The organism is Pseudomonas sp. S49, assembly GCF_009866785.1.
GTDB lineage: Bacteria > Pseudomonadota > Gammaproteobacteria > Pseudomonadales > Pseudomonadaceae > Aquipseudomonas.
On the sequence record NZ_CP019432.1, the window covers coordinates 360,687 to 475,585 of the forward strand.

102 protein-coding genes and 1 tRNA gene (1 of these 103 only partly in view) are annotated in these 114,899 nt (G+C 59.6%); 54 read left to right on the plus strand and 49 right to left on the minus strand.

Features of this window, described 5'->3' with window-relative positions:
• Positions 1-53 precede the first annotated feature (53 nt).
• Positions 54-1,445 (plus strand): GABA permease, encoded by a 1,392-nt coding sequence (gene gabP / locus PspS49_RS01595; protein ID WP_127925477.1) that lies wholly within the window; start codon positions 54-56, stop codon positions 1,443-1,445.
• 70 nt (positions 1,446-1,515) lie between these two features.
• Here the strand turns inward: gabP and PspS49_RS01600 are convergent, their stop codons facing one another.
• From PspS49_RS01600 to PspS49_RS01615, 4 genes are all read right to left on the minus strand, one after another.
• Positions 1,516-1,968 (minus strand): hypothetical protein, encoded by a 453-nt coding sequence (locus PspS49_RS01600; RefSeq protein WP_160037876.1) that lies wholly within the window; start codon positions 1,966-1,968, stop codon positions 1,516-1,518.
• 6 nt (positions 1,969-1,974) lie between these two features.
• On the minus strand, positions 1,975-2,388 hold the full coding sequence (locus tag PspS49_RS01605) for a hypothetical protein (RefSeq protein ID WP_008080543.1): 414 nt from the start codon (positions 2,386-2,388) through the stop codon (positions 1,975-1,977).
• Positions 2,389-2,416: 28 nt separating this feature from the next.
• Positions 2,417-3,358, minus strand: a complete 942-nt coding sequence (locus PspS49_RS01610; RefSeq protein WP_238786317.1) for an alpha/beta fold hydrolase — start codon at positions 3,356-3,358, stop codon at positions 2,417-2,419.
• Positions 3,359-3,459: 101 nt separating this feature from the next.
• The gene (locus PspS49_RS01615) at positions 3,460-4,113 is read right to left on the minus strand and encodes a PDDEXK nuclease domain-containing protein (protein ID WP_160037880.1); all 654 of its coding nucleotides are present in this window, start codon (positions 4,111-4,113) and stop codon (positions 3,460-3,462) included.
• Between the two features lie 287 nt (positions 4,114-4,400).
• Between PspS49_RS01615 and PspS49_RS01620 the strand changes: the two genes are divergently transcribed.
• Positions 4,401-4,652 carry a YceK/YidQ family lipoprotein gene (locus PspS49_RS01620; protein ID WP_238786318.1) on the plus strand — a complete coding sequence of 84 codons (252 nt, stop codon included), beginning with the start codon at positions 4,401-4,403 and terminating at the stop codon, positions 4,650-4,652.
• Here the strand turns inward: PspS49_RS01620 and PspS49_RS01625 are convergent.
• The 9 genes from PspS49_RS01625 to PspS49_RS01665 all read right to left on the minus strand — a co-directional run bounded on the left by PspS49_RS01625 (position 4,649) and on the right by PspS49_RS01665 (position 12,627).
• The gene (locus tag PspS49_RS01625; RefSeq protein ID WP_160037884.1) at positions 4,649-5,002 is read right to left on the minus strand and encodes a hypothetical protein; all 354 of its coding nucleotides are present in this window, start codon (positions 5,000-5,002) and stop codon (positions 4,649-4,651) included. The two genes, PspS49_RS01620 and PspS49_RS01625, sit on opposite strands and share 4 nt — an antisense overlap.
• On the minus strand, positions 4,999-5,880 hold the full coding sequence (locus PspS49_RS01630) for an alpha/beta hydrolase (RefSeq protein ID WP_160037886.1): 882 nt from the start codon (positions 5,878-5,880) through the stop codon (positions 4,999-5,001). The genes PspS49_RS01625 and PspS49_RS01630 overlap by 4 nt, the downstream gene beginning before the upstream one ends.
• On the minus strand, positions 5,877-6,668 hold the full coding sequence (locus PspS49_RS01635; RefSeq protein WP_007909181.1) for a TSUP family transporter: 792 nt from the start codon (positions 6,666-6,668) through the stop codon (positions 5,877-5,879). Before PspS49_RS01635 ends, PspS49_RS01630 begins: the two co-directional genes overlap by 4 nt.
• 77 nt (positions 6,669-6,745) lie before the next feature.
• Positions 6,746-7,825, minus strand: a complete 1,080-nt coding sequence (locus PspS49_RS01640) for a hypothetical protein (protein ID WP_127925485.1) — start codon at positions 7,823-7,825, stop codon at positions 6,746-6,748.
• A gap of 580 nt (positions 7,826-8,405) precedes the next feature.
• Positions 8,406-8,481: transfer RNA gene (locus tag PspS49_RS01645), tRNA-Phe, on the minus strand.
• A gap of 104 nt (positions 8,482-8,585) precedes the next feature.
• The gene (locus tag PspS49_RS01650) at positions 8,586-8,858 is read right to left on the minus strand and encodes an oxidative damage protection protein (protein WP_016986336.1); all 273 of its coding nucleotides are present in this window, start codon (positions 8,856-8,858) and stop codon (positions 8,586-8,588) included.
• Positions 8,855-9,922 (minus strand): A/G-specific adenine glycosylase, encoded by a 1,068-nt coding sequence (gene mutY, locus PspS49_RS01655; RefSeq protein WP_150750179.1) that lies wholly within the window; start codon positions 9,920-9,922, stop codon positions 8,855-8,857. Before mutY ends, PspS49_RS01650 begins: the two co-directional genes overlap by 4 nt.
• Positions 9,919-12,144 carry an AsmA family protein gene (locus PspS49_RS01660; protein ID WP_160037888.1) on the minus strand — a complete coding sequence of 742 codons (2,226 nt, stop codon included), beginning with the start codon at positions 12,142-12,144 and terminating at the stop codon, positions 9,919-9,921. The genes mutY and PspS49_RS01660 overlap by 4 nt, the downstream gene beginning before the upstream one ends.
• 78 nt (positions 12,145-12,222) lie before the next feature.
• Positions 12,223-12,627, minus strand: coding sequence for an acetyl-CoA sensor PanZ family protein (locus PspS49_RS01665; RefSeq protein ID WP_127925488.1), 405 nt, complete (start codon positions 12,625-12,627; stop codon positions 12,223-12,225).
• A gap of 224 nt (positions 12,628-12,851) precedes the next feature.
• Between PspS49_RS01665 and PspS49_RS01670 the strand changes: the two genes are divergently transcribed.
• The 6 genes from PspS49_RS01670 (at position 12,852) to hisF (ending at position 17,901) form a co-directional block, all read left to right on the plus strand.
• A complete protein-coding gene (locus PspS49_RS01670; RefSeq protein ID WP_160037890.1) occupies positions 12,852-14,516 on the plus strand; it encodes an OFA family MFS transporter in 1,665 nt (554 codons plus the stop codon).
• A gap of 273 nt (positions 14,517-14,789) precedes the next feature.
• Complete coding sequence (hisB, locus tag PspS49_RS01675) at positions 14,790-15,383, plus strand: imidazoleglycerol-phosphate dehydratase HisB (protein WP_007909204.1); 594 nt, start codon at positions 14,790-14,792, stop codon at positions 15,381-15,383.
• On the plus strand, positions 15,383-16,021 hold the full coding sequence (hisH, locus tag PspS49_RS01680) for an imidazole glycerol phosphate synthase subunit HisH (protein ID WP_102899557.1): 639 nt from the start codon (positions 15,383-15,385) through the stop codon (positions 16,019-16,021). The genes hisB and hisH overlap by 1 nt, the downstream gene beginning before the upstream one ends.
• Positions 16,022-16,282, plus strand: coding sequence for a DUF2164 domain-containing protein (locus PspS49_RS01685; protein ID WP_122609200.1), 261 nt, complete (start codon positions 16,022-16,024; stop codon positions 16,280-16,282).
• 101 nt (positions 16,283-16,383) lie between these two features.
• Positions 16,384-17,121, plus strand: coding sequence for a 1-(5-phosphoribosyl)-5-[(5-phosphoribosylamino)methylideneamino]imidazole-4-carboxamide isomerase (gene hisA / locus PspS49_RS01690; protein WP_003220753.1), 738 nt, complete (start codon positions 16,384-16,386; stop codon positions 17,119-17,121).
• 9 nt (positions 17,122-17,130) lie between these two features.
• Positions 17,131-17,901, plus strand: coding sequence for an imidazole glycerol phosphate synthase subunit HisF (gene hisF / locus PspS49_RS01695; RefSeq protein ID WP_007897430.1), 771 nt, complete (start codon positions 17,131-17,133; stop codon positions 17,899-17,901).
• A 53-nt stretch (positions 17,902-17,954) separates the two neighbouring features.
• Here hisF and PspS49_RS01700 read toward each other — a convergent pair whose 3' ends face one another.
• Entirely contained in the window at positions 17,955-19,472 is a 1,518-nt protein-coding gene (locus tag PspS49_RS01700; RefSeq protein ID WP_160037892.1) for a serine protease, read from the minus strand.
• A gap of 322 nt (positions 19,473-19,794) precedes the next feature.
• Here PspS49_RS01700 and PspS49_RS01705 point away from each other — a divergent pair, with 322 nt between their 5' ends.
• Complete coding sequence (locus PspS49_RS01705) at positions 19,795-20,550, plus strand: ABC transporter substrate-binding protein (RefSeq protein ID WP_127925492.1); 756 nt, start codon at positions 19,795-19,797, stop codon at positions 20,548-20,550.
• Here the strand turns inward: PspS49_RS01705 and PspS49_RS01710 are convergent.
• From PspS49_RS01710 to gpmI, 5 genes are all read right to left on the minus strand, one after another.
• A complete protein-coding gene (locus PspS49_RS01710) occupies positions 20,531-21,904 on the minus strand; it encodes a Vps62-related protein (RefSeq protein WP_224790087.1) in 1,374 nt (457 codons plus the stop codon). The genes PspS49_RS01705 and PspS49_RS01710 overlap by 20 nt on opposite strands.
• Before the next feature lie 118 nt (positions 21,905-22,022).
• Positions 22,023-22,799 carry a divergent polysaccharide deacetylase family protein gene (locus tag PspS49_RS01715; RefSeq protein ID WP_160037894.1) on the minus strand — a complete coding sequence of 259 codons (777 nt, stop codon included), beginning with the start codon at positions 22,797-22,799 and terminating at the stop codon, positions 22,023-22,025.
• 2 nt (positions 22,800-22,801) lie between these two features.
• Positions 22,802-24,121, minus strand: a complete 1,320-nt coding sequence (locus tag PspS49_RS01720) for a S41 family peptidase (protein WP_127925494.1) — start codon at positions 24,119-24,121, stop codon at positions 22,802-22,804.
• Between the two features lie 31 nt (positions 24,122-24,152).
• Positions 24,153-25,439 (minus strand): murein hydrolase activator EnvC, encoded by a 1,287-nt coding sequence (locus PspS49_RS01725; RefSeq protein WP_077570329.1) that lies wholly within the window; start codon positions 25,437-25,439, stop codon positions 24,153-24,155.
• A gap of 229 nt (positions 25,440-25,668) precedes the next feature.
• On the minus strand, positions 25,669-27,198 hold the full coding sequence (gpmI, locus tag PspS49_RS01730; protein WP_160037896.1) for a 2,3-bisphosphoglycerate-independent phosphoglycerate mutase: 1,530 nt from the start codon (positions 27,196-27,198) through the stop codon (positions 25,669-25,671).
• Between the two features lie 153 nt (positions 27,199-27,351).
• On the opposite strand from gpmI, the gene PspS49_RS01735 reads away from it, so the two are divergent.
• The 3 genes from PspS49_RS01735 to secB are packed head-to-tail and all read left to right on the plus strand — an operon-like array spanning position 27,352 to position 28,564.
• Entirely contained in the window at positions 27,352-27,765 is a 414-nt protein-coding gene (locus PspS49_RS01735; RefSeq protein ID WP_016986346.1) for a rhodanese-like domain-containing protein, read from the plus strand.
• A 1-nt stretch (position 27,766) separates the two neighbouring features.
• Entirely contained in the window at positions 27,767-28,021 is a 255-nt protein-coding gene (gene grxC, locus PspS49_RS01740) for a glutaredoxin 3 (protein WP_025110925.1), read from the plus strand.
• 57 nt (positions 28,022-28,078) lie between these two features.
• Positions 28,079-28,564 carry a protein-export chaperone SecB gene (gene secB, locus PspS49_RS01745; RefSeq protein WP_007909233.1) on the plus strand — a complete coding sequence of 162 codons (486 nt, stop codon included), beginning with the start codon at positions 28,079-28,081 and terminating at the stop codon, positions 28,562-28,564.
• Positions 28,565-28,687: 123 nt separating this feature from the next.
• On the opposite strand, the gene PspS49_RS01750 is transcribed toward secB, so the two are convergent.
• Complete coding sequence (locus PspS49_RS01750) at positions 28,688-29,143, minus strand: tRNA (cytidine(34)-2'-O)-methyltransferase (protein WP_127925496.1); 456 nt, start codon at positions 29,141-29,143, stop codon at positions 28,688-28,690.
• On the opposite strand from PspS49_RS01750, the gene PspS49_RS01755 reads away from it, so the two are divergent.
• The 3 genes from PspS49_RS01755 (at position 29,142) to PspS49_RS01765 (ending at position 34,466) form a co-directional block, all read left to right on the plus strand.
• A complete protein-coding gene (locus PspS49_RS01755; RefSeq protein ID WP_127925497.1) occupies positions 29,142-29,582 on the plus strand; it encodes a hypothetical protein in 441 nt (146 codons plus the stop codon). The genes PspS49_RS01750 and PspS49_RS01755 overlap by 2 nt on opposite strands.
• Positions 29,583-29,765: 183 nt before the next feature.
• Complete coding sequence (locus PspS49_RS01760; RefSeq protein ID WP_160037898.1) at positions 29,766-32,234, plus strand: leucine-rich repeat domain-containing protein; 2,469 nt, start codon at positions 29,766-29,768, stop codon at positions 32,232-32,234.
• Between the two features lie 192 nt (positions 32,235-32,426).
• Complete coding sequence (locus PspS49_RS01765) at positions 32,427-34,466, plus strand: leucine-rich repeat domain-containing protein (protein ID WP_238786319.1); 2,040 nt, start codon at positions 32,427-32,429, stop codon at positions 34,464-34,466.
• 638 nt (positions 34,467-35,104) lie between these two features.
• Here PspS49_RS01765 and ntrC read toward each other — a convergent pair.
• The 5 genes from ntrC to glnA all read right to left on the minus strand — a co-directional run bounded on the left by ntrC (position 35,105) and on the right by glnA (position 40,680).
• A complete protein-coding gene (gene ntrC / locus PspS49_RS01770; protein ID WP_007961729.1) occupies positions 35,105-36,541 on the minus strand; it encodes a nitrogen regulation protein NR(I) in 1,437 nt (478 codons plus the stop codon).
• On the minus strand, positions 36,538-37,623 hold the full coding sequence (glnL, locus tag PspS49_RS01775; RefSeq protein ID WP_122593979.1) for a nitrogen regulation protein NR(II): 1,086 nt from the start codon (positions 37,621-37,623) through the stop codon (positions 36,538-36,540). Before glnL ends, ntrC begins: the two co-directional genes overlap by 4 nt.
• A 231-nt stretch (positions 37,624-37,854) precedes the next feature.
• Complete coding sequence (locus PspS49_RS01780; protein WP_127925499.1) at positions 37,855-38,478, minus strand: DUF4124 domain-containing protein; 624 nt, start codon at positions 38,476-38,478, stop codon at positions 37,855-37,857.
• Positions 38,475-38,987, minus strand: a complete 513-nt coding sequence (locus PspS49_RS01785) for a DUF4124 domain-containing protein (RefSeq protein ID WP_160037900.1) — start codon at positions 38,985-38,987, stop codon at positions 38,475-38,477. Before PspS49_RS01785 ends, PspS49_RS01780 begins: the two co-directional genes overlap by 4 nt.
• Positions 38,988-39,273: 286 nt before the next feature.
• Positions 39,274-40,680 (minus strand): type I glutamate--ammonia ligase, encoded by a 1,407-nt coding sequence (gene glnA / locus PspS49_RS01790; protein ID WP_007909254.1) that lies wholly within the window; start codon positions 40,678-40,680, stop codon positions 39,274-39,276.
• A gap of 328 nt (positions 40,681-41,008) precedes the next feature.
• On the opposite strand from glnA, the gene thiI reads away from it, so the two are divergent.
• Together thiI and typA are read left to right on the plus strand one after the other, a co-directional pair.
• Positions 41,009-42,463, plus strand: coding sequence for a tRNA uracil 4-sulfurtransferase ThiI (thiI, locus tag PspS49_RS01795; RefSeq protein WP_095047172.1), 1,455 nt, complete (start codon positions 41,009-41,011; stop codon positions 42,461-42,463).
• Positions 42,464-42,602: 139 nt separating this feature from the next.
• Positions 42,603-44,423 carry a translational GTPase TypA gene (gene typA, locus PspS49_RS01800; protein WP_034153003.1) on the plus strand — a complete coding sequence of 607 codons (1,821 nt, stop codon included), beginning with the start codon at positions 42,603-42,605 and terminating at the stop codon, positions 44,421-44,423.
• A 323-nt stretch (positions 44,424-44,746) separates the two neighbouring features.
• Here typA and PspS49_RS01805 read toward each other — a convergent pair whose 3' ends face one another.
• Positions 44,747-45,184 carry a YkgJ family cysteine cluster protein gene (locus PspS49_RS01805; protein WP_008080573.1) on the minus strand — a complete coding sequence of 146 codons (438 nt, stop codon included), beginning with the start codon at positions 45,182-45,184 and terminating at the stop codon, positions 44,747-44,749.
• Between the two features lie 260 nt (positions 45,185-45,444).
• Here PspS49_RS01805 and PspS49_RS01810 point away from each other — a divergent pair, with 260 nt between their 5' ends.
• The 5 genes from PspS49_RS01810 to PspS49_RS01830 all read left to right on the plus strand — a co-directional run bounded on the left by PspS49_RS01810 (position 45,445) and on the right by PspS49_RS01830 (position 55,054).
• A complete protein-coding gene (locus PspS49_RS01810; RefSeq protein ID WP_150750172.1) occupies positions 45,445-47,895 on the plus strand; it encodes a glycogen/starch/alpha-glucan phosphorylase in 2,451 nt (816 codons plus the stop codon).
• A gap of 254 nt (positions 47,896-48,149) precedes the next feature.
• Positions 48,150-51,734 (plus strand): DUF2339 domain-containing protein, encoded by a 3,585-nt coding sequence (locus PspS49_RS01815; RefSeq protein WP_160037902.1) that lies wholly within the window; start codon positions 48,150-48,152, stop codon positions 51,732-51,734.
• Positions 51,731-53,095: a DUF3999 domain-containing protein gene (locus tag PspS49_RS01820; protein ID WP_160037904.1), complete on the plus strand. Its 1,365-nt coding sequence runs from the start codon at positions 51,731-51,733 to the stop codon at positions 53,093-53,095. Before PspS49_RS01815 ends, PspS49_RS01820 begins: the two co-directional genes overlap by 4 nt.
• A 342-nt stretch (positions 53,096-53,437) precedes the next feature.
• A complete protein-coding gene (locus tag PspS49_RS01825) occupies positions 53,438-54,448 on the plus strand; it encodes a class 1 fructose-bisphosphatase (protein WP_007909265.1) in 1,011 nt (336 codons plus the stop codon).
• Between the two features lie 3 nt (positions 54,449-54,451).
• Positions 54,452-55,054 (plus strand): DUF924 family protein, encoded by a 603-nt coding sequence (locus PspS49_RS01830; RefSeq protein WP_160037906.1) that lies wholly within the window; start codon positions 54,452-54,454, stop codon positions 55,052-55,054.
• Between the two features lie 198 nt (positions 55,055-55,252).
• Here the strand turns inward: PspS49_RS01830 and PspS49_RS01835 are convergent, their stop codons facing one another.
• Positions 55,253-57,145 (minus strand): methyl-accepting chemotaxis protein, encoded by a 1,893-nt coding sequence (locus PspS49_RS01835; RefSeq protein WP_202982097.1) that lies wholly within the window; start codon positions 57,143-57,145, stop codon positions 55,253-55,255.
• Between the two features lie 282 nt (positions 57,146-57,427).
• Between PspS49_RS01835 and PspS49_RS01840 the strand changes: the two genes are divergently transcribed.
• Positions 57,428-57,682, plus strand: a complete 255-nt coding sequence (locus PspS49_RS01840; RefSeq protein WP_003220802.1) for a hypothetical protein — start codon at positions 57,428-57,430, stop codon at positions 57,680-57,682.
• A 30-nt stretch (positions 57,683-57,712) separates the two neighbouring features.
• Positions 57,713-58,282: a lipocalin family protein gene (locus PspS49_RS01845; RefSeq protein WP_122609145.1), complete on the plus strand. Its 570-nt coding sequence runs from the start codon at positions 57,713-57,715 to the stop codon at positions 58,280-58,282.
• 123 nt (positions 58,283-58,405) lie between these two features.
• On the opposite strand, the gene PspS49_RS01850 is transcribed toward PspS49_RS01845, so the two are convergent.
• Positions 58,406-59,770 carry a formimidoylglutamate deiminase gene (locus PspS49_RS01850; RefSeq protein WP_150750167.1) on the minus strand — a complete coding sequence of 455 codons (1,365 nt, stop codon included), beginning with the start codon at positions 59,768-59,770 and terminating at the stop codon, positions 58,406-58,408.
• A gap of 146 nt (positions 59,771-59,916) precedes the next feature.
• Between PspS49_RS01850 and hutC the strand changes: the two genes are divergently transcribed.
• From hutC to PspS49_RS01940, 18 genes are all read left to right on the plus strand, one after another.
• Positions 59,917-60,627, plus strand: a complete 711-nt coding sequence (gene hutC, locus PspS49_RS01855; RefSeq protein WP_163013658.1) for a histidine utilization repressor — start codon at positions 59,917-59,919, stop codon at positions 60,625-60,627.
• Between the two features lie 9 nt (positions 60,628-60,636).
• Positions 60,637-61,206 carry a HutD family protein gene (locus PspS49_RS01860; protein WP_127925508.1) on the plus strand — a complete coding sequence of 190 codons (570 nt, stop codon included), beginning with the start codon at positions 60,637-60,639 and terminating at the stop codon, positions 61,204-61,206.
• A 449-nt stretch (positions 61,207-61,655) separates the two neighbouring features.
• Positions 61,656-63,338 (plus strand): urocanate hydratase, encoded by a 1,683-nt coding sequence (gene hutU / locus PspS49_RS01865; protein ID WP_160037910.1) that lies wholly within the window; start codon positions 61,656-61,658, stop codon positions 63,336-63,338.
• A gap of 122 nt (positions 63,339-63,460) precedes the next feature.
• Entirely contained in the window at positions 63,461-64,933 is a 1,473-nt protein-coding gene (locus PspS49_RS01870) for a cytosine permease (RefSeq protein WP_150728852.1), read from the plus strand.
• 70 nt (positions 64,934-65,003) lie between these two features.
• Positions 65,004-65,972, plus strand: coding sequence for an ABC transporter substrate-binding protein (locus PspS49_RS01875; RefSeq protein WP_095120748.1), 969 nt, complete (start codon positions 65,004-65,006; stop codon positions 65,970-65,972).
• An 83-nt stretch (positions 65,973-66,055) separates the two neighbouring features.
• Entirely contained in the window at positions 66,056-66,907 is an 852-nt protein-coding gene (locus tag PspS49_RS01880; protein WP_007949591.1) for a proline/glycine betaine ABC transporter permease, read from the plus strand.
• Positions 66,904-67,734 carry a glycine betaine/L-proline ABC transporter ATP-binding protein gene (locus PspS49_RS01885; RefSeq protein WP_127925510.1) on the plus strand — a complete coding sequence of 277 codons (831 nt, stop codon included), beginning with the start codon at positions 66,904-66,906 and terminating at the stop codon, positions 67,732-67,734. Before PspS49_RS01880 ends, PspS49_RS01885 begins: the two co-directional genes overlap by 4 nt.
• Before the next feature lie 142 nt (positions 67,735-67,876).
• On the plus strand, positions 67,877-69,400 hold the full coding sequence (gene hutH, locus PspS49_RS01890) for a histidine ammonia-lyase (RefSeq protein WP_127925511.1): 1,524 nt from the start codon (positions 67,877-67,879) through the stop codon (positions 69,398-69,400).
• 115 nt (positions 69,401-69,515) lie between these two features.
• A complete protein-coding gene (hutH, locus tag PspS49_RS01895; protein ID WP_160037912.1) occupies positions 69,516-71,048 on the plus strand; it encodes a histidine ammonia-lyase in 1,533 nt (510 codons plus the stop codon).
• Positions 71,049-71,293: 245 nt separating this feature from the next.
• Positions 71,294-72,499, plus strand: a complete 1,206-nt coding sequence (gene hutI / locus PspS49_RS01900) for an imidazolonepropionase (RefSeq protein ID WP_150775685.1) — start codon at positions 71,294-71,296, stop codon at positions 72,497-72,499.
• Between the two features lie 10 nt (positions 72,500-72,509).
• Complete coding sequence (gene hutG / locus PspS49_RS01905; RefSeq protein ID WP_160037914.1) at positions 72,510-73,313, plus strand: N-formylglutamate deformylase; 804 nt, start codon at positions 72,510-72,512, stop codon at positions 73,311-73,313.
• A 241-nt stretch (positions 73,314-73,554) separates the two neighbouring features.
• A complete protein-coding gene (gene pip, locus PspS49_RS01910) occupies positions 73,555-74,526 on the plus strand; it encodes a prolyl aminopeptidase (RefSeq protein ID WP_008080611.1) in 972 nt (323 codons plus the stop codon).
• Positions 74,523-74,960: a D-aminoacyl-tRNA deacylase gene (dtd, locus tag PspS49_RS01915; protein ID WP_007909321.1), complete on the plus strand. Its 438-nt coding sequence runs from the start codon at positions 74,523-74,525 to the stop codon at positions 74,958-74,960. The genes pip and dtd overlap by 4 nt, the downstream gene beginning before the upstream one ends.
• Positions 74,961-75,265: 305 nt before the next feature.
• Positions 75,266-77,047 carry a glucan biosynthesis protein G gene (locus PspS49_RS01920; protein ID WP_174245038.1) on the plus strand — a complete coding sequence of 594 codons (1,782 nt, stop codon included), beginning with the start codon at positions 75,266-75,268 and terminating at the stop codon, positions 77,045-77,047.
• Positions 77,040-79,610, plus strand: a complete 2,571-nt coding sequence (mdoH, locus tag PspS49_RS01925; RefSeq protein ID WP_095120741.1) for a glucans biosynthesis glucosyltransferase MdoH — start codon at positions 77,040-77,042, stop codon at positions 79,608-79,610. The genes PspS49_RS01920 and mdoH overlap by 8 nt, the downstream gene beginning before the upstream one ends.
• 375 nt (positions 79,611-79,985) lie before the next feature.
• The gene (locus tag PspS49_RS01930; RefSeq protein WP_034152980.1) at positions 79,986-80,783 is read left to right on the plus strand and encodes a transporter substrate-binding domain-containing protein; all 798 of its coding nucleotides are present in this window, start codon (positions 79,986-79,988) and stop codon (positions 80,781-80,783) included.
• A gap of 129 nt (positions 80,784-80,912) precedes the next feature.
• On the plus strand, positions 80,913-81,872 hold the full coding sequence (locus PspS49_RS01935) for an amino acid ABC transporter permease (RefSeq protein WP_160037918.1): 960 nt from the start codon (positions 80,913-80,915) through the stop codon (positions 81,870-81,872).
• Positions 81,865-82,599, plus strand: coding sequence for an amino acid ABC transporter ATP-binding protein (locus tag PspS49_RS01940; RefSeq protein ID WP_160037920.1), 735 nt, complete (start codon positions 81,865-81,867; stop codon positions 82,597-82,599). Before PspS49_RS01935 ends, PspS49_RS01940 begins: the two co-directional genes overlap by 8 nt.
• A gap of 122 nt (positions 82,600-82,721) precedes the next feature.
• On the opposite strand, the gene PspS49_RS01945 is transcribed toward PspS49_RS01940, so the two are convergent.
• From PspS49_RS01945 to ubiE, 10 genes are all read right to left on the minus strand, one after another.
• Positions 82,722-84,638, minus strand: a complete 1,917-nt coding sequence (locus PspS49_RS01945; protein ID WP_095120738.1) for a methyl-accepting chemotaxis protein — start codon at positions 84,636-84,638, stop codon at positions 82,722-82,724.
• A gap of 200 nt (positions 84,639-84,838) precedes the next feature.
• A complete protein-coding gene (locus PspS49_RS01950; RefSeq protein ID WP_160037922.1) occupies positions 84,839-85,546 on the minus strand; it encodes a 16S rRNA (uracil(1498)-N(3))-methyltransferase in 708 nt (235 codons plus the stop codon).
• Positions 85,543-86,334 (minus strand): twin-arginine translocase subunit TatC, encoded by a 792-nt coding sequence (tatC, locus tag PspS49_RS01955; protein ID WP_007909342.1) that lies wholly within the window; start codon positions 86,332-86,334, stop codon positions 85,543-85,545. Before tatC ends, PspS49_RS01950 begins: the two co-directional genes overlap by 4 nt.
• The gene (tatB, locus tag PspS49_RS01960) at positions 86,331-86,789 is read right to left on the minus strand and encodes a Sec-independent protein translocase protein TatB (RefSeq protein WP_095120736.1); all 459 of its coding nucleotides are present in this window, start codon (positions 86,787-86,789) and stop codon (positions 86,331-86,333) included. The genes tatC and tatB overlap by 4 nt, the downstream gene beginning before the upstream one ends.
• Positions 86,790-86,799: 10 nt before the next feature.
• Positions 86,800-87,081, minus strand: coding sequence for a twin-arginine translocase TatA/TatE family subunit (locus PspS49_RS01965; RefSeq protein ID WP_003220847.1), 282 nt, complete (start codon positions 87,079-87,081; stop codon positions 86,800-86,802).
• A gap of 25 nt (positions 87,082-87,106) precedes the next feature.
• Positions 87,107-87,439, minus strand: a complete 333-nt coding sequence (locus PspS49_RS01970) for a phosphoribosyl-ATP diphosphatase (protein ID WP_003220849.1) — start codon at positions 87,437-87,439, stop codon at positions 87,107-87,109.
• The gene (gene hisI / locus PspS49_RS01975) at positions 87,432-87,833 is read right to left on the minus strand and encodes a phosphoribosyl-AMP cyclohydrolase (RefSeq protein WP_007909357.1); all 402 of its coding nucleotides are present in this window, start codon (positions 87,831-87,833) and stop codon (positions 87,432-87,434) included. The genes PspS49_RS01970 and hisI overlap by 8 nt, the downstream gene beginning before the upstream one ends.
• Positions 87,834-87,953: 120 nt before the next feature.
• The gene (ubiB, locus tag PspS49_RS01980; RefSeq protein WP_038360035.1) at positions 87,954-89,558 is read right to left on the minus strand and encodes a ubiquinone biosynthesis regulatory protein kinase UbiB; all 1,605 of its coding nucleotides are present in this window, start codon (positions 89,556-89,558) and stop codon (positions 87,954-87,956) included.
• Positions 89,555-90,178, minus strand: coding sequence for an SCP2 domain-containing protein (locus PspS49_RS01985; protein ID WP_007909360.1), 624 nt, complete (start codon positions 90,176-90,178; stop codon positions 89,555-89,557). The genes ubiB and PspS49_RS01985 overlap by 4 nt, the downstream gene beginning before the upstream one ends.
• Entirely contained in the window at positions 90,178-90,948 is a 771-nt protein-coding gene (ubiE, locus tag PspS49_RS01990) for a bifunctional demethylmenaquinone methyltransferase/2-methoxy-6-polyprenyl-1,4-benzoquinol methylase UbiE (protein WP_160037924.1), read from the minus strand. The genes PspS49_RS01985 and ubiE overlap by 1 nt, the downstream gene beginning before the upstream one ends.
• 154 nt (positions 90,949-91,102) lie before the next feature.
• Between ubiE and PspS49_RS01995 the strand changes: the two genes are divergently transcribed.
• The 3 genes from PspS49_RS01995 (at position 91,103) to PspS49_RS02005 (ending at position 92,969) form a co-directional block, all read left to right on the plus strand.
• Positions 91,103-91,378, plus strand: coding sequence for a polyhydroxyalkanoic acid system family protein (locus PspS49_RS01995; RefSeq protein ID WP_077570393.1), 276 nt, complete (start codon positions 91,103-91,105; stop codon positions 91,376-91,378).
• A gap of 234 nt (positions 91,379-91,612) precedes the next feature.
• Positions 91,613-92,035: a phasin family protein gene (locus PspS49_RS02000; protein WP_095120734.1), complete on the plus strand. Its 423-nt coding sequence runs from the start codon at positions 91,613-91,615 to the stop codon at positions 92,033-92,035.
• A 10-nt stretch (positions 92,036-92,045) separates the two neighbouring features.
• On the plus strand, positions 92,046-92,969 hold the full coding sequence (locus PspS49_RS02005) for a phasin family protein (protein WP_160037926.1): 924 nt from the start codon (positions 92,046-92,048) through the stop codon (positions 92,967-92,969).
• Between the two features lie 253 nt (positions 92,970-93,222).
• Here the strand turns inward: PspS49_RS02005 and PspS49_RS02010 are convergent, their stop codons facing one another.
• From PspS49_RS02010 to argS, 9 genes are all read right to left on the minus strand, one after another.
• Complete coding sequence (locus PspS49_RS02010; protein ID WP_007909369.1) at positions 93,223-93,843, minus strand: TetR/AcrR family transcriptional regulator; 621 nt, start codon at positions 93,841-93,843, stop codon at positions 93,223-93,225.
• Positions 93,844-93,873: 30 nt separating this feature from the next.
• Positions 93,874-95,556: a class II poly(R)-hydroxyalkanoic acid synthase gene (gene phaC / locus PspS49_RS02015; RefSeq protein ID WP_160037928.1), complete on the minus strand. Its 1,683-nt coding sequence runs from the start codon at positions 95,554-95,556 to the stop codon at positions 93,874-93,876.
• 139 nt (positions 95,557-95,695) lie between these two features.
• A complete protein-coding gene (gene phaZ, locus PspS49_RS02020) occupies positions 95,696-96,550 on the minus strand; it encodes a poly(3-hydroxyalkanoate) depolymerase (protein WP_034152967.1) in 855 nt (284 codons plus the stop codon).
• Between the two features lie 94 nt (positions 96,551-96,644).
• On the minus strand, positions 96,645-98,324 hold the full coding sequence (phaC, locus tag PspS49_RS02025) for a class II poly(R)-hydroxyalkanoic acid synthase (RefSeq protein WP_077570403.1): 1,680 nt from the start codon (positions 98,322-98,324) through the stop codon (positions 96,645-96,647).
• Between the two features lie 258 nt (positions 98,325-98,582).
• Positions 98,583-98,954, minus strand: a complete 372-nt coding sequence (locus PspS49_RS02030; RefSeq protein ID WP_174245039.1) for a DUF971 domain-containing protein — start codon at positions 98,952-98,954, stop codon at positions 98,583-98,585.
• A gap of 143 nt (positions 98,955-99,097) precedes the next feature.
• Positions 99,098-100,435 carry an ATP-dependent protease ATPase subunit HslU gene (hslU, locus tag PspS49_RS02035; RefSeq protein WP_064388878.1) on the minus strand — a complete coding sequence of 446 codons (1,338 nt, stop codon included), beginning with the start codon at positions 100,433-100,435 and terminating at the stop codon, positions 99,098-99,100.
• A gap of 54 nt (positions 100,436-100,489) precedes the next feature.
• Positions 100,490-101,020, minus strand: a complete 531-nt coding sequence (gene hslV, locus PspS49_RS02040; protein ID WP_016984593.1) for an ATP-dependent protease subunit HslV — start codon at positions 101,018-101,020, stop codon at positions 100,490-100,492.
• 233 nt (positions 101,021-101,253) lie between these two features.
• Positions 101,254-101,970 (minus strand): SPOR domain-containing protein, encoded by a 717-nt coding sequence (locus PspS49_RS02045; protein WP_137218577.1) that lies wholly within the window; start codon positions 101,968-101,970, stop codon positions 101,254-101,256.
• A 1-nt stretch (position 101,971) separates the two neighbouring features.
• On the minus strand, positions 101,972-103,708 hold the full coding sequence (gene argS, locus PspS49_RS02050) for an arginine--tRNA ligase (protein WP_127925524.1): 1,737 nt from the start codon (positions 103,706-103,708) through the stop codon (positions 101,972-101,974).
• Here argS and PspS49_RS29960 point away from each other — a divergent pair.
• On the plus strand, positions 103,707-103,829 hold the full coding sequence (locus tag PspS49_RS29960; RefSeq protein WP_256579857.1) for a hypothetical protein: 123 nt from the start codon (positions 103,707-103,709) through the stop codon (positions 103,827-103,829). The two genes, argS and PspS49_RS29960, sit on opposite strands and share 2 nt — an antisense overlap.
• Before the next feature lie 90 nt (positions 103,830-103,919).
• Here PspS49_RS29960 and PspS49_RS02055 read toward each other — a convergent pair whose 3' ends face one another.
• A complete protein-coding gene (locus PspS49_RS02055; protein ID WP_160037930.1) occupies positions 103,920-106,139 on the minus strand; it encodes a primosomal protein N' in 2,220 nt (739 codons plus the stop codon).
• A 287-nt stretch (positions 106,140-106,426) separates the two neighbouring features.
• Between PspS49_RS02055 and rpmE the strand changes: the two genes are divergently transcribed.
• From rpmE to PspS49_RS02070, 3 genes are all read left to right on the plus strand, one after another.
• The gene (gene rpmE, locus PspS49_RS02060; protein WP_016984589.1) at positions 106,427-106,654 is read left to right on the plus strand and encodes a 50S ribosomal protein L31; all 228 of its coding nucleotides are present in this window, start codon (positions 106,427-106,429) and stop codon (positions 106,652-106,654) included.
• Between the two features lie 14 nt (positions 106,655-106,668).
• Positions 106,669-107,469: a thermonuclease family protein gene (locus PspS49_RS02065; RefSeq protein ID WP_150750289.1), complete on the plus strand. Its 801-nt coding sequence runs from the start codon at positions 106,669-106,671 to the stop codon at positions 107,467-107,469.
• A gap of 183 nt (positions 107,470-107,652) precedes the next feature.
• The gene (locus tag PspS49_RS02070) at positions 107,653-108,921 is read left to right on the plus strand and encodes a malic enzyme-like NAD(P)-binding protein (RefSeq protein ID WP_064117089.1); all 1,269 of its coding nucleotides are present in this window, start codon (positions 107,653-107,655) and stop codon (positions 108,919-108,921) included.
• A 322-nt stretch (positions 108,922-109,243) separates the two neighbouring features.
• On the opposite strand, the gene PspS49_RS02075 is transcribed toward PspS49_RS02070, so the two are convergent.
• Complete coding sequence (locus PspS49_RS02075; protein ID WP_160037932.1) at positions 109,244-111,691, minus strand: penicillin-binding protein 1A; 2,448 nt, start codon at positions 111,689-111,691, stop codon at positions 109,244-109,246.
• A gap of 216 nt (positions 111,692-111,907) precedes the next feature.
• On the opposite strand from PspS49_RS02075, the gene PspS49_RS02080 reads away from it, so the two are divergent.
• The 5 genes in view from PspS49_RS02080 to pilQ are tightly spaced (at most 13 nt apart) and all read left to right on the plus strand, a layout consistent with a single transcriptional unit that may run on beyond the window.
• Positions 111,908-112,972, plus strand: a complete 1,065-nt coding sequence (locus PspS49_RS02080; protein ID WP_127925526.1) for a pilus assembly protein PilM — start codon at positions 111,908-111,910, stop codon at positions 112,970-112,972.
• The gene (locus tag PspS49_RS02085; RefSeq protein WP_150650018.1) at positions 112,972-113,538 is read left to right on the plus strand and encodes a PilN domain-containing protein; all 567 of its coding nucleotides are present in this window, start codon (positions 112,972-112,974) and stop codon (positions 113,536-113,538) included. Before PspS49_RS02080 ends, PspS49_RS02085 begins: the two co-directional genes overlap by 1 nt.
• A complete protein-coding gene (pilO, locus tag PspS49_RS02090; RefSeq protein WP_127925528.1) occupies positions 113,535-114,158 on the plus strand; it encodes a type 4a pilus biogenesis protein PilO in 624 nt (207 codons plus the stop codon). The genes PspS49_RS02085 and pilO overlap by 4 nt, the downstream gene beginning before the upstream one ends.
• Complete coding sequence (locus PspS49_RS02095; protein ID WP_160037934.1) at positions 114,155-114,682, plus strand: pilus assembly protein PilP; 528 nt, start codon at positions 114,155-114,157, stop codon at positions 114,680-114,682. The genes pilO and PspS49_RS02095 overlap by 4 nt, the downstream gene beginning before the upstream one ends.
• 13 nt (positions 114,683-114,695) lie before the next feature.
• Positions 114,696-114,899: the beginning of a type IV pilus secretin PilQ gene (gene pilQ / locus PspS49_RS02100; RefSeq protein ID WP_150776184.1), read on the plus strand. 1,869 nt of this gene lie beyond the right edge of the window; 204 of the gene's 2,073 nt are visible here — the first part of the coding sequence; it begins with the start codon at positions 114,696-114,698; its stop codon lies beyond the right edge, outside the window.

Here is a 114,899-nt window from a genome sequence, read left to right on the forward strand (position 1 = left end):
AGAACATACCAGGCAGGACGGACTGAATCGCATTCCTTGCAAAGGTAGTTTCGATGAGCAGTACCCCAAGCTCCAATGGCCTCGAACAGGGGCTCAAACCGCGTCATGTGACCATGTTGTCGATCGCTGGTGTCATCGGCGCCGGTCTGTTCGTTGGCTCCGGCCACGCCATCGCTGCCGCCGGCCCTGCCGTGCTGCTGGCTTACGCCGCCGCTGGTACCCTGGTGGTGTTGGTGATGCGCATGCTCGGCGAAATGGCCGTTGCCTCGCCGGACACGGGCTCCTTCTCGACGTACGCCGACCGTGCCATCGGGCATTGGGCCGGTTTCACCATCGGCTGGTTGTACTGGTGGTTCTGGGTGTTGGTGATTCCGCTGGAAGCCAACGCCGCTGCGACCATCCTGCACGCATGGTTCCCTGACGTCGGCATCTGGGCGTTCGCGCTGGTCATCACCATGCTGCTGACAATCACCAACCTGTTCAGCGTGAAGAATTACGGCGAGTTCGAATTCTGGTTCGCGCTGATCAAAGTGCTGGCGATCATCGGCTTCATCATCCTCGGTCTGGCGGCGATCTTTGGCTTTCTGCCGAACAGCCAGGTCAGCGGCGTTTCGCACCTGTTCGACAGCGGCGGCTTCCTGCCTAACGGCATGGGCGCGGTGCTGGGTGCAATCCTGACCACCATGTTCTCCTTCATGGGTACCGAAATCGTGACCATCGCGGCCGCGGAATCGAAGAACCCCGGCAAGCAGATCTCCAAGGCCACCAACTCGGTGATCTGGCGGATTGGCTTGTTCTATCTCGTGTCGATCTTCATCGTTGTCGCCCTGGTGCCGTGGAACGATCCTACGCTGGCCAACCTCGGTTCCTACCAGACCGTGCTTGAGCGCATGGGCATCCCGAACGCGAAGATGATCGTCGACATCGTGGTTCTGGTTGCGGTGACCAGCTGCCTGAACTCGGCGCTGTATACCTCGTCGCGCATGCTCTTCTCGCTCGGCAAGCGTGGCGATGCACCGGCCATGGCGACGCGGGTGAACAAAAGCGGTACGCCTTACTGGGCGGTGATGCTGTCCACCGGCGCAGCGTTCCTGTGCACCTTCGCCAACTACGTGGCCCCGGCCGCGGTGTTCGAATTCCTGTTGGCCAGCTCCGGTGCAATCGCTCTGTTGGTGTATCTGGTGATCGCATTCTCGCAGTTGCGCATGCGTAAACAGCGTATGGCGCGCGGCGAGAAAATCGTCTTCAGCATGTGGCTATTTCCGGGCCTGACCTACGCGGTGATCATCTTCATCGTCGCGGCCCTGACCATCATGCTGTTCCAGGAAGCGCATCGCGTGGAGATCCTCGCGACTGGTTTGCTGAGTTTGATGGTGGTGGCTGCCGGTCTGTTGGTGGCACGCCGTCGCAAGCTGGAAAAACGTGGCGCGGTGGTGTTGAACTGATCCGTAACGCGTAATGCAAAACGGCCGCTGTCAGTAATGACGAGCGGCCGTTTTTGTTTTTGAGCGTGGTTTATTCGCTCTTGTCTTCCTGCGCTTCCACCGACTTGCCATAAGCATCCAGCGCAACCCCGAAATCGGTGATGAACTGTGGCTCGCTCAGCCAGGCCTGGGCCTCTTCGATCGTTGCGCCTTCGGCCCACATGCGGTAGTCGATCAACATGTCGGCGGCCAGGTGGGTGGCGGCCATGCCTTCGTTGTCGGCGTTTTCCATGTCCAGCAGCTCTGGATGGTCAACGATGACGAACGCCAGTTCGCGCAGTAGCGTCAGCAGCATTTCATTGCGGCTGACGGCTTCGGCGTCGCGCATTTTGCTGAACATCGCCAGGACGTATTCCGGCACCGGCTCGGCGAGGTGGTCGAGGTCTTCGTCCTGTTCCAGTGGCTTGCGGCCGACCATACGGATTTGCTTGGCTTTGGCCTTGGCGCGTTTGGCGCGTTTCTGTTGCTTGTTCAGGGATGCCATGGGAACTCAGTTCTTCTGTTGGGTTTGTGCGGCAATCGCGTCGGACGCCGCCACATAGTCGGCCTGGAAGGCCGGGGATTCGATCCACGCCAGCGCGCCGGCCTCGTCGGTTTCCTGCGACCACTGGCGATACTCGATCAGTGCGGCGAGGATGAAATCCATCGCGCCTTCTTCGCCTTCCTGTTCGTAAACCAGTTCCAGCAGCGGGTCTTCGAGGAACGCGGTGCACAACGCTTGCTGGCTGATCTTCTCGGCGTCGATCATTTTCTTGAACAGCTCGGTCAGGTCTACCGATTCGAAATCAATGCGGTCGTCGTTCGGGTCCAGCTCGACCGGCGCTTCGGCGCGTTTGGTGCGGTTCTGCTTGGCCTTGGCTTTGGCCCGGGTGGCGCGTTTTTGCTGCTTGTTGGCGGAGGCCATGATGTGTTCCGTCGTGCGTTGAGAGGGCTCAGCTGCGCGGGACTTGCCGCCCCGGTGTGTCGGGGGCCAGTGCACCGGTTTGCAGCCAGGTCAGAGCGATGGGCCATAGTGTGGCTTGGTATGCGCTGCGAAAAAAGGCGAAATGTCCGACTTGTTGTTCGCCGATGTCCTGCGGTTCGATGCGCAAGTGGGTTTTGGCTGCGTTGCTGAAGTAACCGAGCAGGCGTTCGATCGCCGCAATTGTGCCGTAGGGATCGTCGCTGATGCTGATCGCCAGTGTCTGTGCGCGGACGTTGGCGAAGGGCAGGGCGCCGCTCTTGTTCATCAGTGCCCGACCACTGGGGCGCCGTTCGTAACGTGCAGCAGGCGTGCTCCAATCGCGTACAACGCCGGTCGGCGTATCTTCCAGCCAGCCGAGTCGCTTGCCGGGGAAAAAGCCGCAGAACAGCGTCAGCAACGGCATCACGACGTGCCATTTGCCGAACATCCGCCAGCGATGTTCCGGCGCGTAGTCGCGCCAGTAAGCGAACTGCGCGCCGACTGTTACCAGCCGTCGGATAACCTGCCCGGATTCGCCCAGCCCCGCCGCGCAACCGCCAAAACTGTGGCCGACGACGTCAATTGGCTGACCGGGAAACTCCCGTTGCGCGCGTTTGAGCATCGCTTCGAAATCCAGTGCGCCCCAATCTGTCCACGAGGCGTTCAAGCCTTTGATCGACGCGGATCGTGATTCGCCGATGCCGCGGTAGTCGTAGGTCATCACGTCGAAGCCGTTTGCGAACAGATAAGCCGCGAAACGCGAGTAGTGGCGGCAACGTACCGACGTGGCGGCGCTGATGATCACTACAGGGCGTTGGCTATCAGGCAAGAACTGACGCCAGGTGAAACCGCCAAGTGCAAAACCGTCGGCGGCAGCTTCTTTGAAAGGCTCACCTTGCTCAGCAGTCAAGGTTGGCGACCCTGACTGCATGTCTTGCCTTGCGGGCGTGTCCTGACAGCTCATGACGCTCGACCTTGAAGAGTAAGCTGACAACGATAGTCTCAGCGCCGCCCGGCAACAATCCGCAAGTTTTACTCGGTGGATTGAGTGAGCCTGCGCTCCTCGATCAACGCCTGCTCGCGATTGAGTTCCGCGCGTAACTCGTCTTCACTCGGCAGGATCGTCTTGTAACTGCTGGCAAACAGTTGCTCATTGCCCTTGAGCATTGAGTAGCGCGCCACCGAGTCGTTGCTCTCGGCAGACAGAATAATCCCGACTGTCGGCTTGTCGCCCTCGCTACGCATGAGTTCGTCGTACATGCGCACATACATGTCCATCTGCCCGACATCGCGGGCGCTGAGCTTGCCGCGCTTGAGATCAATGATCACAAAGCATTTGAGCAGGTAGTTGTAGAACACCAGATCGATGTACAGATCGACGCCGTCGGTACTGATGCGTTGTTGGCGGGCGACAAAGGAAAAGCCTTTGCCCAGCTCGAGAAGAAAGCTCTGGAGATGGTCGATGAGGGCTTGTTCGAGACCGTCTTCCCTGTCCTTGCCCGTACGCCGGGCTCCCTCTTGTTCAAACTCGACAATATGCCTGCCGATCTGCCAGCAGGTTTGCACTTGAATCGTGTCCACCGCACGCAGCACTTTTTGCCGCGCCTGGCGAATCAGTTCGCCCAGCTTCCCCAGCAACGAATCGATTTTCGGGTCTTGCGTGTCAGCAGGTTTTAGCGGGCTCATTGGCTCTTCCACATCGTTGGATACAGGCGTCAAAGCATGCCAAGAGTCGCCGCGTGGGTATGTCGGGCGAGCCGGTGAAGTCGGAAGGAAGAGGGGATTGGTATTGCAGGACGTTGCCGGTGAAAGAGGCGTCAGACAGAAAGGGTCTGTAGTCCTTTTCGTACATGCTCGTGAGTCGTGGTGATTGCAAAGCCTGGGCGCGGGTACAATCCCGCGCCTCATCTTTTGTGACGTAGGGAAGTGCTGGTTTGAAAGGGATTTTGCGTGTTGTTGGTGTTGCAGGCCTCATGTTGCAGTTGGCAGGCTGCGGAACGTTTATCGGGCGTTTGAATGACGGTTTGTCCGATGCTCAGTATTACCGAGGCGTTGATGGCAACCTTCATCTACTGGGTGTGCGTGGCGGCGGCAGCGATGGCATGCCGGCGGCGATCGTCTGTTACATGATGATTGTCTGTCCGGTCATCACCGTCGTATCCCTGCCAGTGGATGCCGCGCTGGATACGGTTCTGTTGCCGATCGATTACATCAATACGCTTTAGGTTTTCTTTGCGCGGCGTTTGCTTTTCGGCGTGTGCACGGGCTCTTGAACCTTGCGATAGATCCACACGCCGAACACACCCACTGCCAGCAGAAACACTGTGCCAACGCTCTGCCAGACAAACTCGAACCAGAACAGCCGCGGTTGCAGGGCCAGGGTGTAAGTGCTGCGCGGGCCGCGATTATTGGTGGTGATAGAGCCGGTGATCCAGCTGTCGACCAGCATCCAGATCGACAACCCGGTGTCTAAAGTGATCAGTAGAGCAACGAGAACAGTCAGCCAGTAAGTCACCCGACTTGGGCGATAGGGTGGCGGATGGGGCAAGGGGATGCGCGTTTTCCTTTGGTTCATGACGCTTGTGACCTGTTTCCGGGATTGATGAACCGCGCTATCTCGCTTGCCAACTCCACTGCGCGTGGCGGGTTTTCCCTGAGCCACGTTGATACCGCGTGGTCGCAGCCTGGCAGGACGATTTTTTTCAACTGATCAGGTGCCAGGCTCTTTTCAATGGCCTCGATGACTTCGTACGGAATCGCGCTGTTGATCGCGCGAGCGCCCATTTGCTGTATCCCGGCAGACGTACCAGCGATCCCGCCAAAAGTGGTTGCCTGAAGGCCATCGTATTCGCCGATCACCAGCAAGACTTCCCCGTCGAACGTGCGCAGGAACTCCAGCGATGGCGAGTCAAGAAAACCGTAAGGCACCGAAATGGCGCTTTTGAAGGGTGACCCAAACGCTTGCTGCCAGGCTGCCTCCGCGTACAGGGCGGGACAGAACAGCACGATGCGTCTGACTGAAGCGCGATGTGCTTGCGCTACCTTGAGCGCCAGTGCGCCCCCCAGACTGTGACCGATCACTGTGCTGAGTTCGGCGCCAAGATGATCGGCAAACTGCAAAGCCTCCTGAAGGTTCTGCGCCAGTGAAGTGTCTTCAAGGGCAACATCGGCGCTGGGGCCGTGGCCGGAAAGATTGAAGCTCAGGCTGGCAATTCCCTGCGCCTGCAAGGGATACAGAATGGCGTTGAGTCGCGAATAGTCAGAGCGAGCGCCGTGAATGGCCAGCACTTTCGGCGTTGACGCTTCTGCGGCGGAACCGGCCAATACGCGACCTTCCAGTTGGTAGCCGGCGAAGGTTTGCGCAAAGAAAAACTCAGGGCCGGTTGGCGCCTCGTCAAACTGCAACCGAGAGCGAAGTCGCGACGCGCCGGTCAGCGCCAACCGATTGATCACAGGGCAGCCAGGGTGTGCAGGACTGCAACACGCAATGGATTGGTCTCCACGCTCAGCAGCTTGATCGCCAGGGCGCAGCAGACCACGATCAACATGGGTTTGATCAAGCGTGGGCCGACGCGGACAGCGGCTCTGGCACCCAGTTGTGCACCGAGGAAAGCTGCCAGAGCCATCGCAATCGCAATCGGCCAGATGATCACGCCTTTGGTGATGAAGACTGACAGCGAGCCCAGGTTGCACGACGCGTTGGCCAGTTTGGTGAAACTCATGGCCCGCATCATGCCAAGCCCGCAGAGCAGCACGAAACCGACGATAAAGAACGAGCCTACGCCCGGGCCGAAGATACCGTCGTAGAAGCCCAGGATCGGCGCCACGGTGAACGAGAACAGCAGAATGCCGATTCGCTTGCGTCGATCCTCATTGGCCAGTTTCGGCGAGAGCGCAAAGTAGATCGCCACCAGAATAAGCATGACGGGCACGCACACTTCCAGATAGCGCTTATCAATCGAACTGACCAACAGCGCCCCGCTGGCGCCCCCCAGGAACGCGCAGATAACCAGAAAGCGTCCTTCGCGCCACTCAATCATTCCTTTGCGAGCAAACGTGACTGTGGCTGATATGGTCGCCGAAGCAGCCTGGAACTTGTTTGTGGCTATCGCACTGATCGGGTCGACACCGGCCAGAAACAGGGCAGGCAAAGTAATCAAGCCGCCACCCCCGGCAATCGCATCAAAAAAACCGGCGCAAAATGCCACAAGCGCCAACATGCCAATTACATCCCAAGCCATTACGTTTTCCCTTTTTATAGTTATTGGCCAGTCATCCACATGACTGGCCATTCAACAGCCTTGCCGTGCGGTGAATATCAGCCCTGTATCAGCAGCGGATCGTCTGAAATGACAATCGGAGACGAGAACTTCGACAGGCCGAAGATGCGCACCAGTACACGTCGGTTGTCTTTGATGACATCGCGACAATGCAGCGCCCGGACGTTATTGATCACCATGGCCGACTCTTGCGTCAGTGTGTATTGAACCGGTGTTGCTTTACCCACGCTTTGGCAAAGTGCGGAATAAGCCTCTTTTACAAAATCCGAGGCGTTGTCGTTGACCGAAAAACGGTACGAGTTGAATCGCGCGGCGAATCCGACGTTGTCATCGAACTCCAGAATCGAAACATTGCGGCCATCCTCGCCCTTGCCGTTGACGAAAGAATCACTCCGTGTGAACTGGAAGCTGCCCGTTGTGAGTGCGAGGCATCCGGTGACGCCGATTTCATCCAGCAAGGGTGGCAATGGAATCACCGAGGTGGGCTCCAGGCTTGGATTCCATAGCGCCGACAGTATCAACGACGAGGGCGAGGGCGAATGCCCGTCCTGCGCGTTCACAGCACACCAGTACGGCGCTTCGGTGTGGGGGCCGAGGGCGAGACCGGAATGGGAGCTCAGCTCTTTGATTTCCGGTTCGTCATTGATTTTGGTCAGTCCGCCGCCCTTGAAGTTAGCGACGATTCGGACCAGTTTGCCTTCGTTGTCCATGTCGTAGGCAAAGGAGCTGTTATCCACCAGTTTCAACAGAATCTGATTGCGTGCCGCCAGACAAAGTACGTCGTAACGATTTTCCAGAGCGGCCAGCTCGGGCAGTTCATCCGGAGGGCTGGTGTCAGTGAATTTTTCCATGCCCTCAAAAATCAGCAGGGAAACGAGGCCGTCGGAGTACGCGCCAAGCAGTTCACACTGATCCTTGGAAAACGAAAACTTCAGCTCGGTCGCTGCCAGCGAGGCCTTGGACTTGGCGCCTGCGGCTTGTGGTCCGCCCATGGCTGCCAACGCTTCAGAGAAGGTGTGCAGCAGTTTTGCTTGTTGCTTATCAAAACTGAAAGTTCTGACTTCCTGTTCAACTAAAGACTCAACGGTTTTATTAGTGTGTTGTAGGACTTCGGTCATTGTTTACATCCCTGTCGTATCCGCTCCCCTTATATTTTTTGTGGGAGCTGTTGGCTGTTTCGATGCTGCAATGCGTGCCGAGCGCACGCAATGATGCGGACGTGGGCGAGTTGATACAGGTTTGGTTTTTTCAGGAGGGCACAGGGCGCTGTGACGCGACAGTTCAAACAAATGCTGAATGCCTGGTCAGTGTTTGCTGTCGCTTGCCTGACAGCTGAAACAACAGCAGATGACCTGCGCTGAGGTCTTGTCCTCCATGACAACTTTTTGATGGGTGTTAGTTCTGCGAGCGTTCCTGCTCGCAGACGCAACTGTCCGGGTGCCTGCAACAACCTCGGTAGATTCCCGATGCTGGAGGGCGCGGAGTGCGTTAATTGGGTGATGCGTTAAATGCTGATCGTCAGGGCTGAAGTGCCCGGCGATTATTCCGGGCAGTCAACAATGACCTGCCGGAAAAGCTGACGGAGCCTAACATCAAAATAATGGCCAGCAAAAGCACTGCAAGAGGGGGTGAGGGACGGCTTATCAAATCGCAGGCATAAAAAAACCCTGAATCTTGCGATTCAGGGTTTTCGGTATTTGGTGCCCAGAGACGGAATCGAACCGCCGACACGGGGATTTTCAATCCCCTGCTCTACCGACTGAGCTATCTGGGCAACGGGGCGCATTAAAAGGGTTTTTCGGATTTACGTCAACGACTTTTTTAAAATTTCTTAAATTAATTCCGTCGCTTACGATCCGACCCCCGATTTTGCAGGTTTTACTCTGCAGGCGGAACGTAGCCTTCGGCCTTGGCGTATTCCTCGCCGGAGAAGTACTTGTCCATTTCGCCCTGAAGATATTTGCGGTCTTCGGCGTTCATCATGTTCAGACGCTTTTCGTTGATCAGCAGGGTCTGGTGTTTCTGCCAGTCAGCCCAGGCCTTGGCCGAGACGTGGTCAAAAATGTCCTGACCTTTGGCGCCCGGGAAAGGAGCGCGGTCCAGCGCGGGCAGTTCTTCTTTGTACTTGCGGCACATTACGGTGCGGGTCATGGCGACACTCCTGCATTCAAGACGGCGGCCGCGCGTTCGAGCAAGGTTTTGACCGGGGCGGCGAGGCCCAGGCGCGGCGGGGTGGCGAGGTTATACCAGAGCCAGTCGGCCTCGGCCACGTGATGGGCGGCCTCCTGCACCTGAACCAGCCAGGGTTCGATGGACAACTGGAAATGGCTGAAGGTGTGGACAAGGCTCGGCAGCGCCTGCTGCTCGCCCATGGTCAGCGAGTGCTGAGCGGCGAGATGTTGCAGGTCGTTGAGGTCATCAAGTTCCGGCAGGCTCCACAGACCGCCCCACAAACCGCTCGAGGGGCGACGGTAAAGCAGAATCGCGCCGTCGCCGTTGGCGAGCATCGGCATCAGCGTGCGCTTCTGCGGGATCGTTTTGCGCGGCTTGGGGATCGGGTAGCGGGTTTCGAGGCCGAGCATGTGCGCCTCGCAACCCCGTTCCAACGGACACAGCAGACAACTCGGCTTGCTGCGCGTGCAGAGCGTGGCGCCGAGATCCATCATCGCCTGTGTGTAGGCGTTGACCCGATCGTGCGGCGTAAAGCGCTCAGCGTTGGCCCAGAGCTGTTTGGCGACCTTCGGCTCGCCGGGGTAGCCCTCTTGCGCGGTAAAGCGCGCCAGCACGCGTTTGACGTTGCCGTCGAGGATCGGCGCACGCAGGCCCATGCTGATGCTCGCAATGGCGCCAGCGGTGGACAAGCCGATGCCCGGCAGATCCGTAAGTTTTTCGACGTCGCGCGGAAATTCGCCGCCGTACTGGCTGACGACGATTTTTGCGGTCTTCTGCAGATTGCGCGCACGGGTGTAGTAACCCAGCCCCGTCCACAGGTGCAGCACTTCGTCTTCCGGCGCTTCGGCCAGTGCTTCTACCGTTGGCAGCGCGGCCATGAAACGGTCGAAATAGTTGAGCACGGTGCTGACCTGGGTTTGCTGCAACATGATCTCCGACACCCAGACCCGATACGGGTTGATGTCCTGCTGCCAAGGCAGATCGTGGCGGCCGTGGCGGTCGAACCAATCCAGCACCGCCGTGGAAAATTGCTCCGCTCTCATCGCTTGAACAGCCCCTTCAATGCGTTTTTCAGTTCCGGGCTGACCTTGTCACCGAGTTTCTCGTCGATCTTCTCACTGAGCTTGTCGCCGGCCAGTTTGGTCGCGACCTGACCGAGGCGATCGTTGTCGACGCGGCAGGCCTTGGCGCCCAATTCGAGCGGGCCACGGCAGCGCAGCGGCCATTCGACTCCGACGAATTTTTCGCCGACCTGACACGCCGGATCCGGCATGGCGCTGGTGTCGCCCTCGACGATGATGCCAACGCGGTAATCCATGCCGAGCACACGCAGGTCGATGTCGCCGTCACCGTTGACGGTCATGCCGGGGATGCGCACTTTCAGATCCGGGTTGCTGGCGACGCCGTTGCGGAAGGTCAGGTTGCCCTTGAGTTCCTGGAACGGCGTGTCCTTGCCGCGTGGCTCGCCGCTGAGGGTTTTGCGATTGAGCGTGGCGATGCCTTTGCACAGTTGCTGTTCAAGGTTGGCGTTGAGCAGCACGCCGTTGTTGATCACGAAACTGGCGTTGCCGTTGAGGGTGTCAATCAGCGCCTGCTGGCTGTTGCCGCTGCCGGTCACGTTGCTGGTCAGGGTCACCAGACCTTTGACCGGCGGATTCTTGCCTTGGCTTTCGAGAATTTTTTCAACAGGCACGCGGTTGAGTCTGGTCTGCAAATTCAGCACGGGTGCGTTCGGACGCACATCGAGGGTGCCGTTGGCTGCGAAACCACCGTTGTACAACTCGCCGCTCAGGTTGGTCAGGGTCAGCAAGCCGCCCTGGCCGGTAACCTTGAGCGCTGCGTTCTGGATCGGCAGTTTGTCGAGGGTCAACTGGCCGAAGGTCAGGTCGGCGTCCACGTCGAGTTTGGCCAGGCGTTCAACCGGCAACAGGCGCTCGGTGCTCCAGGCGGTTTTGCTTGGTTTGTCCGGCAGAGGCGTTGAGCCCGCGCCGGCCATGGCATCGGCTTCAGTGCTGGCAACTTCGGCCTGGCGCACCTGCGTGGCGCTATTGGCCTGCGCCGATTTTGGCGGCAGGTAACGGTCAGCGTTGAATGTGTCAGCCTTGAGGATTGCGCGCAGTGACTGCTTGGCGAAGTCTTCGACGGCGATGCGACCGCTGAAGCTGCTGTCGTCGAGTTTCAGGTTGATGTTGTCGAGTGCGATGCTGGTTGGCGTGGCGGCCACACGGCTGACCAGTTCGACCTTGCTCAGACTGCCTTCGGCCATGGCCGGGAGTTTCTGACCGATGCTGTCGACAAATTTCGCCAGGTCGAACTGGGCGATGGAGATGCCGCCGGTAATCTGCGGCGTCTTGTCGAGGTCGTTGACTTTCAGTTCGCCCAAGGCACGCAATTGGTTGGCAGAGATCTTGATACCAGTCCATTCGGCGACGTTCGCCGCTTTATCCAGTAATAACTGCCCCTGTGCGGCAAAGGTCATGGTCTTGCCTTGTAGCGGGTCGCCAGCCAGTTCGCCGGACAGCTTCAGGTCTTCCAGCTTGTAGCGTTGCAGAGCGCGTTCAATGCGCAGTTCGCCGGTGAGCTCGGTACGCACGCGCAGAACGGGTTGATTGGTGCCGAGGAATGCGGTGGCTTTTACCGGGATATTGGTCGAATCGTGTACCGGGCCGGTGCTCAACTGGATGCTTTCGGCGCTGAACTGCTTGCCGGTCTTCTCGTCGTTGTACTCAACGCGGGCGTTGTTGACAGTCAGGCTGTCGATATCGAGGCGGATCGGCTGCGGTGGTTTTTCCACCGCAACAGGAGCTTCGCTGGCCGGTTGGCCAGCCGTAGCGGCTGGCGGCGTTGCACCCGCCGGGGCAGGCACCTTGCCGATGTCTTCCCAGTTGCCATGGCCGTCCTTGTCGCGATTGAGGCGCAGGTTCAGACCTTCGACGCGCACGTCGCTCATTTGCACTTCACGGCGCAGCAGCGGTAGCACGCGCACGGACAGGCCGAGCATCTGCAAGTCGGCGAACGGTTCGGCAGGTTTGATCAGGGTGGCGACGCTGGCCTCGTGCAATTCCAGGCCAAGCCATGGGAACAGGCTCCAGCCGATATCGCCATTGAGCGTCAGCTCGATGTGGGCCTTGTCGCGGGCAATCTGGCGAATCTCGTCTTTGTAGTCGTTGGGATCGAAGAGGTGGGTCAGGGCAAAACCTGCCGCCACAATGATCAGCAACAACCCGAGAAGTACCAGACCCAGGATTTTGCCGAACGCTTTCATGGGCGAGTCCTTGTAATTAGTCGAATTCGTAATTTAGCCGGGGAGTATAGCGCTGCAACCGCCCGGTTCGCTGTGACGTCATGTTGCCAGCACCTCCAGCGGCACCTGCAACCTGGCGGCGAGTGCCTGAGCTTCAAAATGCCCTTCAGGCGCCAGCAGACGCAGTTCGGCCCCCGCTTGCGACGCCATTTTCTGCGCTTGGTTCACCAGCCGTTCGGCTACCCCACGGCGACGGGTAACTTTTCGTACGCATAAATGGGACAAGTACCAAACGTTGTGGTGCCTTTGCAGAAGCGCTGCGCCAAGCAGGCGATCATTGAAGCGTCCGGCAATCAGAGTCCCGTCCGCGAGGGCGCTTTCGATCAGTTCAGCCTCCCCGGAAAACGGCGCAAACAGCCATTCTGGCGCATCGCGATAGATCTTCTGCAAATCCTGCTGATCCTGATAACTGGCGTCTTTCACGGCTTCAACAACGATCGGCATGGCGTTTTCCTGAGTGGTACGAGAACAGATGACATAAAAAAGGTGATATCAGTTTGGTTTTTCTGTCACGTGCAAATGGTAACCTTCGCCCGTTCGTCCGTCCTTCTGCGACTTAACGTCGCGCCTTCAAGGAGCTTCACCCAAAAAAACGGTCATGCCTGCGTGCATAAAGGCCGGGGGTGAACAGTGGCTGGCGAACCATACTAATAATTGGGGGATACACAATGAGCACGAGCATCACGGCGGACGGCCTTCGCGCCGACCAGCCTGCGTTCCTGTCCAAGGAACGCATCATCGCCAAGCCCGGTTTCAACCGTTGGCTGGTGCCACCGGCCGCACTGGCCATCCACCTGTGCATCGGCATGGCCTACGGCTTCTCGGTGTTCTGGTTGCCGCTGTCCAAGGCGCTGGGCGTTACTGCTCCAGTGGCTTGCGCACCGGACATGAGCTTCATCGCACAGGTATTTTCGTCGCAATGCGACTGGCCGATCTCGATGCTCGGCTGGATCTACACGTTGTTCTTCATCTTCCTCGGCTGCTCGGCAGCGATCTGGGGTGGCTGGCTGGAACACGCCGGGCCACGCAAGGCTGGCGTGGTATCGGCACTGTGCTGGTGTGGCGGTCTGCTGATCTCGGCGCTGGGTATTTATACCCATCAGATCTGGCTGATGTGGATCGGCTCCGGCGTGATCGGCGGTATCGGTCTGGGTCTGGGCTATATCTCGCCAGTATCGACCCTGATCAAGTGGTTCCCGGACAAGCGCGGCATGGCCACCGGCATGGCAATCATGGGCTTCGGTGGTGGCGCGATGGTCGGTGCACCGCTGGCAACCGCGCTGATGAGCCACTTCGGTTCGGCTGAAGGCGTTGGCGTCTGGCAGAGCTTCGTGGCCATGGCCGCGATCTACTTTGTGTTCATGATCGGCGGTGCTCTGGCTTACCGCGTGCCGCCAACCGGCTGGAAACCTGAAGGCTGGACCGCTCCGGCGAAAAAGGCTTCCAACTCGATGATCACTCATCGCCATGTGCACGTGAATGTGGCGTGGAAAACCCCGCAATTCCGTCTGGTCTGGCTGGTGCTGTGCCTGAACGTTTCTGCTGGTATCGGCATTCTCGGCATGGCTTCGCCACTGCTGCAGGAAGTGTTCGGTGGCAAGTTGTTGGGTGTTGACGTGCCATTCGGTCAGCTCGACGCCGGGCAACTGGCTTCGATCGCCGCGATCGCTGCCGGTTTCACTGGTCTGCTGAGTCTGTTCAACATCGGTGGTCGCTTCTTCTGGGCCTCGTTCTCGGACTACCTGGGCCGCAAAAACACCTATTTCGTGTTCTTCGCCCTGGGTTTTGCCCTGTACGCGCTGATTCCGAACATGGGTCACCTGGGCAACGTTGCGCTGTTCGTGGCGGCGTTCTGCATCATTCTGTCGATGTACGGCGGCGGTTTCGCCACGGTTCCGGCGTATCTGGCTGACCTGTTCGGTACGCAGATGGTTGGTGCGATCCACGGTCGTCTGCTGACGGCGTGGGCGGCGGCTGGCGTGCTCGGTCCCGTGCTGGTGAACTACCTGCGTGAATATCAGCTGAGCATCGGCGTTGAACGCGCTGCCGCTTACGACATCACCTTGTACATCCTCGCCGGCCTGCTGGTGTTGGGCTTCCTGTGCAACCTGATGGTGCGTCCGGTGGCCGACAAGTACTTCATGACTGACGCTGAGCTGGCTGCCGAACAGGCGCTGGGCCACGACAAGGGTGCTGACGCCAGCACCGTTCTGGAGTGGAAAGCGGCGCCGGGCAGCAAGCCGCTGGCAATCGCTGCCTGGCTGGCTGTAGGTATTCCGTTGGCGTGGGGTGTGTGGGTGACCCTGCAGAAGACGGCGGTACTGTTTCACTAAGGTGTTAGCTGAATAAACACCGAACCTGTGGGAGCGAGCCTGCTCGCGAAGACGGAATATCAGTCAACTTAATTGTTGGCTGACCCACCGCATTCGCGAGCAGGCTCGCTCCCACATTTGTTTTTGCGCTGCCTGTAATGGCTTGTATGGACATGTCTACCCGCGACAGCCGGGGGTTCTATCCGTCAGTCATCTCACCTCTCGTGTTTCTGTTTCGGCCCCGCGTGCCTATAATGGCTGCCTTTTTCGCCCAATGATTTTGCGGAGCTGGTGATGGCCGAACGTAAGGCGTCTGTCGAGCGCGACACTCTGGAAACCCAGATCAAAGCCTCGATCAACCTTGATGGCACCGGAAAGGCCCGATTCGATATCGGTGTTCCTTTTCTTGAGCACATGCTGGATCAGATCGCCCGTCACGGGTTGATCGACCTGGATATCGAATGCAAGGGCGATCTGCATATCGACGACCACCATACGGTGGAAGACGTCGGTATCACCCTTGGCCAGGCATTTGCCAAAGCCATTGGCGATAAAAAAGGCATCCGTCGCTACGGTCATGCCTACGTGCCGCTCGATGAAGCGCTGTCGCGCGTCGTCATCGATTTCTCCGGTCGTCCAGGCCTGCAGATGCACGTGCCGTACACCCGCGCCACCGTCGGCGGTTTCGACGTTGACCTGTTCCAGGAATTCTTCCAGGGCTTCGTCAATCACGCGCTGGTCAGCCTGCACATCGACAACCTGCGTGGCACCAACACCCACCACCAGATCGAAACCGTGTTCAAGGCTTTCGGCCGCGCGCTGCGCATGGCCGTCGAACTGGATGAGCGCATGGCCGGGCAAATGCCATCGACCAAAGGCGTTCTGTAATGCAGACGGTTGCAGTTATCGATTACGGCATGGGTAACCTGCACTCGGTGGCCAAGGCCCTCGAGCACGTCGGCGCCGGCAAGGTGCTGATCACCAGCGATGCTGCGGTGATTCGTGAAGCTGACCGCGTGGTGTTCCCCGGTGTTGGCGCGATTCGCGATTGCATGGCGGAGATCCGTCGCCTCGGTTTCGACTCGTTGGTGCGCGAAGTCAGCCAGGATCGTCCGTTCCTCGGCATCTGTGTCGGCATGCAAGCCTTGCTCGACACCAGTGAAGAGAACGATGGCGTTGACTGCATCGGCCTGTTTCCGGGCGCAGTGAAGTTCTTCGGCAAAGACCTGCATGAAGACGGCGAGCATCTGAAAGTCCCGCACATGGGCTGGAACGAAGTGCAGCAGAAGGTCAGCCACCCGCTGTGGCATGACATTCCGGACATGGCGCGTTTCTACTTCGTGCACAGCTACTACATCGCTGCCGCCAATGCGCGGCAAGTGGTTGGCGGCGGTCACTACGGCGTCGATTTCGCTGCAGCGCTGGCCGACGGCTCGCGTTTCGCCGTGCAGTTCCACCCGGAGAAGAGCCATACCCATGGCCTGCAATTGCTGCAGAACTTCGCCGCGTGGGACGGTCGCTGGTAAATGGCTGCCAAGAAGTCCAGACCGCCGATCCTGACCCTCACTCCCGAACAGGAGAACGAGGCCAATCGCAAGATCCAACGGTTCATGGAAGACCGTTTCGAACTCGACCTGGGTTCGTTCGAAGCGGCGGAAATTCTTGAACTGTTTACCCGCGAAATTGCTCCGCACTATTACAACAGGGCGATTTTCGATGTGCAGACCCACCTCAAAGAGCGGTTTGAAAGCATCGAAAGCGACCTGTGGGCGCTCGAAAAAAATTAGGAGCAGCTGCAAGCCGCAAGCTTCAAGCTGCAAGAACTGGTACACCGCATGCTCGCAGCTAGTCGCTTGCAGCTTGCCGCTCTTTTGACGAAGGAAAAAGCATGCTGATTATTCCCGCTATCGATCTTAAAGACGGTGCCTGCGTACGTCTGCGCCAGGGCCGCATGGAAGATTCCACAGTGTTCTCCGATGACCCGGTGAGCATGGCTGCCAAGTGGGTGGAGGGCGGTTGCCGCCGTCTGCATCTGGTCGATCTGAACGGTGCGTTCGAAGGCCAGCCAGTCAACGGCGAAGTCGTCACCGCAATCGCCAAGCGCTACCCGACATTGCCGATCCAGATCGGTGGCGGCATCCGTTCGCTGGAAACCATCGAACACTACGTCAAGGCTGGCGTCAGCTACGTGATCATCGGCACCAAAGCCGTTAAAGATCCGGCGTTCGTCGCTGAAGCGTGCCGCGCGTTCCCGGGCAAGATCATCGTCGGTCTGGATGCCAAAGACGGTTTTGTCGCCACCGATGGCTGGGCTGAAATCAGCACCGTGCAGGTCATCGATCTGGCCAAGCAGTTTGAAGCCGACGGCGTGTCCTCGATCGTTTATACCGACATCGCCAAAGACGGCATGATGCAGGGCTGCAACGTACCGTTCACCGCTGCGCTGGCCGCCGCCACCAAGATTCCGGTGATCGCGTCCGGCGGTATCCACAATCTGGGTGACATCAAGTCGCTGCTCGACGCCAAGGCGCCAGGCATCATCGGCGCCATCACTGGCCGGGCGATCTACGAAGGCACCCTCGACGTCGCCGAAGCGCAAGCTTTCTGCGATTCGTACCAAGGCTGAGGACTGACCATGGCGCTGGCCAAACGCATCATCCCTTGCCTGGACGTGGACAACGGCCGGGTCGTCAAAGGTGTGAAGTTCGAAAACATCCGCGACGCCGGTGACCCGGTGGAAATCGCTCGTCGCTACGACGAGCAGGGTGCCGACGAGATTACCTTTCTCGACATCACCGCCAGCGTCGATGGCCGTGACACCACGCTGCACACCGTCGAGCGCATGGCCAGTCAGGTGTTCATCCCGCTGACCGTCGGCGGTGGCGTGCGTACCGTGCAGGACATTCGCAATCTGCTGAATGCCGGCGCGGACAAGGTGTCGATCAACACTGCGGCCGTGTTCAACCCGGAATTCGTTGGCGAAGCAGCGCAGCATTTTGGCTCGCAATGCATCGTCGTCGCCATCGACGCGAAGAAGGTTTCTGGCCCGGGTGAAACCCCGCGCTGGGAAATCTTCACCCACGGCGGGCGCAAGCCAACCGGCCTCGACGCGGTCGAGTGGGCGAAGAAAATGGAAGGCCTCGGTGCCGGTGAAATCCTGCTGACCAGCATGGATCAGGACGGCATGAAAAACGGTTTCGACCTCGGCGTGACTCGCGCAATCAGTGATGCGCTGGGCATTCCGGTGATCGCGTCCGGTGGTGTCGGCAACCTGCAGCATCTGGCCGATGGCATTCTCGAGGGCCATGCCAGTGCGGTGCTGGCGGCGAGTATTTTCCACTTCGGCGAATACACCGTGCAGGAAGCCAAGGCCTATATGGCGCATCGCGGGATCGTGATGCGTTAGATGGTCGTCGGTGCTGTGGCGGACTTCGCGTCGAGCGAGACCCGCCACATGATTCATTCTGCTATCCGGGATTGCGTAGGGTGCAGGTGATCAGTCCGAACCTCTGAAACACTCAGGTTTCGATCCATCGTGTAACTGCATAGCGTCAATGGCAGCGCCTGAACGGGGGTGTAAAACCCGTCGTCGACTTTGCTGTAGTGCTCAGGATTGATCTCGGAGCAATTGGTTTCTTCTGCCGGGCCCGTGTAGATCTGGGTCCAGAGATTGCGATCTGCCTCTTCACGGTACTTTATAAAAAGATAATTTCCGTCTGGCTCAATGGTGAGCGTCGGCGCGGGTAGTTGCATCGGAACGGGCGTTACGACTCTTGCTGCGAGGATTTGGGCGTTTCCAAGCAGTCGGCTATCGGCTTGTTGATCGATTGAGTTCACGCCAATCAAGCATAAATAATGCAGTCCGGCTTCTCGGCCAATCTCTGATTGCACTTTTGCGCTGGTTGTACTGATTCGGTCGCTGTAGTTGTCAGGTGAATAACAAGCCTGTGCATCACGAACAGTCTTGAAGCGATAGAACTCGGTACTCATGGAAAAATTGATATCCCACTTGGGTGTTGGTTGGCTGGTGCTGGTGGGCGCTTTGTGCAGTCCGATATCTGTAATTGCTCTTGAGTTTGATCTGAGCTGAAAGTTTGAGTTTGGAGTGAGTGCGCAGTTTTCTGTGTCGAGACGGAATGTTCCATTGGCGAAACAACCAGTCAGATAGTCGACAGGAAAACTTTGGCTCGCCTGATGCGGCAATAGAGATGGTGTCTTTTTATCGCCACACAGACCATGCCAGAAACACAAGTCATCCGAAGGAATACCGTAAGTAGTGCCGGATAATATGCCGGTCACTTGTCCCGTTTCAGCATCGATCACCGGGGCGCCCGATGAGCCAGGCTCAATTCCTTTGCAGTTCTGCTTTTGGTAGTCGGTGTGAATGTTCAAATACTTGATCAGGGTGGTGTGGGTCGGCTCTTGTGTACAGGTCGAAATCCTCAGGCCCGCTGCATTGGCGGGCGCGCTTACCAGGTTCACCTGACTGACGTTGCGGGGCGCTGCCGCCGCGAGCTTGAGTGGGGTTATTCCGTCTTTCAGCAGGCTGTCCAGTGAGGTGCCTAACTGCAATATTGCGATATCCGTACTGGCGAAACTGGCCCAGTTGACCTTGTTGATGTCATAACGCTTGGCGCCTGCGAGCGTGTCATGGAAAAAATTGAACTGCATCTGACCTTGATAAGCAATGTCAGCAATTGTGCCGACTCTGATGGAAGTGCAGTGCGCATTGGTCATTACGTAAGCAGGCCCGTTTGCTTCTTTACCTGTTCCACGAGTATCGAGCAGGAATGCGCTGCAATAAGGCCTATCGTCTTTGAAAATCTTGCCAACACCGTTCCAGTGATTGAAGTCGCCACCCGCGTTACTTAGCAGAATTGCTTCCGGCGCTTCGGCTGTAGTGCCTGCGCAGGAGATTAAGGGAAGTGCCAGTGCTATTGTTGAACACGCAAAAAATATTCGGACTTTATTAGTCATGATCAATCCTTGACCGTATTTCAGGAATTAATGGAGCAGCTGTGTTTCGCAGGTGAGTTTAATTCGTTGTTCTGTTCGGTATGTGCTGGCTAATGTGACTTGTTGTGAGTGCTGTTATCTGCAAGTTAAAAGTGTGAGGTCGGTGAATGCCGCAGGCATCTCTGATACGGCTGAAAACTGTTCTTTCGCATGCTCTTTTTTTGCTTCTTCAGCACGTGCTGGTGCTTTTTAATCGGGTCAGGATCGAAAACCATACAGGCCAGTGGACAGCATGGCGCACCCAAGGCACTCTTGGGCACGCCATGGATTTCGGTAGCCCGACATGATCAAACGCCTGCTTCTTGTTCTCGCCAGCACATCAATGTTGCTCATCAACACTGTCCGCGCCGAAAACAGTCCCGACACCGATCTGGTGCTCCTCACCGAAAACTTCCCGCCCTACAACATGGCGAAAGATGGCAAGAACTTCGCCAAAGGCGAAAACATCAACGGCATCGCCGCCGACATCGTCCGCGAGATGTTCAAGCGTGCTGGTATCACCTACAGCCTGACGTTGCGTTTCCCATGGGAGCGCGTCTACAAACTCGCTCTGGAAAATCCTGGGTACGGCGCCTTCGTGATGGCGCGCCTGCCGGATCGCGAAAAACTCTTCAAATGGGTCGGCCCGATCGGTCCGGACGACTGGATCATGCTGGCCAAGGCTGACAGCAAGATCACCCTCGAAACCCTCAATGACGCGCGCAAGTACAAAGTTGGCGCCTACAAGGGCGATGCAATTGCCGAGACATTGGCCAAACAAGGCCTGAAGCCGATCGTGGTGCTGCGTGATCAGGACAACGCGAAGAAACTGGTCAATGGTCAGATCGACCTGTGGGCCACCGGTGATCCTGCCGGACGCTATCTGGCACGGCAGGACGGTGTCACCGGCCTCAAAACGGTGTTGCGCTTCAACAGCGCGGAACTGTATCTGGCGCTGAACAAGGACGTCTCCGACGACGTCGTTGCCAGGCTTCAGGCCGCGCTGGATCAGCTACGCAAAGAAGGCGTGGTGGACGAGATCATGGGGCGCTATCTGTAGCGCTCACGACGTCCTGCTCAGTCGACGCAGGGGTGGGTGTTTGCTCCATTTCGGCAATATCTACGGGCGTTTCTGTTGCGACCGGCTGCGTGGCAGGGACAATGTTTTCGGGTACCTCGGATGTGTATTGGCTGATGTGCAGGCTGCTGCCGGCGGTATAGCTGAAAAGGTTTGCCACGGCTGTGCCGTCGGCACGCAGCAGTCGGTAGTCGCTTTGAATCAGATAGGCCGCCACTGACTTTCCGCCGTCGACCACCGCGACGACTTCAATGGCCGCCGTGTTGAGCCATTCGTTCGAGTGCATTTCGCATTGTGTGAACTCATGCCCCAGCCTTGCCGAAAACAGGAAAGGAGTGCGCACATTGGTTTGCCATTGGGCTCCAAACTCGACTGAAGTGCTGTTGGTAAATGCGCGCAGGCCGTCGGTTCGCTGCTCGCGGTACGCCGTCCAGCGAAATGTCTGGCTGGTGCTTTCGCTGTTGTGAGCATGACCGACGAGCACGTATTTATCGGTGCGCTGCAGTGTATAGAACGGCGACGTGTGCAGTTGTTCAAGGGGGGCCAGCAGCGGGTCCTTCACCGTGAACCACGGTAGGCTGGCCATGAAGGTAGGCTGCTGCGGCAGGTCCAGTGCAGTCGGTGTTATCCCGCAAAGCAAAGGTGCCACAGGCCGTGGATTGATGATGAGCGGAATCTGCAGACGCAGCGAGTGGACCTGAAGATCCGCCGGTTTCGAATAACCATTGAATCCCACGAAAGTGCCGGGAGCCAGGTAGATCTCACCGGATGCTGCTGCTGGTGGCAGCGCGCCCCAGGCGCTGATGCTTTGTCGTGCGCCGCTGCCCTTGTCGTTCCACAGTGGGTCGCTGGCGCTCGAGGCAATCACCAGATCGGCGCGAACACAGCGAATCGAATTGAGCGAAGGTTTTTCGTGACCGTTGGAGCATACCGATCCCAGTGCCACGTACCCTGCGGGCGGAATCGGGCGCCAGACAGCGCCGTCCTTTTTCGATCCCGAACCGGAATCCCGCCAGATCAACTCAAAATCATCGGGGCTGCGCAAGGCTTTACCTTTGCCAGCGTCGACACTGGGCGTCGGCGATTCGCACACCACGGCCACCACTTTGTTGCCATTGATGTTGCCCAGGCCTGGCGCAACCACGTCGCCCAGCGGGAAGTAACCGGGAAGCAAATCGGGGGCGGGAGTGGGGCGCCAGAACGCAGCAGGCTTGGCTCGCGAACCATCGGTATCCCACATGCGCAGAAATTCGCTCGTGAAATTGATCAGCAGGTTGTCGAGCCTGATCGGTTCCATTTGCCTGGCAGGCAATGGAGTAGTGTCAGTTGTGGTCATAGTCATTCCTGATAGTAAAAAACGACTCGGGGTGAGTCGCGACCTGTTGCAGGTCTTACTATCCGGAAAGGGCGAGGGTTTCTTGCGGTAACTATGTATGAGTCAATGTGACCGGGTATTACCGATAGATGCCGTCTTTACCATGCCCGAGCATGGCGCGATTGCTGCGCAGGCTGATCATCTGTCTGATATCGATCCACTCGATTCCCTGAGCTTTCAGCTTCGGCAGTTCGCGCTCCAGCACTGCCAATGTCTGTGGATACGGGTGCCCGATCATCACCGCCGAACCCTGTTTGTGCGCCAGGTTGATCGCCGTCTGCAACTGTGCGGAGATCGCTGCTTCAGTGCGTTCGTCATCCAGAAACACATCCCGCGACACACTCGCCAGATCGATCTTCTGCGCCTGCTGCGCGGCGACAGTCTGTGCGCTGGTGCGGCTGTCGACGAAGAACTTGTGCCGGCGCTGCAATTCGCCCATCAACCACGCCATCGCCACGGGTTGCGCGGTCATGCGGCTGCCCATGTGGTTATTGATGCCAGCGGTGTAGGGGACCATTTTGAACGCCGCGTTAAGGCGTTTTTCCAGCTCTTCGATCGGCAGTTCCGGATGCCAGGCATACGGCCCGGTGGCGGGGTCCATCGGCATGTGCAGGATGACGATCTTGCCGGCGCGATGGGCTTCGCGGGCAAATTCAGTGGCGTGCGGGGTATCAGGCATGATCGCCGTGCTCACCGGGCCGGGCAGGGCCAGCACGCGGCGATCCCGGGGCAGGTTCTGCCCCAGGTCGTCGATGATCAGTGTCAGGTAGGCTTTGTGTGGTTTGGTGCTGGCGGGCTCTGCATGAACAGCACCCGCCAGACAGCACAACAGAACGAAGACGAAACGCAAAGACATCCTCAACGGCCGGACGTGATGCTCAGCCCTTTGAGCAGGCTCAAGGCCTGGGCCAATTGGTAATCGTCATCCTGCGGCATGGCCTTGGCCTTGCTGCCAGACCCGGTCGGTTTGTCCGCGCCGCCGTTGCCGTTGCCCAAGTGTCCTTGCAGGTCGGCTTCCTTGAAGTATTCGCCATCGGCCTCGCTGGTGATCTTGGCCTTGCGTACTTCGATGTCCGGGACGATGCCCTGAGCCTGGATCGAGCGGCCATTCGGCGTGAAGTACAGTGCGGTGGTGATCTTCAGTGCACGGTCGTTGTTCAGCGGCAGCACGGTTTGTACCGAGCCTTTGCCGAAACTGGTGGTGCCCATGACCACTGCGCGTTTTTGATCCTGCAGGGCACCGGCGACGATTTCCGAGGCCGAGGCGCTGCCACCGTTGATCAGCACCACCATCGGCACCGCTTCGCTTTCGTCTTTGCCGGTCGCCGAGAAGCGCAGTTCGGAGTTGGCGATCCGGCCTTTGGTGTAGACGATCAGGCCTTTGGTGATGAAGTGGTCAACCACTTCCACCGCTGCCTGCAACACGCCGCCCGGGTTGTTGCGCAGGTCGAGGATGATGCCGTTGAGTTTCTTGCCGTTGTCCTTGCGCATCTTCGCCAGGGCCTTGGAGACCTCATCGCCGGTCTTGACCTGGAACTGGGTGATGCGGATGTAGCCGTAGCCCGATTCAAGCAGCTGTGCCTTGACGCTCTTCACCTGAATCACCGCGCGTGCCAGCGTCACGTCGAACGGCGTGCCGCCATCGCGTACCAGCGTCAGGGTGATTTTCTGGCCGATCTTGCCGCGCATCTTGTCGACAGCTTCGGTCATGGTCTGGCCGCGCGTCGGCTGGCCGTTGATCTTGACGATGAAGTCGCCGGCCTGGATACCGGCCTTCGACGCCGGGGTGTCGTCGATTGGCGAAACGACTTTGATGAAACCGTCTTCGGCGCCGACTTCGATGCCCAGGCCGCCGAACTCACCGCTGGTGCTTTCCTGCAGCTCGGTGAAATCTTCAGGGCCCAGGTAGGCCGAGTGCGGGTCAAGGTTGCTGAGCATGCCCTTGATCGCGTTTTCCAGCAGGGTCTTGTCGTCCACCGGCTCGACGTAAGCGGCTTTGATCCGGTCCATGACCTCGGCAAAGGTGCGCAACTCTTCCAGCGGCAGCGGTGCCTTGGAGGTTGCGGCTGTGCCTGCCGGAGCGACGGCCGGGGCCGGTTGCGCGGCGAACGCCAGAGGCGCGCCGATCACCAGAGCGATCGTCAGGGCCAGCGAGGTAAGGCGGGACAAATGCAGCATGTCGAACGAACTCCTTAATTAGGCGGTGCGCTTATCCTTGCGCACGACACCATTGCGCCGGATCACTCGGGTGACCCTGCTGACGAATTGCGAAATACAGCGCTGATGTGTCCTGGCCGCCACTGTTACCGACAGTGGAGATGGACTCACCGGCTTTAACCACATCACCGGCCGACTTGAGCAGCGTCTGGTTGTGACCGTAAAGACTCAGAAAACCGTTGCCGTGGTCGAGGATCACCAGCAACCCGGCGCCGCGAAGCCAATCGGCGAACACTACGCGCCCCCCGTGTACGGCATGCACCTGGCTGCCGGCAGAGGCGCTGATCATCACGCCGTCCCACTTGGTGCGGGCGTCGTCGCCACGGCTTTCGCCGAAGCGTGCCAATAGTCGACCATCAACCGGCCACGGAAGTTTTCCCCGGGTTGCAGCAAAAGGGCCACCGAAGGTCTCGCCGCTGCTGGACACCAGCGCGCCGGGAGTAGATTTGACTGGTTTCCGTGGGGCGTCGCTGTTTTCAGCCTGCGCCTCACGCAAGCGCTTTTTTTCCGCTTCCTGCTGGGCGATCAGCGCTTTCTGCCGCGCTTCTTCTGCCTCACGGGCCTGGCGGGCCAGGGTTTCTTCAATGGTTTTAAGGACTTTAGACAGGTCTGCCTGATCCTGCTCGCGGGCGGCGAGTTTCTGATCGCGGGCTTTCACGTCATCGTTGAGCTTGGCGAGGACTTGCTGGCGTTCCTTGCGAACATTTTCCAGTTCGTCGCGCTGGGTGTCGAGGCTGCTTTTCTGCACCAGCAATTGTGCTTGCTGGGCGGCAATGTCTTTTTCGACATTGGCCAGCTGGCGCAGGGTTTCGTTGAAGTTCTTCAACTGCTCCAGGCGGGCCTGGCTCAGGTAATCGTAATAGGTGAGGGTGCGGGCGAATTTCTCGGGATTCTGCTGGTTGAGCAGCAGCTTGAGGTATTCCTGCCGGCCGTTCTGATAGGCCGCACGGGCTTGAATGGCGATCAGTCGCTGCTGCTCAGTGCGCGCGCTCTGGAGTTTTTTTTTCTCTGCATCGAGTCGCTGTAGCTCGGATTCGCTTTTCTGCAGTTCTTTCTGCAGCGCGTCGACCTGCTTCTGCAGCTTGCCCAGCTCGGTTTCAGTGCCCTTGAGTTCTTTCTGTACGCCGGATTTTTCTTCCTGGACTTTGCTCAGCAGCTTTTTCAGCTCGGCAATGTCCTGACGCGTGGCGTCCAACTGCTGTTGGGTTTGCGCGCGCTCGTCAGCGAAGGCCGGTTGGAGCAGGCAGGTCAGAGCGAGGGCGATCAGGACGCGGAGCATAGAGGCGGGCGGCACCAGGGTAATGGACGGCCTAGTATGCCCGCCCGAGGCTGCAAAAAAAACGCCCAATTGGGGCTGTGTGATAACTGGCCTGAAAAACACCACAAACCAATGTAGGAGTGAGCCTGCTCGCGATGGCGTACTTACATTCAACAGAGTAGTCGACTGTCAGATGGCTATCGCGAGCAGGCTCACTCCTACAGGGTTTTGCGGTGTTTTCTGGACCGGGTCAGACCAGAATCGAGGTGCCGGTCATTTCCGCCGGTTTTTCCAGACCCAGCAGTTTCAGCATGGTCGGCGCCACGTCCGCCAGCACGCCGCCTTCACGGACTTTCAGGTCACGCTTGCCGACATAAATGAACGGCACCGGCTCGGTGGTGTGCGCGGTGTGCGCCTGGCCGGTAGATTCATCGGCCATCTGCTCGACGTTGCCGTGGTCTGCGGTGATCAGCGCTTCGCCACCGACTTTTTCCAGGGCGTCGACAATGCGACCGACGCAGGTGTCGAGGCATTCAACAGCCTTCACTGCCGCGTCGAACACGCCGCTGTGGCCAACCATGTCGCCGTTGGCGTAGTTGGCCACGATCACGTCGTAACGCTGGTTTTCGATGGCGTCGACGATGCGGTCGGTCACCTCAGGTGCGCTCATTTCCGGCTGCAAGTCGTAAGTAGCGACTTTCGGCGACGGGATCAGGATGCGCTCTTCACCCGGGAACGGTTCTTCACGACCGCCGGAGAAGAAGAAGGTCACGTGCGCGTATTTCTCGGTTTCTGCGATGCGCAGCTGGGTTTTGCCGTTTTTCGCCAGATAGTCGCCCAGCACGTTTTCCAGGCTGCCCGGGGCGAATGCCGACGGTGCCGGAATGCTTGCCGCGTATTGGGTCAGCATGACAAAACCGGCCAGTTTCGGCTGGCGTGCGCGTTCGAAATCCTTGAAGTCGTCTTCGACGAACACGCGAGTCAGCTCGCGGGCACGGTCGGCGCGGAAGTTCATGAACACCACGGCGTCGCCGTCTTCAACCTTCACCGGTTCGCCGATGGACGTGGCTTTGACGAATTCGTCGCTCTCGCCGCGCGCATAAGCGGCCTCGAGACCTTCCTGCGCAGTGGCCGCGTTGAACTCGCTGTTGCCGTCGACGATCAGGTTGTACGCCTGAGCGACACGATCCCAACGGTTATCACGGTCCATGGCGAAGTAGCGACCAATAATGCTGGCGATGCGGCCCTTGCCGAGTGCCTGGAAGGTCGCATCGAGCAGTTCGATCGACGAGGCGGCGCTTTTCGGCGGTGTGTCGCGGCCATCGAGGAAGGCGTGCAGGTAGATTTTTTCGGCGCCGCGCTTGAAGGCCAGTTCGGCCATGGCGATCAGGTGATCCTGGTGGCTGTGCACGCCGCCATCGGAGAGCAGACCCATGAAATGCACGGCCTTGCCGGCGGCCACGGCTTTATCCACCGCGGCGCAGATGGTCGGGTTTTCGAAGAATTCGCCGTCGCGGATCGACTTGGTCACGCGCGTGAAGTCCTGATACACCACGCGGCCGGCGCCGAGGTTCATGTGGCCGACTTCAGAGTTGCCCATCTGGCCGTCCGGCAGTCCGACGTCCATGCCGCTGCCCGAGATCAAGCCATTCGGCACGCTGGCCCAGAGGCGATCGAGAACAGGCTTCTTCGCCGCGAAAACGGCGTTGGATTCGGGGCTGTCGCTGTGACCGAAGCCGTCGAGAATCATCAGGACCAAAGGTTTAGGCGTAGTCGTCATGGAATCCACTCGTGGCTAATAAAGAAGAGGGCGATGGAAAAGGGAGTTGGAGTTTAAAGCTAAGTTCCGACCGCGTCACCGCCGGACGGGGTTTGGCCGACCATAGTGGCTGTGTATACTGGCCGACATTTTAACGCCCTGGAACCTCCTTCGATGGTTGCTCACCTGATTGAATTTGCCACTAACCACTACATTCTTGTCGGTATCTTCGTCGTACTGCTGGCTCTGCTGCTGGCGCACACGATGCAGGGCGGCGGTAAAAGCCTGAGCACCGGCGAGCTGACAGCACTGGTCAACAAAGATGCAGGCGTGGTGGTGGACATCCGTCCGGCCAAGGATTTCGCTGCCGGCCACATCGTTGGCGCGGTGAACATTCCCCAGGACAAACTGGCTGCGCGCGTTGCCGAGCTGGAAAAGCACAAGGCCAAGACCATCATTCTGGTCGACGCCCTGGGCCAGACCGCCGGCACCCACGCCCGCGAACTGATGAAATCCGGCTTCACCGCCGCCAAGCTGTCCGGCGGGATTTCCAGCTGGAAAGGCGACAACCTGCCGCTGGTGAAGTGATATGAGCGAAGTCATCGTCTACTCCAGCGATTACTGCCCTTATTGCTCGCGAGCCAAGTACCTGCTCGAGAACAAAGGCGTGGCCTTCAAAGAGATCAAGGTCGATGGCAAGCCGCAGGTGCGCGCCGAAATGACCCAGAAAGCCGGACGCACGTCCGTGCCGCAGATCTGGATCGGCAGCCAGCACATCGGCGGTTGTGATGATTTGTATGCCCTGGAGCGCGCCGGCAAGCTCGACGCGCTGCTCAAGGCCTGAACGGCTGCACCCACGTACAGCACTCCCTAAAAGACCCAAGATCGATAAGGATCTGAGATGACTGACCAACAGAACACTGCAGCCAGCGAAGAAGAAACCGCACCGCAATTCTCCTTGCAGCGCATCTACGTACGCGACCTGTCCTTTGAAGCCCCGAAAAGCCCGGCGATCTTCCGCCAGCAGTGGGATCCGGCTGTCGCGCTGGATCTGAACACTCGTCAGAAAGCGCTGGAAGGCGATTTCTACGAAGTTGTGCTGACCCTGTCGGTTACCGTGAAAAACGGTGAAGAAGTGGCCTTCATTGCTGAAGTGCAACAGGCCGGTATCTTCCTGATCAAGAACCTGGACGCGGCTTCGATGAGCCACACCCTGGGTGCGTTCTGCCCGAACATTCTGTTCCCGTACGCGCGCGAAACCCTGGACAGCCTGGTGACCCGTGGTTCGTTCCCGGCCCTGATGCTGGCCCCGGTGAACTTCGACGCCCTGTACGCGCAAGAGCTGCAGCGCATGCAGGAAAGCGGCGAGACGCCAACCGTTCAATAAGACGGTTTAGCAACACCCCATGTGGGAGCGAGCCTGCTCGCGATAGCGGTCTGTCAGACACATCAAAGTTGACTGACACTCCGTAATCGCGAGCAGGCTCGCTCCCACATTTGTTTTGCGGTGTTACTTGAAGTCGTTCTGGCGCCAGGCTTCGTACACAGCGACCGCCACGGTGTTGGACAGGTTCAGGCTGCGGCAGCCTTCGCGCATCGGCAGGCGCAGGCGCTGTTCCGGCGGCAGCGCGTCGAGCACTTCCGGCGGCAGGCCACGGCTTTCCGGGCCAAACAAAAACGCATCACCCGGGACGAACGCGGCATCATGAAACGGCCGCGAGCCTTTGGTGGTGAACGCGAACAGCCGTGGATTGCCCAGGCTCTCCAGGCAACTGGCCAGATCCGCATGACGTTGCAGCGTGGCATATTCGTGGTAGTCGAGACCGGCACGGCGCAAGCGCTTGTCGTCCATCTCGAAGCCCAACGGTTCGATCAAATGCAGGTGGCAGCCGCTGTTGGCGCACAGCCTGATAACGTTGCCGGTATTCGGCGGAATTTCTGGTTGAAAAAGGATGACGTGAAACATGCACGGCTCCGAAGGTAAAGATGAGCGGCATTCTACGCCGCCTGTGGACAACCGTTCGAAACTATTCCCGCGGGTGATCGGTTCGCTGGCGATTGTCGGCGTGATGATCGGTTTGATGATCGGTCGCCTGACCACGCCGGACCCAAGCGTGCTGCAGCAAGTTGAAGTGCGCGATGGCGGCCTGGTGGTGTGGTTCAACAACGAGCCGAAGCTGCACGGCGAAATCATCGATGGCACCGTGGCGCTGCTGTTTCAGGCCGAAGGCCCGGCGCAGAACGGCCAGTTCAAACTCAGTGGCAAGGACGTGAACTGGCGCACGCGCAAGAGTGACGGCGGCTTGCTGTTGACGGTGCTGGCGGCGCGGCCACTGCTGGGCGAGTGGGTCGGCAGCGAAGTCGATGATCGCTGGCGCCTGGAAGTCCGCTTGCAAGAACGCTAGTAGCGTCATTTTTACAGATGTTCGCTCCGACGCTCTTGGGTGTCGTTTCCCACTGAGACTGTCTACTTTTCCGATCTCCATTCAACACCAGCGCACGCTATCGTTCGCACTTTCAAACGGCAGGATGCCGACCCCCATCGTCTCTTGCCTGGATGCCAGGGACGTCTTTTCAAGGATGAAAATATGCCATTAAAACCACCTCGCGGTGGCAGCACTCGCGTGGATACGGATGTTCACACGCAGCCGAATCGAAGTGCGGACAAGGATTTTTCACAGGCTGACACGCTCGGCCGCGATGGCACGACCCCTTGGGCTCGCGTCGATGATCCGAAGCTGCGGAACAGCTCACCTGGCGATGATGCCGGCCGCGATACCAGCATGCCGGTGCCGATGGTCGAGATTCGTCCGGCGCCGCTCCCTGCTGAAACCCCTCCGGTCATGTACAAGTCGCTGGAGAATTACGGGATAAAGTCAGTGGCCGTGCTGCCGGACGCCGACAGCGACGGCTTCAGGGTGTACAAAAATCGCCAGTATGTGAATGTGCCTGACGGCGGCATCGTGTTGGTCGGGGTAGACCCGGACACGGGATTTCATCGCGCTCGACTGGCAAGCGAGTTACTGCCGTCCGGACCATTGCTGTTGCGTGACATCGAGAGCGGCATCTGGCATCCGCACAACGACTTTAACGCACACACCACTCCTCTGGCCGACGCAAGCTTGCAGGTCTTTCGTACCGGGCTTGATCTGCACGGCGTAGCCCCCGGCAGCGACGGCCTGATACATCACGATGGCAAACTCTACGTAGCCATCGACGAACAGGTGTATCAGGTGATGCAGGATCTTGATGCATCCCGTCCCGAATACAGGGTGTGGCGTCTGGTCAATCCCAAGGATCCTGTTGCCACGGACAGCGCCAATATTTACCGCGCCAGTCGCAGCGGTGAAACCCGAGCCATCGTTCGAAACGAGCAGGGTATTTGGGTATCCATCCTCACTGGATTGAGGGGAGGCATGCAACGCAATGACCCCGCCCCCGCCAACCCGCTCAACTTTCATCGACCCTGGCTCGACAGCCCCGGCCCCTCGGCAATCCTGCCACCGGCGGTTGCAACCACGCGGGCACAGGTCAAACGCTACTTTGCCGATGCAACCGATCAACATGCCGATGACTTCATTGCGCGTTTCGGTGAATCGACGGCGGCAGAGGTGGAGCTCAAGCGGATGCAGCTCGAGTTCCCGCTATTGGACCGTGAGATAACTGCGTGGGAGAGTGCTTATAAGGGTAACGACAGCGCCGAGCGCACTCGACGACTGGATATCGGTGCTCGCATGCGTCGGCTGTACAAATGGCAGGGGGAAGCTTCGGAAAAGGTCTACCGAGACGGACGGCTGGTCGGTTTCAGGCTGGATTTGCACTTGGGGCACCGCGGAAACCTGACGCTTCCCGTTTTCGTCACGCGACTTGGCTCTGTGGTTGCTCTTCGGCTAGAGGGGACCACATCGAACAACCTGGGAAATCTGTTTTCGAGGTTTTCGCACATTGAAACCCTCGAAGTACACGGACTCAGCGGTAAGAACAATGGGCTGCTTGCCGAGATCAACATACTCGCAGCATTGCGAGTTCTGGAAATACGCGAAACCTCCCTCTGGCTGCCGTCGATCAGTCAGCAACATTTCACCGGTTTGAGCCGTTTGCAGGAATTGAGCCTTTCCAATTGCAGTATCTGGCCCAGGCTCTCAGTGATGGGGATGAACGAGTTGCGGGTACTGCGCCTGCGCTCCTGTGATCTGGAACTGTTTCCCTCCGGACTGACCTTCTTGCCCGTCGCGTCGCGTTTACGGGTGCTGGATCTGTATCACAATCCGAAGTTGCGGGATGCACCCAACGTCACCTTGATGTCCGAATTGCGCGAATTGAATTTGTCGCATACCAGTATAAGTCAGCCGCCCGTCGGGCTTGGTCTTCCCAACGGTCCGACGCGGCTTGAGGTACTGAACCTGTCGCACAACCCGCTTGTCGTGGCGCCGACGCTCAGAGGAATGCCCGCATTGGTGGAGGTGGATCTCAGCCGGACGTTTATCCAGAATTTCCCGGAAGGCGTTACCTTCGAGGTGCCGAAAACACGGCTGGATCTTTCCTTGACCTCGATCCTGTCGATCCCCGAGACCGTTGAACTGAGGACGGGGATTGAGCTGGATGGCGCGCGGATATCCGACCCGACCTCCCTGCGACGACTGATTGCTGCGCGTCGACAGACAGACCGCGATGTTTGGCTTGATAGAGGACATCCAGGTGTGGGGATCAATCACTGGTTGCACAATGTTCCTGCGGCGCAACACTTTACAAAAATTGCCCTGTGGAACTCACTTGCCGATCAAGAGAATTCGACAATGATGAGACGCTTCGCTGAGCTGGTGCGCACACCGGAGTTTGTGGTCGAACGTCCGCTTTTACAGCGTCGCGTCTGGTCGTTTCTCGCGCATTTCAAAAAGACCAGTCTCGGCGAGCAGGAAGTTTTGCGGGACATGGCGGTCACCGAGCCCAGCCCAGGAAAGATGCTGGACAGGCTGGAAGAGGAAATAAAGAAGTTTGACCCGACGTGGCAGCATCAGCCGCTCCATCAGTTGCCAAAACACCCAAAACTTGGATGACGCTGAAGTGACGGCCTGAATGAAAGCGGAAATCCGAGAACTGCGTTTATGCGGGAGCTCGACAGAACGCTTGAACGGGATCAGCGGTCAGCAGTTTTGAAAAGAAGCTGGCCAGGACCACTAACCGGCAGGATGCCGAAACCATCGTCCCTTGCGTGAATGCCAAGGGCGAGTTCTTCAAGGATGAAAAACATGCCAATAAAACCACCTCGCAGTGGCAATACCCACGTGAATGTTCCCGGTAGCCCGAGCCGCCCCGGTGATGTGGATACTTCGCTCCCCGATCCATCGATCCGCAGAAGCGTCGACTCAGGTCTTGCGCTCGATGACCTGCAGCTGCGAACCGGGCCATCCCGCGATACACACGCTGATGTCGTCCGCCCGGAGCCGGCCGTGCTGGTTCAAATGACTGCCGTTGACCTCCCATATCCGGTAGCCGCGCCGCTACTGGAGAATTACTTGATCGGCCCCGGAATAACGCTTCCAGATGCCGACAGCCGTGGCCTCAGGGCGTTTAACAAGCGTTATTACGTCGATCTGTCAGAGGGCGGCACTGTTCTGGTCGCAATGGATCCGGTCGATGCAACGTATCGAGCACGGTTGCCCAATGAGCGGCATCCTTCCGGCCCCGAGTTGGTGCGCGACATTGACAGCGGTTTCTGGCAGCCACGGGAGGGCGTTGACTTGACCCTTCGAGCACAAGTGAAAAAAAGCCTTCCGGAACTGTCCGATCGACAAGCGGATGACTTTGTATCCCGGTTTGGAGACAAGGAGACGTTAGAGACTGAACTCAAACGCATTCAACTGGGTTTGCCGCAGTTGGAGCGTGAGCTCAGCACCTGGACGAATGCCCTCAAGGACTCTCCCGGCGCCGATTACGCGAGTCGACTGTCACTGAGTGCCAAGCTGATTCAACTGTACAAGTGGCAAGGCAGCAAGCTCGACCCTTGGGGGCGAATCTATCGCGGCGGGCGAATGGCGGGTTTCAGGATGGATATCGATCTAAGCGAATGGCCGATGCAAAGGGCCCCACTTTTTTCTACACCCATCAATTCCGTTGTTTCTCTTACTCTGAGAGGTTCTTCGTCACAAACACCGCAGGATTTCTTCGCCGGTTTTCCCAGCCTTGAAACACTGAGGACGTCAGGCCAAATGATGTATGGACTGCCCGACGGAGTCGGACGGCTCACGGAGTTGCGCGTGGCGGACTTGAGTAACCCTCTGCTCCACCTTTCGCGAGCCGATATTGAACAATTGAAACAGCTGTCACGTTTGCGCGAGCTGAACCTGGAAGGCCATCCCCTCGGGCATGGTTTTTCGATACGCGATATGACTGAGTTGCGGGTGTTGAAACTGGGTAATACCAGTCTTGTCGGCTTGCCTGCCGGACTGAACGAGTTGGCCGGATGGTCGCGGTTACAGGTATTGGATCTTCAACGAAATCCTTTTTTAGGGCGTGCGCCTGACGTTACCGGGATGTCCGAATTGCGGGTTTTGAATCTGACGCAGACCGGTATCAGCCAGCTCCCTGACGGGCTGGGCGCCGAGAATGGCCCCAAAGGCTTGGAAGTATTGAAACTCGGCGAAAATTTGCTGTTTGATGCGCCTTCGCTCGAAGGAATGAGCAAATTGCGGGAACTAGATCTTTCCAGCACAGATATCGACAAGTTTCCCGAAGGCATCACGTCTGAAATTCCCGCGACAGTATTGAATCTCGCGAACAATCGAATCAGATCGATTCCCGAATCAGTGGAACTTCGAGCAGGCTTCAACTTGACCGGAAATCCTATTACAGACCCCGCGTCCCTGCGGCGATTGATATTTGCGCGTCGACAAACGGGCACCGATATCTGGTTGGGAGTAGAGAGCGTTGATACGTCGGCGGATCTCTGGCTACGACATGTGCCACACGCGCAAGCTCCAGAGAAACTGGCGCTCTGGGACAGGTTGAACAGCTTTTCTGAAAGCAGTTTGTTCTCGCGGATTCGAAATCTGAGCCGTACGCCTGAATTCTTCGTAGAACGTCAGCTATTAGAGCGCCGGGTCTGGGCGTTTCTCGAAAGTTTCGAAAAGGCAGGCGCTGTTGAACGGTCTCGCCTCAGGGACGTAGCCAGGAAGGAAACGAGTCCAGGAAAGATGCTGGAAAGGCTGGAGGAGGAAATAAAGGCACTTGATCCCGGGCGACAGAATCAGCCCTTGCATCATCTACCCAAGCGTCCGAGGCTCGACTGATCCCGGGACTGCGGTGTAAAAGCGGGAATCCCTGACCTGCCTGTATCAGGGTTCCCAAAACGGGCGGACTTCGCTATGCGCGTCGGTCCGGTGTAAAGAGGGAACCCCCGGCCTGCCTGTACCAAGGATCCCAAAAGGGTGGACGCATCGCGTTGCGGTGTGCGCCCGGTGTAAAGAGGGGAATCCCCGGCCTGCCTGTACCAAGGTCCCCGAAACGGGTGGTGAATCGAATCACCTGTGAGAGGTATTGCAGGGGGCGTGCCAGGTTTTAAAATGTTGAAACAAAAAAGCTGATCAGAAACGCGAAAGCCCCGGAATTCGGGGCTTTCGTGTTTTTCAATAAAGGGTTCTTCAGTGTTTTCAGGAGTGGTTGTGGCGATACGGCTGTGCGCGATCACGGGTCATTGTGCATTGATGCGGTGCACGGTGGCCCCTCACCCTGACCCTCTCCCAGAGGGAGAGGGGACTGACCGGGTCGCCCGGTCAAATTACGTCGACCTGAGATACCGAGCCGAACTCAGGCCTCGAAACCACCCGAGATCGGCTCCCTTTCCCCTCTCCCCCTTGGGGGCGGTCCGACGTTTCGGGAGGGCTGGGGTGAGGGGGATCGATCCTGAGTAAACGACAATCCTTAAGCGTTAACCCTCATCCCCCTCATCATCATCCCCACCATCAACCTTCATACCCAATTCCTTGATCTTGCGCGTCAGGGTATTGCGCCCCCAACCCAGCAACACCGCGGCATCACGCCGACGTCCGGCGGTATGCTTCAACGCCGTCTCGATCATGATCCGCTCAAACGCCGGCACCGCACTGTCGAGCAGGCTCGACTGACCGCGCGCCAATGCCTGATCCGCCCACTGACGTAGCGCCTGTTCCCAGTTGGTTACTGGTGCGGAGTCCTGTGGCAGGCTCAACAGTTCCGGCGGCAAGTCGCTGATATGCACCTCGCGCCCGGACGCCATCACGGTGATCCAGCGGCACGTATTCTCCAGTTGACGCACGTTGCCCGGCCACGGCAGATTTTTCAGGTATTCCTCGGTTTCGCTTTTCAGCAGTTTCGGCTCGACCGCCAGTTCCTGCGCGGCGCGGCTAAGGAAGTGCTTGGCCAGGGTCGGAATGTCTTCGCGACGATCCGACAGGCGCGGGATGTGGATGCGGATCACGTTGAGGCGGTGGAACAAGTCCTCACGGAATTTGCCGGCGTGCACCAGGGTTTCCAGATTCTGGTGCGTCGCCGCAATGATGCGCACGTCGACCTTGACCGGTACATGGCCGCCAACACGATAGAACTCGCCGTCGGCCAATACGCGCAACAGTCGAGTCTGTGTGTCAGCCGGCATGTCGCCGATTTCATCGAGGAACAATGTGCCGCCATCAGCCTGTTCAAAACGGCCGCGACGCAGGTTCGCCGCGCCGGTGAACGCGCCTTTCTCATGGCCGAACAGCTCGGATTCCATCAGATCCTTGGGGATCGCCGCCATGTTCAGTGCAATGAACGGCGAGGCCGCGCGTGGGCTGTGGCGGTGCAGAGCGTGGGCGACCAGTTCTTTACCGGTGCCGGATTCACCGTTGATCAGCACGGTGATGTTGGAGTGGCTCAAGCGCCCGATGGCGCGAAACACTTCCTGCATCGCCGGCGCTTCGCCGATGATTTCCGGGGTGCGGGTCAACGCCGGCACGACTTCCAGGCCTTGCTGTTCTTGGGCGTGCTGATTGGCACGCTTGACCAGCGACACCGCCTCATCGACGTCGAACGGCTTCGGCAGGTACTCGAACGCGCCGCCCTGATAGGAGGCGACAGCGCTGTCCAGATCGGAATGAGCGGTCATGATGATGACCGGCAACCTTGGGTGTTGCTCGCGGATTCGCGCCAACAGATCCAGACCACTGGCACCCGGCATGCGAATGTCGGAAATGATCACGTCAGGCTGCTGACGGGCCAGGCGACTCATCACACCGTCGGCACTGTCGAAGCTCTGGGTGGTCATGCCTTCCTGCTGCAAGGCCTTTTCCAGAACCCAACGGATAGAACGGTCGTCATCGACGATCCATACGGTTTCACTACGGCTCATGTCGATGTGGCTCCTTGTTCCAGTGGCAGAAAGATCGAGAACGTGGTGTGGCCTGGGTGGCTGTCACACTCGATCAGGCCCTGGTGCTGGCTGATGATGTTCTGGGTAATGGCCAGACCGAGCCCGGTACCGTCCGGGCGTCCGCTGACCATGGGAAAGAAAATGGTTTCCTGAAGTTCCGCCGGGATCCCGGGGCCGTTGTCGATGATCTCGATCTTGGTCACCAGGCGATGGCGGATGTGGCCGATGGTGAACTGGCGCATGGCGCGGGTGCGCAGGCTGATGCGGCCCAGACGCAGCTCGTTCTGGCTGCTGATCGCCTGCATCGCGTTGCGCACGATGTTCAACACCGCCTGAATCATTTGCTCGCGGTCGATCAATACGTCGGGAATGCTTGGGTCGTAGTCGCGCACCAAGGTGATGCAGCCCTGACTTTCCGCTTCGACCAGTTGGCAGACGCGCTCGAGCACTTCGTGGACGTTGCACATCGCCAGCGACGGCAGCTTGTTCGAGCCGAGCATGCGGTCGACCAGATTGCGCAGGCGGTCGGCTTCTTCAATGATCACGTTGGTGTAATCGCGCAGACTTTCTTCCGGCAGCTCGCGGGCCAGCAATTGTGCTGCGCCGCGGATGCCGCCGAGCGGATTCTTGATCTCGTGGGCGAGACCGCGCACCAGCATCTTGCTGGTTTCCTGTTTGGACAGCTGTGCCTCTTCCTTGGTGATCCGCAGCAAGCGGTCACGCGGATGGACTTCCAGCAGAAGCATGGTCGCGCCATTGCTGAGGATTGGCGTCACCGCGTAATCCACGGTCAAGGTCTGGCCGGTGAGCGCGGTGAGCATCGCTTCGCGTTTAGTGAACGGATGCGCCTGTTCCACCGCCTGACGCAGGGAATTCAGCGCCTCGGTGGATTCAGTGAACAGCTCGCTGATGAATTGGCCATGGCTGCGCTGCCCGCTGATGGCGAGCAGCATCTCCGCCGCCGGGTTCATGTACTCGAGGCGTAATTCGGCGTCGAGCAGGATGGTGGCGGTGGTCAGATTGTCGAGCAGCAAACGGTGGATTGCGTCGCTAATGGTCATCGGAGCCTCTTTTGGGGGCGGAGCGTGCGCAACAAGCAAGCGTCGGTGAACGGAAAATGCAAAAACCAAACCAAGGCTCTGAAAAGAAGCGTCAAACGCCTGAAACAGGCGTTTGACGCTCGTTTGAGTGGCAGGGTGCCGGCTCGAACGGGAAGTTTCGAACCAAAATGGGTTGGATTGTGGGTACGGTGCAATCTATTGCACCAATATAGTGCGCAAAGCTGAGCGGCGTTAGAAGAAACGCAGGAAGGGGTTTTTCGGCTCAGGCGGTTTGTCTTTCAGTGGGCATTCCGGGCGCACGCCGTAGTCTTCGGCGACGCAGGGTTTGATCTGGCGTTTTTGCGCGAGAGAAATGCGCTGCATGTGGAAAGGCTGGTTGGCGGTGCGTTCGACCGTTCGCCCCTGTGCATCGAGGATTTCCACTGAAAGGTTATGGCTGCCACGATCAATGTTGTTCAGCGGGAACACCGGACTCAGACCTGGTTCGCCGGTGGCCTGTCCATCCAGCAACAGCCGGTAGCGATGGCCTTTTTGCAGGCCCGGCTCGCTGGTGACGCTGACGATGATTTCGCCGGCACTGCTGCGAATCGTGGCATCGGGCTCGGGCACCAGAATGCGCAGCATGTCGTAGTGGAAGGGCGGCTGTTCCGGGGATTTTTTCGCCGTGGAAATCGGCGCAGCGGCGCTGGGATTGGCCGACATGCGATTGCTGGTCGCGATGGGCACCCGTTTGGCGTTGCCGCGGGGCTGGTCGGTGTAGACACGATTGCCCTGAGCATCGGTATAGGTGAAGACCTCTGCTGAGGCCAGCAGCGTCATCAGCGCCAACACGACGAACAAACATGCGCGGATCATGGCTTGTGCACCCGCTGCACGCTGAGAGGTACTGGTGGGCTCTGCTGGATGATCGTCTGTCCGTCTATCACCTGCACTGCGAGGCGATGTTCGCCGCGATCGACGTTCACCAGTTGCAGGATCGGCACGTTGCTCGGCTGACCGTAAGGCTCATCGTCCAATACCAGCCTCAACTGATGCGGCGGCTGTAGGCGCGGCTTGATCAGCACTTGGACGGTGAACGTGCCGTTATTGGCGCGCACGGCCTCTTCGGTGGGCAGGCCTGCGAGTTCAAGAATGTCGTAGGCGTTGCGCACAGGTTCACGGTTGTCGGTTTCGGGCGCGGCTGGTGCGCCGGGTGCCTGCGGCTCGACACGATTGAGCGGCGGCAACTCCACGGGCTGCGCCTGCACACCGTCCGGCGAGTGATCGCTATACACCGTGTTACCGTTGGCGTCGGTGTACTTGTAGATCTGCGCAGTGGCGGGCAGGGCGATCAGCAGCAGAATGTAGAAAAAGGTGCGACCCATGAAATCGACCGGGATTGAAAGCGATGGGGTGCAGCATAGGACAGACGCGGCGGTTGGCCCAAGCCTGCACACATCACGAGATCATTCAGACACCACAATTCCCCTGTAGGAGTGAGCCTGCTCGCGATGGCGTCGTGTCAGTCAGCATTACCTCCAATGATCCACCGCTATCGCGAGCAGGCTCGCTCCCACAGGGACCTGCGTGATGCCATAAATCGCGGGCAATAAAAAAGGCCTCCCGAAGGAGGCCTCTTTCACTCACGCCACGTAACGCGGCGCTACCGGATCAGCAGCTGTAGTACAGCTCATATTCCAGTGGGTGTACGAAGGTGCGAACCTTGATTTCTTCTTCCGATTTCAGCGCGATGTAAGCGTCGATGAAGTCGTCGGAGAACACGCCGCCCTTGGTCAGGAACGCGCGGCCTTTGTCCAGCTCTTCCAGGGCTTCTTTCAGGCTGCCGCAAACTTGCGGGATCTCTTTCGCCTCTTCAGGCGGCAGGTCGTACAGGTTTTTGTCAGCCGCGTCGCCTGGGTGGATCTTGTTCTGGATACCGTCCAGACCGGCCATCAGCAGTGCTGCGAAGGCCAGGTACGGGTTGGCAGCCGGATCCGGGAAGCGGGCTTCGATACGGCGGGCTTTCGGGCTCGACACGTAAGGAATACGGATCGAAGCGGAACGGTTGCGAGCCGAGTAGGCCAGCATCACTGGAGCTTCGAAGCCTGGTACCAGACGCTTGTAGGAGTTGGTCGCCGGGTTGGTGAAGCCGTTCAGGGCCTTACCGTGCTTGATGATGCCGCCGATGAAGTACAGAGCGGTATCGGACAGGCCGGCATAGCCTTCACCTGCGAAGGTGTTCTTGCCGTCTTTCCAGATCGACATGTGGACGTGCATGCCCGAGCCGTTGTCGCCGTACAGTGGCTTCGGCATGAAGGTCGCGGTGCGGCCGTAAGCGTCAGCAACGTTGTGCACAACGTACTTCAGGGTTTGGGTTTCGTCGGCTTTCTTCACCAGGGTGTTGAACTTGACGCCGATTTCGTTCTGACCGGCAGTCGCCACTTCGTGGTGGTGAACTTCGACGGTCAGGCCCATTTCTTCCAGTGCGTTGCACATGGAGGTACGGATTTCGTGGTCGTGGTCGAACGGTGGCACCGGGAAGTAGCCGCCTTTGACGCCTGGACGGTGACCCTTGTTGCCGCCTTCGATGTCCTGGTCGGACATCCACGAACCTTGCTCGGAGTAGATCTTGAACATCGAGCCGGAGATGTCCGACTTGAATTTCACCGAGTCAAAGATGAAGAATTCTGGCTCTGGACCGGCGAACACGGTGTCACCGATACCGGTGGCTTTCAGGTGTTCTTCAGCACGCTTGGCGATCGCACGTGGGTCGCGGTCGTAGCCTTGCATGCTCGAAGGTTCGATGATGTCGCACACCAGGATCAGGGTGGCGTCTTCGGTGAACGGGTCGAGAACGGCAGTTTCGTCAACCGGCATCAGGATCATGTCGGAGGCTTCGATGCCTTTCCAGCCAGCGATGGAGGAACCGTCGAACATCTTGCCGACTTCGAAGAAGTCTTCATCCAGCGCATCGCGAGCCGGCATGGTCACGTGGTGCTGAGTGCCTTTGGTGTCCGTGAAGCGCAGATCAATCCACTTGACGTCATGATCTTTGATGAGTTGAACCGTCTTCGACATATGTCCTCCGGGTGGCTTCGGGCTTGGTAGTGGATGCCCTTGAATTTGGGTGATGCCGGCGCGAATACTCTGCCAAGGCAACCTGCCTCACAAGGGAGCAAATTGCATGCCAGTGCCCCAGCATGGGTTTTTTGCCCCAGATTCACGCTTATTAAGGTGCAAAGCGCCTGAATGCGGAAAATCTCGCCCTTTAATGTAGCGTCGTAAAACGAAAATGACCTGTTTTGGTGCGTGCAAAACCTTCTGCACATTAACTGGTTAAACCTTGAGCAATTTCCGCTATAATCCGCGCCCCCCTTTTTCGGCTGGCCGTTCGCGCGCTGTTTTCATGAAACTAATCGTAAAAGTCTTCCCCGAGATCACCATCAAAAGCCGACCTGTCCGGACGAAGTTCATCCGCCAGCTGGCCAAGAACATCCGCACCGTGCTCCGCGACCTGGACCCGGCCGTGGTGGTGAACGGTGTGTGGGACAATCTCGAGCTGGAAACCCGCGTTACCGACCCCAAAGCCTTGAAAGAGATGGGTGAGCGCCTGACCTGCATGCCGGGCATCGCGCACTTCCTGCAGATCGACGAGTACCCGCTGGGCGACTTCGACGACATCACCGAGAAGTGCAAACAGCACTACGGCGATGCACTGGCCGGGAAGATTTTCTCGGTGCGCTGCAAGCGTGCCGGCAAGCACACCTTCAGCTCGATGGACGTCGAAAAATACGTCGGCAGCAAGCTGCGCCGTGAGTGCGGTGCCGCCGGTATCGACCTGAAAGCGCCGGAAATCGAAGTCCGTATCGAAGTTCGCGACAAACGGTTGTTCGTCATTCACAGCCAGCACAACGGCATCGGCGGCTACCCGCTCGGCGCCCTGGAGCAGACGCTGGTATTGATGTCCGGCGGCTTTGACTCGACGGTTGCGGCCTACCAGATCATTCGTCGCGGCCTGATGACGCACTTCTGCTTCTTCAATCTGGGCGGTCGTGCCCATGAATTGGGCGTGATGGAAGTCGCGCATTTCATCTGGAAGAAGTACGGCAGCTCGCAACGCGTGCTATTTGTCAGTGTTCCGTTCGAAGAAGTGTTGGGCGAAATTCTCGGCAAAGTCGATAACAGTCATATGGGCGTCGTATTGAAGCGTATGATGTTGCGCGCGGCCTCCAACATCGCCGACCGTCTGCACATCGAAGCGCTGGTCACCGGCGAGGCGATCTCCCAGGTGTCGAGCCAGACGCTGCCGAACCTGTCGGTGATCGACTGCGTGACCGACAAACTGGTCCTGCGTCCGCTGATCGTGGCGCACAAGCAGGACATCATCGACACGGCCAACGAGATCGGCACCGCCGATTTCGCCCGGCACATGCCGGAATACTGCGGCGTTATTTCGGTCAATCCGAAGACCGCCGCCAAACGCGGTCGCGTTGAGCACGAAGAGAAAGAATTCGACATGGCGGTCCTCGAGCGTGCGCTCGAAAACGCCAAACTGGTGCCGATCGATCGGGTGATCGACGAATTGGGCCAGGACGTACAGATTGAAGAAGTCAGCGAAGCACTGGCCGGCCAGATCGTGATCGACATCCGTCACCCGGATGCCGCCGAGGATGAGCCGCTGGAACTCGCTGGCGTAGAAGTACAGACGATGCCGTTCTACGCAGTGAACGCTCGTTTCAAGGAGCTGGATCCGACTCGCCAGTACCTGCTGTATTGCGACAAAGGCGTGATGAGTCGCCTGCATGCTCACCATTTGCTCAGTGAGGGGCATGCCAATGTGCGCGTTTATCGACCGAGCTAAGTGCCCGGGGCTGTTTGCCTGTGGCCTGCGTCACCGGCCCCCCGACACCGCCGTCAAGCTGTAACGGCCATGCCGGACACTACTGCTAATCGCTGCCAAGACTTGTCAGCAAACCGAATCCTCTGATCGAGATACACAAGTGATCGAAAATCTACGCAACATCGCCATCATTGCCCACGTTGACCATGGTAAAACCACCCTGGTAGACAAACTCCTGCGTCAATCCGGCACTCTGGAGCGCAACGAGCTCAACGACGAGCGCGTGATGGACTCCAACGACCAGGAAAAAGAGCGCGGTATTACCATTCTGGCGAAAAACACCGCCATCAACTGGAACGGCTACCACATCAACATCGTGGACACCCCGGGCCACGCCGACTTCGGCGGCGAAGTTGAACGCGTAATGTCGATGGTCGACTCCGTTCTGCTGCTGGTTGACGCTCAAGACGGCCCTATGCCGCAAACCCGTTTCGTGACCAAGAAGGCTTTCGAAGCCGGCCTGCGTCCAATCGTGGTGATCAACAAGGTTGACCGTCCAGGCGCGCGTCCGGACTGGGTTCTGGACCAGATCTTCGACCTGTTCGACAACCTCGGTGCTACCGAAGAACAACTGGACTTCCAGGTTGTGTACGCCTCGGCCCTGAACGGCATTGCCGGTCTGGATCACACCGCCATGGCTGAAGACATGACCCCGCTGTACCAAGCGGTAGTCGACCACGTTCCGCCTCCGGCTGTTGACCGTGATGGCGCGTTCCAGATGCAGATCTCCGCTCTGGACTACAACAGCTTCCTGGGTGTTATCGGCGTTGGCCGTATCGCTCGTGGCCGCGTCAAGCCGAACACCCCGGTTGTGGCGATCGGTGCCGACGGCAAGCGCCGTAACGGCCGTATCCTGAAACTGATGGGTCACCACGGTCTGCACCGCATCGACGTTGAAGAAGCTGCAGCAGGCGATATCGTTTGCATCAGCGGTATGGACTCGCTGTTCATCTCCGACACCCTGTGCCACCCGGACACTGTCGAGGCGATGAAGCCTCTGACCGTTGACGAGCCAACCGTTTCGATGACCTTCCAGGTAAACGACTCGCCATTCTGCGGTAAAGAAGGCAAGTTCGTGACGTCCCGTAACATCAAGGACCGTCTGGACAAAGAGCTGCTGTACAACGTTGCACTGCGCGTTGAAGAAGGCGACACCGCCGACAAGTTCAAGGTTTCCGGCCGTGGTGAGCTGCACCTCTCGGTATTGATCGAAACCATGCGTCGCGAAGGCTTCGAGCTGGCCCTGGGCCGTCCTGAAGTAATCATTCGTGAAGTGAACGGCGTTAAACAAGAACCGTTCGAAAACGTCACCATCGACATCCCTGAAGAAGCTCAGGGCAAGGTCATGGAAGAGATGGGTCTGCGTAAGGGCGACCTGAGCAACATGGTGCCGGATGGCAAAGGCCGTGTTCGTCTGGAATACAACATCCCTGCTCGCGGTCTGATCGGTTTCCGTAACCAGTTCCTGACCCTGACCAACGGTGCTGGCATCCTGACCTCGATCTTCGATCGCTACGACACCGTCAAGTCGGGCCACATGTCCGGCCGTCAGAACGGCGTTCTGGTTTCGGTTGAAACCGGCAAGGCACTGACCTACTCGCTGGAAACCCTGCAGGCTCGTGGCAAGCTGTTCGTAGAACACGGCCAGGAGATCTACAACGGTCAAATCGTTGGTCAGAACAGCCGCGACAACGACCTGGGTGTAAACCCGACCAAAGGCAAGAAGCTCGACAACATGCGTGCTTCGGGTAAAGACGAAACCATCGCTCTGGTTCCACCTGTTCGCTTCACCCTGGAACAGGCTCTGGAATACATCCAGGAAGACGAGCTGTGCGAAGTTACTCCTAAGTCCATCCGTCTTCGCAAGAAGATCCTGGACGAAAGCGAGCGTACCCGCGCTGCCAAGAAAGCCAAGGCGTAACTTAGCCCGAGCTTGAAAAAACGCCCCCGGTCGCGAGACCGGGGGCGTTTTTGTTTGTCTGGGGGAAAGCAGGTTGGGCCTTGAAGATCAAACGCCCCTCACCCTAGCCCTCTCCCAGAGGGAGAGGGGACCGAATGGGGGATATTCATGAGATGCATCGACTTGAAAGAATTCTGCTGAATCCATAATCGATTTGGTGGGGCTGTACCGAATCTATAATCGACTATATTTTTCAGGTCGATGTCAGGCGCAAGACACCTCGGTCGGCTTCCTCTCCCTCCGGGAGAGGGCTGGGCGGGCGGCGTTCCGATGAGGGTAAGCGTTTAAAACTTCTCGATCGCGCGGAAATTCTGCTCGCGCACGACTTCCTTCGGCTTGTACGCGCAATACCCCGGCCGCGGCCCGATCTTCGGGTGATTGCGGCAAGTGTCCGGGCGCTTGTCATAAATGGTGCACAGGCGGCTCTTACGATCCAGGTAGTAGCAATCGTTGTTGCTCATGCGCTGCAGGGTGAAGATGCCGGACTTCTGATTGAAACGTTCAACCAGGCCTTCCTTTTGCAGACGCTTGGCGATGTTCTTTGGCGGGTCACCCAGTTCGAACTCGTCGACCACACCGATGCGCACCAGATCCTTGATCTTTACCTCAACCGGCAGCGTGCAGCAGCTGGATATGCAGGAACCGCACATCGGGGCTGAGTATTTCGCCCACGTATCGAGACGATCGATCTCGGCGGCGGCAATCAGGTTGGGCTTCATCATCGGGAGTTACCAGGTGTGTATGCATCAGGGCGCGCGATCATACCGGGACTGGTGGATTTTTGAACAACCTTTCGCCAGATTTTTTCTGCGTGCAGGCACATTGCCGGACAATTCGGCACGGCCCCTGCATTCATTAGCTCACTCGCCAAGGTAATGCCGGGCTATCTCACAGTCTCGGGAAAAACTGCCGAACCAGAGCCGCTACCGTCGGTCAGACCGTCTAGGCTCAGACAATTCCCCGCTCGCTCGAGGTCCTATCGATGACTCAAGAACCACTAGTTCGCGAAGCAGAGGTGGCCGCATTTCGCGACGCCGTCCTGACCAAACTCACCTACGCCGTGGGCAAAGACCCCGATCACGCCTTCGACCATGACTGGTTCGAAGCCATTGCGTTGGCGGCGCGTGATCACATGGTCGAACACTGGATGGACCACACCCGGCAGATCTACCGCAAAGGTCAGAAACGGGTGTATTACCTCTCGCTGGAATTTCTTATCGGCCGTTTGCTCTACGACAGCCTGAGCAATCTTGGCCTGCTCGATGTGGCCCGCGAAGCGCTGACTGAACTCGGTGTTGATCTGGAGCGCATCCGTCTGCTGGAGCCCGATGCGGCGCTCGGCAACGGCGGCCTCGGTCGTCTGGCCGCATGCTTCATGGAAAGCATGTCGACTCTCGGCATCGCCGGTCACGGTTACGGCATTCGTTACGAACACGGCTTGTTCCGTCAGGCCATCGTTGACGGCTGGCAGCAGGAGCAGACCGAGCACTGGCTGGATTTCGGTAACCCGTGGGAGTTCGAGCGGCCGGAAGTGGTTTACACCATCGGCTTCGGTGGCAGCGTTGAAACCGTGACCGATGTCTCTGGTAAATCCAAGCAAGTCTGGTCGCCAGCAGAAACCGTTCGCGCCATTGCTTACGACACGCCGGTAGTCGGCTGGCGCGGGGCGAGCGTTAACACTTTGCGCCTGTGGCGTGCCCGCGCCATGGAAGATTTGCACCTGGAACGCTTCAACGCCGGTGACCACTTGGGCGCCGTTGCCGAAGTAGCCCGTGCCGAAAGCATCTCCCGCGTGCTTTACCCGGCGGACAGCACCGAAGCAGGGCAAGAGCTGCGCCTGCGCCAGGAATATTTCTTTGTCGCTGCGTCGCTGCAAGATCTGCTGCGTCGTCACCGCAATATGCACACCTCGGTGTTGACCTTGGGCGATCACGCGGCGATCCAGCTCAACGACACCCACCCCTCGATTGCCGTAGCCGAACTGATGCGCCAACTGGTCGACGTCTACGACGTGGCGTGGGATGCGGCATGGCAAGTCACCGTCGATACGCTGTCGTACACCAACCACACGCTGCTGCCGGAAGCGCTGGAAACCTGGCCGGTGGGCCTGATGGAACGCATGCTGCCGCGGCACATGCAGATCATTTACCTGATCAACGCCCAGCACATCGACTCGCTGCGCGCCAAAGGTATTCATGATTTTGACGTTCTGCGTGCGGTGTCGCTGATTGAAGAGGACAACGGTCGCCGGGTGCGCATGGGCAACCTCGCTTTCCTCGGTTCGCACAGCGTCAACGGCGTGTCCGGATTGCACACGCAATTGATGCGCAAAACCGTGTTCGCCGAACTGCACAAGCTGTATCCGGAGCGGATCAACAACAAAACCAACGGCATTACCTTCCGCCGCTGGTTGTATCAGGCCAACTCTGAACTGACTTCGATGCTGGTCGACGCGCTCGGCCCGGATCTACTGGATAACCCCGAAGAGCGTCTGCTCGATCTCGAGCCGTTTGCCGAAAAAACTGCGTTCCGTAAAGCTTTTGCCGAACAACGGCTGCACAGCAAAAAAGCGCTGGCCTATCTGATTCACGAACGGCTGGGCATCGCGGTCAATCCGGCGGCGATGTTCGATGTGCAAGTCAAGCGGATCCACGAATACAAACGCCAGTTGCTCAACCTGATGCACACCGTGGCGTTGTATCAGGCGATTCGCGCCGAGCCGGAAGTCGACTGGGTGCCACGGGTGAAAATCTTCGCCGGTAAAGCCGCAGCGAGTTATCACCAGGCCAAACTGATCATCAAGCTGACCAACGATATCGCTCGAGTGGTGAACAACGATCCGACCGTGCGCGGCTTGCTGAAAGTGGTGTTCCTGCCCAACTACAACGTCAGCCTTGCAGAGAGCATCATTCCGGCGGCGGACTTGTCCGAGCAGATCTCCACTGCCGGCTTCGAAGCGTCGGGCACCAGTAACATGAAGTTCGGTCTCAATGGTGCACTGACCATCGGCACGCTGGACGGCGCCAACGTGGAAATGTGCGAGCGCATCGGTGCCGAGCACATGTTCATTTTCGGCCTCAGCGCGCAGCAGGTTGAAGCGCGTAAACAGAACCACGAGTTCAGCGCGTTGCCGGACATCGCCGCCTCCCATCGTCTGAACGATGTGCTGCAGGCGATCCGCAGCGGGGTGTTCTCGCCGGACGACACGTCGCGTTACACCGGGCTGATCGATTCGCTGGTGGATTACGACCGCTTTCTGGTCTGCGCCGACTTCGACTCGTATTGGGAAGCGCAGAAGCGGGTCGAAGCGCATTGGCACGACTCCAACAACTGGTGGCGTTCGGCGGTGCTCAACACGGCGCGGATGGGCTGGTTCTCCTCGGACCGGACGATTCGCGAGTACGCCACGGATATCTGGAAAGCGCTGGAGTAGTTTTTCGCGACAATTGTGTGCAAGGCCCAACGTTTGTTGGGCCGGATCGATATACTGAGCGCCGGTTACCGGCAGCGCCAGTCACCACCAATCCAATGTGGGAGCGAGCCTGCTCGCGAAGCGGTTGTCATGTTAAACAGAAATGTTGGCTGACAAACCGCTTTCGCGAGCAGGCTCGCTCCCACAGGGTTTGTGCCTAGACTGAAGCAATCGCCGGACTCGCCCCGTCTTGGGGCTGCTTAGGGATATCGACCATGCAATGGATGTTCATGTTGATCGGGCTGGCGCTCGGCTGGCTGCTCGACGAGTCGTTCAGTGATGCGCTATTAGGCGCGTTGCTCGGACTGGCTATCGGGCAGACGATCCGCATCGCGCGGCTTGGCTCGCTGGCGGCGGAGCAACAGCAGCAACTTGAGCAGGCGAAGGTCGCTTTGCAAGGCGTCGAGCAACGTCTGTTTTTGCTCGAAGGCGCGCCCCTTCATGCCGCGCCGCCACCGACTTCGGCGCCGGCCGCCGAACCTGTCGTCGAACCCCTCAAAGCAGTCGAAGAAGCCCCGGTCCCCGAACTGGTCTGGGAACTGCCGCCCGAACTCGAACCGATTTCCGCCGTCGCCAGTGAAACCAGTCAACCGCTGCCCGCTGATGTGTGGCGCCTCGACGCCGTCACGCCCGAACCGCAAACACCTGCCGAACCCCGTGGGCCGAACCTTATCGAGCGTGGCATCAGCGCCGCGCGCAATTGGTTGTTCGGCGGCAACACCGTGCTGCGCGTCGGCGTGGTGTTGCTGTTCTTCGGTCTGGCATTCCTGCTGCGCTACGCCACCGAAGGCATGGTTGTGCCGATCGAGGTACGTTACGCCGGTGTCGCGGCAGCCGCGTTGGGCCTGCTGGCGCTAGGCTGGTGGCTGCGGCGGCGCAACAGCAGTTACGCCTTGATGCTGCAAGGCACCGGGATTGCGGTGCTGTACCTGACGGTGTTCGCGGCGATGCGTCTGCATCCGTTGCTCGATCAGTCCGCAGCGCTGGGATTGTTGGTCGCGGTGACGGTATTTTCGGCGATTCTGGCGATCACCCAAGACTCGCTGGCGTTGGCTGCCGTCGCCGCATTGGGTGGATTCGCCGCACCGATCCTGACCTCGACCGGCGCCGGCAACCACGTCGCACTGTTCAGTTATTTCGCTTTGCTCAATGCCGGCATTCTCGCTATCGCCTGGTTCAAGGCCTGGCGCTTGCTCAACCTGATCGGCTTTGTCGGCACCTTCGGTATCGGCTTCGCCTGGGGCCTGCGTTCGTATGCGCCGGAGCTGTTGTGGAGCACCGAGCCGTTCCTGATTCTGTTCTTCCTGATGTACCTCGCTATCGGCCTGTTGTTTGCCCGGCGCAAATTGCTCGATATGTCTGACGCGCCGGCAGACAGCGACCGTGATGCCTTGCTGCACTGGTCGGCCCGCAAGGGCGATTATGTCGACGGGACGATGCTGTTCGGTCCGCCAATCATTGGTTTCGGTTTGCAGTTTGCGCTGGTGCAGCATCTGGAGTTTGCCGCGGCGTTCAGTGCGCTGGCGTTGGGCATGATCTACATGGTGCTGGCCAAGGTATTGATGGGCGGTCGTGCGGTGCTGCTGGGTGAAACCTGTCTGGCGCTCGGGGTGATTTTTGCCAGTCTGGCGATCCCGCTGGGGCTGGATGCGCGCTGGACCTCGGCGGCATGGGCGGTGGAAGGCGCGGGGATTTTCTGGCTCGGTCTGCGTCAGCATCGACCGTTCGCCCGGGCCTTTGCCTTGCTACTGCAACTGGGTTCCGCGTTAGCCTTCCTCAGTCAGTTGCGGGTTGGCGAAAGCAGTTTGCTCGACGGTGCTCCGCTGGGCGCGTTGATGCTGGGCCTCGCGTTGCTGTTCAGTTTCTACCAATTGCGCAAGGCTTCGCCGCAACAGTCCTCGCCCTGGGAGCGTCAAGGCTTGCCGGTGCTGGCATGTCTAGGTTTGACGTTTCTCTATCTGCTGGCGCCGTTGTTCTTCTTCGTTCAGGCCACGGCAATCAGTTGGGCACTGGCCGGGTTGGTGACGTTGTTTGTCGGCCTGCGAATTCAGTCGCGCACGTTCCTGTTCACCGCGTTTGCCGTGCAGTTACTCGGTGGCGCACTGTTCTTGTTGCGCCTGCAAGGCGCGGGCGAAGACTCGGCGGCGGTGTTCAGCGCCGGTTGGAGTGGCTTGCTCAGCGCTTCGCTGATCGGTCTGGCGTTGATTGCCGGCATGCTGTTGGCGGCTCGCGATGAAATGGTGCGCGGCGACGTGCGTCTGCTGCGCGGTCTGTCGGTGGTGTTGTTGGCCGGTCTGGTGCTGATCAATCTCGCGGTGTTGTTTGTCCTGCCGTGGCAGACCGCGAGCGCGGTGTGGGCGGCCAGTGGCCTGCTGATCATCTGGCTGAGTCTGTACCTCAAGCAGCGTGTGAGTTTTGTTTTTGGTCTGCTATTGCAGGTGATTGGCGGCGCGGCGTTCTTGCTGGCCGGTCCGGAACTGCTCGGGCCGCTGTCCAGCGAAGGGCTGAAGCCTTTGGCCCATGGCGGATTCTGGACGCCGCTGGTGCTGGGGCTGGCGGCAATGATCGGTGCGTGGCGCCTGCAACTGGGCAATCACGCCTCGGCATTCGATGCGTTGAGTTTGCAGCGCTTGTCCGAAGTATTGCTGGTGTGGGGCGCGGGTTGGTGGGCGTTGGCGTGGGTCAGCGAGGTACTGCGTTTTGCTGCGCCGAATCTGCAAGGCACGTTGCTGCTCTTGGTTGCAGCCGTAAGCGTGGGGTTGTGGACTGTGTTGTCGCTACGTTTGAAATGGCCGGCGCTGGGCTTGCTCTGCACCTTGCTGATTCCGGCGGCGGCTCTTGTGCTGTTCGGCGCGTGGCATTCGCGTTATCACCCGGCAGCTGACTTCGGCTGGCTGGCATGGGCGGCGATATTCGCCGTGCATTTCTTCAGCTTGCGACGCTTGGCGCCGATGCTGCCGGCGCGCGCTTTGAGCACGGCACATGTGCTCGGCTGCTGGCTGCTGATCGGCGTGCTGGCGCTGGAATTGCGCTACGGCCTGCTGCTGTTGTCCGAGCAATACAACGCCTGGCGTTGGCTGGGTTGGGCGATTCTGCCAAGCGTTTACCTGCTGCTGGCAGCAGCACCGCGCAGCTGGCCGTGGCCGGTCGCAGCGTTTGCCCGCGAGTACCGCTTGTATGCGGCTGCGCCGCTGGCGGTATTGATGCTGGCGTGGTTCTGGCTGGCCAATGGCGTCAGCGATGGTAATGCCGAGCCACTTCCTTACGTACCGCTGCTCAATCCATTAGAGCTGGGTTTGTTGTTCGCCTTGTTCGGCGTCTATGTCTGGTCGCGCAGTGCGATTTCGCAGTTGTCGATTCGACAGGACTACGCCGATAACGCCACGCAATTGATTGCCGGGATTTCGCTGTTCGCCTTCTGCACCGCGCTGGTCACCCGCGCCGCGCACCATTGGGCCGGGATCCCGTTCGAGCTGGATACGCTGCTCGCCTCAATGCTGGTGCAGGCTGGATTGTCGATCGTCTGGACGCTGATGGCGCTCGGGCTGATGATCGGCGGCCATCTGCGTCATCGCCGCGAAGTGTGGCTGATCGGCGCAGCATTGATTGCGCTGGTCGTGGCCAAACTGATTTTTGTCGAACTGAGCAACCGTGGCGGTCTCGCCCGGATCGTCTCGTTTATCGGCGTCGGAGTGTTGTTGCTGGTGGTCGGTTATTTCGCGCCGCTGCCGCCCAAGCGCGTCGATGCTGACCCGGCGGCGGACAAACCGGTCCCGGACACCGAAGGAGTTTCATCTTGAGTCGCATGCTGAATCTGGGTTGGTTGGCGTTGGGCGTGGTGATGGCGGCCGGCGCCCAGGAAAAACCGGCGGACTTCGCCACGCAGGTGCCGTTGTCGGTCAGTGGCAACGGCCCGTGGTACCGCCTCGAATTGCCGTTGAGCGTGCAATTGCAGGCACGCCAGACCGATCTCAGTGATCTGCGTGTGTTCAATGCCGCCGGCGAACCGCAGGCTTACGCCTTGGCGCGCGAGTCGGCGCAGACCCGCGACGACGGTCAGTTACATGAGGTGAAATGGTTCCCGCTGTACAACGCCGCTGACGCCAGTGAACGCGCGCCGAATGTGCGTGTGCAAGCGACCACCAACGGCACATTGGTCGAGGTGCAGCCGTCCAGTCAGTTGGAGGCGGGAGAAGAGATTCTGCGCGGCTGGCTGTTGGATGCGAGTGCGATCAAGGCGCCGTTGCAGCAGTTGATCCTCGACTGGACCAGCGAGCGCGACGGTTTTCAGCGCTTCAGCATTGAGGCCAGTGACGACCTGCAACATTGGCAGCCATGGGGCGAAGGGCAGGTGGCACGGCTGACCTTTTCCGATGAGCGCATTGAGCAGCATGAAGTGACATTGCCGGGGCAATCGGCGCGTTATGTGCGGCTGTTGTGGGAGTCGCCGAATTCGGCGCCGATCCTGACGGCGGCACAACTGAAAAGCAGTGATCCGCGCAATGTGCCGCTGCCGTTGGTCTGGTCGCAAGAGTTGGCCGGCGGCAGCGCCAAGGCCGGGGAGTACACCTGGCAATTGCCGATGGGGCTGAATATCGAGCGGGTGCAGGTCGAAATCAAACAACCGAACAGTCTGGCACCGGTGACATTGGCGGGCCGACGTGAGAGCAGCTTGCCGTGGCAGGAGCTGAGCAGCGGCTTGCTCTATCGCCTGACCCAGAATGGTCAGGACGTGGTGCAGAACGAATTGCAGCTCTACGGGCAGACTGTGCAGCAGTTGAAGCTGACGGTGGATGAGCGTGGCGGTGGTCTGGGCGAGCAGGCGCCGAGTCTGAAATATGCGGTGCGGGCGACGCAGGTGATTTTCCTTGCGCGCGGGGAGGGGCCGTACAGTCTGGCGTTGGGCAACCCGGGTGTGAAGACAGCGAATCTGCCGTTGGCGACGCTGATTCCGGATTTCAAACCGGAGAAACTGGCGGCGTTGGGTAAGGCTGTGGTTCAGGGTGAGGCGGTGGCTACGCAGACTTCTACCGCGACTACGGCGGCGGTGGCTGAGACCAACTGGAAGAAGATCGGCTTGTGGGCGGTGTTGTTGCTGAGTGTGGTTTTTCTCGGGGCGATGGCGTTTAGCTTGTTGCGCAAGCCGCCAACCAACACCTGAGAATGGCTGGCGCTGCGCGCCATTCGCGAGCAGGCTCGCTCCCACAGTGGATCTTCAATGGACGCCAATTCAGCGGTCACCCCCGATTCCCTGTGGGAGCGAGCCTGCTCGCGAAAGCGGCGTGTCAGCCAATACATATTCCGAACTGATCAATTAACCCCCAGCCACACCCGTCCGATTTCCAACTACGCTAAACCCGCTACCTGAACTCTCCACCCACATTCACGTCTCATGCAGGCAATTACACCCCAACGCACGTTACCGGGCGTCTTCGCTCGCTACGGTTTCAGACTCCCTGTAAACTGCGCGGGTTTTTAGCCCCCCATTCCACCGGAGCCGTCCATGTCCCGCGTTACCCTGAGTCGCTATTTGATTGAGCAGACCCGCAGCAATAACACTCCTGCCGATCTGCGTTTCCTGATCGAAGTGGTGGCGCGTGCTTGCAAAGAAATCAGCCACGCCGTGTCCAAAGGCGCCCTGGGTGGTGTTCTGGGCAGCATGGGCACTGAAAACGTCCAAGGCGAAGTGCAGAAGAAGCTCGACGTGATCTCCAACGAAATCCTGCTCGAAGCCAACGAATGGGGCGGTCACCTGGCCGGCATGGCGTCCGAAGAAATGGACAATGCCTACCAGATCCCGGGCAAATACCCGAAAGGCGCGTACCTGCTGGTATTCGACCCACTGGACGGCTCGTCGAACATCGACATCAACGCCCCGGTCGGCACTATCTTCTCGGTACTGCGTTGCCCGAACGAATACCTGAGCCAGAACGAGCCGCTGAACGAAAAAGCGTTCCTGCAGCCAGGCACTCAGCAGGTTGCCGCCGGTTACGCGATCTACGGCCCGCAGACCATGCTGGTACTGACCTTGGGCGACGGCGTGAAAGGTTTCACCCTCGACCGCGAAATGGGCAGCTTCGTGCTGACTCACGAAGACATCACCATTCCTGAATCGACCCAGGAATTCGCCATCAACATGTCCAACCAGCGTCACTGGGAAGCCCCGGTACAACGCTACGTGGGCGAGCTGCTGGCCGGTGAAGAAGGTCCGCTGAAAAAGAATTACAACATGCGTTGGGTCGCGGCGATGGTTGCCGACGTACACCGCATCCTGACCCGTGGCGGTCTGTTCATGTACCCGCGCGACAGCCGTGAGCCATCCAAGCCAGGCAAACTGCGTCTGATGTACGAAGCCAACCCGATGTCGTTCCTGGTGGAACAAGCAGGCGGCGCGTCCACCGACGGTCATCAGCGTATTCTCGACATCCAGCCTGAAGGCCTGCACCAGCGCGTAGCAGTGTTCCTCGGCTCGAAAGAAGAAGTCGCACGCGCTACGGCCTACCACAAGGAATAAACCATGACCGCGCCCTGGCAGCCGTTGCTCGATTGGTGGTTCGGACACGCCGAATCCCCCGACGAGATATCGGCTGACAAGGGCAAGTTGTGGTTTGGCAAGCGAGACAGCCAAGACCTCGAAGCGCGTGAGCGTTTCGGGGTCTTTGTCGATCAGGCCATCGCTGGTGAATTGACCGAGTGGACGCAACGTCCCGAAGGTTGGCTGGCGGTGGTGCTACTGCTCGATCAACTGCCGCGAATGATCTTTCGTGATACTCCCAAAGCGTTCTCCGGTGATCTGCGCGCGCAGAAACTCGTCGCGCAAGGTATTGCCGCGGATTTCGATCGGCAGTTGAAGCCGATTCAGCGTGTATTCATTTATCTGGTGTTCGAACACTGCGAAAACCTCGCGGTGCAGAATGAGGCAGTTTCCCGGTTTATCGAACTGGTGGCTGAACAGCCGGAAGCGGAGCGCGCGGTGTTTGCCGACAATCTGGATTATGCCGAGCGGCATCAAAAGGTGATTGCGCGGTTTGGCCGGTTTCCGCATCGCAATGCGGTGTTGGGGCGGGAGTCTACGGCTGAGGAGTTGGTGTTTCTTTCTGAGCCGGGGTCGCGGTTTTAAGGGCTTGCCCTCACCCTAACCCTCTCCCGGGGGGAGAGGGGACTGACCGAGGTGGATGTTGTAGGTACATCGACTTGAGAGACCTGAGTCGAACTCAGGTTTTGAAAGGCCTGAAGATCTGCTCCCTTTCCCCCTCGCCCCCCTGGGGGCGGTCCGACGTTTCGGGAGGGCTGGGGTGAGGGGGTAAAGCCCTTGATCTTAAATGCGGAAACTACCCACCAATTGCTTCAACCGCGCCGCCTGCTGCTCCAGATCCGAGCACGCGCGCAACGTCGCCTGCAAGTTCTCCACACCTTCCTGATTCAGCGTGTTGATCTCGTTGATATCGACATTGATCGACTCGACCACTGCCGTCTGCTCTTCAGTCGCGGTGGCCACCGACTGGTTCATCCCGTCGATCTCGCCAATACGCTGAGTCACGCTGCCCAATCGCTCACCGGCCTGGTTGGCGATGCCGACGCTGCTTTCGCTCTCGCGCTGGCTCTCGGTCATGATGCTGACCGCCTGGCGCGCGCCGACTTGCAGCTCTTCGATCATCTTCTGCACTTGCTGCGCCGAATCCTGAGTGCGGTGCGCCAAGTTGCGCACTTCATCGGCGACCACGGCGAAACCACGACCGGCTTCACCGGCTCGTGCCGCTTCGATCGCAGCGTTGAGCGCGAGCAGGTTGGTCTGCTGGGAAATGCTGGTGATCACTTCGAGAATCTGGCCGATGTTCACCGTGTTGCTGTTCAGGGTTTCGATGTTGCCGCAGGAGTCGCTGATCTTCGCCGACAGCTGCTGCATGGCCTGGATGGTTTTATCCACAACCTGCTGACCGTCGACCGCAAGGCTGCGCGCGTCGCTGGAATGCTGCGAGGCGAGGGCGGCGTTCTGGGCGATTTCCTGCGCGGCGGCGCCGAGCTGGTTGATCGCGGCAGCGACGCTGTTGGTGCGCGAGGCTTGCTGGTCGGAGTTGTACATCGACGAGTTCGACGCTGCGACGACACGCAGGGCGACTTCGTTGACCTGGCCGGTGGCCGAGGACACTTCGCGAATCGAGGTGTGGATACGTTCGACGAAGCGGTTGAACGAAGTGCCCAGCGCGCCGAATTCGTCATTGCCGTGGATGACCAGACGTTTGGTCAGGTCGCCTTCACCTTCGGCGATGTCGTGCATCGCGCGGCCCATGGTCAGCAGTGGCTGCATCAGTACGCGGATCAGCATGCCGAGCAGGGCGATGATGATCACCACGGCAATGACCATGGCAATCAGCGCCGAGGTGCGGAATTCGCTGAGCATCGAGAACGCGGTGTCTTTATCGAGCACCAGCGCCACGTACCAATCGGCCGACGGCACGCCGTTGACGCGGGTGAAGGAGATCAGTTGGGTCTTGCCATCGAACTCGACTTCTTTCAGGCCCGGGCTGACTTTTGGCGCGCCATTCGGGTAGGCCTCGGCGAGGGTCTTGAGCACCAGTTTGCTGTCCGGGTGGATCAGGATCTTGCCGTCGGCACTGACGATGAATGCATGGCCGTGGCCACCGAAGTTCAGCGAGTTGATGATTGCGCTGACGCTGGTCAGATCGATGTCGGCACCGGCGACGCCGAGCATCTGGCCCTGACGCTGTACCGGGGTGGCGACGGTGATCACCAGTTTGCCCGAGGACGCGGCGATGTACGGTTCGGTGACGATGGTCTGCTGCGCGCTGTTCGCTGCTTTGTACCAGCCACGGGCGCGCGGATCGTAATCGGGTGCGCGGTTGCCGGCCGGTACCGAGAACATCACGCCGTCGGCACCGCCGAAATAGCTGAGCTGGAAATTGCCGGTGTAGGCGGGCAGGTCAATGATGCGTTTCAGGCTGGCCGGGGCGTTGCCGTCGACGGCCACTTGCTGCGACAGCGATTGCAGCAACTGAATGCGACTTTCCAGCCAGGTCTGGATGTTGCTGGTGGTCAGGCTGCCCAGCTCCTGCATCGACGCTTCGGTGCTCGTGCTCAAGGCTTCGCGCTGTCGATAGTCGTTGAAGAAAATGAAACAGGCGAACGCAACGGCCACCACGAGGGCGGCAGCCAACAAAATCTTGTGGCTGAATTTCATGTTTCTGGTCATCGAATGAACTACCGCGAAGGGGCTGGTCAAGAAAGGGCGGCAATTTGCCACACTCGGGGGCTTTGCGCTGCTCTTATTTCGACCGCGGCGCGCCAAAGATTAGGCGTCTTTGGTGAAATGCGACGAAATGCTCAATAGCCCTACAAAGTGTCTGATTTACCGGCAAATGCCAGACGGGCGGGCTAATAAATAGCCATTCCCCCAGGGAACCAGATGAGGGTTTTCTCTTCTAAGCTTCTGGTTGGCACCATGCCATCCCCCCCTCGTTCCAGGAGTTACACCATGTCGCTGCGATCTATCGCCCTTCTGACGTTTTGCGTGCTGTTGGCCGCATGCAGCAAGGTCAATCAGGAAAACTATTCGAAGCTCTCGGCCGGTATGGCCAAGGCCGAAGTCGAGACTCTGCTCGGCAAGCCCACCGATTGCTCGGGCGCGCTCGGCATGTCCAGTTGCACCTGGGGCGACAAGAACAGCTTTATCAGCGTGCAGTACGCCGGTGACAAAGTGCTGATGTTTTCCGGCCAAGGCCTGAAGTAAACCGGGGCTTCGCGCCCACGGAGAAGAAAAATGAAGCGGTTATTGCTGATCCTTTTTGCCGGCCTGGTACTGGCCGGCTGCGCCACTTCCGGCGTCGACCCGTTGGCGCCGAAAACCGTCAACAGCGTCAATCTCAAGCGCTATCAGGGCACCTGGTACGAACTGGCTCGCTTGCCGATGTACTTCCAGCGCCATTGCGCGCAATCCGAAGCCCATTACACCCTCAAGCCTGACGGTAATGTCGCGGTGCTCAATCGCTGCCTGACGCCGGACTGGCAGTGGGAAGAGGCCAAGGGCACGGCTTATCCACAGGTGCCGGGCAAGACCGACAAGCTCTGGGTCGAATTCGATACCTGGTTCTCGCGTCTGATTCCGGGTGTGGCGAAAGGTGAATACTGGGTGTTGTACGTCAGCGATGACTACAAGACCGCCATCGTCGGCGACCCGAGTCGCAAGTACATGTGGTTGCTGTCGCGCACGCCGACCGTCAACGGTGTGGTGCGTGAAGAGCTGCTGAGCAAGGCGCGTCAGCAGGGCTATGACACCACGCGCTTGATCTGGCGCGCGTCGGATCGGCAGATGGCCAAGACCTCGAATTAATCACCCATCCTGATCGCTCCCACGCTCCGCGTGGGAGTGTCTCAATGGACGCTCTGCGTCCGCTTGTGGGACGCAGAGCGTCCCGGGCTGCATTCCCACGCAGAGCGTGGGAACGATCAGCTGTCAGCCGAGGAGGTCGCGCAGAACCTGGGTGAAGGCACGCGCACTGTCCTCTTCCCCTGCATGCCGCCCATCGCGCACTACCCACTGGCCATTGACCAGCACATCGCGCACCTGCCGATCGCCACCGGCAAACAGCCAGCGATTCAAAATCCCGTCACCGCTGGCGGTCGCCAAATACGGATCATTGCCATCGAGCACAATCCAGTCCGCCCGCTTGCCAACTTCCAGCGCACCAACCGGCTGACCCATCGCCTGCGCACCACCGTCCAGCGCCGCGTCATACAGCGTGCGCCCAACCATCGGCTGATCCGCGCCATACAAACGATTACGGCGCTGATCACGCAGACGCTGGCCGTATTCCAGCCAACGCAATTCCTCCACCACGCTCAGCGACACATGGCTGTCGGAACCGATGCCCATGCGCCCGCCCTGAGCGAGGAAATCTACTGCCGGGAAAATCCCGTCACCCAGGTTCGCTTCGGTGGTCAGGCACAGGCCGGCAATGGCGCGACTCTTGGCCATCAGCGTGACTTCTTCCGGATTGGCGTGGGTCGCGTGCACCAGGCACCAGCGCTGATCGACTTCGGTGTTTTCGTACAGCCATTGCAGCGGACGCCGACCGCTCCAGCTCAGGCAGTCGTCGACTTCTTTCTGTTGTTCGGCGATGTGAATATGCACAGGGCATTGCTTGTCGCTGGCCGCCAAGACTTCGCTGATCTGCTGCGGGGTCACCGCGCGCAACGAGTGGAAGCACAGACCCAGCGACTGCGCCTTTTGCTGCGCCAGTAACGGCTGCAAACGCGATTGCAGATTCAGGTAATTTTCGGTGCTGTTGATGAAGCGGCGCTGGCCGTCATTCGGCGTCTGGCCGCCAAAACCGGAGTGGCTGTAGAGCACCGGCAACAGGGTCAGACCGATGCCGCTTTCACTCGCCGCCTGACTGATGCGCAACGCCAGCTCAGCCGGATCGGCATACGGCTGACCATTGCTGTCGTGATGCACGTAATGAAATTCGGCCACCGATGTGTAACCGGCCTTGAGCATTTCGATGTACAGCTGACGGGCAATGACGCCGAGCTGATCCGGGCTGATTTTTCCGACGAGCCGATACATCAGATCGCGCCACGTCCAGAAACTGTCGTTCGGGTTGCCGGCCACTTCGGCCAGACCCGCCATCGCTCGCTGGAAGGCGTGGGAGTGCAAATTAGGCATGCCCGGCAACAGCGGGCCGCTCAGCCGTTCGGCGTCATCTGCGGTGGAATCGGCCTGAATCTGGGTCAGCAGGCCATCGGCGCTGACTTCAAGACGTACATTGTTGGCCCATCCGTTAGGCAGCAGCGCGCGTTCGGCAAAGAAGGCGGACATGGTTCAGCACCCCATCGTGTGTTATTTGTATATACATATACAGACGTTTGCCTGCCCGGTAAACTCCGGCAAGCTAGCAACCTTCATCCAAAGAACAGGGATCAACCGTGCCGACTCCGCCTCCAGTCTCCCCGTTGGCCGCGAACATGGGCGACAGTCCGGCGCCCTTGTACGCCCGCGTCAAACAGATGATCACCCAGCAGATCGACAGCGGAAACTGGCCGCCGCACTACCGCGTGCCGTCCGAGAGCGAGCTGGTCAATCAACTCGGTTTCAGCCGCATGACCATCAACCGCGCGCTGCGCGAGATGACCGCTGATGGTCTGTTGGTGCGCATGCAAGGCGTCGGCACTTTCGTCGCCGAACCGAAGAGTCAGTCCGCGTTGTTCGAAGTGCACAACATCGCCGACGAGATCGCCTCCCGTGGCCATCGCCACACCTGCCAGGTCATCACCCTCGAAGAGGAGGCCGCCGGTTCCGAGCGCGCACTGGCGCTGGATATGCGCGAAGGGCAGAAGGTGTTCCACTCGCTGATCGTGCATTACGAAAACGATATTCCGGTGCAAATCGAAGACCGCTTCGTCAACGCGCTGGTCGCCCCGGAATACCTCAAGCAGGATTTCACCCTGCAAACGCCTTACGCCTATCTCAATCAGGTCGCGCCGCTGACCGAAGGCGAGCACGTGGTTGAAGCGATCCTCGCTGAGCCGTCCGAATGCAAGTTGCTGCAGATTGAAAAGGGCGAGCCGTGCCTGCTGATTCGTCGCCGCACGTGGTCGGGGCGTCAGCCGGTGACCGCAGCACGATTGATTCACCCGGGTTCCCGTCACCGTCTGGAAGGACGGTTTCATAAATAGAGAGCATAAATGAATGGTTTGAAGGTTTTACGCGCCGAGGGCTACCCGCGCATGCCGTGGAAAAACGGCGGCGGCAGCACTGAAGAAATCACCCGTGATGCCGGTGCCGGGCTGGACGGTTTTGGCTGGCGCCTGTCGATTGCCGACATCGCTGAGTCGGGTGGTTTCTCGACATTCGCTGGCTATCAGCGAGTGATTACGGTGTTGCAGGGTGACGGCATGACCCTGTGCGTCGACGGTGACGATACTCGGCCGCTGTTACCGCTCGACCCGTTCGCCTTCAGTGGCGAAAGCCAGGTGTCGTGCACGCTGCTTGGCGGCGCAATTCGCGACTTCAATCTGATTTACGCCCCGCAGCGTTACAGCGCGCGGTTGCAGTGGCTGGACGGTGAGCAGCGGCTCTTCAGTTCGGCCGGTACGGTGTTGGTGTTCAGTGTCAGTGAGCTGTTGGACGTTCAGGTCGGTGACACTGCATCGCAACTCGGTCGCCATGATTGCCTGCAATTGGACGGTAACGCCGGGTTGGTCGAAGTCTCCGTCAATGCGGGTTGCTGCGTCATTGAACTGACTGCACGCTGATTCCGAAATCTTAAAAGATCGCAGCCTTCGGCAGCTCCTACAGGGTGTACATCAAACCCAATGTAGGAGCTGCCGAAGGCTGCGATCTTTTGCTTTTGGGGTGTTCCCAACCCACGCACCAACTTGTTACCGAACGCCCCAGCGTGGCGCAAAACCACGCTCACGTAACAAAGTCCCTTCGGCATAAATCATCCCCACGAAAAATTTCATCCACGCCCGAACCCTTGATTCAGGCGCTCTCCAGCCCTGCCCGCGATTTTTCTTGAACACCCCTCCAACAAGTTGGCCGCTTGATTGCATATGCTTGTATGTACAAGTAAAGACGTATGCGTATGAGTCGCTCGAGACTCTCCGCAGCGTCCACTGATTCGCTTGTCGCGCATCGAAGCGCACAGGCTGCTTGCCCACTGCCAGGGTTGGTTTGAATTGATCGCTGAGGAGTCTTTTTCGTGACTGACAATAAGCCTACAAAGTTTCGCAACGTTGAGATCCGCGCTGCCCGCGGCAACAAGCTGACCGCCAAGAGCTGGCTGACCGAAGCGCCGCTGCGCATGCTGATGAACAACCTCGACCCGGAAGTCGCCGAGAACCCGAAAGAACTGGTGGTTTACGGTGGTATCGGTCGCGCCGCGCGTAACTGGGAGTGCTACGACAAGATCGTCGAAAGCCTGACCAACCTGAATGACGACGAGACCCTGCTGGTGCAATCCGGCAAGCCGGTCGGCGTGTTCAAGACTCACAGCAATGCCCCGCGTGTACTGATCGCCAACTCCAACCTCGTCCCGCACTGGGCGAGCTGGGAGCACTTTAACGAACTCGACGCCAAAGGCTTGGCCATGTACGGCCAGATGACTGCCGGCAGCTGGATCTACATCGGCAGCCAGGGCATCGTCCAAGGTACTTACGAAACTTTCGTCGAGGCCGGTCGCCAGCACTACAACGACAACCTCACCGGCAAATGGGTGTTGACCGCTGGCCTCGGTGGCATGGGCGGCGCACAACCTCTGGCGGCAACCCTGGCCGGCGCTTGCTCGCTGAACATCGAATGCCAACAAGTGAGCATCGATTTCCGTCTGAAAAGCCGTTACGTCGACGAGCAAGCCAAAGACCTCGACGACGCGCTGGCGCGCATCGACAAATACACCAAGGAAGGCAAGGCGATCTCCATCGCCCTGCTGGGTAACGCCGCAGAAATTCTGCCGGAACTGGTCAAGCGTGGCGTGCGCCCGGACATGGTCACCGACCAGACCAGCGCCCATGACCCGCTCAACGGTTACCTGCCGGCCGGCTGGACCTGGGACGAATACCGCGCTCGCGCCAAGACCGAACCGGCCGCTGTGATCAAAGCCGCCAAGCAGTCGATGGCCGTGCACGTCAAAGCCATGCTGGAATTCCAGAAGCAAGGCATTCCGACCTTCGACTACGGCAACAACATCCGTCAGATGGCCCAGGAAGAAGGCGTCGAAAACGCCTTCGACTTCCCGGGCTTCGTACCGGCCTACATCCGTCCACTGTTCTGCCGTGGCATCGGCCCGTTCCGTTGGGCTGCATTGTCGGGTGATCCGCAAGACATCTACAAAACCGACGCTAAGGTCAAAGAGCTGATCCCGGACGACGCGCACCTGCACAACTGGCTGGACATGGCTCGCGAGCGCATCAGCTTCCAGGGCCTGCCGGCGCGTATCTGCTGGGTTGGCCTGGGCCTGCGCGCCAAGCTCGGTCTGGCCTTCAACGAGATGGTCCGCAGCGGTGAGCTGTCGGCGCCGATCGTGATCGGTCGTGATCACCTCGACTCCGGCTCGGTCGCCAGCCCGAACCGTGAAACCGAATCGATGCAGGACGGTTCCGACGCCGTGTCCGACTGGCCACTGCTCAACGCACTGCTCAACACCGCGAGCGGCGCGACCTGGGTTTCCCTGCACCACGGCGGCGGCGTCGGCATGGGCTTCTCGCAGCACTCAGGCATGGTGATTGTCTGCGACGGTACAGACGAAGCTGCCGAGCGTATTGCGCGCGTGCTGCACAACGACCCGGCTACCGGAGTCATGCGTCACGCCGATGCCGGTTACCAGATCGCCATCGACTGCGCCAGGGAACAGGGCCTGAACCTGCCGATGATTACCGGTAAATAAACGCAAAACCCCTGTAGGAGCTGCCGCAGGCTGCGATCTTTTGATGTTGGTTTTTCAAGATCAAAAGATCGCAGCCTGCGGCAGCTCCTACAGAGAATCTAACAATCCACAGAGGTTGAATCATGGCTGTCAACACCGATCGTGCAAGCAACAAACCGTTGATCGAAAGGCGTTCGATCGACTACATCCCGGAAGCGGAAAGACACGGTCGTCTGTTTAGCCAGTTCACCCTGTGGATGGGGGCAAATCTGCAAATCACCGCGATTGTCACCGGGGCCTTGGCCGTGGTGCTGGGCGGTGATGTGTTCTGGTCGTTGATCGGTCTGTTGATCGGCCAATTGCTCGGCGGCGGAGTGATGGCGTTGCATGCTGCGCAAGGGCCGAAACTGGGCCTGCCGCAGATGATCTCCAGTCGCGTGCAGTTTGGCGTTTATGGTGCGGCGATCCCGATTGTGCTGGTGTGCCTGATGTACCTGGGTTTCACCGCAACGGGGACGGTGCTTTCCGGTCAGGCGCTGGGTCAGTTGTTTAACGTCAGTGACAGCGTCGGCATCCTGATTTTTGCCAGCGTCATCGTGCTGGTCACAGTGCTCGGTTATCGGGTGATCCACTGGATCGGCCGTGTCGCCAGCGTGATTGGCGTGATCGCTTTCGTGTTCCTGTTCTGGCGGCTGATGAGCCAGACCGACGTCGGCGCACTTCTGCAAATCCGTCATTTCAGTTGGAGCAGCTTCCTCCTCGCGGTGTCGCTCGCGGCCTCTTGGCAGATCGCTTTCGGCCCCTACGTGGCTGACTATTCCCGTTACCTGCCGAGCAATACCTCGGCGGTCAAAACTTTCTTCGCCGCCGGTGCCGGCTCGGTGGTCGGTGCGCAAGTGGCGATGATCCTCGGTGTGTTCGCTGCGGCTTCGGCCAACGGCCAGTTCGCCGGTCACGAAGTTGCCTACATCGTCGGCCTGGGCGGCACCGGTGCCACCGCTGCGCTGCTGTACTTCAGCATCGCGTTCGGCAAGGTGACCATCTCGACGCTGAATTCCTACGGCAGCTTCATGTGCATCGCGACCATCATCAGTGGTTTCAAAGGCCATCTGACGGTGACCCGGATGCAGCGTCTGGTGTTCGTGCTGGTGATCGTCGGCGCCGCTACTCTGATTGCGCTGCTCGGTCAGCACTCGTTCCTCGGTGCGTTCAAGTCTTTCATCCTGTTCCTGCTCGCCTTCTTCACACCGTGGAGCGCGATCAACCTGGTGGATTACTACTGCATCACCCGTGAGCGTTATGACGTGCCGGCACTGGCCGATCCGAACGGACGCTACGGTCGCTGGAACCTGCTCGGCATCAGCGTCTATGTGTTCGGTGTGCTGGTGCAGCTGCCGTTCATCTCCACCAAGTTCTACACCGGCCCGCTGGTGGCTGCCCTCGGTGACGTGGATATTTCCTGGATCATCGGCCTCGTGCTGCCGGCCGTCGTCTACTACGTGTGCGCAAAAAAATGGCACAGCGCGGTACCCGATCAACTGATTCTGCCGGTCGAGCAGAACAGCGTTGTACAACCTAAAACAAGCGGGGCCGGTCGCGCTGCGGCGCAGGCCTGATTTGGACGTGGACAGGGCTGGATGCCTCTTGACTGCCGTAAGCCAATTCATGATTAGGAGCGTCACAACAATGAAATCGAACAAGACCCTGCTGACCACATTGCTGTCCATGGGCCTGCTGGCCAGTGCCGGTGCGACCCAAGCTGCTGGCTGGTGCGAATCAGGCAAACCGGTGAAATTCGCCGGCCTGAACTGGGAAAGCGGCATGCTGCTGACCGACGTCCTGCAAGTGGTGCTGGAGAAAGGTTACGACTGCAAGACCGACAGCCTCCCGGGCAACTCCATCACCATGGAAAACGCCCTGAGCAGCAACGATATTCAAGTGTTCGCCGAAGAGTGGGTCGGCCGCAGCGAGGTCTGGAACAAGGCCGAGAAGGCCGGCAAGGTTGTCGGTGTCGGCGCTCCGGTCGTCGGCGCGGTGGAAGGCTGGTACGTGCCGCGCTACGTGATCGAAGGCGACGCCAAGCGCAAGCTCGAACCCAAAGCCCCTGACCTGAAAAACATCGCTGACCTGGGCAAATACGCCGCCGTGTTCAAGGACGCTGAAGAGCCGTCCAAGGGCCGTTTCTACAACTGCCCGGCCGGCTGGACCTGCGAACTCGATAACAGCGAAATGTTGAAAAGCTATGGCCTGGAAAGCAGCTACACCAACTTCCGTCCGGGCACCGGCCCGGCGCTGGATGCGGCGGTGCTGTCGAGCTACAAGCGTGGCGAGCCGATCCTGTTCTACTACTGGTCGCCAACCCCGCTGATGGGCCAGGTGGATCTGGTCAAACTCGAAGAAAAACCGGGCGTCGACAAGACCGTGAGTATCAAGGTCGGCCTGTCGAAAACCTTCCACGACGAAGCCCCGGAACTGGTCGCCGTGCTGGAAAAGGTCAACCTGCCGATCGACTTGCTGAACCAGAACCTGGGCCGCATGGCCAAGGAACGTATCGAGTCGCCAAAACTGGCGAAAATCTTCCTCAAGGAACATCCTGAGGTCTGGCATGCGTGGGTCAGTGAAGACGCTGCCAGGAAAATCGACGCGGCGCTGTAGGTCGATACCTCCCGGTCAACCGTGAGGCTGGCCGGGAGATATGCCGTAAACGCTTGATTGAGATTTCTGATTGAGAGCCGCTTATGTTTCCCGAAAGCTTTACCTTTTCCATCGCCGACTGGGTCAACGGTTGGGTCGATTCGCTGGTGACCAACTACGGTGATGTGTTCCGCCACATCTCCGACACGCTGCTCTGGGCCATCGTCAATCTTGAAGGCCTGCTGCGTGCCGCACCGTGGTGGTTGATGCTGGCCATCGTCGGTGTGGTTGCCTGGCATGCCACGCGTAAAGTCGTGACCACGGCGGTCATCGTCGGTCTATTGTTCCTGGTCGGCGCCGTTGGCTTGTGGGACAAGCTCATGCAGACACTGGCGCTGATGATGGTCGCGACGATCATTTCGGTGCTGATCGGCATTCCGCTGGGGATTCTCTCGGCGCGCAGCAATCGCCTGCGTTCGGTGCTGATGCCGCTGCTCGACATCATGCAAACCATGCCAAGTTTCGTATACCTGATCCCGGTGCTGATGCTGTTCGGTCTGGGCAAGGTCCCGGCGATTTTCGCCACGGTGATCTACGCCGCACCGCCGCTGATTCGCCTGACTGATCTGGGCATTCGCCAGGTTGACGGCGAAGTGATGGAAGCGATCAATGCGTTCGGCGCTAACCGCTGGCAGCAACTGTTCGGCGTGCAACTGCCGCTGGCCCTGCCGAGCATCATGGCCGGGATCAACCAGACCACCATGATGGCCCTGTCGATGGTGGTGATCGCCTCGATGATCGGCGCCCGTGGTCTGGGCGAAGATGTGCTGGTGGGGATTCAGACCCTCAACGTCGGGCGCGGCCTCGAGGCCGGTCTGGCGATCGTGATTCTCGCAGTGGTCATCGACCGCATTACTCAGGCGTACGGTCGGCCACGGCATGAGGTGAGCAAATGAGCAACGCAACCGTGAGCAAGATCGAAGTCAAAAACGTCTTCAAGATTTTCGGCAACCGTGCCAAGGATGCCTTGGCCATGGTTGGCCAGGGCAAGACCAAGGATCAGGTGCTGAGCGAGACCGGTTGTGTGGTCGGCGTTAATGACCTGTCGCTGAGCATCGGCACTGGTGAGATCTTCGTGATCATGGGTCTGTCCGGCTCGGGAAAATCGACCTTGGTGCGCCACTTCAATCGGCTGATCGATCCCACCAGCGGGGCGATCCTCGTCGATGGCGTCGACATCCTGCAATACGACATGGACGCCCTGCGCGAATTTCGCCGACACAAGATCAGCATGGTGTTCCAGAGCTTCGGCCTGCTGCCGCACAAGAGCGTGCTCGACAACGTCGCCTACGGCCTGAAAGTGCGTGGCGAGAGCAAGCAAATGTGCGCGGAACGCGCGCTGCACTGGATCAACACCGTCGGCCTCAAAGGCTACGAAAACAAATACCCGCACCAGCTCTCTGGCGGCATGCGTCAGCGTGTCGGTTTGGCCCGCGCTTTGGCGGCGGACACCGACATCATCCTCATGGATGAGGCGTTCAGTGCCCTGGATCCGCTGATCCGCGCGGAGATGCAGGACCAGTTGCTGGAGCTGCAAAAGACTTTGCACAAGACCATTGTCTTCATCACCCATGACCTCGACGAAGCGGTGCGTATTGGTAACCGCATCGCGATTCTCAAGGATGGCCGGCTGATTCAGGTCGGCACGCCGAGAGAGATTCTGCATTCGCCGGCGGATGAGTATGTTGACCGGTTCGTGCAGCGGCGGGCGGCGGTGGTCTGACGCTCGTTCCCACGCTCTGCGTGGGAATGCATCCCGTGACGCTCCGCGTCACCCTGCACAGAGCAGAAGTCGGGACGCGGAGCGTCCCAGGCGGCATTCCCACGCAGAGCGTGGGAACGATCTTGTTCAAGAGGTTTTTTAGATGTCCCAGGCTGAAAAAATCATTATCACCGGTGCCCCTCTGCGCTGGCAGGACGTGGTCGCTGTCGCCCGTCACGGTGCGCTTCTCGAGTTGTCCAGCGACACTTGGGCGCGCATCGAAAATGCGCAAGGCATCGTCCAGCGCATCGTCGAAAGCGGCGAGCGTGCCTATGGCGTCAACACCGGCCTGGGCGGTTTGTCCAACGTTTCCCTGAAAGACGAACAACTCAGCCAGCTCTCGCGCAACACCTTGCTCAGCCATGCCTGCGGCGTTGGCCCGGTACTCGCCGACGAGCAGACCCGCGCGATCATCTGCGCAGCGATTCACAACTACAGCCACGGCAAATCCGGCATCCACCGCCGGGTCGTCGAAGCGCTGCTGGCGCTGCTCAATCGCGGCATTACCCCGCAAGTGCCGTCGCAAGGTTCGGTGGGTTACCTGACGCACATGGCACATATCGGCATCGCGCTGCTCGGCGTCGGCAATGTCAGCTATCGCGGGCAGATCACTTCGGCGCAACAGGCATTGGCCGAAGAAGGCTTGAAGCCGGTGCTACTGGGTGCGAAGGACGGTTTGTGCCTGGTCAACGGCACGCCGTGCATGACCGGCCTCAGCTGTCTGGCGATTGCCGATGCGACACGATTGGTGCAATGGGCCGATGTGATCGGCGCAATGAGTTTCGAAGCCCAGCGCGGCCAGATCGATGCGTTCGACGCTGAGATCATCGCGCTGAAACCGCACCCGGGCATGCAGCAGGTCGGCATCAATCTACGCGCCTTGCTCGATGGCAGTGAAGTGATTGCGTCGAGCAAAGGCATTCGCACTCAGGATGCGCTGAGTATTCGCTCGATCCCGCAGGTGCACGGCGCTGCACGCGATCAACTGGAACATGCGATCAAACAGGTCGAAGCCGAACTTAACGGCTGCACCGACAACCCGCTGTTGCTCGGCACACCGGACAATTTCCGGGTGATGTCGCAAGCCAACCCGCACGGCCAATCGGTGGCGATGGCGGCGGATTTGCTGGCGATTGCCATGGCCGAAATCGGCTCGATCGCCGAGCGTCGTCTTGATCGTCTGGTCAATCCACACGTCAGCGGTCTGCCAGCGTTTCTGGTGGCCAATCCCGGGGTGAACTCGGGGATGATGATCGTCCAGTACGTCGCTGCGTCGCTGTGTGCGGAGAACCGCCAATTGGCGCAACCGGCGGTGCTCGACAACTACATCACCTCGGGCCTGCAGGAAGATCACTTGAGCATGGGCACCAACGCCGCGCTGAAGCTGCATCGTGCGCTGGAAAACTGCACGCAGATTCTCGCCATCGAATATCTGCTGGCGGCGCAGGCGTTTGAATTCCTCAAGGAACAGCGCTTTGGCGCGGGCACTGACCGCGCGTGGCGACTGCTGCGCGAAACGGTTCCTGCCTACGACCAGGATCGCTGGCTGGCGCCGGATATCGCCGCCGCCGCGAACGTTTTGAAAAACCCGAATTCGCTGCACAACGTATTACCGAATCTGCACTGACAATACCCACGCCAGCGTGCCAAGGCGCGACTCCCCAAAAGGCGAGACGCGACGGACAACGGACATCTCCGGAGCGTCTGGCGAGTTAATAACAAACTCTCAAAAGGAGCACAAAATGACTGCGCTGAACCTGATTCCCGGCCAACTGAGCCTGGCCCAACTGCGTGATGTCTACCAGAACCCGGTCAAGCTGACGCTCGACAACAGCGCCTCGGCGCAGATCGAAGCCAGCGTCGCCTGCGTCGAGCAGATCCTCGCCGAGAATCGCACCGCTTACGGCATCAACACCGGTTTCGGCCTGCTGGCCTCGACCCGCATCGCCAGCGAAGACCTGGAAAACCTGCAGCGCTCGCTGGTGTTGTCCCACGCCGCCGGTGTTGGCCAGCCGATCAGCGATGAACTGGTGCGGCTGATCATGGTGCTCAAGGTCAACAGCCTCAGCCGTGGTTTCTCCGGTATTCGCCGCGTGGTGATCGATGCGCTGATCGCGCTGATCAATGCCGAGGTCTATCCGCATATTCCGCTGAAAGGTTCGGTGGGTGCTTCGGGCGATCTCGCGCCGTTGGCGCATATGTCGCTGGTGCTGCTGGGTGAAGGCAAGGCGCGCTACAAGGGTGAGTGGATGGAAGCCACTGAAGCACTGAAAGTGGCTGGCCTGACGCCGCTGACTTTAGCGGCTAAAGAAGGTCTGGCGCTGCTCAACGGTACTCAGGTTTCCACGGCGTTCGCCCTGCGTGGTTTGTTTGAGGGTGAAGATTTGTTCGCGGGCGCACTGGCGCTGGGTGGTCTGACCGTTGAAGCGGTATTGGGCTCGCGCTCGCCGTTCGATGCACGCATTCACGCGGCGCGTGGCCAGAAAGGGCAGATCGATGCGGCTGCTGCTTATCGTGATCTGCTCGGTGAGCGCAGCGAAGTCTCTGACTCGCACCAGAACTGCGAGAAGGTGCAGGATCCGTATTCGCTGCGCTGCCAGCCACAAGTCATGGGCGCCTGCCTGACGCAGTTCCGTCAGGCCGCTGAAGTACTGGCGGTCGAAGCCAACGCCGTATCGGATAACCCGCTGGTCTTCGCCGCTGAAGGCGACGTGATTTCCGGCGGTAACTTCCACGCCGAACCGGTGGCCATGGCCGCTGACAACATGGCCCTGGCTATCGCCGAAATCGGCTCGCTGAGGGAGCGCCGCATCTCGCTGATGATGGACAAGCACATGTCCCAGCTGCCGCCGTTCCTCGTCGCCAATGGCGGGGTGAACTCCGGTTTCATGATTGCTCAAGTAACTGCGGCGGCACTGGCCAGCGAAAACAAGGCGTTGTCGCATCCGCATTCGGTGGACAGTCTGCCGACCTCGGCTAACCAGGAAGACCACGTGTCGATGGCTCCGGCGGCCGGCAAACGTCTGTGGGAAATGGCCGAAAACACTCGCGGCATTCTCGCGGTGGAATGGCTGGCGGCGGTGCAGGGGCTGGATCTGCGCAACGGTCTGAAGACCTCGGCGAAGCTGGAACAGGCGCGGGCGATTTTGCGTAAGGAAGTGCCGTTTTATGAGAAGGACCGGTTTTTTGCTCCGGACATCAATGCGGCGACTGAACTGTTGGCTTCGCGGTGTTTGACCGAGCTGGTTTCGGCAGAGCTTTTGCCTAGTTTGTAAGTGGACTGTCAGGGGGATTTTTGTTGTTCGAGACATCGATCCCCCTCACCCCAGCCCTCTCCCCCAGGGGGGAGAGGGGGAAGGGAGCCGATCTTCGTGGTTTTCAGAGCCTGAGTTCGGCTCAAAAATTTCAGGTCGATGTACCTCGACAGAACAACACGGTCAGTCCCCTCTCCCACCGGGAGAGGGCTAGGGTGAGGGGCTTTCAAGACCACCCACCAAACCAACCCCAACGGAGGCCAACAGTGAAAACCCTCTGGCAACACTGCCACGTCGCAACCATGGCGCAAGGCGTCTACTCGATCATCGAGGATGCGGCCATCGTGACGTCCGGTGCGCACATCGAGTGGATCGGCCCGCGCAATCAATTGCCGTCCGGCGAATACCCGGCGGTCAACGACCTGCAAGGCGCATGGGTCACCCCCGGCCTGATCGACTGCCACACCCACACGGTGTTCGGCGGTAACCGCAGTGGCGAATTTGAAAAGCGCCTGCAAGGCGTCAGCTACGCCGAGATCGCAGCCTCCGGCGGTGGCATCGCCAGCACCGTGCGCGCGACGCGCGAAGCGACTGAAGACGAGCTGTTCGCCAGCGCCGCCAAGCGTCTGAAAAGCCTGATGCGCGATGGCGTGACCACAGTCGAGATGAAATCCGGCTACGGCCTCGATCTGGCCAATGAACGCAAGATCCTCCGGGTCATCCGTCGCCTGTCCAAAGAGTTGCCGATCAGCGTGCGCAGCACTTGTCTGGCTGCCCACGCGTTGCCACCGGAGTACAAGGATCGCGCCGACGATTACATCGATCTGATTTGCTCCGAGATGCTCCCGGCCCTAGCGGCTGAAGGTCTGGTCGACGCCGTGGATGCCTTCTGCGAATACCTGGCGTTCTCGCCAGAGCAAGTCGAGCGCGTGTTCATCGCCGCGCAAAAACTTGGTCTGCCGGTGAAGCTGCACGCCGAGCAATTGTCGTCGCTGCACGGCTCCAGTCTTGCTGCTCGATACAAGGCGTTGTCCGCCGATCATCTGGAGTTTATGGACGAGGCCGACGCCATCGCCATGGCTGAGTCCGACACCGTCGCCGTGCTGCTGCCGGGCGCGTTCTACTTCCTGCGTGAAACCCAACTGCCGCCAATGGACGCCTTGCGCAAGCATCGCGTGAAAATCGCCATTGCCAGCGACCTCAACCCCGGCACCTCGCCGGCGCTGTCGTTGCGCCTGATGCTAAACATGGCCTGCACGTGCTTCCGCATGACTCCGGAAGAAGCCCTGGCCGGCGCGACGATTCACGCTGCGCAAGCGCTGGGCATGGCGGCTAGCCACGGTTCGCTGGAAGCCGGCAAGGTCGCGGATTTCGTTGCCTGGCACATCGATCGTCCGGCGGACCTGGCCTATTGGCTCGGCGGTGATCTGGACAAACGCGTCGTGCGTCACGGCGTCGAATCAAGTCTGTAGGAGAGCGGTTGTGGATAAGGTTCTGAACTTCAAACAAGGTCGCGTGCCGCTGCTGATCAGCATGCCCCATGCCGGTGTGCGCCTGACCCCAGCGGTGGACGCCGGGTTGATCGCCGATGCGAAAAGCCTCCCGGACACTGACTGGCATATCCCCCAGCTTTACGACTTCGCCGAAGAACTGGGCGCCAGCACGTTGGCCGCAGAGTACTCACGGTTTGTCATCGATTTGAACCGGCCCTCCGACGACAAACCGCTGTACGCCGGCGCCACCACCGGACTGTACCCGGCGACGCTGTTCGATGGCATTCCGTTGTTCCGCGAAGGGCACGAGCCGTCGAAACAAGAGCGCGCAACTTACCTTGAGCAAATCTGGACACCGTATCACCGCACGCTTCAGGAAGAGCTGGCGCGGTTGAAAGCCGAATTCGGTTACGCGCTATTGTTCGATGCGCACTCGATCCGTTCGATCATCCCGCATCTGTTCGACGGTAAACTGCCGGACTTCAACCTCGGTACCTTCAACGGCGCCAGTTGTGATCCGCAACTGGCCAGTCAGCTCGAAGCAATCTGCGCCGGCCACAGCAACTACAGCCACGTGCTCAACGGCCGCTTCAAGGGCGGCCACATCACCCGCCATTACGGCAACCCGGCCGAGAACATCCACGCGGTGCAGCTGGAGTTGTGCCAGAGCACCTACATGGAAGAGTTCGAACCGTTCCGCTATCGCGCCGATCTGGCCGAACCGACGCAAGTAGTGCTCAAGCAACTGCTGCAAGGCTATCTGGCGTGGGCAAAGTCTCACTACGCCGCGTAACCCCTGTGGGAGCGAGCCTGCTCGCGAAGGCGTCCATTCAGCCAACATCTACGTTGAATGACACACCGCATTCGCGAGCAGGCTCGCTCCCACAGGATGGTGTCCAGCCTGCGAAGTTTACGGCTGACAAACGGTGACTGCTCTGGAGCATGCTCATTGACGTAAATCGGGTTTATGATGCCCAACGGCAGAATAATAGAAGTCCCCCCAGGGATGACCTCGACCCCTTACGGAGCGCGCAATGCAGACTTTGTTTCCGCAGATCAAACCTCACGCCCGGCACGATCTGGCTGTCGATGACACCCATACGCTGTACGTCGACGAAAGCGGCTCACCGGAGGGTTTGCCGGTTGTGTTCATTCATGGCGGCCCCGGCGCCGGTTGCGACGCGCAAAGCCGTCGCTATTTCGATCCGAATCTTTACCGTATTGTCACTTTCGACCAGCGCGGCTGCGGTCGCTCCACCCCGCATGCGAGCCTGGAAAACAACACCACCTGGGATCTGGTCGCCGACCTTGAGCGCATCCGCAAACACTTGGGCATCGATAAATGGGTGCTGTTTGGCGGCTCGTGGGGTTCGACCCTGGCGCTGGCTTACGCACAAACCCACCCTGAGCGTGTGCACGGGCTGATCCTGCGTGGGATCTTTCTCTGCCGCCCGCAGGAAATCGAGTGGTTCTATCAGGCCGGTGCCAGCCGACTGTTCCCCGATTACTGGCAGGACTACATCGCGCCGATTCCGCTGGACGAGCGCGACGATCTGCTCAGCGCCTTCCACAAGCGCCTGACCGGCAACGACCAGATCGCCCAGATGCACGCCGCCAAAGCCTGGTCGACCTGGGAAGGGCGCACCGCGACCCTGCGGCCGAACCCGCTGGTGGTCGATCGTTTCTCCGAGCCGCAGCGCGCGCTGTCGATCGCGCGGATCGAATGCCACTACTTCACCAACAACGCTTTCCTTGAGCCGAACCAGCTGATTCGCGACATGGGCAAGATCGCTCATCTGCCGGGCGTGATCATTCACGGTCGTTACGACGTGATCTGCCCGCTCGACAATGCCTGGGAATTGCACCAGGCCTGGCCGAACAGCGAACTGCAGGTGATCCGCGACGCCGGTCACGCGGCCTCTGAACCGGGCATCACCGATGCACTGGTGCGCGCGGCGGGCAACATGGCCCGGCGCCTGCTCGACCTGCCGCCCGAAGAAGCATGAAGGGGCTTTTACAGCGCGTTCGCGGTGCGCGGGTCGAAGTCGCGGGTGAGGTGGTAGGCGCGGTAGATCACGGTTTGCTGGTGCTGGTGGCGGTCGAACCCGACGACACGCGTACCAGCGCCGACAAACTTCTGCATAAACTGCTTAACTATCGGGTATTCAGTGATGCGGAGGGCAAGATGAACTTGTCCCTCGCCGATGTCGGTGGCGGGTTGCTGCTGGTCTCGCAGTTCACCCTCGCGGCCGACACCAAAAGCGGGTTGCGCCCGAGCTTTTCGACGGCTGCGCCACCCGCGTTGGGCGAGGAATTGTTCGACTATCTATTAAGCAGTGCGAAACAGGTGCATGGCACTGTGGCATCAGGTAGATTCGGCGCCGATATGCAGGTGCATTTGGTCAACGATGGCCCGGTTACCTTTTTGTTACAGACCTGAAAGCGCTTGAAACACCTTTTTAGGAAATTTCGACTGTTTTTAAGGTGTTTTCGCGATAAATACTTTGTTACCCCTGATGCGTTGTCATGCGGGCTACTAGATAATCGCGCGCACTGGGATCAGCGTTCGCTGATTCATTTTTGACTTAGGTAGAGACTTGTCTGGATCCGATTGGGGAATCATTTTGCCCCAGCGGAGTCGGAACAATGCTCGCCAACCTGGCATATAGATAGCTGGCCGTTGGTTTTTTGATCTGTTTTCGGCGAGGGTTGCTCGTGATTGTTAGTCCCTGTAATGCAGCAAAAATGTCTGCCAAACGCATGCGAAGTGCCCTGGTAGCGGGTTCGGCGCTCCTGTGCCTGCTCAGCGCCGGCCAGCTTTGGGCGTTCAATCTTGACGATGTATCGGCGAAGGCTAAAGAACTGGCCGGGCAGAAGTTCGAAGCCCCGCGCAGCAACCTGCCGAACGAATTCCGCGACATGAAGTTCGCGGATTATCAGAAAATCCGCTTCCTCACCGAAAAGGCTGAGTGGGCTGATCAGAAGACCCCGTTCAAACTGTCCTTCTATCACCAGGGTATGCACTTCGATACACCGGTGAAAATCAACGAAATCACAGCGAACACCGTCGAAGAGATCAAATACGATCCGACGCGCTTCGATTTCGGCGACCTGAAATTCGATCCGAAAGCCACTGAACAACTGGGTTATGCCGGTTTCCGTGTGCTGTACCCGATCAACAAGGCCGACAAGCAAGACGAAATCATGACCATGCTCGGCGCGAGTTACTTCCGCGTTGTCGGCAAGGGCCACACCTACGGCCTCTCGGCGCGTGGTCTGGCGATTGATACCGCGCTGCCGTCGGGTGAGGAATTCCCGCGTTTCCGCGAGTTCTGGATTCAACAGCCGAAGCCGGGCGACAAGCACCTGGTGATTTTCGCCCTGCTGGATTCGCCGCGCGCCACCGGTGCCTACCGTCTGATCCTGCGTCCGGGCAGCGACACCATTGTCGACGTCAAAGCGCAGATGTTCCTGCGTGACAAGGTCGGCAAACTGGGCATCGCGCCGCTGACCAGCATGTTCCTGTTCGGCGCCAACCAGCCGTCGAAAGTCCTCAACTACCGTCGCGAACTGCATGACTCCAGCGGTCTGTCGATTCATGCCGGCAACGGCGAGTGGATCTGGCGTCCCCTGAACAACCCGAAACACCTGGCCGTGAGCAACTTCAGCGTCGAGAACCCGCGTGGTTTCGGTCTGCTGCAACGTGGCCGCGACTTCAGCCACTACGAAGACCTCGACGACCGCTACGACAAGCGCCCAAGCGCCTGGATCGAGCCGAAGGGCGAGTGGGGCAAAGGCACCGTTGATCTGGTAGAAATTCCAACTGCCGATGAAACCAACGACAACATCGTTGCGTTCTGGAGCCCGGAAAAAATGCCGGAGCCGGGTCAGCCGCTGGACTTCGCTTACCGCATGCACTGGACCATGGACGAAGCGGCGATTCATGCGCCGGACAGCGCCTGGGTATCGCAGACCCTGCGTTCGACCGGTGACGTCAAGCAATCGAACCTGATCCGTCAGCCGGATGGCAGCGTTGCTTACCTGGTCGACTTCGAAGGTCCATCGCTGGCTGCTCTGGCACCGGATGCCGACGTGCGCAGTCAGGTCAGTGTCGGCGATAACGCCGAGCTGGTTGAGAACAGCGTGCGCTACAACCCGGAAACCAAAGGCTGGCGCTTGACCCTGCGGATGAAAATCAAGGACGCGAGCAAGTCGACCGAGATGCGTGCCGCTCTGGTGCAGCCGGTCGTGACCGCTGATCTGGCGAAATCGGTACCGGCGTCCAACTCGTCCGTCGCCAAGGCCGACAAGGTTGCCGCCAAGCAACAAGAGAAAATCGACAGGGAAGCCAAGGCAGCCGAGGCCAAACAGGCCGACGCCAAGCCAGCTGCAGATGCCAAGGACAAGGCCAACAAAGACGCCAAGCAGCCAGTTGCTGCCGACGCGGCCCCAGCCACACCGGAATCGGCGCCGACTGAAGAAGTCCTGACCGAGACCTGGAGCTATCAGTTGCCTGCCGATGAGTAACTCTCAAGTACAGCCAGAGACTCTGTCCGAGTATCTGGCGCATCTGCCGATGACCGACGAGCAGCGCGCGGAACTCGCGGGTTGCCAGTCGTTCAGCGAGCTGCATGAACGCCTGTCGTCCTCGACGTTCGACGCCCCTGCCGAGGCCGCCCAGGCTTCGGTGGGCAAGCGCCTGACCCTGAGCACCGCCGAAGAACTTGAAGACGCGGAGATGCTGGTGCTCGACGCCAGTGGTCGCGTCAGCATGAAGGCTACGCCGCCGATCCGTCGGACCAAGGTTGTGCCGGAGCCGTGGCGCACCAATATTCTGGTGCGTGGCTGGCGCCGTATGACCGGTCGCACCAACCCGCCGCAACCGCCGAAAGACGAAAACGTCTTGCCGGCCGCGCGCTGGCGCACCGTCGGTTCGATCCGTCGCTACATCCTGTTGCTGCTGATGCTCGGCCAGACCATCGTTGCCGGCTGGTACATGAAAGGCATCATGCCGTACCAGGGCTGGTCGTTTGTCGATCTCGAAGAAGTCCTGCACCAGCCACTGCTGCAAACCGCTACGCAAGTGCTGCCGTATGCGCTGCAAACCAGCATCCTGATTCTGTTCGGGATTCTGTTCTGCTGGGTCTCGGCAGGTTTCTGGACCGCGTTGATGGGCTTTCTCGAGTTGCTCACCGGTCACGATAAATACCGTATCTCCGGCAAAAGCGCCGGCAACGAGCCGATTGCCAAAGACGCGCGCACCGCGTTGGTCATGCCGATCTGCAACGAAGACGTACCGCGCGTGTTCGCCGGTCTGCGCGCAACGTTCGAGTCGGTGGCTGCTACTGGTGATCTGGATCGCTTCGACTTTTTCGTCCTCAGCGACAGTAACGACACCGACATCTGCGTCGCCGAGCAACAAGCCTGGCTGGATGTCTGCCGCGAAGCCAAGGGCTTCGGCAAGATCTTCTACCGTCGCCGTCGCCGTCGTGTGAAACGCAAGAGCGGCAACCTCGATGACTTCTGCCGTCGCTGGGGCGGTGACTACAAGTACATGGTCGTCCTCGACGCCGACTCGGTGATGAGCGGCGAGTGCCTGACCAGTCTGGTGCGCTTGATGGAAGCCACGCCGGACGCCGGGATCATCCAGACCGCGCCGCGTGCGTCGGGCATGGACACCCTGTATGCGCGCATGCAGCAGTTTGCGACCCGCGTTTATGGCCCGCTGTTTACCGCCGGTCTGCACTTCTGGCAGTTGGGTGAATCGCACTACTGGGGTCACAACGCGATCATCCGCATGAAGCCGTTTATCGACCACTGCGCCTTGGCGCCGTTGCCGGGCAAGGGCGCGTTCTCCGGTGCGATTCTGTCTCACGACTTCGTTGAAGCCGCGCTGATGCGCCGTGCCGGTTGGGGCGTGTGGATTGCCTACGACCTGCCGGGCAGCTACGAAGAACTGCCGCCGAACCTGCTCGACGAACTCAAGCGTGACCGTCGCTGGTGCCACGGCAACCTGATGAACTTCCGTCTGTTCCTGGTCAAAGGCATGCACCCGGTGCACCGTGCGGTGTTCCTGACGGGCGTGATGTCGTACCTGTCGGCGCCGTTGTGGTTCTTCTTCCTGGTGTTGTCGACCGCGCTGCTGGCGGTGAACACGCTGATGGAGCCGCAGTACTTCCTCGAACCGCGTCAGCTCTATCCGCTGTGGCCACAATGGCACCCGGACAAGGCGATCGCGCTGTTCTCGACGACCATCGTGCTGCTGTTCCTGCCGAAACTGTTGAGCATCATCCTGATCTGGGCCAAGGGCGCGAAAGAGTTCGGCGGCAAGTTCAAGGTGACCCTGTCGATGCTGCTGGAGATGCTGTTTTCCATGCTGCTGGCGCCGGTGCGGATGATTTTCCACACCCGTTTCGTTCTGGCCGCGTTCCTCGGCTGGGCCGCGACCTGGAATTCCCCGCAGCGTGACGACGACTCGACGCCTTGGAGCGAAGCGGTCAAACGCCACGGCCCGCAGACCCTGCTGGGCTTCTGCTGGGCGCTGCTGGTGATCTGGCTGAATCCGAGCTTCCTCTGGTGGCTGGTGCCGATCGTCGGTTCGCTGATGCTGTCGATCCCGGTTTCCGTGATCTCCAGCCGTGTCGGGCTGGGTCTGAAGTCCCGTGACGAGAGCCTGTTCCTCATCCCTGAGGAATACAATCCGCCACAGGCGCTGCTGGCGACCGATCAGTACACCCACGAAAATCGTTACCACGCCCTCAACGACGGCTTTGTCCGCGCAGTGGTCGATCCACAGCAGAACGCTTTGGCGTGCTCGCTGGCGACCTCGCGTCACGGTCAGGCCGAGCCGATCGAGTGGCTGCGTCAGGAACGTGTGCGTCACGCGATCAAGGTTGGCCCGGCCGGGCTGAACAACCATGATCGTCTGCAACTGCTGAGCGACCCTGTGGCACTGGCGCGTTTGCACGAGCAGGTCTGGGCGGAAGGTCACGCCGAGTGGCTGGATGCGTGGCGGGCTTCGGTGAAAGCTGATCCGCATGCGCCGCTGCTGCCGTTGCGACCGGTGAGCCTGCAGGCTCAGCCGGCCTGATAAAGAAACCCCGCGATAATGCGGGGTTTTTTTATGGCGCTGAAAAGCCCCTCACCCTAGCCCTCTCCCAGAGGGAGAGGGGACCGATTGGGGGATGCTGCAGAGGTACGCCGACCTGATCTTGCTGTGCTGAATCCATAATCGACTCGATCTTTCAGGTCGGCGTATAGCTTGAGACACCTCGGTCGGCCCCCTCTCCCTAGGGGAGAGGGCTGGGGTGAGGGTCAGCTCTTGATTGTTAAACAAATCGTCCATTAAACCTTGTGCAAAAAAACGAGTGCGTTAGCATCCGTCCCCGAATTGGCGCACCCGGGCTTTTTTGCCTGTCTCTGTTGGTTTTCGCGCCGCACACGCAATGGTTTTGGGGACTTGAAGATGAAGAAGTATCTGTCGATGCTGCTGGTCGGCGTCACGGCACTGGTTGCAGTCAATGCGGCGCAGGCCGGCGCAATCGATGACGCGGTCAAGCGCGGCACGTTGAAAGTCGGTATGGATCCGACCTACATGCCGTTCGAAATGACCAACAAGCGCGGCGAAATCATCGGCTTTGAAGTCGACATCCTCAAAGCCATGTCCAAGGCTATGGGCGTCAAACTGGAACTGGTTTCGACCGGGTACGACGGCATCATCCCGGCGCTGATGACCGACAAGTTCGACATGATCGGCAGCGGCATGACCCTGACTCAGGAACGCAATCTGCGCCTGAACTTCAGCGAACCGTTCATCGTGGTCGGCCAGACCCTGCTGATCCGCAAGGAGCTGGAAGGCACCATCAAGTCGTACAAAGACCTGAACACCGCCGACTACCGCATCACCTCCAAGCTCGGCACCACCGGTGAGATGGTCGCCAAGAAGCTGATCTCCAAAGCCAAGTACCACGGCTACGACAACGAGCAGGAAGCCGTGCTCGACGTGGTCAACGGCAAAGCGGATGCCTTCATCTACGATGCGCCGTACAACGTGGTTGCGGTGACCAAGGTCGGTGCCGGCAAACTGGTGTTCCTCGACAAACCGTTCACCTACGAGCCTTTGGCGTTTGGTCTGAAGAAGGGTGATTACGACAGCCTCAACTTCATCAACAACTTCCTGCACCAGATCCACGAAGACGGCACCTACGATCGCATCCATGACAAGTGGTTCAAGAGCACCGAGTGGCTCAAGGACATGGAATAAGCCCGGTCGCATAGACCGAGTCGCCCCATTCGCGAGCAGGCTCGCTCCCACATTGGAATGCATTCCCCTGTGGGAGCGAGCCTGCTCGCGAAGAGGCCCTCCAGAGCAACACAAAATCCGGAACCTGCAATGAAACATAAAAAAGCCCAATGGCCCTGGCACGTCCTCACCGTGCTGGTGCTGGTCGGCCTGGCTGGCGCGTTGTATTACGCGACGTCGCTGATGTCCTACGAATGGCGCTGGAACCGCGTGCCGCAGTACTTCGCCTATCAGGCTGAAGAAACCCAGCGTGCCACTGACATTTCCACCGTCACCGAACTGGTGCGCAAGGGCAGCAGCGCTGTCGTCACTCTGCGCAACGATGCCGGTGACGAGCAGCACCTGACCGTCGACGAGAACAGCCTGCAATTCGCTCAGGGCGACGATGTGGCCGAAGGTGACGTCGTGGGCGTGACTCGCCATTGGGCGGCAGGACCGCTGTTGTGGGGCCTGTGGACGACGCTTTGGCTGTCGGTGGTGTCTGGCGTACTAGGTCTGTTGATCGGTCTGGTCACCGGCCTCTGCCGTCTGTCCAGCAACCCGACCCTGCGCGACCTCTCGACCATTTACGTTGAACTGGTACGCGGCACGCCGCTGCTGGTGCAGATTTTCATTTTCTATTTCTTCATCGGCACGGTGATGAACCTGTCCCGCGAATTCGCCGGGATCGCCGCGCTGTCGCTGTTCACCGGCGCGTATGTGGCGGAAATCATCCGTTCCGGCGTGCAGTCGATTGCCCGTGGCCAGAACGAAGCGGCGCGTTCGCTCGGCTTGAGCGCGGGTCAGTCGATGTGCCATGTGGTGCTGCCGCAAGCGTTCAAACGCGTGCTGCCGCCGCTGGCCGGGCAGTTCATCAGTCTGGTCAAGGACACCTCGCTGGTGTCGGTAATCGCCATCACCGAGCTGCTGAAAAGCGGCCGTGAAGTCATCACCACCTCGTTTTCGCCGTTCGAAATCCTGTTCTGCGTCGCCGGTCTGTACCTGTTGATCAACCTGCCGCTGTCGAAAATCGCCAGCCGGCTTGAGCGGAGGCTCGCGCAAAGTGATTGAAGTCCGCGATCTGGTAAAAGTCTTCGACACCCGTGGGCAAGTGGTGCGCGCGGTGGATAACGTCAGTACCACGGTGGCCAAGGGCGAAGTGCTGGTGGTCATCGGCCCGTCCGGTTCCGGCAAATCGACCTTCCTGCGCTGCCTCAATGGCCTGGAAGAATTCGATTCCGGCTCGGTGAGCATCGACGGCCTGCAACTGGCCGACCCGAAAACCGACGTCAACGCCTACCGTCGCGAAGTCGGCATGGTGTTTCAGCATTTCAACCTGTTCCCGCACATGACCGTGCTGGAAAACCTCTGTCTGGCGCAGAAAGTCGTGCGCAAGCGCGGCAAGATAGAGCGCGAAGCCAAGGCGATGGAGTTGCTGAAAAAGGTCGGGATTGCGCAGAAGGCCAACGAGTTTCCGTCACGCCTGTCCGGCGGTCAGCAACAGCGCGTGGCGATTGCCCGGGCGCTGGCGATGGAGCCGAAGGTCATGCTGTTCGATGAGCCGACCTCGGCGCTTGACCCTGAGATGGTCGGTGAGGTGTTGGACGTGATGAAAAACCTGGCCGTGGAAGGCATGACTATGGTCTGCGTGACCCACGAGATGGGCTTTGCCCGGGAAGTGGCGGATCGGGTGTTGTTCTTCGATCACGGTAAATTGCTTGAAGATGCTGCACCGGCAGAGTTCTTTGATGCGCCGAAGGATCCGCGCGCTCAGGCCTTCTTGCGTCAGGTCTTGTAGTACCAGATCGTTCCCACGCTCCGCGTGGGAATGCCGCCCGGGACGCTCCGCGTCCCTTTGTATGCGCGACGCGGAGCGTCGCAGGATGCATTCCCACGCAGAGCGTGGGAACGATCATTGGGCTAGACCTTGAATCGACCGACCAGCATCTGCAGATGGGTCCCCAGACGTGCCAGCTCAACGCTGGACGCCGCAGTTTCTTCACTCGCCGCCGACGTCTGATCCGAGACATCCCGCACATTCAGCACGCTACGGTTGATCTCTTCCGCCACTGCACTCTGCTGCTCGGCCGCTGCCGCAATCTGCTGGTTCATCGCTTGAATCGCCGAAACCGTGCGGGTGATGCTTTCCAGTGAACCGCCCGCGCGACGGGTCAACTCAACGCTGCTGTCGGTGAGGGTGCGGCTGTTGTCCATGATCGTCGCCACTTGCTGGGTGCCGTTCTGCAGGCCGACGATCAGCTCTTCGATCTCTTCGGTGGACTTCTGCGTGCGCTGGGCGAGGCTGCGTACTTCATCGGCGACCACGGCAAAGCCACGTCCGGCTTCACCGGCACGCGCAGCCTCGATGGCCGCGTTGAGGGCCAGCAGGTTGGTTTGCTGGGCCACGGATTTGATCACGTCGAGGACGCTGCCGATCTTGTCGCTTTCGCGCTTGAGTTCGCCCATGGCCTCGGTGGAGTGACCGACTTCAACGGCCAGACGCTCGATCTGTGCGATGGCTTCGCCGACGACTTTGTCACCTTCGCGTGCTTGCTGGTCGGCGGCGACGGCGGCTTCGGACGCTTCCTCGGCGTTGCGCGCAACTTCCTGCACGGTGGCGGCCATTTCGTTCATGGCGGTGGCGACCTGATCGGTCTCGATTTTCTGATTGTTGACCCCGGCGCTGGTCTGCTCGGTCACGGCGGAGAGTTCTTCGGCGGCGCTGGCGATCTGGGTGACGCCGTCGCTGATTCCGCCGACCAGTTCGCGCAGACCCTGGGTCATGCTCTGCATCGAGCGTTGCAGTTGGCCCAGTTCATCGCGGCGCAGGGACACCAGATTGTGGGTCAGGTCGCCGGCAGCGACGCGCTCGGCGACTTTCAGGGTCTGGTTCAGCGGGATGATGATCTGGCGAGTGATCGCCCAAGCGGCCAGCAAGCCGAACGCTACGGCCAGCGCGGTGGCGATCAGCAGCAGGTTCTTGGCGCGTGCAGCGTCGGTGTCGCGAACCACGGTCTGCGATTCGGTCAGTTTCTTGCTGACGGCGATCAAAATGTCGCCCTGAGCAGACATGTTGGCCAGTGCTGCAGCGTTTTTTACTTGAGAATCACGGAATTGCGCCACGGCTGCACGGTAAGCCTTAAGCGAGTCGGTGGCTTGCTGCAGGTTGGCGATATGCTGATCTGGGACGCGGGACGGCAGGCTTTCGAGGTTTTTCAGGGCATTGTCGATCGCGGTCAGGGCTGGTTGCTCGGCATCGGCCTTGCCGCTGTAGGTGTAACCGCGCACCTGATAGCGCGCTTGCTGCAGCAGTTTGCTCAGTTCGATCACCGCGTTGTATTGCGCGACGCTGTCGCCTTGCAGTAGTGCGCTCTCGACCTCGCCGACCTTGGACACGGCATTGTCGGCATTGGCGCCTAGTTTGCTGCGTGCGTCTTCACGTTGCACGGTGGCCTGTGTCATTTCGCCGAAGGCACGCTTGTATTCGGCCACGGCAGCCAATTGTTGATCGACCATCGCCACATCGGACGGCTGCTCGATCATGCCGCGCGCCGATTGCAGGCCGCTTTCGAGTTTGCTCAGGAATTCGTTGACCGTGCCCGGTCCCTGCTCGCCGCGACGCATGTCGTAGTCCATGCGCGCGAGGCGCAGGTCCTTGGTCAGCTCATTGAGGCTTGAGATAAAACCGAGCTTGTCACCACGGCTGATAATGCCGCTCATGCCGGTCCAGCCGGTGAAGGTGATCAACAGTGTCAGCAACAGCACCAGGCCGAAACCGATTCCCAGCTTGCGTTTGACGCTGACGTTTCCAAGACTCTCGGCTAACCAACGGTACATGCGACGACTCCCCGACCACTAATTGGACTTATGGAGAGGGTATCGGCCGAGTGATGGCAATCTGTAACACCATTTATCCGCCGGCCCTGCACGGTATCAATGTAGGAGCTGCCGAAGGCTGCGATCTTTTGATCTTGCTTCTAAAAACAACATCAAAAGATCGCAGCCTGCGGCAGCTCCTACAGGGGAGCGGTGTTTGGTTAGAAGAGGCGGGCGAGCAGGGCGGTGACGGCGGTTTCGACGCGCAGGATACGTTCGCCGAGTTGCACTGGTTGCAGGCCGGACTTGGCCAGCAGATCGATTTCGTAAGGAATCCAGCCGCCTTCGGGGCCGATGGCCAACGTCACTGGTTCGCTCAAGGCGCGCGGGCACGGCGGATAGTTACCCGGATGGCCGACCAAACCGAGGGTGCCGTCGGTAATCGCCGGCAACCGATCTTCAACGAAAGGCTTGAAGCGCTTCTCGATGATGATCTCCGGCAGCACGGTGTCGCGCGCCTGTTCGAGGCCGAGGATCAAATTTTCGCGAATCGCCTCAGGCTCAAGAAACGGCGTCTGCCAGAAACTCTTCTCGACCCGATAGCTGTTGACCAGAATTACCTTCGACACGCCCATGGTCGCCACGGTTTGAAACACCCGGCGGAGCATTTTCGGACGCGGCAGCGCCAGCACGAGAGTCAACGGCAGTTTGGCCGGTGGCGGCTGATCGAGAGTGACGCGCAGCTCGGCTTCACCCGCTTCGAGGCGCAGCAACTCAGCGGAACCCATCAGCCCGTTGATGCGCCCTACGCGCAGGCTGTCACCGACTTCCGAACGGTGAACTTCCTGCATATGGGTCAGGCGGCGATCACGCAGCACCACGCGGTCGGCCGCAATGAAATCGGCCTCTTCGAGCAACAGCAGGTTCATGCCTGGGTCGCTGGCGGCTGGTCGTTGTGGTCGTCGGCCGGGTTCTCGTCCGGGCGTTCGCGCTTGCTGATCAGGCCACCGAACAGGATGCCGATTTCAAACAGCATCCACATCGGCACGGCCAGCAGGGTTTGCGAGAAGATGTCCGGCGGCGTCAGGATCATGCCGACCACGAAGCAGCCGATGATCACGTACGGACGGATTTTCTTCAGGTAGGCGACGTCAACGACGCCGATCCACACCAGCAGCACCACGGCCACCGGGATCTCGAACGCCACGCCGAAGGCGAAGAACAGCGTCATGACGAAATCGAGGTAACTGGCGATGTCGGTCATCATTTCCACGCCGGCCGGGGTGGCTGCAGCGAAGAATTTGAAGATCAGCGGGAACACGAAGTAATAGGCGAACGCCATGCCGGTATAGAACAGCAGAATGCTCGACACCAGCAGCGGCACTGCGATGCGTTTCTCATGCTTGTACAGGCCTGGCGCGATAAAGCCCCAGATCTGATGCAGGATCACCGGGATCGCGAGGAACAGCGAGACCATCATCGTCAGCTTCAGTGGCGTCAGGAACGGTGACGACACGTCAGTGGCGATCATCGTCGCGCCGACTGGCAGGTACTGGCGCAGCGGCGTCGAGACGAAGGTGTAGATCTGCTGGGTGAACGCAAACAGCCCGGCAAAGATGATGAAGATCGCCGCCACACAACGCAGCAGACGGGTGCGCAACTCGGTGAGGTGCGAAACCAGCGGCATGTGCTGGTCGTTTTCGGGGAGATCGCTCATGGGGCTCGCGGCGGCAAAGTGGTGTCGTGTGGCGCTGGTGTGATCGGCGCGGCGTTTGGCGCAACGTGTTCAACAGATTGTTCCACAGCGGCTGGCGCCGGCTCTGTCGGTGTTACAACGGCAGCGGGTGCCGGTGCTGGCGTAACAGGCGCGGTCGGCGCATGAATCGTCTGCTGACCCACATGCTCAACCGGCGTCGGTTCCTGTTGAACCGGGCTGAAAATCTTCCGCGCTTCTTGCTCCAGCGACAGAATGTGCTCGTTGTGCAGTTGCCGACGGATCTCGTCGGCACCGATTTCACGTTCAACTTCCTGTTTGATCGCGTTGAAGCTGCGCTTCAGCCGACCGACCCACAGGCCAGCAGTGCGCGCAGCGCCCGGCAGACGCTCGGGGCCCAGCACCAGCAGGGCGACGAGGCCGACGAGCAGCAGTTCAGAGAAGCTGATACCAAACATTAGTCAGTGCTCACACGTCTTTGCGGATCGGCTCTTCGACTTTCTGCGCCTGCACGTCGATGGTGTGCGGCGGGTTGGCCTGAGCGGTGGCTTGCGGCTGCACCGGTGGCACTGGCTGCGCAGGCGTCACGGTAGGATCAGCGGCCGGTTTTTCGTCGTCGTTCATGGCTTTGCGAAAGCCCTTGATCGACTCGCCGACGTCGGTGCCGAGGTTTTTCAGTTTCTTGGTGCCGAACACCAGCACCACGACAACCAGAATGACGATCCAGTGTTTCCAGTCAAAAATGCCCATGTTGCTGTTCCTCTCGAAAAATTGTTCAGGCGGACGGACGCGAGGCTTTCTCGACGTGTCCGGACAAGCCAAAGCGGCGATCCAGTTCATCCAGCACAGCCTGTGGATGCTGCCCCAGTTGGGCGAGCATGACCATGCTGTGGAACCATAGGTCGGCTGTCTCGTAGATCACGTCGCTGCAGTCGCCACTGATCGCGGCGTCCTTGGCGGCAATAATGGTTTCGACCGACTCTTCGCCGACTTTCTCCAGAATCTTGTTCAAACCCTTGTGATACAGACTGGCCACATACGAGCTGTCGGCGGCTGCGCCTTTGCGCTCTTCAAGTACCTGAGCGAGGCGGGTCAGGGTGTCACTCATGTTTGTGTCCTGCGGAATAGATTGCGTGCGGGTCTTTCAGAACCGGGTCGACTGTCTTCCAGTCGCCGTTTTCGAAGACGCGGTAAAAGCAGCTTTGACGGCCGGTATGGCAAGCGATGTCGCCGATCTGTTCAACCATCAGGATGATCACGTCGGCGTCACAGTCCAGACGCATCTCATGCAAGGTCTGCACATGGCCGGACTCCTCGCCCTTGCGCCACAGCTTGCCACGGGAACGTGACCAGTAGATTGCACGGTTTTCCGCAGCGGTCAGTTCGAGCGCCTCGCGGTTCATCCAGGCCATCATCAGCACGCGTCCGGTCTTGTGATCCTGGGCAATCGCCGGCACCAGGCCATCAGCGTCCCACTTGATCTCGTCCAGCCAGTTTTTCATCTTCAATTCCCGAAACGCAGCTACAAGCTTTGAGCTTCAAGCTGCAAGTAAAAGCAGATTGCGGTGTTCCAGTATCGTCAGGCTTGCAGCTCGCAGCTTATAACTTGCAGCTGATTCGTGCTATCGGCGAACGACCAGATACAAGCCGACTGCCACCATGATTCCCGCCGGCCAATGCCCCAATTCGTGCAATGGGCCACCGATGGCGAGGATCACCCCGCCGGCCAGATGCGCGCAACCGAGCAGGCGCAGGAACCAGTCATCCTTGCGTTTATGCCATGGCGGCGGTGGGTCGTAGGCGTGCGGCTGGGACATGCGTTCGAGCAGATCGCGGGCCATGTTGGCCAGGTGCGGCAGTTGTTCGAACTGGCTCTGCACGTTGCCCAGCAAGGCTTTCGGGCTGACGCGCTCGCGCATCCAGCGCTCCAGAAACGGCTGCGCGGTGTTCCACAGATCCAGATCCGGATACAACTGACGGCCGAGGCCTTCGATGTTCAACAGGGTCTTTTGCAGCAGCACCAGTTGCGGCTGCACTTCCATGTTGAAGCGCCGCGCGGTCTGGAACAGGCGCATCAGCACCTGGCCAAATGAAATATCTTTTAACGGTTTTTCGAAGATCGGTTCGCACACGGTACGGATCGCCGCTTCGAATTCGTTGAGTTTGGTTTCCGCCGGCACCCAGCCCGAGTCGATGTGCAGTTGCGCCACACGACGGTAGTCACGCTTGAAGAAGGCGAACAGGTTGCGCGCCAGATAATCCTGATCTTCCGGGGTCAGGCTGCCGACGATGCCGCAGTCGATCGCGATGTATTGCGGGCTCCACGGATTGACGGTGCTGACGAAGATGTTGCCTGGGTGCATGTCGGCGTGGAAGAAACTGTCGCGGAACACTTGGGTGAAAAAAATCTCCACGCCGCGCTCGGCGAGCATTTTCATGTCGGTGCGCTGATCGGCAAGGGTCGCCAGATCGGTGACCTGAATACCGTAGATGCGCTCCATCACCAGCACTTTCGGCCGGCACCAGTCCCAATAGACTTGCGGCACATACAGCAGCGGCGAACCTTCGAAATTGCGCTTCAACTGGCTGGCGTTGGCCGCTTCACGCAGCAGATCCAATTCGTCGTAAATGGTTTTTTCGTAGTCCTGGACCACGTCGACCGGGTGCAGCAGACGTGCGTCGGCAGAGAGTTTTTCAGCGGCGCGGGCAAGGATGAACAGCCACGCCAGATCCTGCGCGATGATCGGCTTCAGACCCGGGCGGATCACCTTGACCACCACTTCTTCGCCGGTTTTCAGCTGCGCGGCATGCACCTGCGCCACCGACGCCGAGGCCAGCGGTTCGACGTCGAAACGGCTGAACACGTCGCTGATTTTCTTGCCCAGCTGTTCTTCGATCAGCTTGATCGACAGCTGCGAATCGAACGGCGGCACGCGGTCCTGCAACAGCATCAGCTCATCGGCGATGTCTTCCGGCAGCAGGTCGCGGCGGGTCGAAAGAATCTGCCCGAACTTGATGAAGATCGGCCCGAGATCCTGCAACGCCAGACGCAGACGCGCGCCCCGGCTCAGGTCCAGCGGCTTGCGCGGGAACCAGCGCCACGGCAGCACATAGCGCAGCGCCAGGAGAAACCAGGGCAGCGGCAGATCGAACAGCAGGTCATCGAGGCGGTAGCGGATCACGACAGACTGGATGCGCAGCAGACGGCGGACGGCGAGCAGCTTCATGCGTTATCGCTTGGGTCGAGGGATCGGGAAAGGCGCTCGAAACGCGCCTCGAGACGTTCCAGATCAAGTTTGATCCGGTCCAGTTCGCTGAACCGCGCTTCGGCTTCGCGCTGCCCGACGAGGGTGCGCGATTCTTCGGCGAGGTATTCGGCGAGGTTCTGGTTGAGGCTGGCAAATCCTTGTTGATACCAGCGCGCGCGGCTGCGCAGATGGCCACCGACCAGTTGCGTGGCGACCGGGCCGAGCCAGCGCGAGAGTTCGTACTCCCAGTCCAGCTCAAGGTCCTGCAGCACACCGGCCAGCTCCAGCAGCACGCCGCTGTCGCCATCGAGTTCGACTTCCGGGGCGTGCAGCACCGCGGTCTTGTCTTTGCTCACGGCCAGTTTGATCAGGCTCGAGGCCGGCGCACGCAGGGTGCAGTCGACGCCGGTTTCCCAGTGCGAGGCCAGCATCAGGCCTTCGTCGCTCGGCAAAATGAACAGTTGCAGCGCCGGGCTGCGGCAGTCGACGGCAATCACCTTGCCGGTCAAATGCGCCAGCCGCGGCAGCGCCGTGCTGTCGAGACGCAGCACCCGGTTGAGGCCGAGTTCAACGCTGGCGAGCAGCCCGGTGAGCAACATCAGGGCTTGATGCCACGGTGCAGGGCGACGATGCCTGCGGTCATGTTGTGATAGGTCACGCGGTCGAAACCGGCGTCGACCATCATCGACTTCAGGGATTCCTGATTCGGGTGCATGCGGATCGATTCGGCCAGATAGCGATAGCTTTCCGAGTCGTTGGTGATCAGCTTGCCCATCAGCGGCATGAAGGCGAACGAGTAAGCGTCGTAGGCTTTCGACATCAGCGCGTTGGTCGGCTTGGAGAATTCCAGCACCAGCAAACGACCGCCGGGCTTGAGCACGCGCAGCATCGAGCGCAGGGCGTCTTCTTTGTGCGTCACGTTGCGCAGGCCGAAGGCGATGGTCACGCAATCGAAATGATTGTCCGGGAACGGCAGTTTTTCCGCGTCCGCCTGAACGAACTCGACGTTGCCGGCGACACCCAGATCGAGCAGGCGATCACGGCCGACCTTGAGCATCGATTCGTTGATGTCGGCCAGCACCACTTGGCCGGTCGGGCCGACCAGGTGCGAGAACTTTTTGGTCAGGTCACCGGTGCCACCGGCGATGTCGAGCACGCGGTTACCGCTGCGCACGCCCGAAAGTTCGATCGCGAAACGCTTCCACAGACGGTGCATGCCGCCCGACAGAAGGTCATTCATCAGGTCGTACTTGGCGGCTACCGAGTGGAAAACCTCAGCGACTTTTTCCGCTTTCTGGCTTTCCGGAACGTTTTTGAAGCCGAAGTGAGTGGTGGGTTCGGCATCGCTGCCTTTGCGCTGATCAGTCATATCGCTGTCACCAAAAGAGAATGCGCGACATTCTAATCCCCAAGCCATGCTTTGTCTTGGAATGGCTAAAGGTAAGATGGGCAACCTTCGGGACGATTTGCCGCAGCGGCGGTCAAGATTTACTGAGACCTATTCATAAAGCAGGAGTCATTCAATGGCCAAAATCACTGTTGAGCGTGCCCACAACCTGGGCAAGGAAGCCGCCCGCGAGAAGGCCGACAAACTGGCGCAAAAACTCTCCGAACAATATGGCCTGGAGCCGCAATGGTCGGGTGACACCCTGAACCTCAAGCGCTCGGGCGTGAAAGGCGCAGTGCATGTGGCGGACGATTCGATCAAGGTCGACGTGGAACTGGGCATCATGATGTCGGCCATGAGCGGCATGATCAAAGCCGAGATCGAGAAAGCCCTCGATAAAGCCCTGGTCTGAAACACGATCCCCTGTAGGAGTGAGCCTGCTCGCGATAGCGGTCTGTCAGTCGACATCATTTTTTGACTGATACACCGCTATCGCGAGCAGGCTCACTCCTACATTTATTTTGTGGTGCACCCGAGCTTTTATGTCAGTTGTTAGGGTGCCGTTTCTAATTTTTCTGCCTACTTTGTGCCTGAGCCCGACACTTTCGCGGGCAGTTCCTCAAACCTTCTGCGCGTGAGGTGCACCATGGCCAAAGTAATTTTGAAGAAAAAAATCGACGCTTCGACTTCTGCTCTGAGCGACGTCAAATCCTATGCCCGCAAGATCTGGCTGGCAGGCCTGGGTGCCTACGCCAAGGTCGGCCAAGAGGGCAGCGACTACTTTCAAGAGTTGATCAAGACTGGTCAAACTGTTGAAAAGAAAGGCAAAAAAGCCGTCACCGAAAAACTCGAAGCGGCCAACGCCGAGATCGATGAAGCCAAGAGCGAAGTGAGTTCTTTCAAAGGTCGTGTCGAAGTTCAACTCGACAAGGTCGAGAAGGCATTCGACTCCCGCGTAGCAAGCGCCTTGAATCGTATCGGCATTCCGTCTAAACATGACGTTGAGACACTCTCTGCTAAGCTCGATGAGCTGACGGCATTGCTCGAACGCGTCGCGCGTAAATCTTAAGGAGAACGGGATGGCTGGTAAAAAGAACACCGATAAAGAAGGCAGCTCGTGGATCGGGAAAGTCGAAGACTACTCCCGCAAAATCTGGCTGGCTGGTTTAGGCGTGTACTCGAAGATCGACACTGACGGCAGCAAGCTCTTCGATACATTGGTCAAAGACGGCGAGAAAGCCGAGAAGCTCACCAAGTCCGCAGTCGGCAAAAAAGTCGATGCCGCCAAGGACTCTGCTTCCTCGGCCAAGTCGCGCATCAGCGGCGTGAAAGATCGCGCACTGGGCAAGTGGGACGAGCTGGAAGGGGCTTTCGACAAGCGCCTGAACAGCGCGATCTCGCGCCTCGGTGTACCGAGCCGCAATGAGGTCAAGGCACTCAACAGCAAGGTCGACACACTGACCAAACAGATCGAAAAACTCACCGGTCTGAAGGCTCAACCTGTGGCGGCGAAAACCGCTGCGGCAAAACCGGCAGCGAAAACTGCGGCGGCCAAACCAGCGGCAAAATCCGCTGCCAAGCCATTGGCAAAAGCGGCGGCTAAACCCGCGGCAAAAGCAGCGGCCAAGCCTGCAGCGAAAACCGCTGCCGCCAAGCCAGCAGCCAAAGCAGCCGCCAAACCGGTTGCTGCCAAAGCCGCCGCCAAACCGGCAGCAAAACCTGCGGCCAAAACTGCAGCGAAACCAGCCGCCAAGCCAGCCGCGAAAACCGCTGCCGCCAAACCGGCTGCCAAGCCAGCAGCCAAACCGGCTGCGGCGAAAAAACCGGCAGTGAAAAAACCGGCCGCGCCGAAAGCCGCAACGCCGAAGCCAGCAGCACCTGCTGCCGCCAGGCCGGCCACCCCGGCAGCTCCGGTGAGCGCGTCGAACTCCGCCGCGGCACCGACTCCGGTGGCCACCCCGACTGCTGCATCGACGCCGTCGACGCCAACCAGTCAATCCTGATTCTTCAGGGCAAAACAAAACGCCCGGCCTGTGAAGGTCGGGCGTTTTTGTATCTGAATTCCAACAGCCCCTCACCCTAGCCCTCTCCCAGAGGGAGAGGGGACCGAACGAGGTGTCTCACGCTATACGCCGACCTGAAAGACCTTATCGATTATGGATTCGGTAACGCACTGTCAGGTCGGCGTACTTCTACAGCATCCCCCAATCAGTCCCCTCTCCCTCTGGGAGAGGGTTAGGGTGAGGGGCTTTTGATTCAGTCATGGTCTTCAAGATACTGAAGAGCCATCCGCTCCGTCGCGACCTTAACCGGCGGCAGCAAGTGCGGCGCCACCAGCATCATGATCTGATAAACCACCAATCTGACCTCACCTTCGCGATCCAGAATCCGCTGATAATCCAGCGAAAACAGCAACGTCATGGTGATCTGCTCCACCAACTGCCCCAACGCCTGCGTATCACTGACCAACTGCCCCGCAGCCTTCAATCGCGCCAGTAACGACGCCAGCGTTCGCTTCAGCGCATTGAGCAAATGTCGAATGCCCTTGGCCAGTTTCGGCAGCCGCCCCGCCAGGTTCGACAGGTCCTGAAACAGGAAGCGGTACTGCGCCAGCCGCTCGACAATCAAATGCAAAAACAGCCAGTAATCCTCCGGCGCCAGCTCCACATCCGCCGGAGGATCGAGCAGTGGCGCCAGTTCATTCTGGAAGCGTTCGAACAACCCGAGAATAAGCGGTTCCTTGCCGTGGAAGTGGTAGTAGAGGTTGCCCGGGCTGATGCCCATTTCGTTGGCGACCTCCATGGTGGAGACGTTCGGCTCGCCCTTTTCGTTGAACAGTTGCAAAGCACATTCGAGAATCCGGTCGCGGGTTTTCATCCAGTCTTCTTAGAAAAGTTCGGTTAAGCGTCAGCGCACACGCACGTAAGTACCGGGCGCTGCCTCCATCGGTGGATAGTTCGGATTGCCGAGGGTGAACGAGGTTTCGTGCTGGGCGCCGGAGCGTTGCTGAATCCACTCCAGCCACTGCGGCCACCAACTGCCATCGACGTGCTTGCCGTCGTAATACCAGGCGCGCGGGTCGCTGCTCATTTTGCCGTTCTCGACGTACGCGGCTTTCGCGTTGCTTGGTGGGTTGAGGATGCTCTGCACATGGCCGCTGTTGGACAGCACGAAACGCCGCTCGCCACCGAGTAGCAGGGTCGAGCGATACACCGCATCCCACGGGGTGATGTGGTCGTTCATGCCGGCGACGCTGAAGCTGTCGACGGTGACTTTCTGCAGATCGATGGGCGTGCCGCAAACCTCCAGACCACCCGGATGGGTCAGTGGGTTGTGCTTGAAGAAGTCCAGCAGGTCACCGTGAAATGCCGCCGGCAGGCGGGTGTTGTCGTTGTTCCAGTAGAGGATGTCGAAGGCCGGTGGCTCTTTGCCCAACAGGTAGTTGTTGACGAAGTAGCTCCAGATCAAATCATTGGGGCGCATCCAGGCGAAGATCCTGGCCATGTCGCGACCGTCGAGCACGCCTTTCTGATAGGAACGGCGCTTGGCCGCTTCGAGGGTCTGCTCATCGGCGAACAGCGTGGCCGGGGTTTCGATCTGGCTGTCGAGCAGGCTGACCAGATAGGTCGCGCTGGAGACCCGGCGCAGTTGCCGCTTGGCCTGCAAATGGCCTTGCAGGGCGGCGATGGTCAGGCCGCCGGCGCAGGCGCCCATCAGGTTGACCTCGCGGGCGCCGGTGATCGTCCGGCAGATGTTCATCGCTTCTTCCACCGCTTCGACGTAGGTCGACAGGCCCCATTCTCGATGGCGCACATCCGGGTTGCGCCAACTGATCATGAACGTTTGCAGGCCATTCTTCAGTGCGTACTGGACGAAGCTGTTGTGTGGGCTGAGGTCGAAAATGTAGTACTTGTTGATTTGCGGTGGCACCACCAGCAGCGGCTTGGTGTACTGCTTTTCGCTCATCGGTTTGTACTGGATCAGCTCCAGCATCTCGTTGCGAAATACCACCGAACCGGTGGTGGTGGCGACGGTCTTGCCGACCTCGAAAGCCTGTTTGGTCACTTGGCGTGGCAGGCCGTCGTTGTGCAGCAAATCATCGAACAAATGGCTGAGGCCGCGCACCAGGCTGTGCCCGCCGGAGTTGAACAGCTCCTTGACCGCCACCGGGTTGAGCAGGGTGTTGGACGGCGCCACGGCGTCGTTGAGCAGGGTGAAGGCGAAGTGCGCACGAGCGCGGTCGTCCGGGCTCATGTTGCTTTCATCGATCCAGCTTTTGACCTGCTTCTGCCAGGCCAGATAGGCCTGCAGGCTGCGCCGGTAAAACGGGTTGAGGCTCCACGCCGGATCAGTGAAACGGCTGTCGTTCGGATTGGTCGGGTGCAGGGTTTCGCCGAGCAGCACGCGCCCTAATTGACCGCCAAGTTTCAACGCGTGCTTCGCACTGTGAATCGGATTGCGCAGGCCATGGGCGGCGACGCTGCGCAAGGTCGAGATCAGGTCCCGGCCACGCAGGCCGGTGATCGCACTTTGTGCGTTGATGAACACGGCGGGGCTGGGCACTCCGCCCGTCGCTGGTTTGTCGCGCATGACTCAACACTCCTTCGTCTTCAGGTCAAAAACAAACTCACCGAACCAGAACACCATAGACGCTGTTGCGGGTTACTGCCTGCGCGGCGTCCTGCCGCGCACTCTTTGCCAAAGGCCTGCATAAAGCCTGCCGCCGGGGTTAACCGCCCAGCGGTGTCGGATGCGGGTGCATCACCGCGCGCTGACGTTCCTCCTGGAGGAATTTCATGATGATCGGCGCCACCGCTTCAGCACGGGTAATCAGGAACAGATGACCGTCGTCGATGATGTGCAGTTGGGCGTTGGGAATACGCCAGGCGAGCATGCGCATGTTGATCAGCGGGATCAGCGGATCGTCATCGCCGGCCAGCACCAGCGTCGGCTGATGGATCTTGTGCAGCCAGTGAATGCTGGTCCAGCCGAGGCCGGCGAACAATTGCCAGTAGTAACCGAGCTTGCCCGCCGAACGCACTTTCGCCGCGTGGCTAGCGGCCAGGGTCGGGTCGCGACGGAACGAGCCGCCGTAGATCAGCGGGGCGATGCGGATCACATGGGACGGCTGGATGTAGCGCCGGGGACTGGCCATCATCCACAGCACTTTCGGTTTGCCCGGCACCATCACCGCACCGGCCGCGGTCGCCGCCAGCACCAGTTTCTTGCAGCGCTCGGGGTAGTCGTAGGCGAACTGCTGCGCGAGCGCGCCACCCCACGACACGCCAATGACGTTGACCTGACCGTAGTCGAGGTAATCGAGCATGCGCGAGGTCAGCTTGGCCAAGCCGGGAAAGCGATATGGCCGATTAGGCGTGGACGAGCCGCCGACACCAGGCACGTCGAAGGCGATCACTTCCAGATCCGGGTCCAGCGCCGCGACAAACGGAAACACCAGCTCCAGGTTGGCGCCGATGCCGTTGAAAATCAGCAAGGGCGTCAAGTGAGGCTTGCCGGGGCGTACCGCCGTGCGGAGGGTCTGGCCATCCAGATCGACGGTACGGAATATGAACGGTTGCGGCATGCTTCAGGCCCTTCGGGTTAGAGTGGAGCAGCTACAAGCCGCAAGCTTCAAGCAGAACCTGCTCAGCTTGCGGCTTGTAGCTTGTGGCTTGCCGCTATCTTTCATGTACATAAGTGCCCGGCGAGGCTTCACCCGCCGGATACGCTTTGTTGCCCAGTTTCAGCGGGGCCTTTTTCAGGTTGCCCGAGCGCTCGGCCTGCCACGTCTGCCAGTACAGCCACCAGGAGTCGGTGTGCTTGGTCGAGTTCTCTTGCCATTCATCGGCATTGGCAGCCACTTCTTCGCTGGTCATGTAACGCGATTTCGGGTTGCCTGGCGGATTCAGGATGCTCTGGATATGGCCGCTGCTCGACAACACGAATTCCACCTTGCCACCGAACAACTGCGCCGACTTGTAGCAGGACTTCCACGGGGTGATGTGGTCGTTGGTGCCGGCCAGCGAGAAGATGTCGGCCGTGACCTGCTTGAGGTCGATCGGCGTGCCGCACACTTCCAGTGCATTCGGGCGGATCAGTGGGTTGTTTTTGAACATCTCGATCAGGTCGCCGTGGAACGCCGCTGGCAACCGGGTGGTGTCGTTGTTCCAGAACAGGATGTCGAACACCGGCGGCTCGTTGCCGAGCAGGTAGTTGTTGACCCAGTAGTTCCAGATCAGATCGTTGGGGCGCATCCAGGCGAAAACCTTGGCCATGTCTTTGCCTTCGAGCACGCCGGCCTGATACGAGTGGCGCTTGGCGGTCTCCAGGGTCTGCTCGTCGACGAACAGGGCGACGTCGCTGTCCAGCGTCGTATCGAGCACGCTGACCAGCAGCGTGAGGGCGTTGACCTTCTTCTCGCCGATCGCCGCGTAGTGGCCGAGCAGGGCGGTGCAGGTGATGCCGCCGGAGCAGGCGCCGAGCATGTTCACGTCTTTGCTGCCGGTGATCGCGGTGACCACGTCGACGGCTTCTTTCAGCGCGTCGATGTAAGTCGACAGGCCCCACTCGCGCTGCGCCTTGGTCGGGTTGCGCCAGCTGACGATGAACGTCTGCACGTTATTGCGCAGGCAGAAGCGCGCCAGACTCTTGTCCGGGCTCAAATCGAATACGTAGAACTTGTTGATCTGCGGCGGCACCACCAGCAATGGACGCTCGTGGACTTGCTCGGTGATCGGCTTGTACTGGATCAGCTCCAGCACGTCGTTGCGAAATACCACCGCGCCTTCGGTGACACCGAGGCTCTTGCCGACCTCGAACGCGCCCATGTTGACCTGGCTCGGCATGCCGCCGTTGTGTACCAGATCCTTGGCCAGATGCGAGAGGCCATCGAGCAGGCTTTTGCCGCCGGTTTCGAAAAAGCGTTTTACCGCGGCCGGGTTGGCAGCAGTGTTGGTCGGGGCCATGGCTTCGGTCATCAGGTTGATGACGAAGTGGCCGCGGGCAATGTCCTTGGGTGACAGGCTGCTGTCATCAATCCAGGCATGGAGTTCCTTGCGCCACGCCAGGTAAGTTTGCAGATAGCGTTTGTAGAGCGGGTTCTGGCTCCACGCAGGATCAGCGAAGCGACGGTCATCGCCTGCCGGTTGCAGTTCGGATTTGCCGAACAACACGTTCTTCAGTTCGAGGCCGAAATGGGTGACGTGCTTGACGCTATGGATCGGTTGTCTGATGGCCTGTTTCAGCACCATACGAGCAGAGGCCAGCAGATCCTTTCCGCGTAGCCCAACGACGGGATTAAGCCCCAGGGTGTTTTCCGAGGCTTGGTACTTCAGGTCATCGTTATTCTTGTTACTCATCTACGACGCTCCATTGTCCTGAGACGAGTACCCGGTTTTCTGCTGTGCAGTTCCACAGCCAATGCCAGGTACTACTGCTCGGGTGACCGTTAATTCTGCATAGCTGCTTTACAGTCGTAGAGCATTGCAGGGAACTTGCCAGCTCCATTGGTTACCCGAGTTTAATTTTTTTCGCAAGCAGGCCGATCCTCGGCCACACAGCAGAGCATTCAAACAGATGAATTTAGAAAATGCCCTCTAATGAGCGCAAGGCACGGGCTAGAGCATCAGCTTGACGACTGACTCGTTCGGATCGCGGGTCTTGCCCGCCGCTTTGAGCTCGGCCAGATAATCGGCCCAGAGTGCGTCATGACGTCGCCCCAGCTCGTAGAGATAATCCCAGGTGAACAAGCCGCTGTCGTGACCGTCGTCGAAGGTCAGTTTCAGTGCGTAGTGACCGGCCGGTTCCAGCTTGCTCAGACCGACGTTGAGCTTGCCGAATTGCAGGATCGGTTTGCCGTGGCCCTGGACCTCGGCGGAGGGGGAGTGCACGCGCAGGTATTCGGCGGGCAGGGTGTATTCCTCGCCGGACGCGTAGGTGAGCGTCAGGGTTTTCGAGGCTTTGTGCAGTTTGATGTCGGTGGGGATCATGAGCAGGTATCCGTCTGGTGCGGAACCTTGTGGGAGCGAGCCTGCTCGCGAAAGCGGTGGTTCAGCCAACACAAAGGTTGAATGTACCGCCGTCTTCGCGAGCAGGCTCGCTCCCACAGTTCCATTACATCTGTAAGAGTGGCTTACAGGATATAACGGGACAGGTCTTCGTTCTGCGCCAATTCGCCGAGGTGGCTGTTGACGTATTCGGCGTCGATCAGGATCGGCTTCTCATCGTGCGTGCTGGCCAGATCGCCGGCGCTGAACGACACCTCTTCCAGCAGACGCTCAAGCAGCGTGTGCAGACGACGGGCACCGATGTTCTCGGTCTTCTCGTTGACCTGCCAGGCGATCTCCGCCAGACGCTTGATGCCTTCCGGCTGGAACTGGATGTTCAGGCCTTCGGTCTTCAGCAGCGCGCAATATTGCTCGGTGAGCGAAGCGTGCGGTTCGCTGAGGATGCGTTCGAAGTCCGACGGGCTCAGCGCTTTGAGTTCGACGCGGATCGGCAAACGACCTTGCAGCTCAGGCACCAGATCGCTCGGCTTGCTCAGGTGGAACGCGCCGGATGCGATGAACAGGATGTGGTCGGTCTTGACCATGCCCAGTTTGGTGTTGACGGTGCAGCCTTCGATCAGCGGTAGCAGGTCGCGCTGTACACCTTCACGGGAGACATCGGCGCCGCCGACGTTGCCACGCTTGGCGACTTTGTCGATCTCGTCGATGAACACGATGCCGTGCTGTTCAACCGCTTCCAGCGCCTTGGCTTTCAGCTCTTCTTCGTTGACCAGACGCCCGGCTTCTTCGTCGCGCACCAGCTTCAGCGCTTCTTTGACCTTGAGCTTGCGCGCTTTCTTTTTGCCCTTGCCCATGTTGGCGAACAAGGACTGCAACTGGTTGGTCATCTCTTCCATGCCAGGCGGCGTGGCGATTTCGATGCCGGCGACTTCAGCGACTTCGATCTCGATTTCCTTGTCATCCAGCTGACCTTCGCGCAGGCGCTTGCGGAACAGCTGACGAGTGTTGGAATCGCTGCTCGGCGCTTCTTCATTGCTGAAGCCCATGCGGGCCGGCGGCAGCAGTGCGTCGAGGATACGATCCTCGGCGGCGTCTTCGGCGCGATGGCGCACGCGGGTCATTTCCTGCTCGCGAAGCATCTTGATCGCGGCGTCGGCCAGATCACGGATGATCGATTCGACGTCACGGCCAACGTAGCCGACTTCGGTGAACTTGGTCGCTTCGACTTTGATGAACGGCGCGTTGGCCAGTTTCGCCAGACGACGGGCGATTTCGGTTTTACCGACACCGGTCGGGCCGATCATCAGGATGTTCTTCGGGGTCACTTCAACGCGCAGCTCTTCAGGCAGCTGCATGCGGCGCCAGCGGTTGCGCAGGGCAATCGCGACGGCGCGCTTGGCATCGTCCTGGCCGATGATGTGGCGGTTGAGTTCGTGGACGATTTCGCGGGGAGTCATGGACATAGTAATTGACGGTCCTCAAGCAGAAACAAGCCGTGGCACAGGGCCGCGTCAGGCTTATTCAGCGAGATCCTGCTCCTCAATGGTCTGAGTGTGGTTGGTGAATACACAGATGTCGCCGGCGATGCCGAGGGCGGTTTCGACGATTTCGCGGGCCGACAGGTCGGTCTTTTTCAACAGGGCACTGGCCGCAGCCTGCGCGTAACCGCCGCCGGAACCCATGGCGATCAGGCCATCTTCGGGTTCGACCACGTCACCGTTGCCAGTGATGATCAACGAGGCGTCCTTGTTGGCGACCGCGAGCATAGCTTCGAGGCGGCTCAGGGAGCGGTCGGTGCGCCATTCTTTGGCGAGTTCGACAGCGGCGCGCACCAGGTGGCCCTGATGTTTTTCAAGCTGGCCTTCGAAACGTTCGAAGAGGGTAAAGGCGTCAGCGGTGGCACCGGCAAAACCGGCGATGACCTGGCCGTGGTACAGGCGACGGACTTTTTTCGCGTTGCCTTTCATCACGGTATTGCCGAGAGAAACCTGGCCGTCGCCGCCCATGACGACTTTGCCGTGACGGCGGACTGAAACGATGGTGGTCAAGGGAAGAGTCTCCACACAGCGGGGCGAAAGTGCCTTATGCCCATTCATATGGGGGTGCTGGAGAGGATTTCAACCGTAGCGCAGGAGATGGGACGAGCGGTGTCTTGTATTTTGATCGTTCCCACGCTCTGCGTGGGAATGCAGCCCGGGACGCTCCGCGTCCCTTCACTGCTGGGACGCAGAGCGTCCCTTGAGGCGTTCCCACGCAGAGCGTGGGAACGATCGGCCGAGCGTCAGCGGCTCTGGCGTTGTTGTAACAACAGGTTGCTGAAGCCGGCGCCGGCCAGTTGTTTCTGTGCGGTGGTCAGTTGTTCACGGTTGCTGAACGGGCCGACCAATACGCGATACCAGGTTTCATCCTTCACTGTGCCGGATTCAACCGCTACCGCCTGGCCGAGCAGAATGATCTGCGCGCGGACTTTGTCGGCATCGGATTCCTTGCGGAACGAACCCGCCTGCAAGAAGAACTTGGTCACCGGCGCCGCTTTGCTCACCGGTGGCGCTGGCGGCGGGGTAATCCCGGCCAATGCTGCCTGCGCGCGCGCGGTGTCGATCTTCGCCGCTTCCGCCGGGGTCACCGGCGTGGTCGGGATGGCCGGCACTTGTGGCGTCGGCAAAGTCTTCTCCGGCACGGCGTCCGGCGGCACGATCACTTCCGATTCCGGCAGCAGGGTGTAGAAGTCGTACTTCGGTTTCACCGGTTGCGTCGGGCTTGGCGGGGTCTTGTTGGCCTCGGCGATCTTCGACGCTTTCTGCTGTTGTGCCTGTTCGACCTTCTCGCGCTTGACCGTATCGCTGCCCTTGCCCGGCTCGAGCTTCATCAGAAACACGATGAACGCGCCGACCGTCAGGCCGATGGCCATCCACAGCCAGCCCGGAATCGGTTGCTTCGCAGGAGCTTGGTAACGGCTGGCGCCACGCTTGGGTGCAGGTTTTTTCTTGGCGGCCAACTTACATACGCTCCAGAGTTTCCAGACCCAACAGCTCCAGGCCTTGCTTGAGGGTGCGACCGGTCAGCGCGGCCAGGCGCAGACGGCTCTGCATCTGGGCCGGGGTTTCGGCAGCGAGGATCGGGCAGTTCTCGTAGAAGCTGGAGAACAAACCGGCAACGTCGTACAGATAAGTGCAGAGAATATGCGGCGTGCCTTTTTCAGCGACGCCGTTCAGCACTTCGCCGAACTGCGCCAGTTTCGCCGCCAGCTCTAGTTCGTGTTCCGCCTCGAGCACGATTTGGCCATCGACTTCGCTGAAGTCCTTGCCCAATTTGCGGAACACACCGGCCACACGGGTGTAGGCGAATAGCAGGTACGGCGCGCTGTTGCCTTCGAAATTCAGCATCAGGTCGAAGTTGAAGCTGTAGTCGCTGGTGCGGTGCTTCGACAAGTCGGCGTATTTCACCGCGCCGATGCCGACGACTTTGGCGATGTTGCGCAGCTCGTCTTCGGCCAGCTCCGGGTTTTTCTCTTTCACCAGGCTGTAGGCGCGTTCCTGCGCTTCGGTCAGCAGGTCGATCAGCTTCACGGTGCCGCCGTCACGGGTCTTGAACGGACGGCCATCGGCGCCGTTCATGGTGCCGAAGCCCATGTGTTCCATCTCCATCGGATGGGTGACGAAACCGGCCTTGCGCGCCACGGCGAACACTTGCTGGAAGTGCAGAGCCTGACGCTGATCGACAAAGTACAACGCGCGATCGGCTTTCAGCTTGCCGCTGCGGTAGCGCACGGCGGCCAGGTCGGTGGTGGCGTACAGGTAACCGCCGTCAGCCTTGACGATGATCACCGGCAGCGGGTCGCCGTCGGCGTTCTTGAACTCGTCGAGGAACACGCACTGCGCGCCGTTGCTTTCGACCAGCATGCCGGCAGCTTTCAGATCGTTGACCACGTTGATCAGGTCGTCGTTGTAGGCGCTTTCGCCCATCACGTCGGCCATGGTCAGTTTGACGTTGAGCAGTTCGTAGATCTTCTGGCAGTGCGACAGCGAGATGTCCTTGAACTTGGTCCACAGCGCCAGGCACTCGGCATCGCCCGCCTGCAGCTTGACCACCAGACCACGGGCGCGGTCAGCAAACTCTGCGGATTCGTCGAAGCGCTGCTTGGCGGCGCGGTAGAAGTTTTCCAGGTCGGACAGCTCGTCGCTGGTGATCGGGTTTTCCTGCAGATACGCCATCAGCATGCCGAACTGGGTGCCCCAGTCGCCAACATGGTTCTGACGGATCACTTCGTCGCCGAGGAATTCCAGTACGCGGGCCACGCCGTCGCCAATGATGGTCGAGCGCAAGTGGCCAACGTGCATCTCTTTGGCCAGGTTCGGCGCCGACAGGTCGACCACGGTGCGCTGCGCCGGGCCAGCCTTGCGTACGCCAACATGGGCATCAGCCAATGCAGCGTCGAGACGCGAGGCCAGCGCCTGGGTGTTCTGGAAGAAGTTGATGAAGCCTGGGCCAGCGATTTCGGCCTTGGTGACGTTTTCGTCAGCCGGCAGTGCGGCGATGATTTTTTCCGCCAGATCGCGCGGTTTCATGCCCGCAGGCTTGGCCAGCATCATCGCGATGTTGCTGGCGAAGTCGCCGTGGGTCTTGTCACGGGCGTTCTCCACCTGAATCGCCGGCGTCAGGCCTTCAGGCAACACACCTTCGTTGACGAGTTGGGTGAGGGCTTGTTGGATCAGCTGGCGAATGGTGTCTTTCATGGTCTTCTCTTTCGACCGCAAGCGCGGCGGGCGCATCGATGCGCGGGTGGAAAAACTGGGCATTATCCGTTGCGAAGACGGGCTTGCCAACCTTAGCAGGCAGCTTATGGATATGTGGTGACATTAAAGGCAAAAGATCGCAGCCTTCGGCAACTCCTACAGGTAAACGCGATTAACTCTGTAGGAACTGCAGGTTGCGATCTTTTGATCTTCAATACAAATCGACGGGATCGACATCCAGCGACCAGCGCACCGCCCGCCCGCTCGGCATCTGCTCCAGCACCAGCAACCAACTCGCCAGCAACCGATGCAGCGGCGCCCGCGCCGTTGCCTGCAACAAAAGTTGCGCGCGATAGCGTCCGGCGCGGCGTTCCATCGGTGCCGGCACTGGCCCGAGCAATTCGATCCCGCTCAGATTCTGTTCTGCCAACAAGCGCTCGGCCTCGCTGCACGCCTCATCAAGAAAGCCTTCCGCCTGTCCCGGCTTGTGCGCTTCGGCACGCAACAACGCCAGGTGCGAAAACGGCGGTAACCCGGCAGCCCGGCGCTCGCTCAAGGCCTGCTCGGCAAAGGCGAAATACCCCTGTTCGGTCAACTGCACCAATAAAGGATGGTCGGCGAGGTGCGTCTGAATGATCACCTTGCCCGGCTCTTCTGCCCGCCCGGCACGCCCGGCCACCTGCACGATCAACTGCGCCATGCGCTCGCTGGCGCGGAAGTCACCGGAGAACAAACCGCCGTCAGCATCGAGAATCGACACCAGGGTCACCCGTGGAAAGTGATGCCCCTTGGCCAACATCTGCGTGCCGACCAGAATGCACGGCTGACCTTTCTGAATTGTCGCGAACAACTGATTCATCGCGTCTTTGCGTGACGTGCTGTCGCGGTCGACCCGTAGCACCGGGTAATCAGGGAACAGAATCGCCAGGCGTTCTTCTGCGCGTTCCGTGCCCGCGCCCACGGGGCGCAAATCAACCTTGTTGCACTTCGGACACTGGCGCGGTGTGCGCTCGACGTAGCCACAGTGATGGCAACGCAGTTCGCCGTAGCGCTGGTGCACAGTCATCCGCGCATCGCAGCGCGAACACTCGGACATCCAGCCGCAGTCGTGGCAGAGCAACGTCGGTGCGAAACCGCGACGGTTGAGGAACACCAGCACCTGTTGGCCGTTGGCGAGGGTCTGGCCGATGGCTTGTTGCATCGGCCCGGAAATACCGCTGTCCAGTGGACGGCTTTTTACGTCCAGACGCAGGAAACGTGGTTGCTTGGCACCGCCGGCACGCTCATTCAGGCGTAGGAGGCCATAACGACCGGTGTAGGCGTTGTGCAGGCTTTCCAGCGATGGCGTCGCGGAGCCCAGCACAATCGGGATGTTTTCCTGCCGTGCACGTACCAGCGCCAGATCGCGGGCGTGGTAGCGCAAACCTTCCTGCTGTTTATAAGAGCCGTCGTGCTCTTCATCGATGATGATCAGTCCGGGGTTTTTCATCGGCGTGAACAGCGCCGAGCGGGTACCGATAATGATGTCGGCCTCGCCATCGCGCGCTGCGAGCCAGGCATCGAGGCGCTCGCGGTCATTGACCGCCGAGTGCAGCAGGGCGATGCGCGCATTGAAACGCTGCTCGAAGCGCGCCAGGGTCTGCGGGCCGAGGTTTATCTCCGGGATCAGTACCAAGGCCTGCTTGCCGGCTTCGAGGGTTTCACGGATCAGCTGTAAATAGACTTCGGTCTTGCCGCTGCCGGTGACGCCGGCCAGCAGGAACGCATGATAACTGTCGAACCCGGCGCGGATCGCCTCGTATGCGGCGCGCTGTTCGGTGTTGAGCGGTAATTCCGGTTGCGCCAGCCAGTGCTCATGGCGCGCGCCGGGTGCGTGGCGGCGGATTTCCACTTGCACCAGACCTTTGGCCAGCAGCAGATCGAGACTGTCTTTGCTCAACATCAGTTTGCTCAGCAGCTGATGGGCGACGCCGTGCGGATGCTGAGCCAGAGTTGCCAGTGCCTCACGCTGGCGCGGTGCGCGGGCAATGCGCGGGTCATCAAGGCTGGCGCCGGGGACGGCTGACCAGAAGCGCTCTTGCCGAGCCTCGGCCAGTTCGCCCTGGCGCAACAGCACCGGCAACGCCCAGCTCAAGGTGTCGCCGAGGCTGTGCTGATAATACTGCGACGTCCACAGGCACAGCTTGAACAGCGCCGGTGGCAGCGGCGGCGTGGCATCGAGCAGGGCCAGCGCCGGTTTGAGTTTCTCCACCGGCACTTCGCTGGTGTCCGTGACCTCGACCAGAATGCCAATCATCTCGCGCCGGCCGAACGGCACCCGCAGGCGCATGCCCGGCTGCAATTGTTCGCGCAGCACGCCGGCCGGCGCCCGATAGTCGAACAGGCGGCGCAGGGGCGATGGCAGGGCAAGGCGCAGAATGGCGTCGGGCACGCGGGGGGATCTCTATCAACAGGCGGGAGGGCTAGGCACATAACCTTGTAGGAGTGAGCCTGCTCGCGATAGCGGTCTGTCATTCAACATTTATGTCGTCTGAAATACCGCTATCGCGAGCAGGCTCACTCCTACAAGGGAATCGCGTATTGGGCCGGGAGCCTAGCAGACGGTCGGTCTCGGTGACAGCTTGCGTGTTTGAAAAGGTCTGGTAGAATCCGCGGCCTAATTACGTGCGGTATTCAACAATAGTGTTGGGTGGCGGCACGCTAGCTGAGGAAGACACCATGAAAGCTGATATTCACCCGAATTACCCAGTCATCGCTGTTACCTGCAGCTGTGGCAACAAGTTCGAAACTCGTTCGACTTTCGGCAAAGCTCTGCCAATCGACGTTTGCAACGAATGCCACCCGTTCTACACCGGTAAGCAGAAGACTCTGGACACTGGCGGCCGCGTTCAGCGCTTCGCAGACCGTTTCGGTGCTTTCGGCAAGAAACCTGCTGCTGCAGAGTAAGGTTGAAGAGCCCGGTGGGCTTTTCCTCGTTGCTGAAAAAGGCGTCCCTCGCGGGCGCCTTTTTTGTGTCTGCGATTTGGCTATCCGGCGCGCAGGCCTTCTGCCCGGCGCCTGCGGGACTGGCCAGCGTCACGGTGCAGCGCGTGGTCGATGGCGACACGCTGCGCTTGAGCGACGGTCGCAGCGTACGCATGATCGGCCTCAACACGCCTGAGCTGGGCAAGCAGGGCCGTGGCGATGAACCCTTCGCCGTGGCGGCGCGAAAACGCCTGCAAGCGCTGATCGATGCCAGCGGCGGACGTGTCGGTTTGCGCCCCGGCAAGCAAGCCAAAGACCATTACGGGCGTACGCTCGCGCATATTTACAGCGCCAGCGGCGCCAATCTCGAAGCACAAATGCTCGCCGATGGCCTCGGTTTCCAGGTCGCGGTGGCGCCGAATGTCGATCTTGTTGTCTGTCAGCAAGCCGCCGAACGCAGCGCGCGAAACACCGGGCTGGGCCTTTGGCGGCAGTCGCCTGTACTGAAAGCGGAGCAGATCCAGCGCTCGGGTTTCGCCGTGATCAGTGGGCGTGTGAGCAAGGTTCAGCGCAATCGCGGCGGAATCTGGATCGAGTTGCAGGATGCGCTTGTATTGCGCGTTGCACCCAATCTGGTCGGACAATTCGACAATGCCCGTTTGCAGGCGCTGAAAGGCAAGCAGATCGAGGCTCGCGGCTGGATCGTTGATCGTTCCCGGCGCGGTGGATTGCAATCCGGTCAGTCGCGCTGGCTACTTCCGTTGACGGATCCTGCGATGTTGCAAACGCCGCGCTGAAGAAAAATTGTAGACATTTTTTCTGTCGATTGTGAACAGTCCAGCCCTTGTGCGCCGTGGCTCTTGGCCCAAAGTCGTAGGGCAGGGCGCTTGACAGGGGTGACCGCTCAGTCTTGTGGGGACTTTGCGAGGCGCGTATCCTCGCTGACCAGTCTGTCCAACAGTAAAAAGCGGAATGCCAAAATGTCTGATCTGAAAACTGCCGCTCTCGAATATCATGCCAATCCTCGTCCAGGGAAGCTGAGTGTCGAGCTCACCAAGGCCACTGCTACCGCTCGCGACTTGTCGCTGGCCTACAGCCCCGGCGTAGCTGAACCAGTGCGTGAGATCGCTCGCGATCCTGAACTGGCCTACAAATACACCGGCAAGGGCAACCTGGTTGCAGTCATTTCCGATGGCACCGCGATTCTCGGTCTGGGCAACCTCGGCCCATTGGCCTCCAAGCCAGTGATGGAAGGTAAAGGCGTACTGTTCAAGCGCTTCGCCGGCATCGACGTTTTCGACATCGAAGTCGACTCCGAAAGCCCGCAAGCCTTCATCGACACGGTAAAACGCATCTCCATCACCTTCGGTGGTATCAACCTGGAAGACATCAAGGCGCCAGAGTGCTTTGAGATCGAACGTGCTCTGATCGAGCAGTGCGACATTCCGGTATTCCACGATGACCAGCACGGCACCGCGATCGTGACCGCTGCGGGCATGATCAACGCCCTCGAAATCGCTGGCAAAACCCTGCCAGAAGCGAAAATCGTCTGCCTGGGCGCCGGCGCTGCTGCCATCTCCTGCATGAAATTGCTGGTGAGCATGGGCGCACGCATCGAAAACATCTTCATGGTTGACCGTACCGGCGTGATCCACTCCGGCCGTGACGACCTGAACCAGTACAAAGCAGTATTCGCTCACGCAACCGACAAGCGCAGCCTGGCTGACGCACTGGCAGGCGCTGACGTGTTCGTGGGTCTGTCCGGCCCGAACCTGCTGAGCGCTGAAGGCCTGCTGTCGATGGCGGCCAACCCGATCGTGTTCGCCTGCTCGAACCCGGACCCGGAAATCTCCCCGGAACTGGCGCACGCCACCCGTAGCGACGTGATCATGGCCACCGGCCGTTCGGACTACCCGAACCAGGTCAACAACGTACTGGGCTTCCCGTTCATCTTCCGTGGTGCCCTGGACGTTCGCGCCAAGCGCATCAACGAAGAAATGAAAGTGGCTGCGGCCAACGCCCTGCGTGAACTGGCCAAGCTGCCGGTTCCTCAGGACGTGTGCGATGCCTACGGTGGCGCGCCGCTGGAATTCGGTCGTGAGTACATTATTCCGAAGCCAATGGACAAACGCCTGATCACCCTGATCTCCGACGCTGTGGCCAAAGCCGCAATCGAGACCGGTGTGGCGACCCTGCCGTATCCGAAGAACTACCCGCTGAAAAGCGTGGATGACGTGTTCAACGGCTAAGTCGTTGTAGCGCTTCAACCAAAAGCCCCGGCTCGTGAGAGTCGGGGCTTTTTATTGCCCGAAGATCAAGAGCCCCCTCACCCTAACCCTCTCCCTGAGGGAGAGGGGACTGACCGTGGAAGATTCGCGAGATACACCGACCTGAAAGTGCATTAGCGCCTATGGATTCAACACAGCACGTTCAGGTCGGCATCACTCACCAGCATCCCCCAATCAGTCCCCTCTCCCTCCGGGAGAGGGCTAGGGTGAGGGGGCTCTTGATCCTCAGGCAATAAAAAGCCCCGCACTTCAACCGAAGGCGGGGCTTTTCAATACCGCTGGATCAGAACAAATCGATCGGCGCCTGCTCATCCGCCGGCAGCGGGCTGCCCGGCGCAGTGCCGTTGCCCAGTTCATTCACCGACGGTGGCGTGTCTTCAGACTTGAACAGTTCGAAGTACGCGCCTGGTGTGCTTGGTGTCGCCGCACGACCACTGACCGGATCCACGCGCAGGCTCAGCAAACCTTCCGGCTCAGGCTGAACATGCGGCGGCTTGTCCTTCAGCGCGGCCGACATGTAGTTCATCCAGATCGGCAGCGCCACGGTGCCACCGAACTCGCGACGACCGAGACTCTCCGGCTGGTCGAAGCCGGTCCACACCGTGGTCACGTAATCGGCGTTGTAACCGGAGAACCACGCGTCTTTCGATTCGTTGGTGGTACCGGTTTTACCGGCGATATCGCTGCGGCCCATGGCCAGCGCACGGCGACCAGTGCCGAGCTTGATCACGTCCTGCAACATGCTGTTGAGGATGTAGGTGGTACGACCGTCGACAATGCGCTCGGCCACGGCTGGCGCTTGCGGTACGGCAGCGTTGCCCGGCGCTTCACCCGGAACCGGCGCGGCATTGACCGTGAACGATTGAGTCTCCGGCGCTGCAATGCCGTCCGTCGCCGAACCACCCTGAGGCACGGTCGGCGGGTTGGCGACGAACAGCGTGTCGCCGTTGCGGCTTTCGATCTTGTCGATGATGTACGGGGTGATCTTGTAGCCGCCGTTGGCGAACGTGCTCCAACCGGTGGCGATCTCCATCGGCGTCAGCGTTGCGGTGCCCAGCGCCAGCGACAGGTTCGGCGGCAGATCCTGCTTGTTGAAGCCGAAACGGGTGATGTAGTCGATGGTCTTGCCCACGCCCATGGCCTGCAGCAGGCGGATCGATACCAGGTTACGCGACTTGTACAGCGCCTCACGCAAGCGGATCGGGCCGAGGAAGGTGTTGGTGTCGTTCTTCGGACGCCAGACCTTGTCCAGGTACTCGTCGACGAACACGATCGGCGCGTCATTGACCAAGGTGGCGGCGGTATAACCACTGTCCAGCGCAGCGCTGTAGACGAACGGCTTGAAGCTCGAGCCCGGTTGACGCTTGGCCTGCATCGCGCGGTTGTAGTTGCTCTGTTCGAAGGCGAAACCGCCGACCAGCGAGCGAATCGCCCCGTTCTGCGGATCCAGCGAAACCAGCGCACCTTGTGCCTGCGGGATCTGGCTGAACTTCAACGAATTGTCTTTCTGACGCTGCACGCGAACCAGATCGCCGACCTGCGCCACATCCGACGGCTGACGCGGGTTGGCGCCCATGCTGTTGGTGTTGAGGAACGGCCGCGCCCATTTCATGGTGTCCCAGGCAACGTGTTCCTCGCCAGTGCGGGTCAGCACTTGCAGGCCGTTCTTGTCGACCTGGGTAACGATGGCTGGCTCCAGGCTGCTGATCGTGCGCTGCTTGGTCAGTTCGCTGGCCCAGGCCTCGCGGGTTTTGCCCGGCAGGCGCGACTCGGGGCCACGGTAGCCGTGACGCTGGTCGTAGGTCATCAGGCCTTCGTGCAGCGCGGTGTTGGCCATTTCCTGCAGGTTGCTCGGCACCGTGGTGGTGACGCGGAAACCTTCCGTGTAGGCATCGCTGCCATAGCGGCCGACCATTTCGGCGCGGGCCATCTCGGCGATGTACGGCGCATTCACTTCCGGGGTCGGCACGTGATAGCTGGCGTTCAGCGGCTCGTTGATCGCGGCGGTGTAGTCCGCTTCGGTGATCTTGCCGAGCTTGTACATGCGCCCGAGGATCCAGTCGCGACGCTCTTTGCTGCGCGCCGGGTTGGCCAGCGGGTTGAAGCGCGACGGCGCTTTCGGCAGGCCGGCGATCATCGCCATCTGCGCCAGGCTGACATCGCGGATCGACTTGCCGTAATACACCTGCGCCGCCGCTTCGATGCCGTAGGCGCGGTTGCCCAGATAGATCTTGTTCACGTACAGCTCAAGGATTTCGTCCTTGGTCAGCTGCCGCTCGATCTGCAGGGCCAGAAGAATTTCGGTGGTTTTGCGCGAGAAGCTGCGTTCGCTGGTCAGGAAGAAGTTCTTCGCCACCTGCATGGTGATGGTGCTGCCGCCGGACTGAATGTGTCCGCTTTTGACCAGTTGGGTCGCGGCGCGCATCAGGCTGCTCGGATCGACGCCGTAGTGGTTGGCGAAATTGTCGTCTTCAGCACTTAGTAACGCATTAATGAAATTGGGTGGAATGTCGGCGAAACGGATCGGAGTCCGGCGCATTTCGCCAAATTCTGCGATCAACTTGTTGTCGCTGGAGTAAACCCGCAATGGAATCTGCAACTGAATGCTTCGCAGAGCCTCCACAGAGGGCAAACCCGGACTAAGGTAAAGAAACGCGCCGCTGAGACCTAAAAGCAGTCCGCAGAAAACGGCGACGATGGACCAACCGAAAAATTTCAGCAGACGAATCAAGGCGTTTGGACATCCAGGGCAAAGAATGAATTTGGCGACGGGGTTCCGGCTACACACAGAACAGCCCGCGCTTGCAGTAAAAAGCGGAAAAAAACGCTGGGCATTATAAGCACTTTTCTGCTGGGGGCGTCATTTGCGCTTCTGTCAAGACGGGGTGAAGGAACGCAATGCGTATTACAGAGTCCGTAACTCACGGAAAGTCATAGGGAATTGGTAGTGCTGGGACTCTTCAATAAAAAGGCCAATACGTTACTGGGGATCGACATCAGTTCCACGTCAGTGAAGCTGCTGGAACTGAGCCGTCAGGGTGATCGCTACCGGGTCGAGGCGTACGCGGTCGAGCCATTGCCGGCCAACGCTGTGGTCGAGAAAAACATCGCCGAACTCGAAGGCGTTGGCCAGGCCCTGAGTCGGGTGCTGGTCAAGGCGCGTACCGGGCTCAAGGGCGTTGCAGTCGCAGTGGCCGGTTCGGCGGTGATTACCAAAATCATCGAAATGGACGCCGGGCTGTCCGATGACGAACTGGAAAACCAGCTCAAGATCGAGGCCGATCAATACATTCCCTATCCATTGGACGAAGTTGCCATCGATTTCGAAGTCCAGGGCGTTTCGCCGCGCAACCCTGAACGGGTCAACGTGCTGCTGGCTGCCTGTCGCAAGGAAAACGTCGAAGTCCGTGAAGCGGCGCTGGCACTCGCCGGGCTGACTGCGCGGGTCGTCGATGTCGAAGCCTATGCGCTGGAACGCTCTTTCGGGCTGCTCGCCACGCAACTGGCGGCCACGCAAGAGCGGCTCACTGTCGCCGTCGTCGATATCGGCGCGACCATGACCACCCTCAGCGTTCTGCACAACGGCAAGATCATCTACACCCGCGAGCAATTGTTCGGCGGGCGGCAACTGACCGAAGAAATCCAGCGCCGTTATGGCCTGACCATCGAGCAGGCGGGGCTGGCGAAAAAGCAGGGCGGTCTGCCCGATGATTACATCAGCGAGGTCTTGCAGCCGTTTCGTGAAGCGCTGGTACAGCAAGTGTCGCGCTCGTTGCAGTTCTTCTTCGCCTCCGGGCAATACAACGCGGTCGACCACATTCTGCTGGCCGGCGGTACGGCCTCAGTGCCGGGGCTGGACCGGCTGATCGAGCAGCGCCTGAAGACGCCGACGCAAGTGGCCAATCCGTTTTCCAATATGGCCTTGAGCAGCAAGGTCAATGCCGGAGCGCTGGCCAGCGACGCGCCGGCCCTGATGATCGCCTGCGGGCTCGCGCTCAGGAGTTTCGACTGATGGCGCGGATCAACCTCCTGCCCTGGCGTGAAGAGCGCCGCGAAGAACGGCGCAAACGCTTCCTGCTGGCCTTGATCGGTGTCGTCGTCGGCTCGGTCGGTGCGGTGTTGATTGCCGATCAGGTCATCAGCACCGCCATTGCACGACAAGTGGCGCGCAATGATTACATCGGCAAGCAGATTGCCGTGGTCGACGAACGGATCAAACAGATCAGCGATCTCAAGGCGCGTCGCCAGCAGCTGGTCGAACGCATGCGCATCATCCAGGATCTGCAAGGCAACCGGCAGATCAGCGGACGAATCTTCGATCAATTGGCACGCACGCTGCCTGACGGGGTGTATTTCACCGATGTGAAGATGGCCGGCAAAACCCTGTCGATCAGCGGTGCCGCTGAATCGAACAACCGGATTTCCGAGTTGATGCGCAATCTGGACGCCTCCGACTGGTTCGACGCGCCGGGCCTCAACGAGGTGAAGGCGACGACCGAGGGCCAGGTGGATCAGGCCAATACCTTTGAGCTGACGGTACGGCAAACCCAGCCCCGAACCGTGGAGGACGAGCAATGAAGCCGTCCGAATGGCTGGAAAGCTTGCGCGACATCGATTTCAACGACCTCGATACCAGCAACATCGGCTCGTGGCCGGGGGCAGTGAAAGCCATCGCCGGGGCGCTGTTGATGGTGCTGGTGTTGGCGCTTGGCTATAACTTTTTCATCAGTGATCTGGAAAACCAGCTGGATGCCAAGCGCGAAGAGGAAGCTACGCTCAAGGAACAATTTGCCAGCAAGGCGCGCCTGTCAGCCAATCTTGAGCTGTACACCCAGCAAATGAAGGAGATGGAAAATACCTTCGGCGTATTGCTGCGGCAATTGCCCAGTGACACCGAAGTGCCGGGCTTGCTGGAAGACATCACTCGCACGGGGCTGGGCAGCGGCCTGGAGTTTGAAGAGATCAAACTGCTGCCAGAAGTCACCCAGCAGTTTTATATCGAGTTGCCGATTCAGATTACTGTCACCGGTGCTTACCACGACCTCGCCACGTTCGTCAGTGGCGTGGCCGGGCTACCGCGCATCGTCACCCTGCATGATTTCGAACTCGCTCCGGCCAATAAAGACGGCGGGCCGAAGCTGCGCATGAGCATCCTTGCCAAGACCTACCGCTACAACGACAAGGGGCTGCAGAAATGAGCCCGGTTCGTTACATCGCGTTGGCGATGACGCTGCTCGCGTTGAACGGTTGTGGTAGCAGTGATGACTTCAGCGATCTCGACGCTTACATGAACGAAGTGCGCCTGCGCCCGGCGGGCAGGATTGAACCAACCCCGACATTCCGGTCTTACCCCACATTCACTTACAGCGCGGCCAACCTGCGCAGTCCGTTCTCGCGCCAGGTGCGCGTTGATCTGGCCGGCCAGAAACATGGCTCGCGCAACGTCAAACCCGACCCCAACCGGGTCAAGCAATACCTCGAAGGTTTCAACATCGAGCAGTTCGAGATGGTCGGCACGATCTCCAATGTTTCCGGCTCCTTTGCGCTGTTGCGCGGGGCGGGCGGGGTGCATCGGCTGAAAGTCGGCGATTACCTGGGGCGCAATGACGGTCGCATCGTCGCCATCAGCGCCACCCAGGTCGATGTCGTCGAAATCGTCCCCGACGGCGAAGGCGCCTGGCTGGAGCGTCCGCGCACCATTCCTTTGAAAGAGCACTCATAGTGGAAGTCGAACAATGAACAGGATTTTCTCCACCCTCGGTTTTTCGCTATGGATAGCGCTGATGTCGCCGATGGTACTCGCGGCCAATCTGAAGACGCTGGATGTGGCGGCGTTGCCGGGTGATCGCGTCGAGCTGAAGCTGTCGTTCGACGGCCCACCGCCACAGCCCAAGGGCTACACCACCGAATCACCGGCACGCATCGCCCTCGATTTGCCC

What these genes read in the sequence shown, in the direction of transcription:
- PspS49_RS01785 (WP_160037900.1), bottom strand. Translation starts at nt 38,987, where the DNA reads ATGGGTCGCACCTTTTTCTACATTCTGCTGCTGATCGCCCTGCCCGCC.
- PspS49_RS01840 (WP_003220802.1), top strand. Translation starts at nt 57,428, where the DNA reads ATGTCGCTGCGATCTATCGCCCTTCTGACGTTTTGCGTGCTGTTGGCC.
- secB (WP_007909233.1), top strand. Translation starts at nt 28,079, where the DNA reads ATGACTGACCAACAGAACACTGCAGCCAGCGAAGAAGAAACCGCACCG.
- PspS49_RS01950 (WP_160037922.1), bottom strand. Translation starts at nt 85,546, where the DNA reads ATGAACCTGCTGTTGCTCGAAGAGGCCGATTTCATTGCGGCCGACCGC.
- hutH (WP_160037912.1), top strand. Translation starts at nt 69,516, where the DNA reads ATGACTGCGCTGAACCTGATTCCCGGCCAACTGAGCCTGGCCCAACTG.
- hisA (WP_003220753.1), top strand. Translation starts at nt 16,384, where the DNA reads ATGCTGATTATTCCCGCTATCGATCTTAAAGACGGTGCCTGCGTACGT.
- PspS49_RS01700 (WP_160037892.1), bottom strand. Translation starts at nt 19,472, where the DNA reads ATGACTAATAAAGTCCGAATATTTTTTGCGTGTTCAACAATAGCACTG.
- PspS49_RS01635 (WP_007909181.1), bottom strand. Translation starts at nt 6,668, where the DNA reads ATGGCTTGGGATGTAATTGGCATGTTGGCGCTTGTGGCATTTTGCGCC.
- PspS49_RS01720 (WP_127925494.1), bottom strand. Translation starts at nt 24,121, where the DNA reads ATGCTGCATTTGTCCCGCCTTACCTCGCTGGCCCTGACGATCGCTCTG.
- grxC (WP_025110925.1), top strand. Translation starts at nt 27,767, where the DNA reads ATGAGCGAAGTCATCGTCTACTCCAGCGATTACTGCCCTTATTGCTCG.
- hutH (WP_127925511.1), top strand. Translation starts at nt 67,877, where the DNA reads ATGTCCCAGGCTGAAAAAATCATTATCACCGGTGCCCCTCTGCGCTGG.
- PspS49_RS01765 (WP_238786319.1), top strand. Translation starts at nt 32,427, where the DNA reads ATGCCAATAAAACCACCTCGCAGTGGCAATACCCACGTGAATGTTCCC.
- thiI (WP_095047172.1), top strand. Translation starts at nt 41,009, where the DNA reads ATGAAACTAATCGTAAAAGTCTTCCCCGAGATCACCATCAAAAGCCGA.
- PspS49_RS01985 (WP_007909360.1), bottom strand. Translation starts at nt 90,178, where the DNA reads ATGTTGCTCACCGGGCTGCTCGCCAGCGTTGAACTCGGCCTCAACCGG.
- PspS49_RS01970 (WP_003220849.1), bottom strand. Translation starts at nt 87,439, where the DNA reads ATGAGTGACACCCTGACCCGCCTCGCTCAGGTACTTGAAGAGCGCAAA.
- PspS49_RS02005 (WP_160037926.1), top strand. Translation starts at nt 92,046, where the DNA reads ATGGCTGGTAAAAAGAACACCGATAAAGAAGGCAGCTCGTGGATCGGG.
- PspS49_RS01710 (WP_224790087.1), bottom strand. Translation starts at nt 21,904, where the DNA reads ATGACCACAACTGACACTACTCCATTGCCTGCCAGGCAAATGGAACCG.
- PspS49_RS01760 (WP_160037898.1), top strand. Translation starts at nt 29,766, where the DNA reads ATGCCATTAAAACCACCTCGCGGTGGCAGCACTCGCGTGGATACGGAT.
- hisB (WP_007909204.1), top strand. Translation starts at nt 14,790, where the DNA reads ATGGCCGAACGTAAGGCGTCTGTCGAGCGCGACACTCTGGAAACCCAG.
- PspS49_RS01660 (WP_160037888.1), bottom strand. Translation starts at nt 12,144, where the DNA reads ATGAAAGCGTTCGGCAAAATCCTGGGTCTGGTACTTCTCGGGTTGTTG.
- PspS49_RS01735 (WP_016986346.1), top strand. Translation starts at nt 27,352, where the DNA reads ATGGTTGCTCACCTGATTGAATTTGCCACTAACCACTACATTCTTGTC.
- tatC (WP_007909342.1), bottom strand. Translation starts at nt 86,334, where the DNA reads ATGAGCGATCTCCCCGAAAACGACCAGCACATGCCGCTGGTTTCGCAC.
- phaZ (WP_034152967.1), bottom strand. Translation starts at nt 96,550, where the DNA reads ATGCCGCAACCGTTCATATTCCGTACCGTCGATCTGGATGGCCAGACC.
- phaC (WP_077570403.1), bottom strand. Translation starts at nt 98,324, where the DNA reads ATGAGTAACAAGAATAACGATGACCTGAAGTACCAAGCCTCGGAAAAC.
- argS (WP_127925524.1), bottom strand. Translation starts at nt 103,708, where the DNA reads ATGAAAGACACCATTCGCCAGCTGATCCAACAAGCCCTCACCCAACTC.
- PspS49_RS01650 (WP_016986336.1), bottom strand. Translation starts at nt 8,858, where the DNA reads ATGACCCGCACCGTAATGTGCCGCAAGTACAAAGAAGAACTGCCCGCG.
- PspS49_RS01755 (WP_127925497.1), top strand. Translation starts at nt 29,142, where the DNA reads ATGCACGGCTCCGAAGGTAAAGATGAGCGGCATTCTACGCCGCCTGTG.
- ubiE (WP_160037924.1), bottom strand. Translation starts at nt 90,948, where the DNA reads ATGACTGATCAGCGCAAAGGCAGCGATGCCGAACCCACCACTCACTTC.
- PspS49_RS01995 (WP_077570393.1), top strand. Translation starts at nt 91,103, where the DNA reads ATGGCCAAAATCACTGTTGAGCGTGCCCACAACCTGGGCAAGGAAGCC.
- PspS49_RS02000 (WP_095120734.1), top strand. Translation starts at nt 91,613, where the DNA reads ATGGCCAAAGTAATTTTGAAGAAAAAAATCGACGCTTCGACTTCTGCT.
- PspS49_RS01620 (WP_238786318.1), top strand. Translation starts at nt 4,401, where the DNA reads ATGTTGCAGTTGGCAGGCTGCGGAACGTTTATCGGGCGTTTGAATGAC.
- hisF (WP_007897430.1), top strand. Translation starts at nt 17,131, where the DNA reads ATGGCGCTGGCCAAACGCATCATCCCTTGCCTGGACGTGGACAACGGC.
- gabP (WP_127925477.1), top strand. Translation starts at nt 54, where the DNA reads ATGAGCAGTACCCCAAGCTCCAATGGCCTCGAACAGGGGCTCAAACCG.
- hslU (WP_064388878.1), bottom strand. Translation starts at nt 100,435, where the DNA reads ATGTCCATGACTCCCCGCGAAATCGTCCACGAACTCAACCGCCACATC.
- mutY (WP_150750179.1), bottom strand. Translation starts at nt 9,922, where the DNA reads ATGAGAGCGGAGCAATTTTCCACGGCGGTGCTGGATTGGTTCGACCGC.
- PspS49_RS02095 (WP_160037934.1), top strand. Translation starts at nt 114,155, where the DNA reads ATGAGCCCGGTTCGTTACATCGCGTTGGCGATGACGCTGCTCGCGTTG.
- glnA (WP_007909254.1), bottom strand. Translation starts at nt 40,680, where the DNA reads ATGTCGAAGACGGTTCAACTCATCAAAGATCATGACGTCAAGTGGATT.
- PspS49_RS02085 (WP_150650018.1), top strand. Translation starts at nt 112,972, where the DNA reads ATGGCGCGGATCAACCTCCTGCCCTGGCGTGAAGAGCGCCGCGAAGAA.
- PspS49_RS01930 (WP_034152980.1), top strand. Translation starts at nt 79,986, where the DNA reads ATGAAGAAGTATCTGTCGATGCTGCTGGTCGGCGTCACGGCACTGGTT.
- PspS49_RS01880 (WP_007949591.1), top strand. Translation starts at nt 66,056, where the DNA reads ATGTTTCCCGAAAGCTTTACCTTTTCCATCGCCGACTGGGTCAACGGT.
- PspS49_RS01850 (WP_150750167.1), bottom strand. Translation starts at nt 59,770, where the DNA reads ATGTCCGCCTTCTTTGCCGAACGCGCGCTGCTGCCTAACGGATGGGCC.
- PspS49_RS01830 (WP_160037906.1), top strand. Translation starts at nt 54,452, where the DNA reads ATGACCGCGCCCTGGCAGCCGTTGCTCGATTGGTGGTTCGGACACGCC.
- PspS49_RS01835 (WP_202982097.1), bottom strand. Translation starts at nt 57,145, where the DNA reads ATGACCAGAAACATGAAATTCAGCCACAAGATTTTGTTGGCTGCCGCC.
- PspS49_RS01875 (WP_095120748.1), top strand. Translation starts at nt 65,004, where the DNA reads ATGAAATCGAACAAGACCCTGCTGACCACATTGCTGTCCATGGGCCTG.
- PspS49_RS01625 (WP_160037884.1), bottom strand. Translation starts at nt 5,002, where the DNA reads ATGAACCAAAGGAAAACGCGCATCCCCTTGCCCCATCCGCCACCCTAT.
- hisH (WP_102899557.1), top strand. Translation starts at nt 15,383, where the DNA reads ATGCAGACGGTTGCAGTTATCGATTACGGCATGGGTAACCTGCACTCG.
- PspS49_RS02070 (WP_064117089.1), top strand. Translation starts at nt 107,653, where the DNA reads ATGTCTGATCTGAAAACTGCCGCTCTCGAATATCATGCCAATCCTCGT.
- PspS49_RS01920 (WP_174245038.1), top strand. Translation starts at nt 75,266, where the DNA reads ATGTCTGCCAAACGCATGCGAAGTGCCCTGGTAGCGGGTTCGGCGCTC.
- PspS49_RS01605 (WP_008080543.1), bottom strand. Translation starts at nt 2,388, where the DNA reads ATGGCCTCCGCCAACAAGCAGCAAAAACGCGCCACCCGGGCCAAAGCC.
- PspS49_RS01870 (WP_150728852.1), top strand. Translation starts at nt 63,461, where the DNA reads ATGGCTGTCAACACCGATCGTGCAAGCAACAAACCGTTGATCGAAAGG.
- tatB (WP_095120736.1), bottom strand. Translation starts at nt 86,789, where the DNA reads ATGTTTGGTATCAGCTTCTCTGAACTGCTGCTCGTCGGCCTCGTCGCC.
- ubiB (WP_038360035.1), bottom strand. Translation starts at nt 89,558, where the DNA reads ATGAAGCTGCTCGCCGTCCGCCGTCTGCTGCGCATCCAGTCTGTCGTG.
- PspS49_RS01810 (WP_150750172.1), top strand. Translation starts at nt 45,445, where the DNA reads ATGACTCAAGAACCACTAGTTCGCGAAGCAGAGGTGGCCGCATTTCGC.
- PspS49_RS01885 (WP_127925510.1), top strand. Translation starts at nt 66,904, where the DNA reads ATGAGCAACGCAACCGTGAGCAAGATCGAAGTCAAAAACGTCTTCAAG.
- PspS49_RS01815 (WP_160037902.1), top strand. Translation starts at nt 48,150, where the DNA reads ATGCAATGGATGTTCATGTTGATCGGGCTGGCGCTCGGCTGGCTGCTC.
- PspS49_RS01665 (WP_127925488.1), bottom strand. Translation starts at nt 12,627, where the DNA reads ATGCCGATCGTTGTTGAAGCCGTGAAAGACGCCAGTTATCAGGATCAG.
- PspS49_RS01935 (WP_160037918.1), top strand. Translation starts at nt 80,913, where the DNA reads ATGAAACATAAAAAAGCCCAATGGCCCTGGCACGTCCTCACCGTGCTG.
- dtd (WP_007909321.1), top strand. Translation starts at nt 74,523, where the DNA reads ATGAAGGGGCTTTTACAGCGCGTTCGCGGTGCGCGGGTCGAAGTCGCG.
- PspS49_RS01965 (WP_003220847.1), bottom strand. Translation starts at nt 87,081, where the DNA reads ATGGGCATTTTTGACTGGAAACACTGGATCGTCATTCTGGTTGTCGTG.
- hutC (WP_163013658.1), top strand. Translation starts at nt 59,917, where the DNA reads ATGGGCGACAGTCCGGCGCCCTTGTACGCCCGCGTCAAACAGATGATC.
- PspS49_RS01640 (WP_127925485.1), bottom strand. Translation starts at nt 7,825, where the DNA reads ATGACCGAAGTCCTACAACACACTAATAAAACCGTTGAGTCTTTAGTT.
- PspS49_RS01860 (WP_127925508.1), top strand. Translation starts at nt 60,637, where the DNA reads ATGAATGGTTTGAAGGTTTTACGCGCCGAGGGCTACCCGCGCATGCCG.
- PspS49_RS01610 (WP_238786317.1), bottom strand. Translation starts at nt 3,358, where the DNA reads ATGCAGTCAGGGTCGCCAACCTTGACTGCTGAGCAAGGTGAGCCTTTC.
- PspS49_RS29960 (WP_256579857.1), top strand. Translation starts at nt 103,707, where the DNA reads ATGGTCTTCTCTTTCGACCGCAAGCGCGGCGGGCGCATCGATGCGCGG.
- PspS49_RS01780 (WP_127925499.1), bottom strand. Translation starts at nt 38,478, where the DNA reads ATGATCCGCGCATGTTTGTTCGTCGTGTTGGCGCTGATGACGCTGCTG.
- rpmE (WP_016984589.1), top strand. Translation starts at nt 106,427, where the DNA reads ATGAAAGCTGATATTCACCCGAATTACCCAGTCATCGCTGTTACCTGC.
- PspS49_RS01845 (WP_122609145.1), top strand. Translation starts at nt 57,713, where the DNA reads ATGAAGCGGTTATTGCTGATCCTTTTTGCCGGCCTGGTACTGGCCGGC.
- PspS49_RS01750 (WP_127925496.1), bottom strand. Translation starts at nt 29,143, where the DNA reads ATGTTTCACGTCATCCTTTTTCAACCAGAAATTCCGCCGAATACCGGC.
- pilO (WP_127925528.1), top strand. Translation starts at nt 113,535, where the DNA reads ATGAAGCCGTCCGAATGGCTGGAAAGCTTGCGCGACATCGATTTCAAC.
- PspS49_RS01825 (WP_007909265.1), top strand. Translation starts at nt 53,438, where the DNA reads ATGTCCCGCGTTACCCTGAGTCGCTATTTGATTGAGCAGACCCGCAGC.
- PspS49_RS02030 (WP_174245039.1), bottom strand. Translation starts at nt 98,954, where the DNA reads ATGATCCCCACCGACATCAAACTGCACAAAGCCTCGAAAACCCTGACG.
- PspS49_RS01945 (WP_095120738.1), bottom strand. Translation starts at nt 84,638, where the DNA reads ATGTACCGTTGGTTAGCCGAGAGTCTTGGAAACGTCAGCGTCAAACGC.
- pip (WP_008080611.1), top strand. Translation starts at nt 73,555, where the DNA reads ATGCAGACTTTGTTTCCGCAGATCAAACCTCACGCCCGGCACGATCTG.
- PspS49_RS01715 (WP_160037894.1), bottom strand. Translation starts at nt 22,799, where the DNA reads ATGTCTTTGCGTTTCGTCTTCGTTCTGTTGTGCTGTCTGGCGGGTGCT.
- PspS49_RS01670 (WP_160037890.1), top strand. Translation starts at nt 12,852, where the DNA reads ATGAGCACGAGCATCACGGCGGACGGCCTTCGCGCCGACCAGCCTGCG.
- PspS49_RS01615 (WP_160037880.1), bottom strand. Translation starts at nt 4,113, where the DNA reads ATGAGCCCGCTAAAACCTGCTGACACGCAAGACCCGAAAATCGATTCG.
- hisI (WP_007909357.1), bottom strand. Translation starts at nt 87,833, where the DNA reads ATGAAAAACTGGCTGGACGAGATCAAGTGGGACGCTGATGGCCTGGTG.
- glnL (WP_122593979.1), bottom strand. Translation starts at nt 37,623, where the DNA reads ATGACCATTAGCGACGCAATCCACCGTTTGCTGCTCGACAATCTGACC.
- PspS49_RS01725 (WP_077570329.1), bottom strand. Translation starts at nt 25,439, where the DNA reads ATGCTCCGCGTCCTGATCGCCCTCGCTCTGACCTGCCTGCTCCAACCG.
- gpmI (WP_160037896.1), bottom strand. Translation starts at nt 27,198, where the DNA reads ATGACGACTACGCCTAAACCTTTGGTCCTGATGATTCTCGACGGCTTC.
- mdoH (WP_095120741.1), top strand. Translation starts at nt 77,040, where the DNA reads ATGAGTAACTCTCAAGTACAGCCAGAGACTCTGTCCGAGTATCTGGCG.
- PspS49_RS01805 (WP_008080573.1), bottom strand. Translation starts at nt 45,184, where the DNA reads ATGATGAAGCCCAACCTGATTGCCGCCGCCGAGATCGATCGTCTCGAT.
- PspS49_RS01705 (WP_127925492.1), top strand. Translation starts at nt 19,795, where the DNA reads ATGATCAAACGCCTGCTTCTTGTTCTCGCCAGCACATCAATGTTGCTC.
- PspS49_RS01685 (WP_122609200.1), top strand. Translation starts at nt 16,022, where the DNA reads ATGGCTGCCAAGAAGTCCAGACCGCCGATCCTGACCCTCACTCCCGAA.
- ntrC (WP_007961729.1), bottom strand. Translation starts at nt 36,541, where the DNA reads ATGAGCCGTAGTGAAACCGTATGGATCGTCGATGACGACCGTTCTATC.
- phaC (WP_160037928.1), bottom strand. Translation starts at nt 95,556, where the DNA reads ATGCGCGACAAACCAGCGACGGGCGGAGTGCCCAGCCCCGCCGTGTTC.
- PspS49_RS02010 (WP_007909369.1), bottom strand. Translation starts at nt 93,843, where the DNA reads ATGAAAACCCGCGACCGGATTCTCGAATGTGCTTTGCAACTGTTCAAC.
- PspS49_RS01600 (WP_160037876.1), bottom strand. Translation starts at nt 1,968, where the DNA reads ATGGCATCCCTGAACAAGCAACAGAAACGCGCCAAACGCGCCAAGGCC.